94 protein-coding genes, 11 tRNA genes, 3 rRNA genes, 1 pseudogene and 2 other annotated features (2 of these 111 only partly in view) are annotated in these 115,343 nt (G+C 47.2%); of the genes and pseudogenes, 101 read left to right on the top strand and 8 right to left on the bottom strand.

From position 1 onward, the window contains the following. The 3 genes in view from PTQ21_RS30585 to PTQ21_RS30575 are tightly spaced (at most 33 nt apart) and all read left to right on the top strand, a layout consistent with a single transcriptional unit that may run on beyond the window. Positions 1–277: the 3' portion of a hypothetical protein gene (locus tag PTQ21_RS30585; protein ID WP_063566695.1), read on the top strand. Its footprint begins 119 nt before the window's first position; 277 of the gene's 396 nt are visible here — the last part of the coding sequence; its start codon lies beyond the left edge, outside the window; its stop codon occupies positions 275–277. Continuing rightward, entirely contained in the window at positions 274–1,317 is a 1,044-nt protein-coding gene (locus PTQ21_RS30580) for an FAD:protein FMN transferase (RefSeq protein WP_274568323.1), read from the top strand. The genes PTQ21_RS30585 and PTQ21_RS30580 overlap by 4 nt, the downstream gene beginning before the upstream one ends. A 33-nt stretch (positions 1,318–1,350) precedes the next feature. After that, positions 1,351–2,004 carry a ferric reductase-like transmembrane domain-containing protein gene (locus PTQ21_RS30575; protein ID WP_274568322.1) on the top strand — a complete coding sequence of 218 codons (654 nt, stop codon included), beginning with the start codon at positions 1,351–1,353 and terminating at the stop codon, positions 2,002–2,004. Positions 2,005–2,135: 131 nt separating this feature from the next. Here PTQ21_RS30575 and PTQ21_RS30570 read toward each other — a convergent pair whose 3' ends face one another. After that, positions 2,136–2,702, bottom strand: a complete 567-nt coding sequence (locus tag PTQ21_RS30570; protein ID WP_063566698.1) for a phosphatidylglycerophosphatase A family protein — start codon at positions 2,700–2,702, stop codon at positions 2,136–2,138. Positions 2,703–2,916: 214 nt separating this feature from the next. On the opposite strand from PTQ21_RS30570, the gene PTQ21_RS30565 reads away from it, so the two are divergent. From PTQ21_RS30565 to PTQ21_RS30530, 8 genes are all read left to right on the top strand, one after another. Beyond that, the gene (locus PTQ21_RS30565; protein WP_063566699.1) at positions 2,917–3,972 is read left to right on the top strand and encodes a GerMN domain-containing protein; all 1,056 of its coding nucleotides are present in this window, start codon (positions 2,917–2,919) and stop codon (positions 3,970–3,972) included. A 145-nt stretch (positions 3,973–4,117) separates the two neighbouring features. After that, the gene (gene rph, locus PTQ21_RS30560) at positions 4,118–4,876 is read left to right on the top strand and encodes a ribonuclease PH (RefSeq protein WP_053783129.1); all 759 of its coding nucleotides are present in this window, start codon (positions 4,118–4,120) and stop codon (positions 4,874–4,876) included. 1 nt (position 4,877) lies between these two features. After that, on the top strand, positions 4,878–5,501 hold the full coding sequence (locus PTQ21_RS30555) for an XTP/dITP diphosphatase (RefSeq protein WP_274568320.1): 624 nt from the start codon (positions 4,878–4,880) through the stop codon (positions 5,499–5,501). 367 nt (positions 5,502–5,868) lie between these two features. Then, positions 5,869–6,711 carry an STM4015 family protein gene (locus PTQ21_RS30550; protein WP_274568319.1) on the top strand — a complete coding sequence of 281 codons (843 nt, stop codon included), beginning with the start codon at positions 5,869–5,871 and terminating at the stop codon, positions 6,709–6,711. Between the two features lie 12 nt (positions 6,712–6,723). After that, the gene (locus PTQ21_RS30545) at positions 6,724–8,076 is read left to right on the top strand and encodes an STM4014 family protein (RefSeq protein WP_274568318.1); all 1,353 of its coding nucleotides are present in this window, start codon (positions 6,724–6,726) and stop codon (positions 8,074–8,076) included. Continuing rightward, positions 8,069–8,854: an STM4013/SEN3800 family hydrolase gene (locus tag PTQ21_RS30540; RefSeq protein WP_274568317.1), complete on the top strand. Its 786-nt coding sequence runs from the start codon at positions 8,069–8,071 to the stop codon at positions 8,852–8,854. Before PTQ21_RS30545 ends, PTQ21_RS30540 begins: the two co-directional genes overlap by 8 nt. Positions 8,855–8,907: 53 nt before the next feature. Next, positions 8,908–10,305: an STM4012 family radical SAM protein gene (locus tag PTQ21_RS30535; RefSeq protein WP_274568316.1), complete on the top strand. Its 1,398-nt coding sequence runs from the start codon at positions 8,908–8,910 to the stop codon at positions 10,303–10,305. Further along, positions 10,302–11,165 carry an STM4011 family radical SAM protein gene (locus PTQ21_RS30530; RefSeq protein ID WP_090810442.1) on the top strand — a complete coding sequence of 288 codons (864 nt, stop codon included), beginning with the start codon at positions 10,302–10,304 and terminating at the stop codon, positions 11,163–11,165. Before PTQ21_RS30535 ends, PTQ21_RS30530 begins: the two co-directional genes overlap by 4 nt. 79 nt (positions 11,166–11,244) lie before the next feature. Here the strand turns inward: PTQ21_RS30530 and asnB are convergent, their stop codons facing one another. After that, the gene (asnB, locus tag PTQ21_RS30525; RefSeq protein ID WP_063566706.1) at positions 11,245–13,089 is read right to left on the bottom strand and encodes an asparagine synthase (glutamine-hydrolyzing); all 1,845 of its coding nucleotides are present in this window, start codon (positions 13,087–13,089) and stop codon (positions 11,245–11,247) included. A gap of 194 nt (positions 13,090–13,283) precedes the next feature. Here asnB and PTQ21_RS30520 point away from each other — a divergent pair, with 194 nt between their 5' ends. From PTQ21_RS30520 to PTQ21_RS30510, 3 genes are all read left to right on the top strand, one after another. After that, positions 13,284–13,583, top strand: coding sequence for a hypothetical protein (locus PTQ21_RS30520; protein ID WP_274568315.1), 300 nt, complete (start codon positions 13,284–13,286; stop codon positions 13,581–13,583). 25 nt (positions 13,584–13,608) lie between these two features. Beyond that, positions 13,609–13,965, top strand: a complete 357-nt coding sequence (locus PTQ21_RS30515) for a hypothetical protein (RefSeq protein ID WP_064635807.1) — start codon at positions 13,609–13,611, stop codon at positions 13,963–13,965. A gap of 91 nt (positions 13,966–14,056) precedes the next feature. Further along, positions 14,057–14,185 carry a hypothetical protein gene (locus tag PTQ21_RS30510; RefSeq protein WP_256336669.1) on the top strand — a complete coding sequence of 43 codons (129 nt, stop codon included), beginning with the start codon at positions 14,057–14,059 and terminating at the stop codon, positions 14,183–14,185. Between the two features lie 79 nt (positions 14,186–14,264). Here the strand turns inward: PTQ21_RS30510 and PTQ21_RS30505 are convergent, their stop codons facing one another. Further along, positions 14,265–14,558, bottom strand: coding sequence for a magnetosome magnetite crystal formation protein family (locus PTQ21_RS30505; RefSeq protein WP_053783120.1), 294 nt, complete (start codon positions 14,556–14,558; stop codon positions 14,265–14,267). A gap of 282 nt (positions 14,559–14,840) precedes the next feature. Between PTQ21_RS30505 and PTQ21_RS30500 the strand changes: the two genes are divergently transcribed. The 3 genes from PTQ21_RS30500 to PTQ21_RS30490 all read left to right on the top strand — a co-directional run bounded on the left by PTQ21_RS30500 (position 14,841) and on the right by PTQ21_RS30490 (position 20,908). After that, positions 14,841–14,914 (top strand) — tRNA-Arg (locus tag PTQ21_RS30500). 430 nt (positions 14,915–15,344) lie between these two features. Beyond that, positions 15,345–15,998, top strand: a complete 654-nt coding sequence (locus tag PTQ21_RS30495; RefSeq protein ID WP_338020302.1) for a methyltransferase domain-containing protein — start codon at positions 15,345–15,347, stop codon at positions 15,996–15,998. A gap of 383 nt (positions 15,999–16,381) precedes the next feature. Further along, a complete protein-coding gene (locus tag PTQ21_RS30490) occupies positions 16,382–20,908 on the top strand; it encodes a S8 family serine peptidase (protein ID WP_274568310.1) in 4,527 nt (1,508 codons plus the stop codon). Positions 20,909–20,998: 90 nt separating this feature from the next. Here the strand turns inward: PTQ21_RS30490 and PTQ21_RS30485 are convergent, their stop codons facing one another. Together PTQ21_RS30485 and PTQ21_RS30480 are read right to left on the bottom strand one after the other, a co-directional pair. Further along, entirely contained in the window at positions 20,999–22,234 is a 1,236-nt protein-coding gene (locus tag PTQ21_RS30485; protein WP_274568308.1) for a CynX/NimT family MFS transporter, read from the bottom strand. Between the two features lie 295 nt (positions 22,235–22,529). Further along, positions 22,530–22,603: transfer RNA gene (locus PTQ21_RS30480), tRNA-Arg, on the bottom strand. Between the two features lie 325 nt (positions 22,604–22,928). Here PTQ21_RS30480 and PTQ21_RS30475 point away from each other — a divergent pair. The 65 genes from PTQ21_RS30475 (at position 22,929) to yajC (ending at position 88,383) form a co-directional block, all read left to right on the top strand. Then, the gene (locus PTQ21_RS30475) at positions 22,929–23,771 is read left to right on the top strand and encodes a hypothetical protein (protein WP_063566739.1); all 843 of its coding nucleotides are present in this window, start codon (positions 22,929–22,931) and stop codon (positions 23,769–23,771) included. Between the two features lie 135 nt (positions 23,772–23,906). Continuing rightward, on the top strand, positions 23,907–25,247 hold the full coding sequence (tig, locus tag PTQ21_RS30470) for a trigger factor (protein WP_090810436.1): 1,341 nt from the start codon (positions 23,907–23,909) through the stop codon (positions 25,245–25,247). Between the two features lie 377 nt (positions 25,248–25,624). Continuing rightward, on the top strand, positions 25,625–26,215 hold the full coding sequence (gene clpP, locus PTQ21_RS30465; protein WP_024633993.1) for an ATP-dependent Clp endopeptidase proteolytic subunit ClpP: 591 nt from the start codon (positions 25,625–25,627) through the stop codon (positions 26,213–26,215). Positions 26,216–26,227: 12 nt separating this feature from the next. After that, complete coding sequence (gene clpX, locus PTQ21_RS30460) at positions 26,228–27,481, top strand: ATP-dependent protease ATP-binding subunit ClpX (RefSeq protein WP_063566713.1); 1,254 nt, start codon at positions 26,228–26,230, stop codon at positions 27,479–27,481. Positions 27,482–27,604: 123 nt separating this feature from the next. Continuing rightward, positions 27,605–28,702 carry a flavodoxin-dependent (E)-4-hydroxy-3-methylbut-2-enyl-diphosphate synthase gene (ispG, locus tag PTQ21_RS30455; protein ID WP_063566714.1) on the top strand — a complete coding sequence of 366 codons (1,098 nt, stop codon included), beginning with the start codon at positions 27,605–27,607 and terminating at the stop codon, positions 28,700–28,702. A gap of 169 nt (positions 28,703–28,871) precedes the next feature. After that, a complete protein-coding gene (lonB, locus tag PTQ21_RS30450; RefSeq protein ID WP_274568306.1) occupies positions 28,872–30,626 on the top strand; it encodes an ATP-dependent protease LonB in 1,755 nt (584 codons plus the stop codon). A gap of 86 nt (positions 30,627–30,712) precedes the next feature. Continuing rightward, a complete protein-coding gene (gene lon / locus PTQ21_RS30445; protein ID WP_072735421.1) occupies positions 30,713–33,052 on the top strand; it encodes an endopeptidase La in 2,340 nt (779 codons plus the stop codon). Positions 33,053–33,207: 155 nt separating this feature from the next. After that, complete coding sequence (yihA, locus tag PTQ21_RS30440) at positions 33,208–33,861, top strand: ribosome biogenesis GTP-binding protein YihA/YsxC (protein WP_063566717.1); 654 nt, start codon at positions 33,208–33,210, stop codon at positions 33,859–33,861. 266 nt (positions 33,862–34,127) lie between these two features. Beyond that, entirely contained in the window at positions 34,128–34,718 is a 591-nt protein-coding gene (locus tag PTQ21_RS30435; RefSeq protein WP_063566718.1) for a hypothetical protein, read from the top strand. Between the two features lie 570 nt (positions 34,719–35,288). Continuing rightward, on the top strand, positions 35,289–36,677 hold the full coding sequence (gene hemA / locus PTQ21_RS30430; RefSeq protein WP_063566719.1) for a glutamyl-tRNA reductase: 1,389 nt from the start codon (positions 35,289–35,291) through the stop codon (positions 36,675–36,677). 14 nt (positions 36,678–36,691) lie between these two features. Further along, positions 36,692–37,519 (top strand): cytochrome c biogenesis protein CcsA, encoded by an 828-nt coding sequence (ccsA, locus tag PTQ21_RS30425; RefSeq protein WP_371121670.1) that lies wholly within the window; start codon positions 36,692–36,694, stop codon positions 37,517–37,519. Beyond that, positions 37,482–38,174, top strand: a complete 693-nt coding sequence (locus PTQ21_RS30420) for a precorrin-2 dehydrogenase/sirohydrochlorin ferrochelatase family protein (RefSeq protein ID WP_256336667.1) — start codon at positions 37,482–37,484, stop codon at positions 38,172–38,174. Before ccsA ends, PTQ21_RS30420 begins: the two co-directional genes overlap by 38 nt. A gap of 2 nt (positions 38,175–38,176) precedes the next feature. Continuing rightward, the gene (gene hemC / locus PTQ21_RS30415; RefSeq protein ID WP_063566721.1) at positions 38,177–39,133 is read left to right on the top strand and encodes a hydroxymethylbilane synthase; all 957 of its coding nucleotides are present in this window, start codon (positions 38,177–38,179) and stop codon (positions 39,131–39,133) included. A 4-nt stretch (positions 39,134–39,137) separates the two neighbouring features. Beyond that, on the top strand, positions 39,138–40,700 hold the full coding sequence (gene cobA, locus PTQ21_RS30410) for a uroporphyrinogen-III C-methyltransferase (RefSeq protein WP_274570589.1): 1,563 nt from the start codon (positions 39,138–39,140) through the stop codon (positions 40,698–40,700). Between the two features lie 107 nt (positions 40,701–40,807). Next, the gene (gene hemB, locus PTQ21_RS30405) at positions 40,808–41,809 is read left to right on the top strand and encodes a porphobilinogen synthase (protein WP_274568303.1); all 1,002 of its coding nucleotides are present in this window, start codon (positions 40,808–40,810) and stop codon (positions 41,807–41,809) included. A 22-nt stretch (positions 41,810–41,831) separates the two neighbouring features. After that, positions 41,832–43,136 carry a glutamate-1-semialdehyde 2,1-aminomutase gene (hemL, locus tag PTQ21_RS30400; protein ID WP_079696600.1) on the top strand — a complete coding sequence of 435 codons (1,305 nt, stop codon included), beginning with the start codon at positions 41,832–41,834 and terminating at the stop codon, positions 43,134–43,136. Then, on the top strand, positions 43,133–44,041 hold the full coding sequence (locus PTQ21_RS30395; protein ID WP_274568302.1) for an RluA family pseudouridine synthase: 909 nt from the start codon (positions 43,133–43,135) through the stop codon (positions 44,039–44,041). Before hemL ends, PTQ21_RS30395 begins: the two co-directional genes overlap by 4 nt. A 136-nt stretch (positions 44,042–44,177) precedes the next feature. Next, the gene (locus PTQ21_RS30390; protein ID WP_072735414.1) at positions 44,178–45,650 is read left to right on the top strand and encodes a LysM peptidoglycan-binding domain-containing protein; all 1,473 of its coding nucleotides are present in this window, start codon (positions 44,178–44,180) and stop codon (positions 45,648–45,650) included. 158 nt (positions 45,651–45,808) lie between these two features. Then, positions 45,809–46,088 (top strand) — a binding site (T-box leader). 58 nt (positions 46,089–46,146) lie between these two features. Beyond that, positions 46,147–48,813, top strand: coding sequence for a valine--tRNA ligase (locus PTQ21_RS30385; protein ID WP_063568110.1), 2,667 nt, complete (start codon positions 46,147–46,149; stop codon positions 48,811–48,813). 77 nt (positions 48,814–48,890) lie between these two features. Beyond that, on the top strand, positions 48,891–50,267 hold the full coding sequence (locus PTQ21_RS30380; RefSeq protein ID WP_274568299.1) for a bifunctional folylpolyglutamate synthase/dihydrofolate synthase: 1,377 nt from the start codon (positions 48,891–48,893) through the stop codon (positions 50,265–50,267). Positions 50,268–50,323: 56 nt separating this feature from the next. Then, entirely contained in the window at positions 50,324–51,643 is a 1,320-nt protein-coding gene (gene murC / locus PTQ21_RS30375; RefSeq protein WP_063568112.1) for a UDP-N-acetylmuramate--L-alanine ligase, read from the top strand. A 135-nt stretch (positions 51,644–51,778) separates the two neighbouring features. Beyond that, entirely contained in the window at positions 51,779–52,963 is a 1,185-nt protein-coding gene (locus PTQ21_RS30370) for an SPOR domain-containing protein (RefSeq protein WP_274568297.1), read from the top strand. A 145-nt stretch (positions 52,964–53,108) separates the two neighbouring features. After that, positions 53,109–53,351 carry a DUF4321 domain-containing protein gene (locus PTQ21_RS30365; protein WP_024633972.1) on the top strand — a complete coding sequence of 81 codons (243 nt, stop codon included), beginning with the start codon at positions 53,109–53,111 and terminating at the stop codon, positions 53,349–53,351. Between the two features lie 93 nt (positions 53,352–53,444). After that, positions 53,445–54,056, top strand: a complete 612-nt coding sequence (locus tag PTQ21_RS30360; RefSeq protein ID WP_274568295.1) for a Maf family protein — start codon at positions 53,445–53,447, stop codon at positions 54,054–54,056. A gap of 35 nt (positions 54,057–54,091) precedes the next feature. Then, a complete protein-coding gene (radC, locus tag PTQ21_RS30355; protein ID WP_063568115.1) occupies positions 54,092–54,781 on the top strand; it encodes a RadC family protein in 690 nt (229 codons plus the stop codon). A gap of 194 nt (positions 54,782–54,975) precedes the next feature. Continuing rightward, positions 54,976–56,010, top strand: coding sequence for a rod shape-determining protein (locus PTQ21_RS30350; RefSeq protein ID WP_063568116.1), 1,035 nt, complete (start codon positions 54,976–54,978; stop codon positions 56,008–56,010). 188 nt (positions 56,011–56,198) lie between these two features. Then, positions 56,199–57,071, top strand: a complete 873-nt coding sequence (gene mreC / locus PTQ21_RS30345) for a rod shape-determining protein MreC (RefSeq protein ID WP_274568293.1) — start codon at positions 56,199–56,201, stop codon at positions 57,069–57,071. Beyond that, entirely contained in the window at positions 57,071–57,604 is a 534-nt protein-coding gene (locus PTQ21_RS30340; protein ID WP_063568118.1) for a rod shape-determining protein MreD, read from the top strand. Before mreC ends, PTQ21_RS30340 begins: the two co-directional genes overlap by 1 nt. Before the next feature lie 74 nt (positions 57,605–57,678). Beyond that, positions 57,679–58,341, top strand: a complete 663-nt coding sequence (gene minC, locus PTQ21_RS30335) for a septum site-determining protein MinC (RefSeq protein WP_063568119.1) — start codon at positions 57,679–57,681, stop codon at positions 58,339–58,341. A gap of 3 nt (positions 58,342–58,344) precedes the next feature. Next, a complete protein-coding gene (minD, locus tag PTQ21_RS30330) occupies positions 58,345–59,139 on the top strand; it encodes a septum site-determining protein MinD (protein WP_063568120.1) in 795 nt (264 codons plus the stop codon). A 226-nt stretch (positions 59,140–59,365) separates the two neighbouring features. Further along, positions 59,366–60,250: a M23 family metallopeptidase gene (locus PTQ21_RS30325; protein ID WP_063568121.1), complete on the top strand. Its 885-nt coding sequence runs from the start codon at positions 59,366–59,368 to the stop codon at positions 60,248–60,250. Beyond that, a complete protein-coding gene (locus PTQ21_RS30320) occupies positions 60,243–61,103 on the top strand; it encodes a site-2 protease family protein (protein ID WP_269055416.1) in 861 nt (286 codons plus the stop codon). The genes PTQ21_RS30325 and PTQ21_RS30320 overlap by 8 nt, the downstream gene beginning before the upstream one ends. 104 nt (positions 61,104–61,207) lie before the next feature. Next, positions 61,208–62,458: an Rne/Rng family ribonuclease gene (locus tag PTQ21_RS30315; RefSeq protein ID WP_064635829.1), complete on the top strand. Its 1,251-nt coding sequence runs from the start codon at positions 61,208–61,210 to the stop codon at positions 62,456–62,458. A gap of 56 nt (positions 62,459–62,514) precedes the next feature. Next, positions 62,515–62,599: a sequence feature (ribosomal protein L21 leader region), on the top strand. Between the two features lie 14 nt (positions 62,600–62,613). Further along, on the top strand, positions 62,614–62,925 hold the full coding sequence (rplU, locus tag PTQ21_RS30310) for a 50S ribosomal protein L21 (protein WP_062328098.1): 312 nt from the start codon (positions 62,614–62,616) through the stop codon (positions 62,923–62,925). 13 nt (positions 62,926–62,938) lie between these two features. Beyond that, on the top strand, positions 62,939–63,268 hold the full coding sequence (locus tag PTQ21_RS30305) for a ribosomal-processing cysteine protease Prp (protein ID WP_063568124.1): 330 nt from the start codon (positions 62,939–62,941) through the stop codon (positions 63,266–63,268). A gap of 23 nt (positions 63,269–63,291) precedes the next feature. After that, the gene (gene rpmA / locus PTQ21_RS30300) at positions 63,292–63,603 is read left to right on the top strand and encodes a 50S ribosomal protein L27 (RefSeq protein ID WP_024633959.1); all 312 of its coding nucleotides are present in this window, start codon (positions 63,292–63,294) and stop codon (positions 63,601–63,603) included. Between the two features lie 151 nt (positions 63,604–63,754). Next, entirely contained in the window at positions 63,755–64,492 is a 738-nt protein-coding gene (locus tag PTQ21_RS30295; protein ID WP_063568125.1) for a Spo0B domain-containing protein, read from the top strand. A 17-nt stretch (positions 64,493–64,509) separates the two neighbouring features. Beyond that, on the top strand, positions 64,510–65,820 hold the full coding sequence (obgE, locus tag PTQ21_RS30290; protein ID WP_064635830.1) for a GTPase ObgE: 1,311 nt from the start codon (positions 64,510–64,512) through the stop codon (positions 65,818–65,820). A gap of 232 nt (positions 65,821–66,052) precedes the next feature. Continuing rightward, positions 66,053–66,490: an ACT domain-containing protein gene (locus tag PTQ21_RS30285; protein ID WP_024633956.1), complete on the top strand. Its 438-nt coding sequence runs from the start codon at positions 66,053–66,055 to the stop codon at positions 66,488–66,490. 93 nt (positions 66,491–66,583) lie between these two features. Then, positions 66,584–67,870 carry a homoserine dehydrogenase gene (locus tag PTQ21_RS30280; RefSeq protein ID WP_064635831.1) on the top strand — a complete coding sequence of 429 codons (1,287 nt, stop codon included), beginning with the start codon at positions 66,584–66,586 and terminating at the stop codon, positions 67,868–67,870. 119 nt (positions 67,871–67,989) lie between these two features. Continuing rightward, a complete protein-coding gene (gene thrC, locus PTQ21_RS30275) occupies positions 67,990–69,060 on the top strand; it encodes a threonine synthase (protein ID WP_064635832.1) in 1,071 nt (356 codons plus the stop codon). Then, positions 69,057–70,025, top strand: coding sequence for a homoserine kinase (gene thrB, locus PTQ21_RS30270; RefSeq protein WP_274568280.1), 969 nt, complete (start codon positions 69,057–69,059; stop codon positions 70,023–70,025). Before thrC ends, thrB begins: the two co-directional genes overlap by 4 nt. Beyond that, entirely contained in the window at positions 70,022–70,903 is an 882-nt protein-coding gene (gene pheA / locus PTQ21_RS30265) for a prephenate dehydratase (protein WP_063568130.1), read from the top strand. The genes thrB and pheA overlap by 4 nt, the downstream gene beginning before the upstream one ends. A gap of 138 nt (positions 70,904–71,041) precedes the next feature. After that, positions 71,042–71,926 (top strand): branched-chain-amino-acid transaminase, encoded by an 885-nt coding sequence (gene ilvE / locus PTQ21_RS30260; protein ID WP_274568272.1) that lies wholly within the window; start codon positions 71,042–71,044, stop codon positions 71,924–71,926. 194 nt (positions 71,927–72,120) lie between these two features. After that, positions 72,121–73,746, top strand: a complete 1,626-nt coding sequence (locus PTQ21_RS30255) for a LysM peptidoglycan-binding domain-containing protein (protein WP_274568270.1) — start codon at positions 72,121–72,123, stop codon at positions 73,744–73,746. A gap of 547 nt (positions 73,747–74,293) precedes the next feature. After that, a 16S ribosomal RNA gene (locus PTQ21_RS30250) occupies positions 74,294–75,846 on the top strand. Positions 75,847–76,157: 311 nt separating this feature from the next. Further along, positions 76,158–79,083 (top strand): 23S ribosomal RNA (locus tag PTQ21_RS30245). Positions 79,084–79,226: 143 nt separating this feature from the next. Continuing rightward, positions 79,227–79,343, top strand: a 5S ribosomal RNA gene (rrf, locus tag PTQ21_RS30240). Together the 16S, 23S and 5S rRNA genes with 9 tRNA genes alongside form the textbook arrangement of a ribosomal RNA operon. A gap of 84 nt (positions 79,344–79,427) precedes the next feature. Then, positions 79,428–79,503 (top strand) — tRNA-Asn (locus PTQ21_RS30235). Positions 79,504–79,507: 4 nt separating this feature from the next. Next, positions 79,508–79,579, top strand: a tRNA-Glu gene (locus PTQ21_RS30230). A gap of 9 nt (positions 79,580–79,588) precedes the next feature. Next, positions 79,589–79,664, top strand: a tRNA-Val gene (locus PTQ21_RS30225). Between the two features lie 20 nt (positions 79,665–79,684). After that, a tRNA-Met gene (locus PTQ21_RS30220) sits at positions 79,685–79,758 on the top strand. A gap of 27 nt (positions 79,759–79,785) precedes the next feature. Continuing rightward, positions 79,786–79,863, top strand: a tRNA-Asp gene (locus PTQ21_RS30215). A 24-nt stretch (positions 79,864–79,887) separates the two neighbouring features. Then, positions 79,888–79,962, top strand: a tRNA-Gly gene (locus PTQ21_RS30210). Between the two features lie 6 nt (positions 79,963–79,968). Continuing rightward, a tRNA-Arg gene (locus tag PTQ21_RS30205) sits at positions 79,969–80,045 on the top strand. Between the two features lie 14 nt (positions 80,046–80,059). Then, positions 80,060–80,138: transfer RNA gene (locus PTQ21_RS30200), tRNA-Leu, on the top strand. A 7-nt stretch (positions 80,139–80,145) separates the two neighbouring features. Further along, positions 80,146–80,219 (top strand) — tRNA-Pro (locus tag PTQ21_RS30195). A gap of 311 nt (positions 80,220–80,530) precedes the next feature. Then, positions 80,531–81,157 (top strand): BofC C-terminal domain-containing protein, encoded by a 627-nt coding sequence (locus tag PTQ21_RS30190; protein WP_269054461.1) that lies wholly within the window; start codon positions 80,531–80,533, stop codon positions 81,155–81,157. Between the two features lie 294 nt (positions 81,158–81,451). Next, positions 81,452–81,955, top strand: a complete 504-nt coding sequence (gene ruvC, locus PTQ21_RS30185) for a crossover junction endodeoxyribonuclease RuvC (protein ID WP_053779097.1) — start codon at positions 81,452–81,454, stop codon at positions 81,953–81,955. Beyond that, positions 81,952–82,566, top strand: a complete 615-nt coding sequence (gene ruvA / locus PTQ21_RS30180) for a Holliday junction branch migration protein RuvA (protein WP_090953844.1) — start codon at positions 81,952–81,954, stop codon at positions 82,564–82,566. Before ruvC ends, ruvA begins: the two co-directional genes overlap by 4 nt. Positions 82,567–82,621: 55 nt before the next feature. Then, entirely contained in the window at positions 82,622–83,632 is a 1,011-nt protein-coding gene (ruvB, locus tag PTQ21_RS30175) for a Holliday junction branch migration DNA helicase RuvB (protein ID WP_053779099.1), read from the top strand. A 51-nt stretch (positions 83,633–83,683) separates the two neighbouring features. Continuing rightward, on the top strand, positions 83,684–85,786 hold the full coding sequence (locus PTQ21_RS30170; protein WP_420800350.1) for a SpoIID/LytB domain-containing protein: 2,103 nt from the start codon (positions 83,684–83,686) through the stop codon (positions 85,784–85,786). A 7-nt stretch (positions 85,787–85,793) separates the two neighbouring features. Continuing rightward, positions 85,794–86,822: a tRNA preQ1(34) S-adenosylmethionine ribosyltransferase-isomerase QueA gene (gene queA / locus PTQ21_RS30165; protein ID WP_064635838.1), complete on the top strand. Its 1,029-nt coding sequence runs from the start codon at positions 85,794–85,796 to the stop codon at positions 86,820–86,822. Positions 86,823–86,867: 45 nt separating this feature from the next. Next, positions 86,868–88,004, top strand: coding sequence for a tRNA guanosine(34) transglycosylase Tgt (gene tgt, locus PTQ21_RS30160; protein ID WP_274568269.1), 1,137 nt, complete (start codon positions 86,868–86,870; stop codon positions 88,002–88,004). 67 nt (positions 88,005–88,071) lie between these two features. After that, entirely contained in the window at positions 88,072–88,383 is a 312-nt protein-coding gene (gene yajC, locus PTQ21_RS30155; protein WP_072734772.1) for a preprotein translocase subunit YajC, read from the top strand. A 133-nt stretch (positions 88,384–88,516) separates the two neighbouring features. Here the strand turns inward: yajC and PTQ21_RS30150 are convergent, their stop codons facing one another. Further along, complete coding sequence (locus PTQ21_RS30150; RefSeq protein WP_053779103.1) at positions 88,517–88,909, bottom strand: TIGR04086 family membrane protein; 393 nt, start codon at positions 88,907–88,909, stop codon at positions 88,517–88,519. 222 nt (positions 88,910–89,131) lie between these two features. On the opposite strand from PTQ21_RS30150, the gene PTQ21_RS30145 reads away from it, so the two are divergent. Then, the gene (locus PTQ21_RS30145) at positions 89,132–89,854 is read left to right on the top strand and encodes a YetF domain-containing protein (RefSeq protein ID WP_072734816.1); all 723 of its coding nucleotides are present in this window, start codon (positions 89,132–89,134) and stop codon (positions 89,852–89,854) included. 3 nt (positions 89,855–89,857) lie between these two features. Here PTQ21_RS30145 and spoVB read toward each other — a convergent pair whose 3' ends face one another. Beyond that, the gene (gene spoVB / locus PTQ21_RS30140; RefSeq protein WP_063567707.1) at positions 89,858–91,459 is read right to left on the bottom strand and encodes a stage V sporulation protein B; all 1,602 of its coding nucleotides are present in this window, start codon (positions 91,457–91,459) and stop codon (positions 89,858–89,860) included. A 196-nt stretch (positions 91,460–91,655) separates the two neighbouring features. On the opposite strand from spoVB, the gene PTQ21_RS30135 reads away from it, so the two are divergent. From PTQ21_RS30135 to PTQ21_RS30110, 6 genes and pseudogenes are all read left to right on the top strand, one after another. Beyond that, on the top strand, positions 91,656–91,922 hold the full coding sequence (locus PTQ21_RS30135; RefSeq protein ID WP_029881319.1) for a post-transcriptional regulator: 267 nt from the start codon (positions 91,656–91,658) through the stop codon (positions 91,920–91,922). Positions 91,923–92,012: 90 nt separating this feature from the next. After that, positions 92,013–93,262: pseudogene (gene secD / locus PTQ21_RS30130) on the top strand (protein translocase subunit SecD). Next, a complete protein-coding gene (gene secF / locus PTQ21_RS30125) occupies positions 93,252–94,160 on the top strand; it encodes a protein translocase subunit SecF (RefSeq protein ID WP_064635842.1) in 909 nt (302 codons plus the stop codon). The pseudogene secD and the gene secF overlap by 11 nt, the downstream one beginning before the upstream one ends. A 74-nt stretch (positions 94,161–94,234) precedes the next feature. Then, positions 94,235–95,200, top strand: coding sequence for a cation diffusion facilitator family transporter (locus PTQ21_RS30120; protein WP_063567708.1), 966 nt, complete (start codon positions 94,235–94,237; stop codon positions 95,198–95,200). Between the two features lie 39 nt (positions 95,201–95,239). Then, positions 95,240–97,648 (top strand): single-stranded-DNA-specific exonuclease RecJ, encoded by a 2,409-nt coding sequence (gene recJ, locus PTQ21_RS30115; RefSeq protein ID WP_063567709.1) that lies wholly within the window; start codon positions 95,240–95,242, stop codon positions 97,646–97,648. A 37-nt stretch (positions 97,649–97,685) separates the two neighbouring features. After that, positions 97,686–98,198 carry an adenine phosphoribosyltransferase gene (locus PTQ21_RS30110; RefSeq protein WP_024633046.1) on the top strand — a complete coding sequence of 171 codons (513 nt, stop codon included), beginning with the start codon at positions 97,686–97,688 and terminating at the stop codon, positions 98,196–98,198. A 195-nt stretch (positions 98,199–98,393) separates the two neighbouring features. Here the strand turns inward: PTQ21_RS30110 and uraA are convergent, their stop codons facing one another. Next, positions 98,394–99,710 carry a uracil permease gene (gene uraA, locus PTQ21_RS30105; RefSeq protein ID WP_063567710.1) on the bottom strand — a complete coding sequence of 439 codons (1,317 nt, stop codon included), beginning with the start codon at positions 99,708–99,710 and terminating at the stop codon, positions 98,394–98,396. Positions 99,711–100,086: 376 nt separating this feature from the next. Here uraA and PTQ21_RS30100 point away from each other — a divergent pair, with 376 nt between their 5' ends. The 12 genes from PTQ21_RS30100 to PTQ21_RS30045 all read left to right on the top strand — a co-directional run. Beyond that, a complete protein-coding gene (locus PTQ21_RS30100) occupies positions 100,087–102,270 on the top strand; it encodes a RelA/SpoT family protein (protein WP_063567711.1) in 2,184 nt (727 codons plus the stop codon). Between the two features lie 12 nt (positions 102,271–102,282). Continuing rightward, positions 102,283–102,744 (top strand): D-aminoacyl-tRNA deacylase, encoded by a 462-nt coding sequence (gene dtd, locus PTQ21_RS30095; RefSeq protein WP_274568268.1) that lies wholly within the window; start codon positions 102,283–102,285, stop codon positions 102,742–102,744. Between the two features lie 77 nt (positions 102,745–102,821). After that, positions 102,822–102,989, top strand: coding sequence for a hypothetical protein (locus tag PTQ21_RS30090; protein WP_157258400.1), 168 nt, complete (start codon positions 102,822–102,824; stop codon positions 102,987–102,989). Positions 102,990–103,274: 285 nt separating this feature from the next. Beyond that, the gene (locus PTQ21_RS30085) at positions 103,275–103,781 is read left to right on the top strand and encodes a type 1 glutamine amidotransferase domain-containing protein (protein WP_072734768.1); all 507 of its coding nucleotides are present in this window, start codon (positions 103,275–103,277) and stop codon (positions 103,779–103,781) included. Positions 103,782–103,896: 115 nt separating this feature from the next. Next, positions 103,897–104,343: a hypothetical protein gene (locus tag PTQ21_RS30080; protein ID WP_090953838.1), complete on the top strand. Its 447-nt coding sequence runs from the start codon at positions 103,897–103,899 to the stop codon at positions 104,341–104,343. A gap of 614 nt (positions 104,344–104,957) precedes the next feature. Next, on the top strand, positions 104,958–106,226 hold the full coding sequence (locus tag PTQ21_RS30075) for an SEC-C metal-binding domain-containing protein (protein ID WP_090953836.1): 1,269 nt from the start codon (positions 104,958–104,960) through the stop codon (positions 106,224–106,226). Between the two features lie 606 nt (positions 106,227–106,832). Beyond that, positions 106,833–108,086 carry a histidine--tRNA ligase gene (hisS, locus tag PTQ21_RS30070; protein WP_072734765.1) on the top strand — a complete coding sequence of 418 codons (1,254 nt, stop codon included), beginning with the start codon at positions 106,833–106,835 and terminating at the stop codon, positions 108,084–108,086. Positions 108,087–108,289: 203 nt separating this feature from the next. Continuing rightward, on the top strand, positions 108,290–110,068 hold the full coding sequence (gene aspS / locus PTQ21_RS30065; protein ID WP_063567716.1) for an aspartate--tRNA ligase: 1,779 nt from the start codon (positions 108,290–108,292) through the stop codon (positions 110,066–110,068). 18 nt (positions 110,069–110,086) lie between these two features. Next, positions 110,087–110,845 (top strand): tRNA threonylcarbamoyladenosine dehydratase, encoded by a 759-nt coding sequence (locus PTQ21_RS30060; protein WP_024633055.1) that lies wholly within the window; start codon positions 110,087–110,089, stop codon positions 110,843–110,845. Positions 110,846–111,039: 194 nt separating this feature from the next. Beyond that, complete coding sequence (locus tag PTQ21_RS30055) at positions 111,040–112,338, top strand: NCS2 family permease (RefSeq protein WP_063567718.1); 1,299 nt, start codon at positions 111,040–111,042, stop codon at positions 112,336–112,338. A 69-nt stretch (positions 112,339–112,407) separates the two neighbouring features. Continuing rightward, on the top strand, positions 112,408–114,201 hold the full coding sequence (locus PTQ21_RS30050) for an ABC transporter ATP-binding protein (protein WP_090953892.1): 1,794 nt from the start codon (positions 112,408–112,410) through the stop codon (positions 114,199–114,201). Between the two features lie 177 nt (positions 114,202–114,378). Further along, a protein-coding gene (locus PTQ21_RS30045) for a HelD family protein (RefSeq protein ID WP_274568267.1) crosses the window boundary here: on the top strand, positions 114,379–115,343 show its 5' end (the start). 1,222 nt of this gene lie beyond the right edge of the window; only the first 965 of its 2,187 coding nucleotides appear in the window; its start codon is at positions 114,379–114,381; the stop codon falls past the right edge of the window.

The raw sequence follows: 115,343 nt of genomic DNA, 5'->3' as shown, positions 1-115,343 counted from the left end.
GGCGGCTAATGGTACCGATATAAGCAGTACAGCTTCTACTCAGATAGATGCTCAGGATGATGTCATGGACGAATGGACGAACAACGCAGATGGCAATTCCGATGCATCGTCCAATGAGGGCTATAGCCTGGATGAGGGAACGGCCGATGGAAGCAATGCCATCGGTTCGAATCAAGGCAGGTCTTCGGGCGGTTGGATAACAGATCAGAACAGCAATCAGGATACAGACTCCGGATACAGCCGTGGCAATTATCAGTCACGCACGGGTGCATCATGAGCCGCACGGAGCAAGTCTCCCGTCTTCTTAAGTTCCGCTTCCGGGCGATGAACACGGACGTGGAAGTTCAGTTAGCCGCAGGACGGGAAGAAGCTGAGCATGCGGCAGCCTTGGTGAAGAATTGGTTCGGAGCGCAGGAACAGCGTTTCAGCCGATTTATGGAAGACAGTGAATTGAATCGTCTGAATCGTTGCACAGGATGGATGCCCATCTCCGCAGCAATGGATGAAGTGTTAAGTTTGGCATACGGATATATTGGACAGACGGAAGGGATTTTTCAGCCAGGTATTTCTCAGGCTCTACGGGCTTCTGGTTACGATGTCAGCTTCGAGCAGCTGCAACAAAGAGAGCTTCAGCAATCTGGAACTGAACGCAGATTGGACATTCGACAATTGGATATAACAGATATGCTGAGAGACGAATATGACTATAGCCGCCCACGTTGGATTCAAAGGGAAGGCAGCCGAATGGTTCATAAGGACCCCGGGACTGAGCTGGACCTTGGGGGCATTGTTAAGGGGTGGGCCGTTGAGCGTATCGCCGATTGGCTGCAACGTACACTTCATATTTCGGCCGGATTAATCAATGCAGGTGGAGATATTCAGGCATGGGGGACAACACTTCATCCGATGTGGTCCGTGCAAGTCACCGATCCTTATCAGGAGGAGCGTAATCTGATAGGGAATATTCAATTGAGGAAAGGTGCAATTGCTACTTCAGGAGTGGTACGAAGACAGTGGCAGAATACGGACGGAAGCCTTTCACATCACTTAATTGATCCCCGGACGATGGAGCCAGCAGATACGGATGTGCTACAGTGTACCGTTCTGGGCCAGCATGCTTCGCAATGTGAGATTATTGCCAAGACCGTCTGTATTTTGGGAAGTGCCGATGCAGTAGGTTGGTTAAACCGTCATTACGACCGGCATGATGTCCTGTGGATGACCCGGGATGGGAGCACTTATTTTAGAGGAAATACCGACACGCTCGCTGAACGCTGGCCTGGTTTCGATCCGGATCACCGCTTCAGTCTTATATAAACGACAAGTCTATCAGATATGGGGGAGCCGGTTATGGCGCAATGGATTGTAGATTACCTGCCGACGTGGAATATCATTCGAATTAGTGGGATCGCCGCTTATTTGCTGCTCTTTGCGGGGGTATTTCTGGGAATTGCTCAAGGCATGCCCATGGCTAAAGGCAAACCTAAAGCGGCCATGTTTAAATGGCATACCCGAACGACCTGGCTCGCCTTTGGACTTGGGCTCGTGCATGCGTTAACCCTATATATTGATCACTATAGTCCATTCACCTGGAGTGAACTGCTCATTCCGTTTACGGCTTCAGTACATCCGATCGGCAGCGGACTGGGCACGTTATCCTTCTATGGTTTGGTGATCGTTCTGCTATCCAGTGATCTGCGTAACAAGCTCGGCCGCAAATGGTGGTTTATGTTCCATATGTTGTCTTATCCCGTATTCATCGGTTTATTGTTCCATGGCATGGTTACCGGCTCTGATTCAGGCAATGTGATTTTGCGTCTGATGTATGTGTTTACTGGCTTGAGCATTCTTGGTATTACGGTACTTCGTGGCATGCTGAGAGAACGCAAAGGCCCGGAAATTACAATTGGACCCAGTCGTGTACAGCCTAAGCCATCAGCGGAACAGAAATGGGCTGAGGTGTATCGTTTGGCGGGAGCGGGAAGACAGGAGCATCTGAAATAGCGTATTACAAAAATAAGTGAATCAACACAAAAGAAGCGGCCTTCGTGGCCGCCTTTTTGTCATGATCAGAAGAAGTCTGATTGTTGAATTTACTTGGTTCGTTCATTTCCAACTCCTATTACACATGCAAATTATACGATATCATCGCTGACAGGTTTTTCTCCCAAAGCTTCTTCAAGCTCCGATTGTTTGCGATGCGCAATCCGGCTGCTGGCCGCTGAGGCAATGGCCCCCACGATATCATCCAGAAATGTATGCACAGGCCCGAGACTCTTGTCGTTTAAACGTTCAAGCACACCGGGTTTTAGCTTGTCTACATAACCGTAGTTCGTAAATCCGATACTTCCGTATACGTTGACGATGGAGAATGCGAGAATCTCATCCACGCCATATAACCCTTCATCATTCTCAATCATCTCCTGCAAAGGAGAAATGAGTAAGCCTTGCTCTGCCAGCAAGTCCAGTTGAATACCTGTCAGGACTGCGTTCTGCACCTCACGTTTGCGTAATACTTTCTCCACATTGTCGATACATTCTTCCATCGTAAGACCTGGGTAATACTTATTCTGCAGCATCATGACCAGTTCTGCGATCTCAGGGATCGTAACGCCCCGCTTGTGCAGCCATTCCCTCGTTGCCTCTGCCACTTTACGGCTATTCAGGCTGTAAGGGATTTTTTCTTGCTCCGGATGTTCCATGGGCGATTCCTCCTCTGAAGTTAGCAATGTCCCTACACTTGTATCCTAATACGTTATTAACCGTTTTGGGTTTCTTTGCTATCCCTCGATGGGGATGGAAAGCCTGTTTTCAGTTTTATGCATGATGAGCTTGTTTAAAAAGTAGTTATTTTTTGGGCAAAGGCTCGTATACATGGTAGTACAAACTGTAAAAATGATGAGGGGGAACGTGATCATGAGTAAGATCCGTTATTTGCGTACAGCTTCTGCAGCTGCGCTGTTGAGTATTCCTGTGGTGTTATCCGGATGTGGTATGTTTGGGGCACAGTCCTCCGAGGCTATTGATCCGCCGCCGCCGATTCAGGAAGCGGCCATGATTCAGGCGGCCGAAGGCAACGGATCACTTGCCAAGCTGCCACTTACAACCGTGTATCTGCAGGACCAGCAAGGTTTATTGGCTCCAGTATCCATGACGCTTCCGTCGGGCACGGACGTCAGCAGTCCCAAGACCGCTCTGGATACACTTGTGACGGGTGGTCCATATGCTGGGATGCTGCCTGAAGGATTTCAGGGCGTTCTCCCGCAGGGTACCGTTGTTCAGAACGTAACGATTCATTCGGATGATAAACTGGCAGTCGTGGAGTTCTCCGGCAATTTTGCCAAGTATGATGCCAAGAACGAGCGCAAAATGCTGGAGGCTGTCACCTGGACTCTCACGGGCACACCAGATGTGCAGAACGTACAGATTTGGGTAGACGGCAAAAAGTTAACGCAAATGCCAGTAAACAGCACACCGCTGCCGGAACCGCTGAATCGGGCGGTAGGCATTAATCTTGATTTGGGTGATACATTCACGACCAACAGCAGTCCGGTAACGGTTTATTTCTCAGCCGCTTCGCCAGCAGGCATTCAATATTACGTCCCGGTTACACGTCTAGTGACACCAGGTGGAGACCGGGTGCAGGCGGCGTTGAATGAACTGATCAAGGGGCCAGCCAAAGGCGGCGAGCTGGAAGAGGTTATGACGGGCGGAACGCAGCTGCAATCGGTCAAAACGTCTGAGGATGGAACCGTAACGGTTGCACTCAAAGATGATATGTTTACTGAGGGAGATGTCGTGCCAAGTGAACTGCTGCAATCCGTTGTATTGACTACGGCCGAGAATACAGCTGGCAAGGAAGCTAAAGTCCAGATCGAATGGAATGGGCAAAAGACAGTCATGAGTGATGATAATCGGGATTACAGTGCCCCAGTATCGAAGCCTGAATATATCAATGAAATTCCAATTTAATCCACAAAGGCGTTTTAGCCTACTGTTGGTAGAACTCTTTGGGGGACAGGATGCTTTTAAGTGAACTCTTTGGTAATATAGAAGGGATTAGTAAAAGTGTGAACAAGCTCGACATTACAGGATGCTTAAGTCGTAGGAGGCAGAAATGATGAGATCTAACGGACGAACCAGCGACCAGCTGCGCCCGATGAATTTAACAATTAACACGAATAAATACGCCGAAGGTTCTGTACTGATTGAAGTGGGAGATACCAAGGTTATTTGTACAGCTACGGTGGAGGAACGTGTTCCTCCCTTTATGAAAGGGCAGGGTAAAGGCTGGGTAACGGCTGAATACTCCATGCTGCCACGTGCAACACATACTCGTAATCAACGTGAAGCGAACCGCGGCAAATTGACTGGACGCACCATGGAAATTCAGCGTCTAATTGGCCGGGCACTGCGCTCGGTCGTTAACTTGCAGGCGCTTGGTGAACGTACGATTACACTGGACTGTGATGTAATCCAAGCTGACGGCGGTACACGCACAACGTCCATTACCGGTTCGTTTGTAGCTCTGGCGCTCGCGGTGAACAAAATTGCCCAACAGCATAAACTGCAAGTATTCCCGATTACGGATTTCATTGCAGCGGTAAGTGTGGGTGTAGTTGGAGAACAGCCGGTGCTGGATCTGAACTATGATGAAGATTCCAAAGCCAAGGTAGATATGAACCTCGTGATGACAGGCGGCGGGAAATATGTGGAGCTTCAGGGAACAGGTGAAGAAGCACCATTTGACCGTCGTGAGCTGAACGCGATGCTGGAGCTGGGTGAGCAGGGCATTCTGGAGATGATTGAGCGTCAAAAAGAAGTTCTCGGACCCATTGCACTCAAGATCGGTGCTCGTGGATTAGGAGAAGCCTAACATGAGTCTGGATAGCCCAATTATCATTGTCGCAACCCGTAATGCAGGGAAAGTACGTGAATTCGCTCATGCATTCGCTCCACTGGGCAAAGAGGTCAAAAGCATGTTCGACTATCCGGAGCTGCCGGATGTTGTTGAGGATGGCGTAACCTTTGCAGAGAATGCCTGGAAGAAAGTCAAAGCAGTGGGCGATGCTCTTGGTTTGCCTGTCCTGGCTGACGATTCGGGATTGTGCGTGGATCTGTTGGACGGTGACCCGGGAGTATATTCTGCGAGATATGCAGGCGAGGGTGCAACCGATGAGAAGAACAATGCCAAACTGCTTGAAGCGCTGGAATCGCTCAAATCCGGTGAGGATACGGAGCAACCGCTTTTGAGTCCAGCAAGATTCGTCTGTGCATTGGTGCTGTATGATCCGGCAACCGGAGACAAGTATGAATCAGAAGGCATGGTGGAAGGCTGGATCACAGCTGAGGCAGCCGGTGGTGGCGGTTTTGGATATGACCCACTCTTCTATGTGCCTGAATACGAGATGACGATGGCCGAGCTTACGCTGGAGCAAAAGCAGGCGATCAGTCACCGGGGCCATGCCCTGAGAGCGCTCGTATCCAGCCTGAAAGGCTGAGATTCAAACGAATCAGCTCATATGAATATGAATGTATAAGGTGAATTATGGCCTTGCTTAAATATCAAAGCGTTAGTGGAAGGTAAGAGTCATTCCTGTGGAATGCTTCACCGACCATTAACGTTTTTTTATTTTTATGAGTGGAGCAGATTCGTTTAAAGCCAATACGTGGGACCCAAAATAAATCCCGCTTTTTTTAGTGAAAATATCGGAACGTACGTTCTTGTACCTATATAAAAAATACGGATATTTCACGTTTGAGCAGCGCATTAGGACCGGGGTTGGAAGAAGTTGCAAGTCTTGTACAGTATGGGTTAACATTCAAGTTAACGAATCATCAATGAACTCAAACGGAGGGGATTTGCTTATGCAAGAAGTGAAGCTTACGGTGTCTTATGATGATTATGAGAACGGTATTCGTATGGAAACGTTGATTAGGGAACTGGCTGCCAAACCGGAGGCTGGTTCGCTGGAGAGTCTGATTATTGGAGACTGGGGGCAGGCTTATGAAAATTCGCCGGATGAATTTATGGGCACGCTCATCGAGCTGGCTCCCAGCTTTCCTTCTTTGAAGAAACTGTTCATCGGAGATATGGGCTTTGAAGAATGCGAAGTATCATGGATTATTCAGACGGATCTCACACCACTATTGGCTGCTTTTCCTGAATTGAAGTCATTCTCAGTGAAGGGCAGCAGCGGACTAAGTCTGGAACCCATCGAACATGCCAAACTTGAAGAATTAATCATTATTTGCGGTGGTCTTCCCAAAAGTGTGTTGGCTTCAATTGCCCGGGCTAAGTTGCCTGAATTGCGTAAGCTTGAGCTGTATCTGGGCGTGGATGATTATGGATTCGACGGTTCACTTCAAGATGTACTACCACTTTTGGAACAGGGCTTATTTCCAAAGCTCGTATACCTAGGTCTGAAAGACAGTGAAATTCAGGATGAGATTGCGAAAGCTGCAGCTGAGGCGCCAATTCTGGATCAACTTGAAATCCTGGATCTGTCAGAGGGCACGTTGTCTGATGAAGGGGCAGAGGCGCTGCTCGCTAGTGATAAGATCAAAAAACTGAAACATCTCAATCTTAGTTACCACTACATGACAGACGACATGCTCATTCGCTGGAAACGTTCAGGTATACCTGTAGATGTTAGCGAGCAACAACAGAGTGATGAAGATGACTGGCGTTACCCGTCGTTAACGGAATAAATGATGTCAGGCATGACAGAAATGGAAGAAAATTTGCAAAGCCCAGTTAAGGATTCGGATATGACGCTGGAGCAGCCGTTATTGTTAATTGGAAACCCGAATAATCGCCGAACCCTTGGATTACAGGAGGCAAGACAGCGTATTGGCTTACAACCTGCACTTGTGCTGCCTTATGACCGGTTGCTAAAGACTTGGAGACGGGGCGGAACCATGGCGGATGCCGTACAGCAATGTCTGGAAGGGCGAGGGACTACACACGTTAAGGGAGAGCCGTGGATATCTTCACCAGCATCGATATTATATGCGAATCATGATTTAGTTCATGGAGTGAATAGTGTACCTCTTATTCGACTGGATGCCCCTGGTGAGGAATGGGAAGTAGAGCGTGAGCTGCTCTTTCTTGGAGCTGTGAATGATGTATCTCCGTTAATCGATGGCCTTTCTGCGGGAATGATTCCGGCAGAACAGACACTCACTCTTGAACAGGAGTGGGGACGGATCTACGCGCCCAACCAATGGTTTCGTGGCTGGAAGGCCTGTTTGGAACGAATTCGCCATGAAGCTCTGGAATATTGGCCTAATGCCCGGTTCATGAATGATCCTCATGACATTGCGATCATGTTTGATAAAAGGAAATGCCAGCAGCATCTATCTGCTCATAGCGTTCACGTTCCCCCAACACTCCAATCTTCGGAGCCGATCCGCAATTATGCGGACCTGCGTACAGCGATGAAAACAGCGGGTATGAATCGCGTTTTCGTGAAGCTTGCGTGTGGCTCCGGTGCTTCAGGCGTTGTTGCCTATCAAATTAATCCGCGAACGGGTGCCGAAATCGCTATAACCACTGTGGGAATGGAACGGGTTCAGGGAAAGGTCATTTTTTATAATGAAGGCCGGTTGCGCAAGTACACACATACTTCAGAGATTTCTGCGCTGATGGATTGGCTGTGTGCTGAGGGTGCCCAGATTGAACGTTGGATGGCAAAAGCCTCCCTGGGTTCAAGCGTATTTGATATTCGCCAGCTTGTGGCAGGCGGACAAGCAGGTCATGCCATCGTACGGCTTAGTCAGACACCAATCACCAATTTGCATTTGCGTAATGAGCGGTTGCTGCCTGCAGAAGCAGGGCTGGATGAACAGCAGATGGATAGAGTACAGACAACAGCGAAAGCAGCAATGGCTGCCTTCCCCAACTCATGGTCAGCCGGGATTGATGTGATGCTCAGTGGAGGTACTGAGCCGCGTGCTTATATTCTGGATGTGAATCCGTTCGGAGATTTGTTGTACAGAGTGCAGCATAACGGACTTGGAACCTATGAATGGCAAATGGAACTTCTGCGAAAGGAGCCTTACAACCATGACTGATATGAACAACATCGTAGGCTCCCATGATCTATTAATGATTACGCTGGACACGTTAAGGTATGACGTGGCCAAGCTGGAGGAACAGAATTGCCCCAACCTGTGCGGTACGGGTCCTTGGGAGAAGCGCCATACTCCGGGAAGTTTTACCTATGCGGCACATCATGCTTTTTTTGGTGGCTTCATGCCTACACCTGCCAATACGGACAAAGCCTCCCACGTACGACTTTTTCATTCCCGGAATACCGGATTAAAGACTCATCCGCATACCTGGCTGTTCGACACACCAGATATCGTATCGGGTTTTGCAGCTGAAGGGTATCGTACAATTTGTATTGGCGGGGTCATTTTCTTCACCAAGAAAAATCCGCTCGCCAAAGTGCTGCCAGGTTATTTTCAACAGAGTTACTGGCGGATGAATTTTGGGGTAACCAACCCTAAATCAACTGAGCATCAGGTTCAGCATGCCTTGAAGCTACTGGAGCAAAGCGCACCAGATGAGAGGTTGTTTCTGTTCCTGAATGTGTCTGCCATCCATGGTCCCAATCGCTATTTTGTGGAGGGTGCAAGAGAGGACTCGGTAGAAACACAGCGTGCAGCGCTTCGGTATGTGGACGAGGCCCTTGGGCCATTGTTTGATGCAATGAGGCAGCGTTCACGGCCTACGTTTTGTTTAGCTTTTTCCGATCATGGCACGGCGTATGGTGAGGATGGCTATCAGGGGCACAGGCTTGCGCATGATGTTGTCTGGAATGTGCCTTACCGTGAATTTATTTTATAGAACTAATGATTCATATCATCAACAACTACAAACCGGATACAGGGAGGAAACCGATGGACGATCAATTTCAACATACGACAGCAGGTCATTCCGCACAGTCCGGATCCAATACAGCTACAGGTCTCAGAGAAGTGCTTGCTTCCCCCTATCGCTCTTATTTATATTCGTATCCCCACAAGACCGCATATCGGGAGTTGACCCCACCTTTACCGCTCGGTCCATTGTGGGAACGTGAGAATACCGATACGTATTTTTTATATATGCACATTCCGTTTTGTGCCGCTCGTTGCGGATTCTGCAACCTGTTCACGTTGCCTGATCGTCGTAATGACACCCATGTGCGTTATGTGGATGCGCTGGAACGGCAAGCCAAACAGTGGGCACCACTCACATCACGGAGACCGTATTCGAGGTTTGCCATCGGTGGTGGGACGCCCACATTATTAAATGAAATTCAATTGAACCGCTTGTTCGATATTGCGGAACAGGTGATGGGGCTCGATCCGACTCAAGCTTCGATCTCGGTAGAAACGTCACCGGATACCGTGACAGAAGCCAAATTGGCGATCATGAAGGAGCGAGGTGTGGACCGGGTAAGTATGGGCATCCAAAGTTTTATCGAAGCCGAAGCCTCGGCCATTTACCGTCCGCAGAAACCACAGGAAGTGGAACGCGCGCTTGAGAAGCTTACACGGTATGAATTCCCTCTGTTGAATCTGGATCTGATCTATGGTCTGCCGGGACAAACGGTGGAATCATGGCTGTATTCGCTGGAACGTGTCCTTTCATATGAACCGGGTGAGATTTTCATTTACCCACTCTACACCCGCGAGAATACCATTGTGAAACCAGATGATATTCAGCGTCAGGGACCGGATATTCGGATGGAGCTGTATATGGCTGCGCGTGAGATTTTAAAAAGCAGGGGCTATGTCCAGTATTCCATGCGCAGATTTGCCAAAGAACAATCATCTTCTGGAAGCAAAGAGCTTCTACCCTACAGCTGTCAGGAGGAAGGCATGGTTGGTCTGGGTTGCGGTGCACGCTCTTATACCAGTGAAGTACACTATGCTTCCAAGTATGGTGTTAGTTATAAGGCCACACAGAGCATCATCGCCGATTATGTGGCAACCGAGCGTTATGATGTGGCCGATTACGGCATTGTACTCAGCCGGGAGGAGCAGAAGCGCCGCTTTATTCTGAAAGCCCTGCTGCATCGGGAAGGTTTGGCGCTGTCGGATTATGATCAGCGATTCGGGACGGAAGTCCTGTCAGACTACGGATGGTTGAGTGAACTGTTGTCTGAGGGCATGGCTGAGCTTGAGCAGGACGATAAGGGTAACCAGGTGCTGCGTCTGACAGAAGAGGGACTAGGCTACTCGGATGCCATTGGAGATTGGCTCATATCCGCTGAGGTTCGTGAACAAATGGAAGGGTTTGTGTTCTCATGAGAGCAACCTTGTATTATCGGGGGAAGCTGTCGTCCTGTAATTACGACTGTCCATATTGTCCGTTTAGCAAAACGGTAGATTCCAAGGAGACGTTGGAAGTGGATGAACAACAACTGCGTCAATTTGTGAATTGGGTGAGGGATCAGGAGAGTGCTGGTCATCAATTCTCGATTTTCTTTAACCCGTATGGAGAAGCTCTGGTAAGACGTTGGTATCGGGAAGCGATGATTGAGCTATCGCATATGCCACATGTGGACAAAATTGCAGTCCAAACCAACCTATCTGTCAAACTGGACTGGGTCCGTGAATTGAACCGAGATAAAGCGGCTTTCTGGGCGACCTATCACCCACGTGAGACGAAAGAGGCTTCCTTCGTCAAACAATGTTTGACTTTACGTGAGATGAGACTTGCTTTTAGTGTGGGGACAGTTGGATTGCGCAGTGCATTCCCTGCTATTGAATCGATGAGGCAGGCTTTACCCGATGAGGTGTATATGTGGATCAATGCATTTAAAGATCGACCCAAATATTACAGCGTGGAAGAGGTCGACTTTTTACGATCCATTGATCCACTGTTTGAAGGGAACCTGCGGGATTATGAGAGTCTGGGCAAGCGTTGTTCCGCTGGTTCGGAGGTATTTTATGTGCAAGGGTCAGGGCATGTAAAAAGGTGTTACAAGGACCGTCGAATTATTGGGCATCTCTACCGCGATGGTTTGCAGGCTTTGGCCGCAGATCGGCCGTGTGGCATGAAGAAGTGTGGCTGTTACATCGGTTATATTCATATGGAGGATTCTCCGTTCAGAGATATCTTTGGAAGTGGATTGCTTGAACGTAATCCGGTACTGATCAATCCATAGATATCGGTAAAGGGGTGCTTGATGAACAGCTATTATGCTGCTCATCGGCACCCCTTTTAAGAATGAAAAAATCGCCTTATTATCGAATGGCCACTTTGTACGTACGCAACCACGAGTTGATCTGTGTCAGATATGCAAATAGCTGTGGACCCGACATTAACTGTCCAAACCAGGGCAGGTTCGATGAAGCATCCGGTGAAGAGGCCAATTTACGAATTTGAGCTTTGTCGATTAAAGGCAAGATCGGTGAGCTTGCGTCATCCAGAATATCAAGCACCTGTTGTTTAACGGCAGCAAGATACTGCGGATTATGTGTTTTCGGATAAGGACTCTTTTTCCGGTACAACACATCGTCAGGCAGTACACCTTCCAGCGCTTTACGCAGGATGCCTTTTTCCCGTCCGCCTGTCATTTTCATGTCCCAAGGCACGTTAAATACATATTGAATCAAACGGTGATCACAGTAAGGTACCCGAACCTCAAGCCCGGCTCCCATACTCATCCGATCTTTCCGATCCAGTAGTGTAGGCATGAAGCGGGTGATGTTCAGATAGGACATTACTCGCATTTGGGCTGCTTTACCGGTCTCCCCATCGAGTAAAGGTACTTCAGCCACAGCATCCGAGTAGCGGTCCGCGAGATAGTCGAGTGGCCTGATCCATTCCCGAATGTCCGGGGATAACAATCCTGCTCGCATATCAGGCGCTACAGACCATGGGAATGTACCGGAGTTCAGCATCTCTTCCCGGTGGAACCAAGGATAACCGCCAAATACTTCATCCGCTGCTTCGCCCGAAATGGCAACGGTGGCTCCTTTTTTGATTTCTTTACAGAACAGATAGAGAGAGGAATCTACATCCGCCATACCCGGCAAATCACGCACAAGCATTGCCTGGGTCAGTGCGTGAACCAACTCGCCATTTTCAATCTCAATCCAGTGATGATCTGTCTTCAGTTCATCCACCATACGCTTAATCCAGGGTCCATCTGCACCAGGCTGGAAGGAATGGGCCTGAAAATGCTTTGCATTATCCACATAGTCAACAGAATACGTGCTGACTTGGCCTTGACCTGTACGGTTATAATAATCTACCGCTAACGCAGATAGAGCGCTTGAATCCAGTCCCCCCGACAAAAGAGAGCAGACCGGAACGTCAGAAGCTAATTGGCGTTCTAATGTATCCTGCAACAGTCTGCGTACTTCGGCAGCTGTCTCTTCCAAATTATGTTCGTGATTCTGACTTTCCAGCTTCCAGTAAGCATAGGTTTTAATACCGTTTCGGTTGTAGATAAGCGCATGCGCAGGTTTGAGCTCGTTAAGGGAGGAGTATACGCCGTGTCCAGGTGTCCGGGCAGGACCGACAATAAATACTTCTGCCAAACCTTCAGGGCCTACTGCAGCTTCTACATCCGGGTGGATGAGCAGTGATTTCGGTTCTGAGCCAAATACGAGTGCATCCTTTGCATGACTGTAGAACAGGGGTTTGACACCCAACCGATCACGGGCGATAAAAACCTGTTCACGTCCGCCATCCCATATGGCAAAAGCAAAAATTCCGTTAAACCGGTCAACGCAGGCCGGACCCCACTCAATATAAGAGGCGAGCAGCACTTCCGTATCACATTGTGTGCGGAAATGGTGTCCGCGCTGGAGCAATTCCTTTTTCAACTCGGGTGCATTGTATAGTTCTCCGTTATACACGACGGTATAGGAGGTGTCTCCCTGTAACGCATGCATGGGCTGTGCCCCGTTCTCCGGGTCCATAACGCTGAGACGCCGATGTCCGAACGCACAAGGATTGGAGATCCATGTACCTGAAGCGTCGGGCCCCCGGTTCGACAAGCTGTCCGTCATCCGGACCAGCAGCTCTGATTCCTGGGTCAAATCCCGATTCCACTGTATGAAGCCGGTTATACCGCACATGGTTTGTTCATCCTTTCTTAGTCGAGTCATTCATCCGTATGGCTGCTTAGTTGCTAACAGCCAGCAAATGTTGTCTTTTTCGTCAGAAGTCGTAACAAATATATGCCGAAAGCAGGCATAAAATGTCTGTCCTCTTCGGAAACTATATCTAGGGACAACGGCCTCAACATGCCTGTGAAGGAGAGAACTTGCAAATGGACAGTATGACCTATTATGTATCTGTCATGGGGCGCTCTGTTATTCCGAACCCGCACGTAACATCGTATGAATGGGTGATCCAGGCGACGCCGCAGGAGGCGGAACAATTACTGGGACTGCTTAATCTGATGCAGGAAAAAGAGGAAGAGGCCTTTCCAGGAATGGTATTCCCTTGGCCGGATACGCCGGAGGAGTCTGTAAACCGCGCATATGAAGCTGTGTTACAGCAGGTGTATCGGGAGATTTACCGTTTGGGAACACCAGAGACCCGATACCAGATCGAACAAAGTACATGAAATGGACAAAGGAGCGCGATAACAAATGTATGCCATTCAGGATGCCAAAATACGCAGATTGACCGAAGTGGATGGATTGTCTTGTGCAGAAGTTGAGGTACAGCCTGGAAATACGGGTGATCCGTCTTTGCTTGTATACGTTGCGGCTACCCAGCCAGGGAATTCGCTTGAAGTCGTTCGAATTGTACGCAATCATTCGGATGCAGTCCTGGATTGGTACAATAACAATATGCACACCGCGTTTGAAGATGCTACGGAAACGGCGTTTGAGAACAGTGAAGGCATTACAGCAGGAGAAGATAAAGCCCGGTTTCAGAGTGAGTTACTTGCTTTTGGATTACTGGGACCGACGCTTCAGCGTTATTTGGTGGGGCAAGGTTAAGGTGGGCGTTCCAAGAAATGCCGATAGCAACAAAGGATAAGCGAAATTACCCGGGGCCATACTATATGCAAGTTCCGGGGAGGTGATAGCAGTGGCTTCCAAGTTCAAGAAAAACAAAGGGAACCTTTATGCGCATCATACCGAGTTTGCCGAGGAAGTGCTCGCCATTAACAGCAAGCGTCCTGCCCAGAGAAATCCGTGGCGTCAGGGAAACAAGTAACCGGAATGCAGAAACCCGCCCTTCTTTCGAAAGGCGGGTTTTTGAATGTTTAATTGAACGTGGATTGTGAAGCTTGTGCTCAGGCATATTCACGTAGTACTTGAATACCTTTGACGATATTGTACACAAAACTTAATGCATAAATGACAAAGAACAGAATTACAAATCCGACAGCGGAACCCAGACTGTGGGCGGTAACGAAGAAATAAAGCAGCGGGATTGCCGCAAGAAACGGGAATATATGCGAGAATAAGGCTCGTTTCGCATGTCCCTCAATATAGTTGTCTTTGGCTACAATCCAAATGATGATGGGAAACAAGAACGGTGCGAAGAAAATACTAAAATAGGATAATGCTGATAAAAGTTGTCTCATAGCGGTTTCTCTCCTTTATTTGGTCCAGTAGAATGTATGTATGCAAATGATTACCCAGCAAGTCTCATCCTGAATATGTCTGCCCATTTTAAATGCAACTGAGCTTAATATCCTCAATATTGCCTGCTTAAAGCATTCATATTCTGTATCTGTGTTGAGTATGAAAATAATACGTTCAAGTCATGTGGAAGGATGCAATTATTAATTTTTTTATAAAACTATTGAAAAATATAGAAATGAGAGTATAATAGGAATCGCGCGGTATTTTTATTATACATATTTGTCTCAGTAGCTCAGCAGGATAGAGCAACGGCCTTCTAAGCCGTCGGTCGGGGGTTCGAATCCCTCCTGGGACGTTAGAAAAAAGCTTCCTTCGGGAAGCTTTTTTGCGTACAGGGGATGAGAACCCCAAAGGTTCGTCGGAGCATGGGCTTCGGTAGGAATTACTTCGCAGTCTCGACTGGAAGGAGAGTATCCCTCCTGGGACGTTAGAAAAAAGCTTCCTTCGGGAAGCTTTTTTGCGTACAAGGGATGAGAACCCCGAAGTTAGGAGGTTGGTAATTATTTATAGGTGTAAACTATCAAGTGTATAGAATTTATATATTTAATTAATAAACCATCTTGTGACACAATGAAGATATCAATCATGAAAGCGATGGTGGTATCCATGCAATCGATTAATCAATGGCAAGCGGATGAGTATGACAACAAACTGGCTTTTGTATCGGGTTATGGTAAAGTTTAATCTCATGGCTTCAACCTCAAAAAGGGGAGTATATCCTTGATTTGGGATGCGGGACAGGGGATTTGACGTACGAAATTACTGCAGCGCAGGCTGAGGTAGTCGGCATGGATGCATCACCCGACATGATTCGTCGTGCAAGAGAGAAGTTTCCCAATATCGAGTTCATGGAGGGGGACGGACATCAGTTTGAGACGAACAAGCTCTATGATGCCGTCTTTTCCAATGCAGCTCTACATTGGATGCGAAGTCCGCGACTTGTAGTGTATAGTATATGGAAGTCTTTGAAGCCTGGGGGACGTTTTGTAGCGGAGTTCGGTGGCAAAGGCAATGTACAGATCATTGTAGATGCATTAGAGGAAGTGTTTGAACGACACACTGGCATTCCTGGATCAGAGCGCAACCCTTGGTATTTCCCGACGATCGGGCAATATAGCAACATTTTGGAACAATGCGGGTTTTTGGTGCGACAGGCCTACCACTATGACCGTCCTACTAGACTGGCGGATGGTGAACAGGGTATAGAGGGCTGGTTGGCTTATTTTGGAGGGGACTATTTTGATGGTTTGAGTCAGGAACAAATTCAGGAAATCTGTAGTGAAACGAACCAAATCGTTGTGCCGAAGCTCTGGAAAGAAGATGCAATCTATGCCGATTATAAGCGTCTTCGAATTGAAGCAGTGAAGCCGGGAAGTTAAATAAACAAAATATGTATCTTTGTTAAATGAATTAATAGAATGTTTTTCATGAAATCCATCGATCACAATTAGGCTAGGAATCTCTTTCAGAATGAAGAGGCTCTTGGCCTTTTTTTCTATGCTGTATTTAAAATTTGAAATATTCAATCGACAAATAAATACAATTTCACGCTTTTCTCTTACTCAAGAACCATATAAGTAATTTTGATATCATATTTGTAATTATTTAGAAGGAAAATGTGTTATTTTAGTAGAATAATTTACCAAGGGTCAATCTTCTTGCAGATAGGGCGGTGAGTTGTTCACAGGTATTGCAGTACTTGTCATAGCAGGACCCAAGCGATTGGTGAGGTACTTTCATATTGAGAAGGAGGGGCATAGCCTTGAATAAACGATTGATATCCATATTGTTAAGTATCCTAATGACTTTTTCTATCATCATGCCAGCGGCCGGAGCCGCTCCTGTAGGTGTTCAGCTTGAGAACTCGCTAAGCAAGGGCGAAGCCACACAATGGAGAGAGATTCTTGCCCAGCGGGAAGGAAAGCTTGCAGCAGATCCATTTTTGGACAAGAGCCTAGAAGGTCTTGGGGGAGAGAAAACAAGAGTAATTGTTGAGCTCTCCAATAAACCAGTTGCTGTTGCGCAAGGCGAATCTACCCTCTCAGGAAAATCTTTTACCTCCTCTATGGAAACAAAGGCTGTGACTCAAGTCGAGCAACAACAACAGTCATTTGTACATAGCCTCACTCAGAATAAAATCAAACACGAAGTATTGGAAAACTACGCATATGCCCTGAATGGTGTAGCCATTGAACTTAAGGGTAACCAATTGGGACAGTTGCTTCGCATACCGGGCGTTGTCAGTGTATACCCTGACCTTGAAATTACCGTATCCCCGGAAACAGATGAAGTGAATCCTTATATGAAAGATACCGCACCATTTATTGGCGCCCCTGAAGTATGGAATCTGGGATACAAAGGAAAAGGTGTCAAAGTTGGTGTTATTGATACAGGAATCGATTATGAGCATCCTAATTTGCAAGACGCCTACAAAGGTGGATGGGATTTCGTAGGAAGTGACAATGATCCTTACGAAACAACACATGAAGAATGGAAAGTGTCTGGGGCACCTGAGTTTAATGCCAATGGAAGCGCCTATTACACATCCCACGGTACTCACGTAGCCGGTACCATTGCTGCTCGAGAAGCAGGGGACTACGGCATTGTCGGCGTTGCACCCGAAGCTGATATCTATGCCTATCGTGTTCTTGGACCCTATGGTAGTGGACAAACCTCATGGGTATTAGGGGGAATCGATCGTTCCGTTGCCGATGGTATGGATGTAATCAATCTCTCGTTGGGTAACGCTGCCAATGATCCAAGTTACATTACTTCGGTTGCTCTTAACAATGCTATGCTATCTGGCGTGACTGCAGTTGTGGCAAGTGGTAATGATGGCCCGAATCGTTATACATTAGGTTCTCCAGGAGCATCGGCTATGGCAATCACTGTAGGTAACTCCACAGGGCCTAGCCAAAGCATTACAGCCAACACTCATTTCTGGATTGGTGAGGAAGGTAAAGGTACGCTTCCAGAAGAACAGCCTGTCCCTGAAGTTGAGCCATCTCCTGAACTGGGAACAGCACCGGGAACGGAAACTCCTGAAGTTCCGGCTCAAGGTGAACCATCAACAACACCGGAAGGTGCGACAGGCGAAGAAGCTTCATCAACAAACGAAGCGGCATTATCTGGAACAGCGTCTGCTGATGTTACAGCTCTAGATGTGGAAACCAGCCAATCCGAAGAGGGTGTTCAGCCAGCCTCGCCTTCGGCACCAGTCGAAACCTCTCCAGAGGTTGCACCTGTGAAAGAAGAGCCTGCGATTGCTCCAACTGAAACGGAGCAAAATCCATTGGCTGTTACTGAGTCGGTGTACCGACTTGATGTAATGGGCTGGAGCCTCTCAGCAGATCCGGAATCTGTTTTGACGAATCAATATGATCTTTTATTCGCAGGGTTGGGTAAACCGACCGACTTTGAAGGCAAGGATTTTACAGGCAAAGTGGCTTTTGTACAGCGCGGTGAGCTGGCATTTGTAGAGAAAGTAGCCAATGCCAAAGCTGCTGGTGCAGTTGCTATTATCGTATATAACAATATTCCAGGCCCGATCGGTGTGAGTTTGGGAGATAATTTTGAACTTATTCCAACTTTGAGCATGTCGAAGGAAGATGGAGAAAGTATCAAAGCTGAGCTGGATGCCGGTCAAAGCGTTGAAGTGAGCTTTAGTGACTTCGTTAAAGGTCAAACGGCTGGCGATGAAATGAATCCATCCAGCTCCCGCGGACCAGCCAAGGTGACTCTGGATATCAAACCGGATATAGTTGCACCGGGTACCAGCATTCTTTCTACTGTCCCTGCCTATGGCAAGGACGAACCTGGAGCTGATTATTCACAGGCTTACGATCGTAAATCAGGTACAAGTATGGCCACACCTCATGTTGCCGGACTGGTTGCCCTGTTGATTGAGAAGCACAGTGACTGGACACCATTTGATATTAAAGTTGCACTCATGAACAATGGTAAAGTGCTCGACACGACCAAATACGATGTGTTTGATCAAGGTGCAGGTCGTATTCAAGCGGTGAAAACGATTGATCCTGCTGCATTTGTTAAAGTATTGGATGTAACGAAATACACAGAGAATGGCGTGGCTGTCGAGAAACCAAATGTTACAGGTAGTGTGAATTTTGGTAACTTCCTCAGCACGGACGAAAAAACCGTCAGCAAAACGATCAAAGTGGAGTCGCTGAATGGCGGCGTTGGAAACTACACTGTAAGCGTGAATCCAACTCGTACAATTCCTGGTGTATCCGTTGCGGTGGATAAGAGCTCTTTTACACTGAATGGTGAGGAAGAGTTACAGGTTACTATTACAGTTCCAAAAGGTGTTACTGCGGTAACAGAAGCGCAAGGCTACCTTCAGTTGTCTAATGGAACGGACACATTTAGTGTTCCATATGTCGCACATTTCAACCTTACATTGGCAGGCGTTAAATACATTGAGACTGTGAAAGGTACAGAGAAGAACCCGTTCCATTATCCATTGAAGCCTGATGGTACGCTGGATACACTCAATGTAGCTATGGAATTCTACAATCCCATGAATTTTGCCCTTATTGAGATCTTCGATGGCCTTTACCCGGATGGGGGCTATTATGGAGATGGATATATTGGATCTATTTTTGGAAACTACTATAGTTTCGCTGCCAACACAAGATATACTCTGGCTTGGGATGGACAGTATGCAGACTACACTACCGACGAGGTAACGACGATTCCAGATGGTCTTTACACGGTTGATATCACTGCAATCGGTGTTGATGGAAAAACGTATATCGAAGATACTTCTCCATTTTTGGTGAAAAAAGCAGCTCCGGTTGTAACAGCACCAGAAAATCTGGAAGTGGTGCAGGCGGACAAAGAAGCTTTGACAGGTAATGTTGATGATCTTTATATCGTAGCCGCTCCAGCGCTTAAAAGTGGATGGGATACTGAACTTGATGTAACAGCTTCATTGAAGGCTGGTTACACTGTGAAAGATACAACGAATAAGAAGATTACGGAAGGTGCCTTTGAAGTTGAAACAGACGGCTCATTCACTCTTAGACTCGGCAAGTTGTTAGCTGGGGAGTACATTGTGGAAATGTCTGTTGAAGACTTGCAAGGTTTGATTGGAACAGCGACTACATCACTTCTGGTGAAAAAAAATCCTGATCCGGAAGTTCCTAATCCTGGTACACCATCACCGGGCTCTGGTTCAGGGTCTTCAGGCGGATCTAGTTCTTCCAATTCTTCCCCATCAACTGCACCTACGCCTACAATTAAAGGTGACGCATCTGTATCCGAAAAGAAAAACGCTGACGGAACTACACAGGCTACAGCAGCGATTTCCGAAGCGGTAATTAATACACAGTTGCAGGATGATAAGAAGGAAATCAAGCTGGATTTATCAAGCGTTGAGTTTGACAAATATAGTCTAGTAGATCTGACAATCAGTAAGGCTATTGCTGATAAAATTCAAGCCTCAGGTAAAAATCTGATTATTGAGGGCAAAACGTTCAATGTGACTATACCTGCTGCTTCTTTGACGGATTACGTCACAGATAGAGGATTCAGCTTGAAGTTGCATGTTGCAGAAGGCAAGGATAACAAACAAAACGAGAACATTGTTTCTCAAATTGTATCTATTGATCTTGATGCAGACAAATTCAAGCACAATATTGGGCTTACATTGAAATATGATGTGAACTCTGTAAAAGACGTACGTAAAGTTATTGCTTATCATCAAACAACAAAAGATGCTTGGCAGCCTGCGTCTTTGTCCAATGTGTCTCAAAAAGGGCAATTGGAATTCAATGTAACACAACCAGGTTCTTATGTTGTTGTAGAGAGTGCTGTAACTTTTGGAGACATCAACAGCCACTGGGCTAAAGATGAAATCGAAGTTATAGCCTCTCAACAAATTGCTAAGGGTATTAGTGCTAGCACATTCTCACCGAATAGTACCATTACTCATGCAGAATTTGCGACGTTGCTTGATCGTATTTTCGGAACGGGAATCGATTGGGAAACACGTAGTAAAGAAGCGAGTGCACAGGACCAATTGACACGCGAAAATATGGTTTTGATGATTGCCGATGCTTTGGAAATAAAACAAGGAGTAACATCCATTGGGTTCAAGGATGAAGATCAAATTTCAGATGGAGCGAAATCAGCTGTTCATTTTGCTGTAGAGAATGGTTTGGTAAAAGGTATGTCTGGCAACAAGTTTGCTCCAAAAGCTACATCAACTCGTGCTCAAGTATCTGTCGTTCTGTACCGTCTACTTGAATATCTGAATAAGCTTTAATAACTATTCTAATCACAGTGTGAGTTTAGCAAAAAAAGACCTTTCCATTGGGAAAGGTCTCTTTGCTTATATAATTGAAGCTCCGATTCATCATGAACCAATCAAACGATTGGCACTTGCTTTCAATCCCATGAAAAGTAACAGAACAGCAAGTGTAACTTGCAAAAGCAATGGAAGAGTCCATCCTTGTGTCCAATCATGAAGCACACCGAACAGCAACGGTCCGACGGCTGCCAGCATATACCCAAAGGATTGAGCCATACCCGAAAGTCCTGCAGCCTGTCTTGCATCGGATGTACGCAGTACAAAAAACATGGTTACAAGTCCGAACGAAGCCCCGGCTCCAACGCCAGCCAAAGCAACACCGACGGTTACGAGAGAGGAAATACCACTTAAAAGGAATGCGTATCCCAGAATCAGACATGAACCTGTAATTGCTGTCAGCCAACGTTGATCTTTCATTCGTCCAGCCAGAATGGGGACGATGAACGTTACCGGAACACTAACCATTTGCATCAAAGACAACATCCAGCCGGCTGAAGAGGAACTGAAACCCTGATCAGATAGAACCTCTGGCAGCCAGGTAATTGTAGTGTAAAAAATTAAAGATTGCAGTCCCATGAACAATGTGACATACCAGGCTAAGGGAGATGTAATAAGACGAACGGGCTTCGCTTCCGTTCTCGAAGCCACGTAAACTTCGCCGCGACGTCCAGAACGGACGTGAGGCAGCCAGAGAATCAGGGCTAGAATGGACAGTATAGCCCACATGCCCAGTGAAGCATGCCAACCCATGGAGGTTAAGCCTGCCGTGGGAACGCTGATTCCTGAGGCGATAGCGCCCCATATATTCATGGACACGGAATAGAGGCCGGTAACGAGACCCACTCGCAATGGGAAATCCCTTTTGATCAGACTGGGCAGCAATACGTTGCTCAGGGCAATACCACATCCAAGGATTGCTGTTCCTGTAAAAAGAACGGGAACAGAGGGCATAAACCGGAGGGATACGCCTATGGTCACAAGAATTATGGCAGTTAACAGAGCGGTTTCTAGTCCGAATCTTCGCGCCAATTGTGGAGCGAACGGAGAGATTGCTGCGAAGGCAAGCAAAGGAAGAGAGGTAAGCAAGCCTGCCAATGTATGACTTATTCCTGTATCTGTACGGATCAGTTCCACAATTGGACCTGTTGCCGTAATAGGTGAACGCATTGTTGCTGCGATAACGATAATGCCTGCCAGCAAGAGTCCAAGTTTCATGGATGCTGACGATGAATTATCGACTGCAGAATGGTCAGGTGAGTTTTGATGTAAAGAGGATGGCATGGTAAATCTCCTATAGTTTATTTGTCTAATATGTATACTTTGATACATACATATACATAAACAAGCATAACATCCCGTGTCAACATCAGCCGATTAACGTATTCAATCATCCCCAGAACGCAAAAAAAAAGCTTCCCGAAGGAAACTTTTCTTTAATTACGTCCCAGGAGGGATACTCTCCTTGCAGTCGAGACTGCGAAGTAATCCTACCGAAGCTTATGCTCCGACGAACCATTGGGGTTCTCATCCCCAGAACGCAAAAAAAAAGCTTCCCGAAGGAAACTTTTTTTAATTACGTCCCAGGAGGGATTCGAACCCCCGACCGACGCCTTAGAAGGGCGTTGCTCTATCCAGCTGAGCTACTGAGACATGAAATTTTTCAAGCAAAATTGATTTTATCATAAATAATGATGAATATCAAACATTTTATTATAATATATTTTTCGTATATGATATTTGGCGGCAGTAACGTTTTTTTCATTATAATTAAGGTTATGTTAGAATATCAGAAGAACTCAAAAAATAGATCGACTTTCGTTTAATATACATCTATTTATGGTTGATTGCGACTGGAGATTCAGGATACAGAGGAGGTGCTCCTATTAAGGAATCCACGACCCCGGAAACCGAGCACAGTAACAATATTGTGCTGTTTCCTAAGACGCTGGACTATTACCAGATTCAATTGACGGTTATGCTAGAAAATGAACGATATGGTGAAGCGATGGACCTGCTTCGCTTTTTGCTGCAATGCCAAGGGCAGGAAGAACGGCATTACGACGAATGGCGAGCCTTGCTCGAATGGCTTGAAGCTGCGTTTCCTCATTACGGGGAAGATTTACCCGAGGTTCGTGAAGAGCGTGAGGAAGAGGAAATTAGTGAAGAGGACATGGCACGCCAACATGCCCGATCCAAGCTTGAGCAGGATGATGGCTATGCGGATAAACTTCTTCGTACCGTAATGGAGGAGCCTTTATCTGAACAAACAATGCTGGCGCTGGAGCAGCTTGCTTATCTCGATCGGCCAGAAATTGATGATTCGCTTATCGGTTGGCTCAAAGACAAGACGCTGCATCCTTTACTTCAGTTCCGCGTGCTTCAGACATTACGTCGCCGAGGTGTTCAAGGCATTATTGCGTTTACTCGTGGGGAAGAACCAGTTGAAGTGGAGATTGATACCGTTCCGCTTAGACCTGAGGATTTCCCGATTCAGATCGTTCAGATTCTTGAAAGAGTGGCAGATCAGACGGAGGTTCATGAACCTACGCTCTTTTATTTTGCACAAGAACTGTGGATTCAATATGTCATGGCTGTGTACGGAACCCGTGATTACATGTCCATGCTGGAAGAAAATGATTCCATGACAGATATATGGGGAGCTGCTCTACATATGACCGTTGCAGACAGTCTGGGCGGTTCGCATGACGAGGAAGATACTCGCTCAATGTATGCTGTGACAGGGGCGATGCGCTTTCGTCTGGAGCAAGCATATCGATCAATGAAGCAGTTTGTTTCTGCCGGTTTGGATGGTCAATAGGACCCGGAAACGTTTTCCTCAAACCGTATCAAGGGATTCCCCTTGAAAAAGAATCTAATCTTGTTTATACTAAAATGGTTATTTTGTACGTGATTGCCTACGTGAACATGCGAATTTTGGAGGGGAAAGTATACAATGAAAGCAACTTGGGAAAAGATAGAGAAGAACCTTGGGGTTCTTGAGGTTGAAGTGGGTGCAGATCGTGTAACTGCAGCACTCGACAAAGCTTTTAATAAAGTAGTTAAACAAGCAAATGTACCTGGATTCCGTAAAGGTAAAGTTCCACGTTCGATCTTTGAAGCTCGTTTCGGTGTAGAAAGCCTGTATCAAGAAGCAATTGACATTTTGCTTCCTGAAGCTTACACAGAAGCAATCGACCAAACGGATATCTTCCCGGTTGATCGTCCTGACGTAGATGTCGAGCAATTCGCTAAAGGACAAGTATTCAAGTTCAAAGCGAAAGTAACAGTTAAACCTGAAGTTACACTGGGTGACTACAAAGGCGTTGAAGTTGCTGTAGCCAAACATGAAGTAACGGATGTAGAAGTGACTGAAGAGCTCGAGCGTCTTCAACAACGTCACGCAGAACTCGTTGTTATCGACGAAGGTTCCGCACAAAACGGCGACGTTGCTGTAATCGACTTTGACGGTTCCGTTGATGGTGTACCTTTCGAAGGTGGACAAGCTGAGGGTTATTCCCTGGAACTTGGTTCCAACACATTCATCCCAGGATTTGAAGAGCAGGTTGTGGGTCTGTCCACAGGCGACTTCAAAGACGTTGAAGTAACTTTCCCTGAGAGCTACCATGCAGCTGAACTGGCTGGCAAAAAAGCGGTATTTAAAGTGAAAGTACATGAAATCAAACGTAAACAACTTCCTGAACTGGATGACGAGTTTGCAAAAGATGTTAGCGAATTCGATACGCTTGAAGAGTACAAAGCTGATCTGAAAACGCAATTGGAATCCCGCAAAGCAGATGAAGCCAAAGCAGCTCAAGAAAATGCTGTTGTAGAAAAAGTGGCTGAAAATGCTGAAGTGGATATTCCTTCTGCAATGGTTGAGAGCGAAGTACAAAACATGATGCGTGATTTCGACAACCGTCTGCGCAACCAAGGTATGAACCTGGAAATGTTCCTGAGCTTCTCTGGTCAAACACAAGCTGACCTGAGAGGACAAATGCAGGAAGATGCTTCCAAACGTGTTCGCAACAACTTGGTTCTTGAAGCCGTTGGTAAAGCGGAAAACATCGAAGTGTCTGACGAAGAAGTTAACCAAGAACTCGAAAAAATGGCTGAGTCTTACAAGCGTCCTGCTGAAGAGATTCGTGGCATTCTCGAGGGTAATGGTTCCCTGGACAGCCTTCGTGATGAAGTGAAACTGCGTAAAACGATCGATGTTCTCGTTGAGAACAGCAAAGTCGTTGAAGCTGTTGAAGCTCCAGCTGAAGAAGTTGCTGCAGAAGCTGACGAAAAATAAGACAAGCTGTTACGTAATGAACAGCTGAATAAACGATAAGGCACGTGAATCATTGCGTGCCTTATTTTTAAATTATGGCATCCATTTTATAGAGGATTCAGTAATAATATGGATGGATTTCGTTGTGGCATTGGTTATGCATATTCAAGGTCCTATGGTTCTCCTGCAAATAAAAAAAAGGTGAAACGGCATAGGATTGCTCCGATTTGCACATACATAGAAAACATGGTTAAATATGATCAGGCAAAAAAGTAAACTTACTCCGTCTTTACACCACTTGTGAAAAATGACATTGTCACAGGAACGTGTTAGAATGAATTTGGGTTTGCTTTACAGGTAGCCTATGTCTAATTACATGTAGAAAAGAGGTTGGTCTCATGAGTCTGGTGCCAATGGTTGTTGAACAAACCAATCGAGGCGAGCGGTCTTACGATATATATTCGCGTTTGCTGAAGGATCGCATTATCTTTTTAACCAGTGCGATTGATGACGATGTAGCCAATCTTGTCATAGCGCAGCTTTTGTTTTTGGCAGCCGACGATCCTGAGAAGGATATAAGTTTGTACATTAATTCACCTGGTGGTTCTGTCACCGCAGGGATGGGTATATACGATACGATGCAATATATCAAGCCGGATGTATCGACCATTTGCGTAGGTATGGCAGCAAGCATGGGCTCGTTATTGCTGACAGCCGGAGCTCCTGGTAAACGATATGCGCTGACTAACAGCGAAGTGATGATTCATCAGCCGCTTGGCGGCGTTCAAGGACAGGCTGCGGATATCAAAATTCACGCAGAATGGATTATTAAAACACGTCAGAAACTGAATCAAATATACGTCGATCGTACAGGTCAACCCCTTGAGAAAATCGAGCGGGACACAGACCGTGACTTTTTCATGAGTGCTGAAGAAGCCAAAACGTACGGCATTATTGACCAGGTGCTCAGCAGACCGATCAATTCCTAAAGGGGTGGTTTCATGTTTAAATTTAACGATGAGAAAGGGCAGTTGAAATGCTCTTTTTGCGGTAAATCTCAGGAACAGGTGCGCAAGCTGGTCGCTGGACCGGGCGTTTACATTTGTGATGAATGTATCGAACTGTGCACTGAAATCGTAGAGGAAGAGCTCGGTCATGACGAAGAACTGGACCTCAAAGATATTCCAAAACCGAAAGAAATCCGCGACATTCTTGACCAGTACGTCATTGGTCAGGATCAGGCGAAGAAATCTTTGTCTGTAGCGGTTTACAATCACTATAAACGGATCAACACACAAAGTAAGATTGAGGATGTTGAATTGCAAAAAAGTAATATTTTGCTGTTAGGACCTACGGGTTCTGGTAAAACGTTGCTTGCGCAAACGATGGCCAAAATCCTTAATGTTCCTTTTGCTATTGCTGATGCAACTTCATTGACGGAAGCGGGTTATGTCGGCGAAGATGTAGAGAACATTCTGCTCAAGCTGATTCAAGCTGCTGATTATGATGTGGAAAAAGCAGAGCGCGGCATTATTTATATCGATGAAATTGATAAAGTAGCGCGTAAATCCGAGAACCCATCCATTACTCGTGATGTATCGGGTGAAGGTGTTCAACAAGCGCTCTTGAAAATCCTGGAAGGAACTGTAGCTTCTGTACCACCACAAGGTGGTCGTAAGCATCCACATCAGGAATTCATCCAGATTGATACCACCAACATCTTGTTCATTTGTGGCGGTGCCTTTGATGGTCTCGAGCAAATGATTAAACGCCGGATCGGTAAAAAAGTCATCGGCTTTAATACCGTTGCGGAACAAAAAGATCTTAAACCAGGTGAATATCTGGGTATGGTATTGCCGGAAGACTTGCTGAAATTCGGTCTGATTCCGGAATTTGTAGGCCGTTTGCCAGTTATCTCCACTTTGGAGCCACTGGACGAAGACACATTGGTACGGATTCTTTCCGAGCCAAAAAATGCGCTTACGAAACAGTACCAAAAACTGCTTGAGCTGGATAATGTGAATCTGGTGTTCGAACCAGGAGCATTGCTGGCGATTGCGAAGGAAGCCATTAAACGTAACACGGGTGCACGTGGACTACGTGCAATCATCGAGGGCATTATGCTTGAGATTATGTACGAAGTGCCTTCCCGTGATGATGTTACGAACTGTGTCATTACCGAAGAGGTCGTTGAGAAGAGAGTCGTGCCTGAACTGAGCCAATCCAAGGACGACAAGCAGGAAGAAAGTGCCTAACTAAAGGCGAATATTCCGTTTCAACACTGAAATATAGACTTGTCAGTTCTCCACTCCTGGCAGAAGGCGAATTCATGTCTCTGTCAGGGTGGAGCTTTGACGTTGTGGGGAGAGAAATCACTCATGTTTTTAAGACAAGATACACGACCCGTAAAAGTGGGTAACTTAACGATTGGTGGCAGCAACGAAGTCATCATCCAGAGCATGTGTACAACGAAAACGGCAGACGTTGAGGCAACCGTGGCAGAGATTTTGCGTTTGGAAGAAGCAGGCTGCCAAGTGGTGCGTGTAACGGTGAACAATGAGGAAGCTGCAGCAGCCATCAAGGAAATCAAAAAACGGATTAATATTCCGCTCGTAGCGGATATCCATTTTAATTATAAACTGGCGCTCCTTGCGATTGAGAATGGCATCGATAAAGTACGGATTAATCCCGGCAATATCGGTAAACGTTCCAAAGTAGAGGAAGTCGTCAAAGCTTGTAAAGAGAAGGGTATTCCGATTCGGATCGGGGTAAACGCAGGTTCTCTGGAGAACCATTTGCTCGAAAAATATGGTTATCCAACAGCTGATGCTATGGTAGAAAGTGCACTTTATCACATTGGCATTCTAGAAGAATTGGATTTTCACGATATTATCGTGTCTCTCAAAGCATCGGATGTGCCGATGGCGATTGAGGCTTATTCCAAAGCGGCTGAGATCATCAAGTATCCGTTGCATTTGGGCATTACCGAGGCGGGTACATTGTTCTCTGGTACAATCAAAAGTTCTGCCGGTATGGGTGCCTTGTTATCCATGGGCATTGGTTCGACGATGCGGATATCGCTTAGTGCGGACCCGGTTGAAGAGATTAAGGTTGCTCGTGACCTGCTCAAAACCTTTGGTCTGATTTCAAATGCAGCTACGCTGATTTCCTGTCCTACCTGTGGCCGTTTGGATATCGATCTGTTCTCCATTGCGAATGAAGTGGAAGAGTATATCTCCAAACTTAAGGTGCCGATCAAAGTATCGGTGCTGGGTTGTGCTGTTAACGGTCCGGGTGAAGCCAAGGAAGCGGATATCGGTATTGCCGGTGCACGCGGAGAAGGCTTGTTATTCCGTCATGGTAAAATGATCCGTAAAGTGCCAGAAGAGATCATGGTTGAGGAATTGAAAAAAGAGATTGACAAAATCGTGGAGTCTTATGAAGCGACAGGCGTTATTCCTGGCCGCTCGCACTGATTGATTTATATATCGTTTTGTAACAGTCCGTCAGCATTGACGGGCTGTTTTTTGTTCTCAAACATACAATTTCCTGATCACCCGTTTACGTCTCGGTGAAAAGGCTATACTACCAAGTATTAGCATGATCTCGTATGAGAATAGGGTTAGAACAGGAGGATGTTGAGACATGGAATTTGGTATGGTCATAATGATGATTCAGTTATTTTTTGGTGTGGTGATCGGTTTGTATTTCTGGAATTTACTTCGAGGGCAGAAAACGAATCGCGGTGCGGTGGAGCGTGAATCCCGCAAGGAACTGGAGAAGCTGCGGAAGTTGCGCTCCATTTCACTCACCAAGCCCCTGTCAGAGAAGACACGTCCGGCAACCATTAATGACATTGTAGGGCAAAAAGACGGACTTCGCGCCCTTAAAGCCGCGCTATGCAGTGCTAATCCACAGCATGTCATTATATATGGACCTCCAGGGGTAGGTAAAACAGCTGCTGCAAGGGTGGTTTTGGAAGAAGCCAAAAAGAATCCGTCATCTCCCTTCAAGGCCGATGCCAAATTCACGGAACTTGACGCCACGACGGCGCGTTTTGATGAACGGGGTATTGCTGACCCTTTGATTGGTTCAGTGCATGATCCGATCTATCAGGGAGCAGGAGCGATGGGCGTAGCAGGCATTCCACAGCCGAAACCCGGTGCCGTTACCAAAGCGCATGGAGGGATGCTTTTTATTGATGAGATCGGTGAACTGCATTCCATTCAGATGAATAAACTGCTGAAAGTATTGGAGGACCGCAAGGTGTTTTTGGAAAGTGCGTACTATAACTCGGAAGACACGCATACTCCTGCTTATATCCACGATATTTTTCAAAATGGTCTGCCAGCCGATTTTCGTCTTGTCGGAGCGACGACTCGATCGTCCCATGAACTGCCTCCAGCCTTGCGCTCGCGGTGCATGGAGGTCTATTTCCGTCCATTGCTGCCGGAAGAAATCGGGCAAATTGCGGAAGACGCTGTACAGAAAATCGGATTCAGTCCATGTCCAGAGGCAGTTGATGTGGTTAAGCGCTATGCAACCAATGGCCGTGAAGCGGTCAATATCATTCAACTCGCTGCTGGGCTGGCTTTGACTGAAAAACGTGAAACGCTGCAGGCGTCGGATGTGGAATGGGTCGCTAGCAGCAGCCAGATTCAGCCCCGGCCAGATCGCAAGGTGCCTATGCGGCCACAGATCGGTTTTGTGAATGGCTTGGCCGTATATGGACCGAATATGGGCACCATTCTGGAGATTGAAGTATCCGCTGTTCCGACTCTTCGAGATCAGGGACGAATTAACATCACGGGAGTTGTGGATGAAGAAGAGATTGGAGGCGGTTCGCGCACACTCCGGCGAAAAAGCATGGCTAGAGGCTCGGTTGAAAATGTGATAACCGTATTAAAGGCCATGGGCATTCGTCCTAACGACTATGATTTACACGTCAACTTCCCAGGTGGAACGCCAATTGATGGCCCATCTGCGGGGATTGCCATGGCGACAGCCATTACATCAGCCATCCAGGGGCGTCCGATTGACCATGAGACAGCGATGACTGGCGAGATCAGTATTCATGGCCGGGTAAAACCGATCGGCGGTGTACTCGCCAAAGTGGAGGCTGCATTCCAGGCGGGCGCCAAAACGGTCATTATTCCGGCAGAGAACTGGCAGTCCATCTTTGAAAATCTGGATGGCTTACGAGTTATCCCGGTCGATACCGTTGAAGACGTATTCCGAGAAGTATTTGACTGGGTGCCTAATGAGGAGCAAGCCAAACAAATCAACCTTGCGGAGGAGACAGCAACACCTGCACCGGAGATTTTCCCGCCGGCATCCGCATCCTATTTACGTGCTGACTTGCCCCGTCCAGGACAGGTTACAGATTCGGGAAGCTGCTAAGCGCTTCCCTTCATTGGTTTTTTATGTGAACATTTGATAGAATAATGAATGACTACAACCTGAGAGCCATTGGAGGTGCGAAAGCGATGGGACCGAGCAAAGCGAAAGGTCGTCGTTTTCCTTTACTGCCTTTAAGAGGACTTCTCGTCTACCCGAGTATGGTACTGCATCTCGATGTGGGCCGGGAGAAATCGGTCAAGGCTTTAGAAAAAGCGATGGTAGAAGAACATTTGATTCTCCTATGTTCCCAAGCCGAGGTAAATATTGAAGAACCAACACAAGAGGATATTTTCAGAATCGGAACGGTTGCCAAGGTCAGACAGATGCTGAAGCTTCCAAACGGGACGATTCGTGTACTTGTGGAAGGCTTGGAACGGGCTGAAATCATTGAATATACGGACAACGAGGAATACTATGAGGTTCTGGCACAAGAGCTTCCTGAAGAGGAGAACAGTCATCCGGAAACAGATGCGCTGATGCGTACAGTTCTGAACCAGTTCGAAAATTATATTAATCTGTCCAAAAAGGTTACACCTGAGACACTTGCGGCTGTGTCTGATATTGAAGAACCAGGTCGCTTGGCCGATGTCATCACCAGTCACCTGTCTTTGAAGATCAAGGACAAACAGGAGATTTTGGAGACCATCGACGTTCGTGAACGGCTGGAGAAGTTGCTGGACATCCTGAACAATGAGCGGGAAGTACTGGAGCTTGAACGCAAAATCAGCCAGCGCGTGAAGAAACAGATGGAGAAAACCCAGAAAGAGTACTATCTGCGTGAGCAGATGAAGGCGATTCAAAAAGAGCTGGGTGAGAAAGAAGGCCGTGCCGGGGAGGTTGAGGAACTCCGAAATCAAATGGAGGCTCTTGGCTTGCCGGACAAGGTGAAGGAAAAGGTTGAGAAAGAAATTGATCGGCTGGAGAAAATGCCATCAAGTTCTGCCGAAGGTGGCGTTATCCGCAACTATGTGGATTGGCTGCTGGGACTGCCTTGGACGCAGCTGACAGCTGACGATCTGGATATTCAAAAGGCTGAAGATGTGTTAAATGCAGATCACTACGGTTTGGAAAAACCGAAAGAACGTGTGCTTGAATATCTGGCTGTTCAGAAGCTGGTGAAAAAGCTTAAAGGACCGATCCTCTGTCTGGTTGGACCTCCAGGGGTCGGGAAAACGTCGCTTGCCCGCTCTATCGCCAGATCCCTTGGACGTGAATTCGTCAGAATATCGTTGGGTGGCGTGCGAGATGAAGCGGAAATTCGCGGTCATCGACGTACCTATGTGGGTGCAATGCCAGGTCGTATCATTCAGGGCATGAAGACAGCGGGTTCACTCAATCCGGTATTCCTGCTGGACGAGATCGATAAAATGGCTTCAGACTTCCGCGGAGACCCTTCCGCAGCGTTGCTCGAAGTACTTGATCCTGAACAGAACAACACATTCAGTGATCACTTTGTAGAGTTGCCGTTTGACTTATCTAACGTTATGTTTATTACAACTGCCAACACAGTGCATAACATTCCACGTCCGCTTTTGGACCGGATGGAGATGCTCAATATTCCGGGGTATACCGAGCTGGAGAAGCTGCAAATTGCCAAAAACTATTTGCTGCCGAAACAGAAACAGGATCATGGTCTGGAAGAAGATCAGCTGAATATCGGGGATGACAGCATGTTGCGTGTCATTCGTGAATATACACGAGAGTCCGGCGTGCGAAATCTGGAACAGCAGATGGCTTCGTTGTGTCGGAAAGCGGCCAAAAACATCGTGTCTGGTGTGGAAGGTCAGATTAACATTACAGCAGATGAAGTGAAGGATTACCTTGGTCCGGGTAAATTCCGCTATGGTATGGCCGAACTGGAAGATCAGATTGGTACTGTGACGGGATTGGCGTGGACTGAAGTGGGTGGAGATACCCTCGTGATCGAGGTTACCGTTGTACCTGGTACAGGCAAGCTGACGCTGACAGGTAAACTGGGCGATGTCATGAAGGAATCGGCTCAGGCGGCATTCAGCTACACCCGATCCAAAGCTGCACAGCTTGGTATTCCGTCTGACTTCCATGAGAAGAACGATATCCATATCCACGTTCCAGAAGGTGCCATTCCGAAGGATGGACCATCTGCTGGGATTACGATGGCGACTGCGTTGATCTCTGCTCTGACGAACAAACATGTCTCCAAGGACATTGCTATGACGGGCGAAATAACGCTTCGTGGCCGTGTGTTGCCGATCGGCGGACTTAAGGAAAAATCACTGGCGGCCCACCGTGCCGGTTACAAAAAAATATTATTGCCCAAGGATAACGAACGGGACCTGCGGGATATTCCGGACAGCATCAAAGAAGATGTGGAATTTGTTCCTGTAGCCCATATGGATCAGGTGCTGCAACATGCGCTTGTGGAACAGGCAGGAATACACCTGTAGTCCGTTAAACGAGGGATCGTATGAAGAGTAAACCGTTCTGCGGAAGCTTTGGCGTCCGCTGGAACGGTTTTTTTGGTATGATAGAACAATCCATGGCATAATACCAACAGCAGCTCTAATTAAGAGCACAGGATTCAAGAGAGGACAGATACATTATGAAAGTAAATCAATCCGAATTTATTATCAGTGCCGTTCGGCCTGAACAATACCCCGAGGACGGCCTGCCCGAGATTGCCTTGGCGGGACGATCAAATGTAGGGAAATCATCTTTGATCAACCGTTTGATTAATCGTAAAAACTTGGCACGGACGAGTTCTACCCCTGGTAAGACACAGCAACTGAACTATTATAAGATCAATCAGGATCTCTACTTCGTCGATTTCCCGGGATATGGCTACGCTAAAGTTTCCAAAGAGCAACGCTTTGCCTGGGGCAAAATGATGGAGAAGTACTTGTTGGGACGCGAAGAATTGAAACTGGTCATGCAGATGGTGGATATGAGACATGAACCGTCCAAGGATGACATGATGATGAATGAGTGGCTCCGCCATCATGGCTTGCCTCTGGTAGTTGTTGCGACGAAGATGGACAAGATTCCAAAAACGCGTAGAGCCAAACATATTAAAGTCATCAAGGAAGCTTTGGATCTTCGCCCGGGTGATCTGTTTGTACCGTTTTCATCGGAAGAAGGTTTAGGAAAAGAAGAATTATGGGAGATCATTACCCGCTTTGCCGGAATCGGTCAAGCTTCAGCGGAAGAAGAGTCACAGGCTGAGGAAAATCACGCAGACCACGAAATTAACGGATAACCGGGGATTACGCCATTTTGATGCAGGAAAGCGAGCAACTGGGGTGGATCTTTGATGCAATCAAGGATTAATCCATATTTTATGGATTTTCGTGAACATTCATTGTTTTATTTTGGGGCGAAATAGCTATACGGTAGTGTATAATGAGTATAGGTGCATTTGCGCCAACAGTACCAAAGTAGCGGCCTTGCCGACCTGAAGAATTTTGAGATCACTGCCACATGTGCAGGAAGACAAAACAATCGGGAAAGAATTGAGGAGATTTTATGGCTCAGCGATTAGCCACAGAGTATGTTAAAGCCACTTTGAAATTGTCAGAACCCCAGATGCATCAGTTTTTACGCATGACAGAAGATGGCCGGATTCATCAACGAGTGAAGGTGATGGAGAATGGCTGCCAGGAAATTGTGCTCGTAGATGTGAGTGGAGAAGAAGTTCATTTCCCTTTTGATCGTAGGGAAGGGTTTTACATCTGTGAGTTATCTTGCCGCCTGGTAAACCATTATCTGACGAACGTAGTCCGGAAGCTCTTTATGACTTTTAAGGGTGATGGCGTTGTTCATCGCATTTATGAGGAGTTTACCATGACGTATGTTTATACGCAGGGCGTTGTCCGTAAAATTGTGGAGCAGATCGGCGAGAATACCCGTGTCATCTACGAATACAAAAATACGTTGCTTGAATTGCAGCGTGTGTTTCAGGCTCGAGATATTGAACGCGAGATAAACCGGTTATACGCCGAGGTTGATTCGTTACTTGATACAAGAATGGATGCTTCTACTTCTGATCAACTCCAGCAGATTGATAAAAAGCTTGCGCGCCACCAGAAACGGCTGTTTGAGCTTGAAGCCTACTGACCCAAAAGAGTGAATTATACAAGTATTTAACTAACCATCCCCTAATGCTCTGATCTGGTACATTCCAGGTAGAAGCGAAAGGGGATTTCTTGATTTCGGGAGTTTGATGGATACGAATCTTTTATTTTCTGATCTTCCTAAAGGGGTTGCATTCCCTTTGGATAGATGTTATTTTTAATCTCATTGAAATGAAAAGAATAAAGGAACCAAGTACGCAAAGAAACGCGATTGAATAACGACAGCATGAATAATGTTCACATATCGGGATGGAACGAAGATCATCCCAAACCTGAATAGTCATGGAGCCATCCATGGCTATTTGTTTTATATGGGATTTTCATGAATCTTTATCATTAAAACAAGTATTTAACGCATAACGGTGAAGATTGGTGAGACACTACAATAAATGACAATGCATAAGATGATTTACATGGGGATTTCATAAACATTTCATAAAAATGGCCCGGTCATACTATGGATGTGTGATATAATTAACCATGTCAATCATAAATGGATGAACATATGTAGAAAACACTTTGATTGGAAATTTATTAGGCAGGTGAACTTGCAATGCACATCGTTGTCGTTGGTTTGAATTATCGCACGGCGCCTGTAGAGGTTAGGGAACGATTCACATTTGCAGAAAAGGACTTGTCTGAAGCGCTGCAGCAGCTCAAGCTGACCAAGAGTGTATTGGAAGGTGTAATCGTAGCCACATGTAACCGTACCGAGTTGTATGTTGTGGTAGACCGTCTTCACATGTGTGGTTATTTTATTCGGACGTTCATGGAACAATGGTTTAATGTTCCGCGGGAAGAATTTACGCAACACTTATATATATATGAAGATGATCAAGCCATGCGCCATTTGTTCCGTGTCATTTGTGGGCTGGATTCCATGGTTATTGGTGAGACTCAGATTCTTGGACAGGTGAAACAGGCTTTCTTCAAAGCACAGGAAGAGAAAGCTACTGGGACCTGGTTTAACATGCTGTTCAAACAGGCTGTTACATTGGGCAAACGGGCACATTCGGAGACTTCGATCGGAGAGAGTGCGGTATCTGTTAGTTATGCTGCTGTAGAACTAGGCAAGCGTATCTTTGGTATGTTCACGGATAAGAAGGTGCTGATTCTGGGTGCCGGCAAAATGAGTGAACTTACAGTAAAACATCTGTATACCAATGGAGCCTCCGAAGTCATTGTGGCGAATCGGACACTTGCGCGAGCTGAGGAATTGGCAGCGAAGTTTCGGGGGACCCCTTGTACGATGGAACAGGCACTAGAGCGACTGAACGAGGTTGATATTGTCATTAGTTCGACGGGGGCCGAAAGATATGTACTGGATGCCACTGTGGTTCGAGAGAGCATGAAGCGTCGTCAATCGCGTCCACTGTTCCTGATTGATATTGCTGTTCCGCGGGATATCGATCCGGCGATCGGCGAGTTATCCAATGTATTCCTTTATGATATTGATGATTTGGAAGGAATCGTGGAGAGCAATCTGGAGATGCGTAAGGTGGAAGCTGCCAAGATCGAGAAAATGATTGAACTTGAGATGGAAGATTATTATCAATGGCTCAAAACCTTGGGCGTTCGTCCTGTCATTCGGGCATTGCAGGAAAAAGGTGCTTCCATTCATGAAGAAACGATGGATAGTCTGTTTAATAAATTGCCTGAACTGGATGAACATCAGCGTAAAGTTATCCGCCGTCTGACGAAAAGCATCGTGAATCAAATGACGACAGATCCGATTAACCGGATTAAGGAAATGGCTGGTACCAAGCATGGTGATGAAGCGCTGCGCATGTTTACTCAGATCTTTGCTCTGGAGGATGCCGTAGAGGGGGCCGCTGAGAAAGTAAATCAGAGCGATGCCACGGCTCTGCGCAAACCGGATGCCGTTCATCTTAACGATTCCCGGCAAGACCCCGTGCCGGCTTATGCTCCGGCAGGCGTATAAGGCGGGTGGGCAGCTTGACCCTAGCTGAACAAATCTATGAAGCTTTAATCTATATGTATGCCCTGAGCCTACTGTTCTATTTCTCGGACTGCATTCGACGCAATGCGGGGGCGAAGCGGACAGGCACAGGGTTTCTTGTTGTTGTATGGGCACTTCAGGTGTTCCATGTCATTTTACGTATGTTAACCGAAGGGCATTTTCCAATCTACACAACGTTTGATTTTTTGTTTATATTTTCATTTAGCATCGTACTAATGTCTCTAGTGATGACTCGTATTCAACGTTCCGAATTTGTCATTTTGTTGCTGAACGTGGTTGGTTTCTCGGTTACAGTGTTGAACCGGTTGTGGTTTACAGCAGGTGAGATATCTCTGCATAACTGGCAGACAGTGCATGGATTGCTTATTATGCATATCACCTTGGCCAATCTTGGTTTTGCGGCTTTGACGGTGGGTGCTGTATTTGCCATGTTATATCTGTTTTTGCACCGCAAGCTGAAGAATAAGAAATGGAATGATACCGTACGTCGTCTGCCGAGTCTCGAAGTGATCGGCAAATATATGGATGGGGCTACACTGATTGGCACACCTCTCCTTGGTGTTTCTATCATGCTCGCGGTATTGTCCATTGTAGCCGAAACGCGCTGGAGCCTGCTCTTGGATCTCAAGGTTATTGCAACGGGGCTTGCCATAGCGATCTATGTGGGGTACTTCGTCTTTAAGAGAAGAAAACAGTTCTCCACAGTTATTATGGCGAGATGGACGCTGATCGGATACGGCTTTGTCATTATCAGTTTTTTATCCAATGCGTATTCAGCGTTTCATCGTTGGACGGGAGAGTGAAGGGATGGAACGGTACACGCCAATATTTGTAGATATATCAGGGAAATCCTGCTGCGTGGTTGGAGGCGGACGTGTTGCTGAACGTAAAATAAAAGGTTTGCTTCATGCGGAAGCGCAAATTAAGGTGATTAGTCCGGAAGTTACGCCAACGTTACAACAATTGCATCATGATTCCCGAATTCAATGGCTGGCCCGGTCCTACCGCAATGGAGATTTGCGGGGGGCCTTTCTCGTATATGCAGCAACGGACCATAGTGAAGTGAACACAGCTGTTGTCCAAGAAGCTGAAGATGCGGGTATACTGGTTAATGACGCTATATCTTCTGAGCGAAGTACCTTTATTACACCAAGTGTGGTCAGGCGTGGCAGACTGAGCATTGCGATATCGACCGCTGGAGCAGGGCCTATAGCCGCAGCGGAAATTCGTGACACATTGGAACAGCAATTCGGAGATGAGTACGAGACATATATTGAATTTTTGTATCAGATGAGGATGGAAGTAAAGGCACGTGTATCTTCACCAGGTGTCAGAGCTAAATTACTCCGTCGTTTAACCGAAATGAATGTACTGGAAAAGATCCGTGCAGGTCAGTTTAAGTGGTGGACCGAAGAACAAATTGGGGACTGGATATCCCATAATCAGGAGGACATGTAGACATGCGGACAATTAAAGTGGGAAGCAGACAAAGCGCACTTGCTTTGACCCAGACAGGCCATGTAATTCAAGATTTACGTGATATTTGTGAACGGGAAGGATTAGCTTTTGATTTTGAAGTACATAAAATTGTTACAAAAGGAGATTTAATTCTCGATGTAACCCTGTCCAAAGTCGGAGGCAAAGGACTGTTTGTCAAAGAGATTGAACAGGCGATGATGGATCGTACGATTGATATGGCTGTTCATAGCATGAAGGATATGCCTTCCGAGTTGCCCGAAGGGTTGACAAACGGGGCTGTTCCGCGCCGTGCGGATCCACGTGATGCACTAATTTCGAATGGTGGACTCACATTGGATCAATTGCCAGAAGGTGCAAGAGTGGGAACGAGCAGTCTGCGTCGATCCAGTCAACTGAAAGCATACCGTCCGGATTTACAACTCGAATCGCTTCGTGGCAATATTGATTCCCGTCTGCGCAAGCTGGAGACAGAAGGTTTGGACGCTATTATTTTGGCTGCCGCTGGACTGTATCGAATGGGCTGGCAGGATCGGATTACGGAATATCTGTCAGAGGAAGCTTGTCTTCCCGCAGTAGGTCAGGGTGCGCTTGGCATTGAATGCCGTGAAGACGATGCGGAACTGCTCCATCTGTTGCAGTTGTACAACGATCCGGAAACCGCATTTCCTGTGTTGGCTGAACGTCGCTTCCTTAGTGTATTAAATGGGGGCTGTCAGGTTCCGATTGGAGCTCATGCCGTATGGGTGAAACAGCAAGATGCAGATTCCCCGAATGGACAAAACACGTTACAATTAACAGGTATGGTCGGTACGCCGGACGGTGGACTGATTCTTAAAGAAGCAATGACGGGCAAAGATCCGGTTCGTCTTGGGGAAGAAGTGGCTTGGAGATTGATTGAACGGGGAGCAGAGCAGATACTGGCAGAAGTTAGGGGATGAAGACATGGTGGGGAAGGTCTTTTTGGTTGGTGCAGGTCCAGGGGACGCCAAGCTGATTACGGTAAAAGGCTGGGAATCGATCGGTCGAGCGGATGCTGTTGTTTACGATCGGTTGGCTAGTCCAAGATTACTCAAACAAATGAAGCCCGGCGCGGTTAAGATATATGTGGGTAAACGGCCGGATCGACATACGATGAAGCAGGAAGAAATCAACCAGCTGTTGGTTGATCTCGCACTGGAAGGCAAGGTTGTGGTCCGGCTTAAAGGGGGAGACCCGACGATATTCGGACGCGTAGGTGAAGAGGCTGATCTGCTGCGCAAAAACGACGTTCCTTTTGAAATCGTACCTGGTGTAACCTCAGCAATAAGTGTACCTGCTTACGCTGGAATACCTGTGACCCACCGCGACTATGCTTCCTCTATTTCCATCATTACGGGGCATGAGAGTCCGGACAAGCTTGATCGCAGTATTCATTGGGATAAAGTGACGAATGCAACAGGCACACTGGTATTTATGATGGGAGTCTCCAAAATTGGATATATCAGCGAACAGTTGATTCGCCACGGACGCCCTGCGCAAACACCAGTGGCATTGATTCGATGGGGAACAAGAGCAGAGCAGGATACGATCACAGGTACGCTTGAAGATATTGAAGCAAAAGTCATCGCTGCGAATTTTCAACCACCCGCTGTCATTGTTGTTGGTGAGGTGGTGAACCAGCGCGAACAATTGAAATGGGCGGAAGCACTGCCGCTGTTTGGCAAACGCATTTTGGTGACGCGAGCACGCAGTCAGGCTAGTGAATTGGTCAACCGGATCGAGGAACTTGGCGGTGAACCTTATGAATTTCCGGTAATTGAGACCGTGATGCCATCAGGGGAGTCGGCACAGGAAAGTGTCAAACGGGCGTTTGGTGCGTTAAATACGTTTGACTGGGTATTTTTCACGAGTGTAAACGGGGTGGAATTCTTTTTCCGTCATTTGCAGCAACAGCGAAAAGATATTCGCTCCATTCATCAAGCGAGAATTGCGGCGGTAGGGCCTTCCACTGGGGAAGCTTTGCGTAGGTATGGCATCGTGGCGGAAGTCATCCAAGGACCATTTCAGGCCGAAGGTATGCTTGAAGCTTTTGAAAGTGAACTGAAGGAAGGGCAGAGGGTTCTTTTACCGCATGGAGATCTCGCACGCTCCTGGTTGCCTGAACAGTTGAGGGAGCGGGGACTTCTGGTCACCGAGGCGATTATCTATGACACCATTCTGGCTGGCGAGGATGACGATGAACTGCTGAAGCTGCTTGAAGAGGGCGGCATTCATGCGATGACCTTCACGAGTTCTTCCACAGTCACCAATTTCATGAGTATTCTGAAACGAATGGGATTGCAGGACCCCTTATCTTTATTGGAAAATGTAGAGGTTGCATGTATCGGGCCTGTTACAGCGAAGACGGCAGAAGCAGCAGGCTTGAAGGTCACAATGATGGCTGAAGAAGCAACCATTGAGAGTCTGATTTCTGTGTTGTCTGAGTGGAAACGAAAGCCTGCTACAGAAGCTGTATTTCCCCGTTAAACCTATAAATTGAACCGCAATCGATAGATGAAGCGTGCTGAATTCGTTACGATACCGGCGCGCTTCGCTTTTTGCTCCACATTACTATTCAGGGAGGTTTCACACGTATGAGTTTTCCAATTGTGCGGCATCGCCGTTTACGTCAATCCACAGGTATTCGCAATATGGTGAGAGAGACCCATTTGACTGTGGATGACTTTATCCAACCCATATATGTTACTTATGGTGAAAATGTAAAATCCGAAATCAAATCCATGCCGGGCGTATTCCGCTTCTCGCTGGATCGTCTGCAGGAAGAAGTGAAGGAGATTGCCGATCTGGGTATTCCGGCTGTGCTCTTATTCGGTATTCCTGAAACCAAAGACAGTGTTGGTTCGTCTGGATTTGCTGAAGATGGCATTGTACAGGAAGCAACGAAGCTGATTAAGTCCTGGTATCCTGAGCTGCTGGTTGTTGCTGATACCTGTCTGTGCGAATTCACCGATCACGGTCATTGTGGCATGGTGCACACCGTGGAAGTGGACGGTCACATTTGCGGAGATGTTCTCAATGACGAATCATTGGAGCTGCTCGTGAAAACAGCGGTATCCCAGGCTAAAGCTGGAGCGGACATCATTGCACCATCCAACATGATGGATGGATTTGTCCAAGCGATTCGTGCCGGACTGGATGAGAATGGCTTCAGTCACATTCCAATCATGTCCTACTCCGTAAAATATGCTTCAGCATTCTATGGTCCATTCCGCGAAGCTGCGGATTCCACGCCACAATTCGGAAATCGCAAGTCGTATCAGATGGACCCGGCAAACGCGCGTGAAGCATTGCGTGAAGCCGAAACCGATGTGCTCGAAGGCGCGGACATGTTGATGGTGAAACCTTCATTGTCCTATCTGGATGTCATGCGTACAATCAAGGACAATTTTGATCTGCCACTGGTTGCTTACAACGTAAGTGGAGAGTATGCCATGGTGAAGGCAGCGGCGATTCAAGGGTGGATTGATGAGAAGAAAGTGGCCATGGAAATTCTGCTGAGTATGAAACGTGCGGGGGCAGATATGATTATTACGTACTACGGAAAAGACGCTTCACGCTGGTTGGCCGAGAAATAAATTTATGTTAAGGAGGATGTTCATGACTGCACAACAAGGAACTCGTCGCAATGATGAGCGCTCACGCAGCGCATTTGAAGAAGCCAAGCAGTACATACCTGGGGGTGTGAACAGTCCCGTTCGGGCGTTCAAATCGGTGGGGCTTACCCCGATCTATGCAGAGCGCGGAGAAGGCTCCAAAATCTATGATATTGATGGCAATGTTTTTATTGATTATGTGGGATCCTGGGGTCCGCTTATTATGGGACATGCGCATCCTGACGTTGTGGAAGCTTTGCGTGAGACAGCCCTTAAAGGAACAAGCTTTGGTGCGCCAACACTGCTGGAGACCGAGATGGCTAAACTCGTCTGTGACCGTGTGCCTTCGATCGATATCGTACGAATGGTGAATTCCGGTACGGAAGCAACCATGAGTGCAATTCGGCTGGCACGTGGTGTAACCGGACGCAGTAAAATTTTGAAGTTTGAAGGATCATATCACGGGCATGCCGATAGCTTGCTGATCAAAGCAGGATCTGGTGTAGCAACACTGGGTCTGCCTGACAGCCCTGGTGTTCCTGAAGGTGTGGCTATGAATACGATTACGGTTCCATACAATGACCTGGAGTCAGTGAAGCTTGCTTTTGAACGTTATGGCGAAGAACTGGCCGCCGTCATTGTGGAACCTGTTGCAGGTAATATGGGAGTTGTACCACCCGTTTCGGGTTTCCTTGAAGGCCTGCGCAATTTGACGTCTCAATACGGCAGTCTGCTCATTTTTGACGAAGTCATGACCGGTTTCCGTGTAGGGTTGAACTGTGCACAGGGACGATATGGCGTTACACCTGACCTGACTTGTCTGGGTAAAGTAATCGGTGGCGGGCTTCCGGTGGGCGCTTATGGCGGCAGACGTGATCTGATGGAACAGATTGCTCCGACCGGACCGATCTATCAGGCAGGTACACTGAGCGGTAATCCACTGGCTATGGCAGCAGGTTATACGACACTCAAATTGTTGACACCGGAGGTCTATGATCGTCTGGAGACACTGTCTGCACGCTTGCAGGCTGGGTTTGAGAAGAATGCAGCAGAGACGGGTGTAGCCATAACGATTAACCGTGTTGGTTCGATGGTATGTCCATTTTTCAGTGCTGTTCCGGTTACGAATTATGATATTGCTAAAGAAAGCAATCTCGATCAATTCCGTCGTTACTTTGCGGCCATGATTGATCAGGGTGTAAGTGTTGCACCTTCCCAATACGAAGGCATGTTTGTTTCTGGCGTGCATACGGAGCAGGATATTGACGATACGATCGAGGCAAACCGTAAGGCTCTTCAATCATTATGACCATTAAAAGTTGGAAACGTCGTGGGGAATGGCTTGAGCTAATGCCAGGCAAAGCGGTGACAGGCAGTTCAGACAGGCAAACGGCTGCAGAGCAATGGCTCTTGTCTGAGCTTCAGTTACCAGAGAAAATGTTGCGTCAGCTAAAGACGAACCAAGGCATACAACTCGCAGGGGACCGGCTTCGGCTGGCCCTTTTTGCGTCTCAGCCGATCGATGTTGAACCGCGTTGGGCGGATATCGATGTTCTGTATGAGGATGACTTCTGTCTGGTCGTGCATAAACCGGCCGGAATGAAGCTTCATCCCGATGGGAGCCGGGCGGATCAAGCGATTACACTGGATCATGCGGTTGCGTCTTATTACGAAATGAATGGAATTCAGACGAATGTACGCCATGTTCACCGTCTGGACGAGGACACAACTGGACCTGTTTTATATGCCAAAAATGCTTTTGCCCTCGCGAAACTGGATGAAGCGATGCGCCGTAAAGACATTGGACGCCATTACGTCGCCATTGCAGGCGGTCAGATATCCATGGAGCTGAATACAATTGATGCTCCGATTGGGAAGGACAGGCATCACAAGCAACGCAGACGTATCTCTGAAGGTGGGCAGGACGCTGTAACTCACGTGGAGATCGTGGAGGTATGGGATAGGGCGACCCTTGTCCGGCTGACACTGGATACAGGACGCACACACCAGATTCGGGTGCATTTAAGTTATGCAGGACATCCCCTCGTTGGAGATGAGTTATATGAAGGCAGAAGGGATTCTATTGGTCGACAAGCGCTTCATGGTGAGACACTGAGTTTTGCTCATCCACTAACAGGTGCACGAATTGAAGTGGCAGACCCTTGGCCGCAGGATTTTGAACAACTGGCACAACGGGAAGGCAAGGACCAATAAACTGGGAAGGTTTACACAAAAGGTGGCATGCTCATCTCATTCAAGGCATATAGATGGGGTAACGAAGGATTTGGACCATGGATCAGTCCCATGAGAAGGATCATGGTGAACATATGCCGAAAGGAGGACGCCACCTTTGTTGAATCAACCTTATGGTTTACGGTTCGATATTTATGAGCGCGTTCATTTGTCAGAGGGAGTTCCTGCAATTGAGGAACTGGAGGAAATTGAGTTATATCCCCGCATTCAGGTGATAGGTCAGGATGATCATGCAACATTGCGAGGCCATCTTTTGCTAACAGGTGCGTATCGGGGAGAGAACGAGATCTCGGAGGAACTCAAACATTTTATTCCGGTGGAGATCACGGTACCCCTGAACCGGGTAAGATCGCTTGAGGATATTTCCATTGAGATCGAAAATTTTGATGTCGATTTGTTATCCAACCGAAGTCTGAACATTACTGGCGTATTGTCGCTTCGCGGTATCGAGGGCTTTCCGGTGGAGGAACCGCAGGTCTGGTCAGCAGATGAGTTTACCGTTGTACATTCGCCCGACCCTAAGCAGGGCGACCGTTCTGCTGAAACAGAGCAGATAGGCAGCTATCCCAATGTGTTTGCTCAGGAGTATCTGCTTCAACGGAGCGAAGAGGAGTTACAGCAGGAACATCTATTTCAAGCTGCTTCCGAACCGTTTCAATCCTGGCAGCAAGGGGATGGGAATGCGGAGCAAAGCAAAATAGCTGAAAACGAAGAGTCCTCGTCCTTGAGGGACAAGGAGGATGAAGCGCAAGCGGATGTGTTGTCCGATACGCCTTCTCCCGTTTCGTCTTTTTTAGCGGAGACAGCCGACAGGTTGGCTTCTTACCCTGAATCTGAGCCTTTGCTTCCTCTGGCTGAAGAGTCGTCTGTCTGGTCCGAGCCTTCCGTCGAGACCTTACATACGAACCTAAGGAATTCGGAGCAGACCGATTCCAAACTGGATCTGCAGCCTTCGGATGAACAGGCAGCGCCGGACGTATGGCATTTTGAATCTGCCCGATCTGAACCAAAGCAGGAGGATCAGACGGTTGCAAATGTTCCGGCAGGTTCGCAGTCAGAGAACTGGCAGGATGTCTTCGCAGCATCTGAACCGGAAATTTCGGAGGAAAACACACCTCCTCTTGAAGCGGTGGAGACGAATGAGCCTGCTGAAAAAGAATCTTTTATCCCTGAACCTGTGGCTGAGACGGAAGACAAGCCGGAGCTTAAGGTTGCTTTTGGCAGCAAGAGAGAATCCGCACCCAAACAGGAAGAGGGCGTAGGCATCTCCTCCTTGTTATCCTCTGGCAGGGTGACACGGGAGGCGGAGGCTGAACGGGAGCAAGAGGCACTTGCTGGAGTCCAGCAGCAAGAAGCATACCCGCCTGATGATGTAGAGTGGAAGAACCTGTTTCTCGGCACCATTGTCGATCAGACCCCGTTCCGTAAGGTGAAGTTATGCATTGTACAGCGTGAAGAGACGCTCGATACCATTGCAGACCGATATCAGTTAAGTACCCGAGAGCTCCAGTTGTATAATCGTTTGTCCGAACAGGTTGTGGAAGAAGGACAGATTCTATATATCCCTTAACCTGTAGGCTGGTTTAATGACCATTTCGACCCGTGATCCCTTGAGGATGGCGGGTTTTTGCTTTGTCAGCCCTCAACCTGCATTGCAGCGCGCTTTTTCCGCTGTTGTCAGGTTGACTATCGGGCACGGGCAGGGTATGATGTGTTTAGGTTTTTTGAAGAACAACGTGGATCGGGAGTAGTAGACAGTATGACCTTTCAGAGAGCGGGATTGTAGCGCTGGGAAATTCCGTAGGAACCAACTGATCGAAGTCGCCCGGGAGTTGCCTGTTTGAATACAAGGGATGAGTAACTTTAGTATCATTCATTCCTAAGGTAGGATGGGCCGGTCGCAGCCGTTATCTGCTTGAAGTGTCACGTAAGTTCAGAAGGGGTAGTCTACCTTTCTATCTGCGTGAAACAAAGGTGGTACCGCGAAAGCTAACCTTTCGTCCTTTGATGGATGAAAGGTTTTTTTGTTTTTTGGCGATGATGAATAAGTAACGGAGGAATGACACATGTCTGAACAAAAAAATTCAGCTGCAACAGAAATGCCAACCACATATGATCCGAAAGCTGCGGAACAAAAATGGTATTCCACTTGGATGGAAAATGGATATTTCAAAGCAGGCCAGCGTAAAGATGCTGAACCTTATACGATTGTAATCCCACCCCCGAACGTAACCGGAATGCTCCATATCGGGCATGCGCTCGATTTCACACTGCAGGACATTCTGATTCGTACCAAGCGGATGCAGGGCTATGATGCACTGTGGCTGCCGGGTTCTGACCATGCAGGTATTGCTACCCAAACCAAAGTAGAGCAGAAATTGCGTGAAGAAGGTCAGACTCGTTATGATCTGGGACGCGAAAAGTTCTTGGAGAAGGTATGGGACTGGAAAGAGCAATACGCAACGACCATTCGTCAGCAATGGGGCAAGATGGGCTTGTCGCTCGATTACTCGCGTGAACGTTTTACACTGGATGAAGGTCTATCCCAGGCTGTGCGTAAAGTGTTTGTTCAACTGTATGAAAAAGGCCTCATTTATCGAGGCAAACGAATTATTAACTGGGACCCGGTGAATCGGACTGCACTGTCCGACATCGAGGTTGAATATAAAGAAGTTCAGGGTCACTTGTACCATCTGCGTTATCCGCTCAAAGACGGAAGTGGGTATGTCACAGTAGCGACTACTCGCCCGGAAACGATGTTGGGAGATACGGCAGTTGCAGTTCATCCTAAGGATGAGCGTTACGCAGACATGATTGGCAAGGTGCTTGTTCTGCCTATTATCGGACGGGAAATTCCGGTTATTGCAGATGAGTACGTAGATAAAGATTTCGGAAGCGGCGCCGTGAAAATAACGCCTGCTCATGATCCGAATGACTTCGAAGTGGGCCTTCGTCATGATCTGCCACAGATTACGGTGATGGATGAGACGGGTACGATGAATGCCGAAGCAGGCAAATATCAGGGACTGGATCGCAGTGACTGCCGTAAGCAGATTGTTGCAGACCTGCAAGAACAGGGCGTATTGATCAACATCGAGGATCATACGCATCAGGTTGGACACAGCGAACGTACAGGAGCTGTTGTTGAGCCGTATTTGTCCACACAGTGGTTTGTTGAGATGAAGCCGCTCGCGGAGAAAGCGATTGAGAAGCAACAAAGCGGTGAAGGGGTTCATTTTGTTCCGGATCGTTTTGAGAAAACGTATCTGAACTGGATCGAGAATGTTCGTGACTGGTGTATCTCTCGTCAATTGTGGTGGGGTCATCGTATTCCTGCCTGGTACGACGAGGAGACTGGAGAAGTTATTGTATCTGCTGAAGATCCGACAACATTGCCAGAATACGCTGGACGCAAGCTGAGACAGGATGAAGATGTTCTGGATACATGGTTCAGCTCCGCATTATGGCCGTTCTCTACTTTAGGCTGGCCGGAAGACACGGAAGATCTGAAACGTTATTACCCGACAAGTGTACTCGTAACAGGGTATGACATTATTTATTTCTGGGTGGCGCGTATGATCTTTACCGCTCTGGAGTTCACGGAAGAGGTTCCGTTCAAGGATGTGCTGATGCACGGTCTTGTTCGTGATGCAGACGGACGCAAGATGTCCAAATCGCTAGGCAATGGTGTTGATCCGTTGGATGTGATTGAGAAATATGGTGCGGATGCAATGCGTTACATGATCTCTACAAGTAGTACTCCGGGTCAGGATCTCCGTTTCCGCTGGGAGCGGGTTGAACAGGCTCGTAACTTTGCCAATAAAATCTGGAATGCATCGCGCTTCGCTTTGATGAATCTGGAAGGGTTCACCTATGAAGATCGTGATATTAGTGGAGACCTTGGAACAGCGGATTACTGGATTTTGCACCGCCTGAACGAAACTTCTCGTGATATTACGCGTCTAATCGAAGCATATGAATTTGGAGAAACAGGCCGTTTGCTGTATAACTTTATTTGGGATGACCTGTGTGACTGGTATATTGAATTTGCGAAGTTGTCCTTCTATGGGGAAGATCCGGTTGCCAAGAAGAAAACACAATCGGTTCTTGCTTATGTGCTGGATCAGACTATGCGCCTGATTCATCCGTTCATGCCGTACATTTCGGAAGAGATCTGGCAGCATCTGCCGCATGAAGGCGAAACGATTACGTTGGCTTCCTGGCCTGTGTATGACCCTGCACTGGAGAACCCAGAAGCGGTTGCCGAGATGAACCTGCTTATGGATACCATTCGTGCAGTACGAAACATCCGTGCAGAAGTAAACGTACCAATGAGCAAGAAAATTGAATTGATGGTGAAAGCGAACAACGCAGAGACATCCAGCATCATTGAACGCAACAGCCATTACATCAAACGTTTCTGTAATACGTCCGAGTTCGACAGCGGCTTGGATCTGAGTTCACCGGATAAAGCAATGACTGCAGTCATTACTGGGGCTGAGCTGTACTTGCCGCTGGCGGGTCTTATTGATATTGATCAGGAAGTGGCTCGTCTGGAGAAAGAGTTGCAGAACCTTGAGGGCGAAGTACTCCGTGTGGAGAAAAAGCTGGCGAACGAAGGCTTTGTTGCCAAGGCTCCTGCCAAGGTTATTGAGGAAGAGCGCGCCAAGCAAGCTGATTATTCCGATAAACGGGATAAGGTGATTGCACGAATCAAGGAACTGAAAGGTTAATATATTCGGGTCGGATGGAGTGCTTCTGCGCCATCCGGCCGCTTTTTTCAACCAAACTCAAACCAAAGGTGAATCATATGACGGAACTTAACGGGACAGAAATAGCATCTCCTTTACTTACCTATGACGAGGCCGTGAACTGGATCAATGGCCTTATTCCTTTTGGCATCCGACCTGGATTGGAACGAATCGAGGGATTGATGTCATTGCTGGGTAATCCTCACCAGCGTCTCAAATTTATTCATGTCGCGGGAACGAACGGCAAAGGTTCGACTTGCGCTTTTTTGACGTCAGTGCTTCTTCAGGCGGGATATGATGTTGGAACGTTTACGTCCCCTTATATCACCAAATTCACAAACCGTTTTCAGTACAACGGTGAGGATATCCCGGAAGAAACTTTGCTCAAAATCTCAAACCGCCTGTATCCATTGGTTCAAGAGATGGCTTCAACTCCCCTTGGATCACCTACGATGTTTGAGGTATCTACAGCAATCGCCCTTCTGTATTATGCGGAAGAGTGCTACCCTGACATTGTAGTATGGGAGACAGGGCTCGGGGGAAGGATGGACGTAACGAATATTGTTACACCCGTGGTATCGGTCATTACCAATATCGGTATGGACCATACGGATGTACTGGGAGATACGATTGAGGCGATTGCTGGAGAGAAGGCGGGTATTATTAAGGCGGGGGTACCCGTTGTTACCTGTGCCACGCAGCCAGAGGCTGTGAAGGTGATCCAGGAGACGGCAGAGCGGCTGCGTTCAACTGTGTATCTGGCGGGAGATCGTTTCTCCTATCATAGACTGGACAGTGATGAGAACGGACAATCTTTTCATTTTACAGGACCGTTCCGTGATCTGGACGCTCGTATTCGCATGCAGGGCGTACATCAATGCGACAATGCAGCGGGCGCACTTATGGTACTAGAGTTGCTTCGCCAATACATGGCATTTATGCTGGATGATGAAGATATTGCGCTTGGACTGGAACATGCCTTCTGGGCAGGACGGTTCGAGAAAGTGGTTGATCAGCCCCGCATTGTTCTGGATGGAGCGCATAATCCGGAGGGGGCCGAATCGCTGGCCAAGAGCATTATCGACGTATATCCTCACAACAAGTTAATTTTGATGATGGGCATGCTGGCGAATAAGCATCACGAAGCGTATTTGCAGCATATACTGCCACTAGTGGATACGCTGATCCTGACCGAGCCAGATTTCCGACGCAAAATGGATGCAGCCGAATTGCTGCAGATCGTCGAACGGGTACGTCCCGCCATTGCGAAACCGGAGCTGGAAATCATCGTCGAGCCCGAATGGGCAAAGGCACTTGATCTATTGAAGTCACGGACGGAAGCGGAAGATCTGGGGGTGGTGTCCGGCACATTGTACCTGATTGCAGATGTGCGGGCAGCCCTTTTGCATCAAACCGATTCTGAAAAAGGTTGGTGAAAGTTTTGTTAAATACATCGGAACACGTTCATTTTATAGGGATTGGCGGATATGGCATGAGTGCCATCGCGAGAGTTATGCTTGAGATGGGATACACCGTTACCGGATCGGATGTCGCTTCACAGGAGTTGACCGAGAAGCTGGCAGCCAAGGGAGCGAAAATATATATCGGACATACGGCAGAGCATGTAAACGGGGCAGACCTGGTTGTCTACTCCACGGCAGCTCCAGCTGATAATGTGGAACGGGTAGCAGCTGAAAAGCTGAACATCCCGATTCTGCATCGCGCCCAGATGCTCGCGCGTTTGCTGAACGAGCGCAAAGGTGTGGCTGTAGCCGGGGCTCATGGCAAAACAACTACGTCATCCATGATTGCACTCGTTATGGATAAATGTGATACAGACCCGACATACATCATTGGCGGGGAAATCATGAACGTGGGGACCAACGCCAAGGCAGGCCAAGGCGACTGGGTTGTTGCAGAGGCGGACGAGAGCGACGGTTCATTTTTGCAGTATCATCCTTGGCTCGGTATTGTGACTAATATTGAAGCGGATCACCTTGAGAACTACAACAGTGATTTTGAAGAACTCAAAAAGGCTTATGTGCAGTTCCTGAGTCAGATTCGTCCAGAAGGCACGGCCATTGTATGTGCTGACGACGAGAATGTTCAAGCCATTTTACCGGAGCTGAAATCACGGGTGACCACATACGGCATTGATTATGCTGCTGATTATACAGCAACAGATATCGTGCTTGGCGACCGCCGAATTTCCTTTACGATGAGCCATCAGGGCAATGTGTTGGGTAAGGTGGAGTTGTCAGTTCCAGGTAAACATAACGTTTATAATGCGATGGCTACGGTTATTACCTGTCTGGAAGCAGGTATTCCATTTGAGAAAATTACAGCCGCCATTATCCAGTTCCATGGAGCGAAACGCAGATTCCAGGTGCTGGGTGAGGCGCGTGATATGCTGATTATTGATGATTATGCTCATCACCCGACCGAGATTGAGGCTACAATCAGTGCGGCCAAAGCAACAGGGAAACGTATCATTGCGGTATTCCAGCCACAGCGTTACACACGTACGTTCTTCCTGCTTGATGCGTTCAGTCGTGCCTTTGCAGAAGCAGATGAGGTTCTCATTACCGATATCTATTCCCCTGCGGGCGAAAAACAGATTGAAGGTGTTCACTCGGCTAGGCTGGTTGAACTCATTGTTCAAAACAGTAATGCTTCTGCGCGTTATCTTCCGACAAAGGAAGAAGTTGTTGCAGATCTGCAGAACCGTCTTCAGCCAGGCGATCTTGTGCTCACGATGGGTGCAGGTGATATCTGGAAAGTTGGCGATACACTTGCCAAAGGGTTGAAATAATTACAATCATAAAACCGTCTGACTTCATTTCGAAGCAGGCGGTTTTTTTGCATGAAATGGAATGTTTCTAATTCTCTCCGCATATAGCTGTTATAAATGGGACAAAGGAGAGGGTACGGGGTGAGCAATGCTAGAATGACGTTTCGCTTTGGGGATAACGAGTCGGACAAGCCTGAAAACAAGGGGATACCCACATCCAGCACATTTGCAGCTTTGAGTGAAGAAATTCCGCACAGTCCAACGCCAACACCAATGCGGTTGAATTCAACGCCTTCATGGACACCAGAGGATATTCCCGGTGACTGGGGAGAGACGATACTGACAGGCTCCACTGTACCTGAACCTTACCAAAGAACGGACAAGGATTCGAAAATCGATGAGCCTGGATATAATTATAATCATCTTACTGCGTATCCGGGAGATGAGGACGAGAACAGATCGGACGAGAATTATGGAGGTCATGATTGGCTTGCAGATAGTGAAAACTACTCTTATAAGCGAAATCGTCCCCCAAGGGGCTGGAAAATGATTGGTTCAGTAACGGGTGCACTTGTAACCGGTGCCCTCTTCGGCATGGTAATTCTTTCTTTTTTTAATCGTGAAGGTGCCGTAGATCCTGGGAGCAAGATCCCTGCCAATCAGGCGGTATCGGCCGTAACAGGTCAGCAGGGAGTGGCAGGTTCGGAACAGCAGCTCCAGGCAACGACTACAGGTGGCAGCTATTATGCCCTGCAATATGGTGTGTTCAGTTCTCCTGAACGCGCTGAACAGGCGAAGGTGGAACTGTCCCAGGCAGGCATTGCCGCAGGCTCCGACCCGGAGGATGGTAATCGGGTGTATGCTGGCATTTCGGCTGACCGTGAGGAGGCCAAGCTGCTCAGCTCAAGGCTTAAGGCCGAAGGTGTGGAGCTGTACGTCAAGGAAATCGTCAACCCAGAAGTGAACCCGGCAGTATTTGGCGGAAAAGCAGAGGATGTGCAGCAATTCTTCGCAAGTGGATCTGCTTTGGTTGAACAACTGTCTACCCTCTCGATCCAGCAACTTGGTCAGTCTGTTCCAGAAGCCGTCTCAACCGAAACGATGACCTCATTACAGAACCAGCATCAGCTCTGGCTGACCGGTTTGAATAGTATTGCACCAGGCCTGAGTGCAGACGTGCAACCCTATGTATCGGCGATGGAAAAATCGATGGCCAGTGCGGTAACAGCAATTGCCGAATACAACAAAAATCCGGCTAATGTGCATATGTGGTCTGTACAGTCCGATCTGATGGAATATGTATTACAACAAAAAAAATGGCTTGAAGCGATAAAACAGTAATCACCGCTTTCCCATAACACAGCCTTGAAATACCTATCCGGCAAGGAACTGGAAATAGTTCCCCTTGCCGGATTTGTGTTTGTATTGACGTACAAAACCCCGTATAATAATGTGGGTGTCAAAAAATGGCGAGGGAAGATCACCGATGAAAAAAAACTTCGGCATGTTATTGCTGTTTCTGCTGCTCGGCTGGCTAGCCGGTGCGTGGATCGCCAAGGCACTGCAGCCTGTAAAGGCCGTTGCCTTTCTAACGAAAGCCACGACCATTCGTTGGTCGCCGCAGGCTGATCTGGATATTATCAGTTATGATATTTCACTTCAATTTCAAATGAGCCTCCTGAGTCTGATCGGTATTATTGCTGCTGTATGGCTGTATCGCAGGTTATAGGAGAATGACGAATTTTGACGAAGAAACTAAAAAAAATGATATCTACTAGCGTGATCCGACAGGATGTCGCCGTAGCTTAAGGGGCCGGTTATTTTGGATAAAACACAACAGCGTCGTATTATTCTGGCTTCCACTTCGCCGCGGCGTAAAGAACTGATCGCATCACTCCATCTAGCTTTTGAAGTAATACCAAGTCACGCCGATGAAGATACACCGCCGGAATGGACTCCTGAACAGACGGTACAGGAGCTTGCGATGCGTAAGGGGCTAGCCGTTTATCGCGGGCTGGAAGGTCGCGAACAGGATGCTGTTATTGTTGGTAGTGACACTGTTGTCGTTCTGGATGGTGATATTCTTGGTAAACCCGTAGACGAAGCGGACGCTGAACGAATGTTATCTCGTCTACAGGGGCGTGTACACCGTGTTTTCACGGGAGTAGCTTGTATCGATGCAAGTAATGGACAATCCATGGTTCAATATCGACAGACTAATGTAACGATGAAGGAACTGTCTGAAGCTACGATTCGTGCGTATGTTCAGACTGGAGAGCCTTCGGACAAGGCGGGATCATATGCCATTCAGGGCATTGGTGCTTCATTGATAGAACGTGTTGAAGGATGTTATTTCAATGTGGTGGGCCTACCGTTGTCCTTGCTAAGCGACATGCTGGATGGATTCGGCGTACATGTATTGCCACGTACATGAAATTCCGCAATTGACGATCTGAAAAGAGGGAACATATGGAGTCGCCTCAATATATGATGCGCGACATCCCCCAGGAAGAACGCCCGAGAGAACGCATGATGGAATATGGGGCGGGCGCCTTAAGCCATGCTGAATTGCTGGCGATCTTACTTCGAACAGGTACAAGACAGGAATCCGCAGTGCATATGGCACAGCGGATTCTGACTGAAGCGGGTGGAATTCGCTCGTTGATGGATTTGAGCCTGGAAGAACTGACTGCGATGAAGGGTATCGGCATGGCCAAGGCTGTACAGCTGAAAGCTAGCATTGAGCTTGGTCATCGAATTGCGAAGAGCAGACTTACACAGTCAACTTCAATTCGTACCCCACGTGATGCGGCCGATATCCTTACCGAACAATTGCGTTACTTGCAGAAAGAACACTTTGTGTGTCTTTTCCTGAATAGCAAAAACCACATTATTGCCCAGGAAACACTCTCCATGGGTAGCCTTAACGCTTCGATTGTTCATCCGCGTGAAGTGTTCCGGGCTGCCATCAAATGCAGCAGCGCCTCTATTGTGTGCGCACACAACCATCCCAGTGGTGATCCTACGCCTAGTCCAGAGGACATCCAAATAACCAAAAGACTGATCGAAGCCGGCGAAATTGTAGGCATAGACGTGCTGGATCACATTATTATCGGAGATGGAACGTACGTAAGTTTGAAGGAGAAGGGCTTAGTATAATATAATGGTTGGCGTTGATGTTTTCCTATGAATGTTGACGGCGTTGTCCGTAGAAGATAGGTTCACTTTACAAATGCAAAACAATGCAACACAAAACAAATGCGAATATTAGCTCCACCATTATGGTGGTAATGAAAATGAAATGCTCTTGATTCACTGGGGCGGCTATATGAGGCAGAAAAGGAGATTACGTCATGTTTGGTGGTTTTACGAAAGATTTGGGTATTGATTTGGGGACAGCGAATACGCTGGTTTATGTACGTGGAAAAGGAATTGTGGTGCGCGAACCTTCGGTTGTCGCTATACGGACAGATACAAAAACTATCGAGGCAGTAGGTGAAGCCGCCAAAAAAATGATTGGACGTACACCAGGTAACATTCGTGCCATTCGTCCAATGAAAGATGGCGTTATTGCCGATTTCGATACAACGGCAACGATGATCAAATATTTCATCCGTGAGGCGCAGAAACAACGCTCCATGTTCCAACGTCATCCGAACGTGATGGTATGTGTACCATCCGGGATTACTGCAGTAGAACAACGCGCGGTTGAAGATGCAACCAAACAGGCTGGAGCACGTGAAGCCTATACAATTGAAGAGCCTTTTGCAGCTGCCATTGGTGCAGATCTGCCTGTATGGGAACCAACGGGTAGTATGGTTGTCGATATTGGTGGCGGTACAACGGAAGTGGCTGTCATCTCTCTTGGCGGTATTGTAACAAGTCGTTCGGTTCGTGTAGCGGGTGACGAGATGGACGAATCCGTGATTCAATACATTAAACGCCAGTATAATCTGATGATCGGTGAACGTACATCGGAGCAGTTGAAAATGGATATCGGATCAGCTATGCCGCTTGAGCAAGTGGAAACAATGGAAATTCGTGGACGCGACCTCGTTACAGGCCTGCCGAAGACGATTACGATTACTTCGGATGAAATCAGCGAAGCTCTGGCGGATACGGTGAATGCCATTGTTGAAGCTGTAAAAGTAACATTGGAGAAATGTCCTCCTGAGTTGGCAGCAGATATTATGGACCGTGGTATTGTTCTCACAGGTGGCGGCGCATTGCTTCGCAATCTGGACAAGCTGCTTGCTGGTGAGACAGGAATGCCTGTTATCGTAGCGGAGAACCCGCTCGATTGCGTTGCAATCGGAACAGGTAAAGCGCTTGAGAATATTCATTTGTTCAAGAGCAGAAGCAGTTCGGCAGTTCGTTCCAAACGTTAATTGATATATGCTATGCTTGGCTCGTTTATCGACCAAAGGCCATGATATCAACGAAGAGGACCCGGTTAACCCCGGGAGAGCTATTACCCGCATACCCGGGGAGAATCGACTGATATTCTCGATGGGACTATAAGTCTGACAGTCTCCCCGCCGGGCATGGCTCGGAAGAGAATAATGGATGTTAGAGGGTGGTCGAACTGTTTAAACTGCTGGGTAACAAAAGACTTTTTGTTTTGCTGGTGGGCCTTGTTACATTTATCGCGTTAATGGGCTTTACGCTCGGTCCGCGAACCGCTCTATCCTGGCCGGAGAAATTCCTGAAGGATTCAGTCGGATTTGTACAATACGTATTTTACAAGCCCGCTTCTTCTGTAGCGGGCTTTTTCAAAGATTTGGCGAACATGCGTACGGTATATCAAGAAAATGAAGAGCTTCGCATTGCAATGGGTCACTATACCCGAGATCGGCTGAAATACAATGATATGGAGCAGGTGAATGAACAGCTCCAGAAAGCTCTCAATTTTACAGAGGAACAAAAAAATCGGTATAACTACGGTTCACGAATTGCTCAAGTCATCAGTGCTAACTCTGACCCGAACAGCAGAACGATTAATATCGATATTGGTGAAAATGCGGGAATCAAGGCTGGAATGGCTGTTACTTCGCAAGAGGGGCTGGTTGGGGTTGTCAGTCATGTCAGTTCATATACGTCAACGGTTAATCTGTTAACATCCATGGACGCCAATGATCCAACATCCAACGCCATTGCAGCTACAGCGGTTGGTAAAGAAAAAGTGTTTGGTATGATCGAGAGTTATGATCCAAAATCCGGCATGCTAAAAATGACCAAGATTTCAGAGGATTCAGATATCAAAGAAGGGGATGAAATCATCTCCTCCGGGATTATCAACAATTTTCCGAAGTACATGCGTATCGGAGAAGTGGAGAAGGTTGAAAAAAGCGAATATGGTTTAACACAAACTGCTAGAATTAAGCCCTATGCAAGCTTTTTGGACTGGAAAGAGCTGATTGTGATTATTCCACCTGAGGTAAAAGAATAATGGTAACGCGCAAGCAAGTCTTATTCCTGTTACTGTTCGTTTTGTTCATTGTTGAGGGAACGATCCTTCCGCTGCTCATTCCTTCGGCCTGGCAAATGCGTATTTCTGCCAACCTGGTCTACATCGTGATTTTGTTTATTGCTGTATATCATCATCGGCACACGGCGTTGGTGCTTGGCATATTATTTGGACTCTTGCACGATGTCGTATTCTACGGCGAAATGATTGGACCATACGGATTCTCGATGGGATTATCGGCATATATGATGGGACTTATTTTTCAAGCGCCGCGTGCACCACTGCCGGTTATGGTTTCCGTCGTCCTTTTGGGAAGTCTGCTGAATGACACCATGTTATTCTTTCTGTACAAGCTCTTCCAACTCAATCATGTGACATTTGACTGGGCATTGCTTGAATACATGATTCCCAATTTGTTCATTCATTTTGTGTTCGCGCTGATCATTTATGTTCCTCTTCGGAAACAACTGGAGCGGATTGGTAAGAGAAAGAGCAAAGCACAAGAAGCTTCTTGATACATTTTATGGAGTGAGAAGCAGGAACTTGGGGACCCGGGCACGAAATGTAATGAGATGGGAGGGACAGGCTTATGACGGTAAAATCGAATCACGTAACGATTAAAGGCATCCGAGACGGCCTGGTTTTCCTGTTGGACGATCAATGTGAATTCGAGGAATTGCTCTACGAGCTCCGCTATAAGCTGGAACACAGCCATCAAAATATTTTAACCGGACCGATTGTTCATGTGGATATCAAACTGGGCAGCCGCGAAGTGACGGAGGACCAGAAAGAAGCAGTTCTTGATATATTGAAACAAAAAGGGAATTTGCTCATTCGTTCCATTGACTCACCGGCCCTTAAACCAGAGGTTAAAGGGCCGCCGCCGATTGTAACCATGTGTGGTATGGTACGTTCGGGTCAGGTGCTTCATCATGAAGGGAATCTACTGTTTCTTGGTGATATCAATCCGGGGGGCACAGTAACGTGTACCGGAGATATATATGTTTTGGGTTCACTCAGAGGCATGGCTCACGCTGGAATTGGTGGGGACGAAGACTCGATCATTGCTGCTTCGGTGTTTGCACCAACGCAGCTGCGGATCGCTGACATCATCAGCCGTCCTCCCGATGAGTGGGAGAGCCGAGAGACCGGAATGGAATTTGCTTATTTACAGGACAATCAGATGCAGATCGACAAGATGAGCAATATCGTTCGGTTGCGCCGAGATTTTAATGTGTTTAAAGGAGTGTAGCTCATGGGAGAGGCGATCGTGATCACTTCGGGTAAAGGCGGCGTGGGTAAAACAACCACCTCGGCAAACATCGGGACAGCGCTGGCGCTGCTCGGCAAAAAGGTTTGTCTGGTAGATACCGATATCGGCCTTCGCAATCTGGATGTCGTGATGGGACTCGAAAACCGGATCATTTATGATCTGTGCGACGTTGCAGACGGCCGCTGCCGACTGAATCAGGCTTTGGTCAAAGATAAACGTTTTGAAGAATTATATATGCTGCCTGCAGCACAAACGAGAGATAAGAACTCTGTGTCACCAGAACAAGTGAAGGATATTATTCTCGAACTAAAAAAAGATTTTGAATACGTCATTATTGATTGTCCAGCCGGAATTGAGCAGGGGTTCAAAAATGCGGTTGCAGGAGCTGACCAGGCCATTGTGGTCACTACACCAGAAAATGCGGCTGTGCGTGATGCGGACCGTGTCATTGGTTTGCTGGAGAGTTCGCACATTAAATCGCCAAAATTGGTTGTGAACCGTATCCGTAACAATATGGTTAAATCAGGCGACATGCTCGACATTGACGGCATTTTACAAGTACTTAATATTGATCTGATCGGGATCGTTCCTGATGATGAACTTGTCATCAAGGCAGCCAACTCGGGAGAGCCCACAGTAATGAATCCGGATTCACTTGCGGCCATTGCCTATCGAAATATTGCCCGTCGTATTCTGGGAGATACCGTTCCTCTGATGCAATTGGAGCAAAAAAAGGGTGCTTTCACACGTTTTAAGAAGTTTTTTGGAATGGGTTAACTGGCTCTTCCTTATCACATTTATGTATGACAGCCGTGGCCCTCAAGCCCGGCTTTTTGATTATTATGGAGCCTTTGATTAAAGGCGACTTGTATAGAACAGGATATGTACTTCACAGGAGGACTCCACGGTGTGGGGTTATTTTTGCTTCCAGCCGAAGCTTGTTCATATTATGAACGAGCCCCTCATAAGATGTAGTAAACAAGCCTCGGCGGGAGGACATTCCATGAATACGAAACTCAGAATCAAGCAGAGAAGAGAAGAGCGCATTCGGCGGTTAATGGATGGTGCTACGGAAGAAATTATGCAGCAGCGAGAATCGGGCTCGGTATCCGATAAGCGTTCATCTGCGCAACGTAATCCTTTCTCGTCTATGGATATACAAGAAAATCTACGAACGGCAAGATCTTCGTTGGCGGAACAGGAAAGAGATCCGGAGTGGCTGTGGAAAAAAGAGAATGGGCATTATGGTCCTGGCGGACATCCACGCTTTAATCTGATGAAGTCATTCGTGGGACGAACGGTGGTTAGCATTTTATTATTCGGCGGTGTCTGGGGATTGTTTCAGTTGAACACCTCATGGACGACACCTGCCAAAACCGTAATCGCCGATGTGCTGCATCGGGATATGGATTTTGCTTATGCTGCTGCTTGGTACGAACGGCATTTTGGTGGAACGCCGTCATTCCTGCCTGTTCTTGGACATACCACCGATCCTGTGAACGGCTCGGGAATTCGACATCTGCTCGGCAAACCGATCTCGGGAACTGTCGTTCAGCCTTTTGCTCTGAGCATGAAAGGCATTGAGATTGTTCCTGAAGCTGGCGGTACGGGACTTATTCAAGTAGTTAGTTCAGATGCCGGACGAGTACTTCAAGTATTGGATGATCCGGAAAATGGGACAACGGTTGTAATCCAGCACTCTGGTCAAGTCACAGCGATATACGGACGCTTGAACGAGAGTGAAGTCCAGGTGAATGATTGGGTAGAAGCGGGTGACGCGGTCGGCAGCATAAAGGAGACTGGAAATGATCAACCTGCCACATTGTATTTCGCTGTAAAAGAGGGCGAGCAGTACGTAGACCCTGCGGAAGTGGTTGCCCTTGATTAGGTTGTGGGGTGTACGTATCTCGTTTCATCCTTTTTTTGTGATTATCATGATGGCTTCCCTGTTGACTGGCAACTTTATTGAACTCATCACGCTGTTTGCCATCGTTTTTATTCATGAATGTGGACATGCTGCAGCGGCAGCCCTTCTGGGCTGCCGTGTCCTTTCGATACAGATGCTTCCTTTTGGCGGCGTCGCCGTTATTGAGGATGCCGGAAATATTACAGCCCGGCGGGAGATCATTATCGCTTTGGCAGGTCCTTTTCAAAATATGCTCATGGTTGGAATCGTTTTGTTGCTGAAGTATGGGAACCTGGGAGACCCGCTTTTTTTGGATTATATTATACAGGGGAATCTGCTGATTGCCCTATTTAACCTGCTACCCGTGTTGCCGCTGGATGGCGGTAAAATTGTACAGGCACTCGTTAGTCTTGCTGCTCCCTACTATACGACATTGATGTGGACTTACAGAATCAGCATTCTGTGTAGCGCAGGGGTTATCTTGGTTGCCATCGGTCGCTGGTTTACCGGTGATTACGGGCTGCCGTTAAATATCCTGTTGATCGGAATTTTTCTGTTCTATTCCAATGTGACCGATTACCGTAATATTCCCTACCGGTTTATCCGATTTCTGATGAATCGTGAAAGTGCATTCACCCGTCATGCGTCTACAGGCAGTTTGGCGCAGCCGATAATCTCATTTCCGGCGAAACCTTTGGAGACTATTTTGCGTCTATTAAAGAGAGAAAGATACCATATGATATATGTGATGAATAGACAGGGAAGAATCATGGCCGTTTTGCCTGAGCAGCGAATCATCGGTTCTTATTTCAAACAAGACACGGATAAGTTGTAGCATCTTGGTGGATCTGTCCTGAATTGGGTTAATACATGTACAATGAGTATGCAAAGATACAGAATGGATGTGGATGAATTGAATTGTCTTCTAGAGGTGAAGCCATGAAACAAATGATTGTACATAATGAACATAACCTCATGCAAATGGCGCTTCTGGAAGAAGGCAAAGCTGTAGAATTCATGGCAGAGCGTACACGCGAGCGTGGACTGCTGGGTTCGTATTTCAAAGGACGGGTAGTGAACGTGTTACCAGGTATGCAAGCTGCTTTTGTGGATATCGGTCAGAAAAAGAATGCTTTTCTGTATGTGGACGATGTATTGCATCCCAATCTGGAGAAACAACCCAAAGTGAAGCCTTCAATTTCGGAGCTGCTTCGTCCAGGTCAGGATGTAATCGTCCAGGTCCTGAAGGAGCCAGTAGGAAGCAAGGGAGCCCGGGTGACGACTCATTATTCGCTGCCGGGCCGATGGCTTGTCTACATGCCTTTAGCGGACTATGTAGCCGTCTCTAAGAAAATTGCCCGTGAGGGCGATCGTTCCCGCCTCAAAACGCTGGGTGAACAACTGAGACGGGACGAAGAGGGGCTTATCATACGAACTGTATCCGCAGAGGAACAGAGGGAAGCCATTCAGGCCGACCTGGAAACATTACGTGAGCAGTGGCGTCTGATTCGTGAAAAAGCGGATAGTTTGCCTTCACCAAGCCTGCTGCATCGAGATCAAAGTATGGTTCAGCGGATCATTCGTGATGTGTATACGCCTGGCAGCGATGAAGTCATTACGGATAATGAAGCACAAGCCCGTGAATTGAGTGCTTTGCTGGAGGAGATCTGTCCAGGCCATCAACCTAAAGTACAGGTGTACAGGGGAGAAGAATCAATTTTTGCTGCTTATCGTGTGCAGGAGCAGTTGAACAGGGATTTCGCCCGCAAGATATGGCTGCCTGGAGGTGGATATATTGTCCTTGATCATACCGAGGCGCTCACTGTAGTCGATGTCAATACAGGCAAGTACACGGGAGCAGGCGGCGACAGTCTGGAAGAGACCGTAACGGAGACGAACATGCAGGCAGCGGTTGAGATCGCCCGTTTAATGCGTCTTCGGGATATCGGTGGCATGATTATTGTGGACTTCATTGATATGGAGGAAGCGATGAATCGGCATGAAGTTGCGGCAACGCTGGAAAATGAACTCAAGAAGGATCGAACCAAGGCTTTTGTAATGGGTTGGACCAAGCTGGGATTGCTTGAACTTACCCGTAAGAAGGTACGGGAAGAGAGCACGCTCCCTTACGTGGAGCCGTGTTCTTCCTGTCATGGGACAGGCAAAAGATATATTTCGCCGTTGCATTGATTTTTAGTATAGTTGGTGGTATAATCATCAGGTATGTGTTTAGCCTATTGGTCTTGCACATGCTGTAACCGCACTGGCCGGGTACAAGAACAGTTCCGCAAGGACACTGTCACCTGAGACCGGGCGAGTCTGAGACATGAGGAGGTGCAAGGCAAATGTACGCAATTATTGAAACAGGTGGCAAACAGTACAAAGTCCAAGAGGGCGATGTTCTGTTCATCGAGAAATTGACTGCGAACGATGGCGAAAGCGTAACGTTCGACCGTGTCCTGGCTGTATCTAACGATCAAGGTTTGACAGCAGGTACACCATTGGTTTCCGGAGCAACTGTAACGGCTAAAGTGGAGAAACATGGCAAAGGACAAAAGGTTGTTGTATACAAATACAAACCTAAAAAGAACTACCATGTGAAGCAAGGTCACCGTCAACCGTATACAAAAGTAACTATTGAAGCAATCAAAGCGTAAGAAGGTGCGATAAGTGATTATCGTTCAAATCTTTCGTAATGATGACGGGAGCATCGATCGTTTCTCCATCAAAGGGCATGCTAATTTTGCCAAGCGAGGAGAAGACATCGTATGTGCCGGGGTATCCGCTGTTACAGTGGGTACGGTGAACTCGATTGAAACACTGACTGGTGTCGAAATGGACGCCAAGATGAAGAATGGCTTTTTAAGCGCTTCTTTACCGGTGTTGGAGAAAGACGGAACCTGGTCCCAGGTACAATTGCTACTCGAATCCATGGTGCTTATGCTCACTGATATTGCAGAGTCATACGGAAAGTATATTCAGATAGAGCAAGTCAAATAATCAAAGAAGGAGGACAACCAATCATGTTGAAATTAAATCTTCAGTTATTTGCATCGAAAAAAGGTGTAGGTTCCACGAAGAATGGTCGTGACAGTAACGCACAACGCCTTGGCGTTAAACGTGCTGACGGACAAACAGTAACTGGTGGTAGCATTCTCGTTCGCCAACGCGGAACGAAAATTCACCCAGGTACTAACGTGGGTATCGGTAAAGATGACACTTTGTTTGCGAAAGTTGACGGCGTTGTGAAATTCGAACGTTGGGGACGCGATCGTAAAAAAGTAAGCATCTACCCTGTGAATGTTGCTCCAGTAGCAGCTGCAGTAGAAGCATAATATCGGCATTCCGCCTAAGGAGCCTTCGGCATTTTTGCCGGAGGCTTTTTGTATTTATAGGTTATTTGATAATGAACTGGCAGAAAAGACATGTTATACTTGGTTACGGTGGGGTTTAAACCAACCGAGTTTTGTAGAACGGGGAGAAGCCATGAAATCTTGGAAAAGAGTGCCCTGGATTGCGGCATGTTCACTTCTGATTCCTTTGGTTTTCGTTATGCTGTATCCAGTGATTATTTCAATAGCTGTATACGCATTGTGGTCCGTCGCGGTGCTTTTTGTTTCTGTGAATGTGATGAAGAGACAAGCAGAGGCGGAACGCAGAACCATCATACAATCTATGGAAAAGACAGCAATTGCATCATTAAATCATCATAGGCATGATTGGATGAACGATCTTCAGGTATTGTATGGATATCTTAGACTGGGCAAACTTGATAAATCAGTGCAATGTGTGGAAAGAATAGTAGAGCGGGTTAACGAAGAAAGCCGAATCTCCAGATTGGGTATTCCTTCACTCGTATTTTATCTTCAATCTTTCCGGACCAGTGGAGTCGCTCTGGAATTGCATGTGGTCGTAGAGGAAGAGTTGCAGCTTAGTGCTCTGGTCTCTCCCGAGGATGGCGAGTCGCTTACGGGGGCGATTGCCGATGCGATTCGAGCCTATCAATATGGCGGCGGCCGGTCGTCTTGGGGAGAGGTTCGCAAACTGACCTTGAACTTCGGACAGGATCACGGAGATGTGGTTGTCCGGCTGGATGGGGATCAAACACCCGATCCGGAAACATTGCGGCAGCTCAATGCCGTACTCAAAGGAAAAAAAGTCAGAACGGAGCAGCTTCCGTCTGAGGATACGTTTATACAATTCAGAATGCCTTGCGGAATATAGGAAGAAGGGGTTAACCAATGTTTGTAGATAAAGCGAAGATTTATGTGAAAGCCGGAGACGGAGGGGACGGAATTATTTCGTTTCGTCGTGAGAAGTATGTACCGAACGGCGGACCTGCCGGGGGTGATGGAGGCAGAGGAGCTGACATCATTTTCCGTGTGGATGAAGGTCTGCGTACGTTAATGGATTTCCGTTACCAGCGTCACTTCAAGGCCCCTCGTGGTGAGAAGGGACGTAATAAAAGTCAGCATGGCGCGAACGCTGAGAACATGATTGTACGTATTCCACCTGGAACCGTGATTTTGGATGAAGACAGTGGAGAAGTACTGGCTGATTTGACACGTCATGGTCAACAGGTTGTTGTTGCTCGTGGCGGACGAGGCGGACGGGGAAACATTCGTTTTGCCACGCCTAACAATCCAGCGCCAGAACTGGCCGAAAATGGCGAAGAAGGTCAAGAACGTTACATCGTACTTGAGCTTAAGGTCATGGCAGATGTCGGTTTGGTTGGTTTCCCAAGTGTCGGGAAATCCACGCTGTTGTCTGTTGTTTCGGCAGCCAAGCCAAAGATTGGAGCATATCATTTTACAACCATTACACCTAACCTGGGTGTTGTTGGTGTAGGTGAAGGCCGTAGCTTTGTTATGGCCGACTTGCCGGGCCTGATTGAAGGTGCTCACGAAGGTATTGGGCTTGGACATGAGTTCTTGCGTCACGTAGAACGTACACGCATTATCGTTCATGTCGTTGATATGTCTGGTTCAGAAGGACGTGATCCGTTCGAAGACTGGCAGAAAATCAACGAGGAACTCAAATTGTACAATCCTGTCCTCGCTGAGAGACCACAAGTTGTAGCAGCCAATAAAATGGACATGCCGGATTCCGAAGCTAATCTGGAAGAGTTTTTGCAGAAGGCTCGTGAAGTTCAACCGGATATTGAAGTTATGCCTATTTCGTCCCTGACACGGAAAGGGATTCAAGAGCTCCTGTATCGTGCGGCTGATCTGCTGGATCAAATTCCGGACGAGCCAGTGGTTGAAGAAGTTGCTGACTTATCCGAACGCAAAGTGTACAGCTTGGACAAAAAAGAGGACGATGGTTTCCGTATTGTACGGGAGAATGAAATCTTCGTAGTCGAAAGTGCCAAGATTGAACGTATGATGAAACGGATGCAGCTGAATTCGCATGAAGCAATTCTCAAGCTGGCGCGTACATTGCGCTATATGGGTGTGGATGCGGAATTGCGTAAACGCGGAGCTGAAGAAGGCACCATTGTGCGCATTGGCGAGTTTGAGTTCGAATTTGTGGAAGGCAGCAGCTATTATTAAGATAGAAGTGCAACCCTTACGAATATAAAGGATTAAAACATATACGCAGAGAAGTGGGAGTTTACCCGCTGCTCTGCGTTTTTTTATTTTTCCTTACCTGCACGTGGGATAAACTTGTATACTGTTAGGAATAGTTTTTCAAAAATAGACATGTGAGGTATTGCCCTTTTGAGACAGATCCTATATAATGTCCACTATATGAATACATGAGTCTTTGAGGAGAGGACGTTCTGTGAATGAACGCTATTACTTAGTACGGGAAGACATTTTGCCAGAGGCTGTGGTGAAGACCATGCAGGTAAAAGAACTGCTAGCTTCCGGGGATGTCAAAACAGTTCATGAGGCGGTTGAACAGGTTGGATTAAGCCGAAGTGCTTTTTATAAATACAAGGATGGCATCCATTTGATCAATCAGCTTGAACGGGAGCGAATTGTAACGATCTCCATTGATTTGGAGCATCAGTCAGGAATATTGTCTCGTGTGCTCGGACATGTAGCTGGTTATGGAGCCAACGTGCTAACCATTAATCAAAGTATTCCGCTCCAGGGGAGAGCCAATGTTGTCATTTCAGTGGAGACATCACACCTCCATGGGGAAATCGGAGAAATGCTCGATCGGATGCAGGATATGCCCGGGGTTCGACGCACGCGCATTGTAGGCCAAGGTTAATTAGACGTTATCGTAAAACGTTTAGGAATAAGTTGTATGTATGGTTAAATCGTACAGGGGTGAAGGAGAAAAGACATTGGGGGTAGATCGTTAGTGAAACCGGTAAAAGTGGGATTGTTGGGTCTGGGTACGGTGGGGACTGGGGTCGTTCGCATCGTGGAAGGAAATCAGGAGGATCTGAGCAGTCAGGTTGGATCACCGATTGTTATAGAGAAGATTGCAGTGAAGAATACGGAAAAAGATCGTGTCATTGCTGTAGACCGTGCGAAGCTCACTGAAGATCCTTGGGAAGTCATTCGTCACCCGGATATTGATGTTATCGTGGAAGTTATGGGCGGCATTGATCAGACCAAAGAGTACATTCTTGAAGCACTGGAGCGGGGTAAGCATATTGTAACCGCGAACAAGGATTTAATGGCACTGCACGGTTCCGAGATTTTGGCCAAGGCACAGGAAAAGCAATGTGATGTATTCTACGAAGCGAGTGTGGCTGGGGGCATTCCGATCATCAGAACGCTGATTGAAGGTTTCTCATCCGACCGGATTACCCGCATTATGGGGATTGTGAACGGAACAACGAACTTTATTTTGACCAAAATGAGCCAGGAAGGCGCCTCATATGAAGAGGTTCTGGCCGAGGCTCAAGCACTCGGATACGCAGAAACCGATCCAACTTCGGATGTCGAAGGACTCGATGCAGCTCGCAAAATGGCGATTCTGGGCACTTTGGGCTTCCGTACCAATGTGGAACTGAAAGACGTAACCGTTAAGGGGATTACATCCGTGACCCGTGAAGATATTACGTATGCCAAAAGACTTGGCTATGAGATGAAGCTACTAGGTATCGCGGATCGTCGGGATGATGAGATCACCATTAGTGTTCAGCCAACGATGGTAAGACAGAATCATCCGATTGCATCCGTCAATGGGGTGTTCAACGCTGTGTATGTACATGGCGAAGCTGTAGGTGAGACGATGTTCTACGGTGCGGGTGCAGGTGAGCTTCCGACGGCAACTTCTGTAGTAGCGGATATCGTGGCTGTGATCAAAAACCTGAAGCTGGGTGTGAATGGTCTTAAAGCCATTGTGCCTTATAAACAGAAGCGCCTGCAAAGTGACGAGCACATTATGTCGAAAAACTTTATTTTGCTGCATGTAGATGACAAGGCAGGGGTACTGGCGCAGATTACACAAATCTTCGCTGAATACGAAGTCAGCCTAGCTTCAGTCGTGCAACAGCCGAACGAGCATAACCCGGATGCTGAGATCATCATTGTTACGCATAACGCTAGCAAGGCAAGCATGGATAAAGTGTTGAAACACTTTGAATCCCTTGCCGTCATTCGTCGAATTAAGAGTGTGTACCGGGTAGAAGGATAATTTGTCCCCAAATTCCGGTTTGAATTTTCAGATCTAAATCCAAGTTTAAGGTACACGTTTAACCATATAGATGTATGCAATCATATTCCTATTATTAACGACAAAGGAGTTTACCCACAATGAGATATCAAGGATTACTGCAAACGTATAGAGAGCACCTTCCGGTTAATGAAAACACGCCACTGCTTACGCTTCATGAAGGAAACACACCCCTGGTTCATGCGGAGAATCTGTCCGAGGAACTCGGATTGAATTTATATTTCAAATATGAAGGTCTGAATCCGACTGGTTCATTTAAAGACCGCGGAATGGTTATGGCTGTTGCTAAAGCGATGGAAGAAGGCAGTCGCACGATCATGTGTGCATCGACAGGTAACACTTCGGCGGCAGCAGCAGCCTATGCGGCTCGTGCTGGTCTGAATTGTATTGTATTGATCCCGAATAACAACATTGCGCTGGGTAAACTGGCTCAAGCTATGATCTATGGAGCCAAGGTAATTGCGATTAATGGCAACTTTGACCGTGCATTGGAAATTGTGCGTGAGATTACAGCCAAACATCCAATTACGCTCGTGAACTCCGTGAATCCGTTCCGAATTGAAGGACAGAAAACGGCTGCATTTGAAGTGATTGAACAGCTTGGTCAAGCACCTGATGTACTTGCAATCCCGGTGGGTAACGCAGGGAACATCTCGGCTTACTGGAAAGGATTCAAGGAGTATAAAGAAGCAGGCAAATCGAATTCCCTGCCACGTATGGTCGGTTTTGAAGCGGAAGGCGCGATGGCGATTGTCAAAGGTGAACCGATTCTTGAGCCTGAAACCGTAGCAACAGCTATTCGAATTGGTAATCCAGCAAGTTGGAAAACCGCTGTAGCTGCAGCTGAAGAGTCTGGCGGACAGATTAATTATGTAACTGACGAAGAAATTCTGACAGCATATCGTACGATCGCCGCGCGTGAAGGGATTTTTGCTGAACCTGCATCCGCTGCTTCCGTTGCTGGTGTATACAAACTGAAGAGTGAAGGGTACTTTAAAGGCGGAGAAACTGTGGTTTGTGTACTGACAGGACATGGTCTAAAAGATCCTAATATTGCAATCAAAACGGTAGCGACTGAGCCGCTTGTTGTGGAAGATTCCGAAGAAGCGGTTATGGCGGCAATTGCACAATTGGAGCAACAATCCGTATGAGTTTGCAGCAAAGGGTAATCGTTAAGGTACCTGCAAGTACAGCCAATCTGGGTCCAGGGTTTGATACCCTGGGCATGGCATTGTCTCTGTATGCATGGCTTGAGATGAAACCGGCTGAGCAGACAACATTTCATTTACATGGAGATCATCTGACGGGTCTGCCAACAGATAAATCCAATTTGATATATGAAGTTGCACAGATGGTGTTCAACGAAGCTGGAATCTCCGTGCCGGAGTTGGAGATTTCCATGTATTCCGATATTCCGCTTACTCGGGGACTGGGAAGCAGTGCATCCGCCATCGTGGGTGCGTTGGCTGCTGCTAATGCTTTAATTGGTACTCCGTTATCTGATGCCAAGCTTCTGGACATGGCTACGTCGCTGGAGAAACATCCGGATAATGTAGGAGCTTCACTATATGGAGGTATCATTACAGCAGCATGGGATGGCAGTCGGGTAGACCATATTCGCATTGAGCCGCATCAGGATTTGCAGACGTTGGTCATCGTACCGGACTTCGAGTTGTCCACTTCGAAAGCAAGAAATGTAATTCCACAGCAGTTTGACAAGTCTGATGTTATTCACAACATAAGCAGATCATCCTTACTCGTTGCAGCTTTGGCAAGTGGGAGATTGGACATGATTCAAAAGGCGATGTCTGACCGGATTCATCAACCCTACAGGGCATCTTTGGTACCCGGTATGGCTGAAATCCTTGAACATGCGGTCAATCATGGAGCCCTGGGGGCTGCTTTGAGTGGAGCCGGACCTACCGTTTTGACGTTGGTAGATCGTCATGACACTCGTAAGCTCGAACTGGAGCAATATTTGATAGACACAATGAGCCGTGAAGGTATCACTGCTTCTGCATTGTGGTTGGATCCGGATCTGGACGGTGTTACCGTGCTGCCTGATCAAGATGAAAGTCCTTTTATGGACAGAGTTAAAGGGGAAGTTAACGCATGAAACGAATTGCAGTATTACCTGAAGGTTCAGTTTCTCATGAAGCAGTAGATTTTCTGTTTAATGGGGAGCCTTTGGAATTGCTTCATTCCAAACTGATTTCTGATGTTTTCCGGGCTACGGATAGTGGAAAGTCCCAGTATAGTGTCATACCTATTGAGAATACGATTGAAGGCTCCGTTAGTTTGCATATGGACTGGCTGGTTAACGAAGTGGATATTCCGATGCAAGCAGAATGGGTTTATCCATCCATCCAAAATGTCATTGGGCATGGATCTGAGTTCAGGACAGAGAGTGGTGAATATGATTTCGGGAAAATTACGAAGATCATGTCCCATCCTGTAGCGATTCCACAGTGCCAGAATTTTATTCGCCTGCATTCACCTGGAGCAGATCTTGAGGGTGTTAACAGTACAGCGGAAGCTGTGGAGATTGTTAAAAAAAATCCTGGCAAAGGCTGGGTCGCGATTGGTACAAGGCTGGCTGCACAGAAGCATGGTTTGGACATTATGGCTGAACGGGTTACCGATCATGACAACAACTATACTCGTTTTGTGTTGATAGGCCATGAGCCTGTTCAGATACCACGAGAGCCTGATCATGTGAAAACCAGTTTGCTGGTTACATTGCCTGAAGATGCACCGGGTGCATTGCATCAGGTGCTTTCGGCTTTTGCCTGGCGGAAGCTGAACTTGACCCGATTGGAATCTCGTCCAACGAAGAAGAGGTTGGGGAGTTATTATTTTTACATTGATGTTGAAGAAAGTGCAGATTCGGTATTGCTTACCGCAGCCATGGCTGAGATTGAGGCTTTGAATTGTCAGGTACGTGTTCTTGGCAGCTATCCGTGTTATACATATCCTTCGTTAAAAACGACCTGAATCAGGACGTACATTGGTGAAGGTTGTCATAAGACTGGGTAATGTGTGCAAGAACAGCTTGTCATTTGTTGTCCAATGAGCGAGATAAATGTAGTTTCGGAATCAGGGGATGGAAATTTTATGGAGGTGCAGTCATCGGTGTCAGAACAATGGATTTACTTGGATGGTCGATATGTGACCAAGGAGAATGCAACCGTTTCGGTATATGATCACGGATTTTTGTATGGAGACGGTATTTTCGAAGGTATTCGTATTTATAACGGTAACATTTTCAGATGCAAAGCGCATTTGGATCGTTTGTACGATTCAGCTAAATCCATCAGTCTGAACATTCCGTTGTCTTATGATGAGATGCTGGAAGTGATGGCTGAAACGGTACGTCGCAATGATATGCGTAACGGTTATATTCGTCTGATCGTTTCACGTGGACCTGGTAACTTGGGTCTTGACCCGCTGCGCTGCCCTAAAGCGTCCGTTATTATCATTGTTGAGCAACTCGCGATCTATCCGGAGGAAGCGTATCTTACTGGGCTGAAAGCTGTGTCTGTATCGCAGCGCCGCAACATTCCTGATGCACTTAATCCAAAAATTAAATCATTGAACTATCTGAACAACATTCTTGTTAAAATTCAGTCTAACTATTCAGGTGCCGGTGAAGCGATTATGCTGAATTCCCAAGGTTACGTTACTGAGGGTTCAAGTGATAACATCTTCATCATCAAAAGTGGTGTAGTCTATACGCCACCTTGTTATCTTGGTGCACTAGAGGGGATTACACGCCAGGCCATTATCGATCTGTGCGGTGAGCTGGATCTTGAATTAAAAGAAGTGCCATTTACGCTACATGATGTGTACATTGCCGACGAAGTCTTCTTCACTGGAACAGCCGCAGAAGTTATTGCTGCATATGAGGTGGACGGCAGAACGATTGGAACGGGTGTTGCAGGTCCTGTAACCTTGAGATTGCTGGAAGCGTTCCGTCAAATTGTCGACAAAGACGGTTACAAAGTTTGGGAAGATTAAAAGGAACGAACTGAATAGGGAAGCAGGAAATCCTTCTTGTCTCAGAAAATCAGCATACCTGAAGTATGCGATTTTTGGGGCGGGAAGGATTTTTTTTGCTTAGTTGATGTCATTGGCCCAATTTCTGCATAGGATGTAGTAACGGTATGGGCGAATGCACTGCCCAAGTATCACGTCTAGGAGGTTAGTTCCAAGTGAAAATACACATGGTGAAAAAAGGCGACACATTATATCTGCTGTCCCAAAAATATAATGTAGCGTTGGACAAAATTATCGCAGCTAATCCCCAAATTGCAAATCCTGACAAGTTGGAGATCGGCATGAAGGTCAAAATCCCTGCGGAGCCTGTAACACCAAAGCCAGAAGGCGTGTTGCACAGTCATAAAGTCCAGCAAGGAGATTCGTTGTGGAAGTTGTCACAGGCTTGGGGAGTTCCGTTGAAAGATATGATCAATGCGAACCCGCAATTGAAAAATCCTAATGCTCTTCTTGTAGGGGAGACTGTGTACATTCCATCAGCGAATGCACCGGGGAATGCGGCTTCAGAGAATGGTGCCTCATCCAATGTTGCTCATGAGAAGCTGTCTCCTGAAGGGAAGGAATACACGGGAGTTAAAGAAGAAACGGCTCCAGTCGTACCAGTAGTCCCAGTACCTGAACCAGCTCCTGTACCGGAAGTCTCCAATGTGGTTCCGGCTCCTGTACCTGCAAATCCGGTCGTACCTAATATCAAGCCAGAAGTGGAAGTGTTACCTCAGTTACCTGAAATTCCTGAAGAGAAACCGCAGAAGGAAGCTCAGAAGAAAGAAAATACCAAATCTGAAGTGCAATTAAAACCGATAACTGAAGCGCCGACGTATACGATGCCTAATATCTCACCTGAAGTCCTGCCTTTACCTGTAATACCTAACAACACGAAATGGCCTACAGAAGTAGCTCCTGCGACCAAAGCTCCATGTGGTTGCGGCAGTAAAATGCTGCATGCTCCTGCCGAGCATCCCTATGCCCAAGTTCCTGTACCTGCACAAGAGGTATACACTGCTCCACAAAACATGTATACGGCTGGGGCGAACGACAATGCTACATTCCCAGGTATACCTGAAGTGAGTCCTTACTCCATAGGTAATACATCCAACACGCCTTGGAGCGGCGCGGAGTATAATCATAACAACATTATGCCAAACGTATCTGCTGAGATGCAGAACAACTCGTATCCGATCGCTCCATCAGGTCAAGTGAACAGCCCATACCCTCCATTTGCGGCCAATGAGCATATGAACCACCAACCGCCTCATATTTCTCCTTACTCTATGCTTCCGTACCCGCCATGCGGATGTGGCAACCATCATATGCCTAACCATCAATACGCACATCCCTCACATAACTACCAGAACCCAGCGTGGGGCACATACAATCCTTATGGGATGCAACCCGAAATGACCACATCCATGATGCCTAATCAGCCATTGGAGTATGCCTATCAAAATCCATACCCTACTCAGAACATGGTGCCGCCGTCTCCATTGGGTGCATTTGGTGAACTGTATCCTCCACAAGGTAAGGGGGGAGGCAAAAAGGGTGGACGTGACGAGGCTAACTTAAGCCAGTCCTCTACAGAGAGTGAGGCTGAGTTTAATCTTGAAGCAAAGCCTAAACAATCAGCCAAAACAGGAACTGCGAAACGCAGAACAGCCAAACCTGCTGCTAAATCTAAATCTAAAGTATCTGTATCCGGGAAACAAGCAAGAGAGCGCACAGGGATAACCACTAAACGTAGTTCTAACAATAAAAAGCGTAGAAATCCCTGGATACAGCAATAACACTGTAAAGTAAACGGAAAACCGTTAATCTTCAAAAGGCCGACTCTGAGAAGAGTCGGCCTTATGAGTTTGTATGGAGAGCATGGTAATCCTACTATAGTATGGAAGTGTCACGTTTGTAGAATTCTTTAGCAGTTATCAAGAAAATCCATGAATGTGGACGGGATTGTTAGGGGAATAGAGCCTTATATTCGCTATAGTTTTATTGGGGGCATTGGGGACTTAGAATCTATTAAATGTTTTTTTGAAAAAACTATTGCATTGGTTTCGTCAGTATGATATATTATTTAAGTCGCCGCTGAAACACAGCGCTGACAACGAAAAGAGTAACACAAACGAGTTTGATCTTTGAAAACTGAACAACGAGTGAGTAACGATCTTGCTTGCAAGATCGACGCTGAGAAATCGGTACACGTCTTCGGACTGTATGATTTCAAAGCAAAATAAATGAGATTTTTAATCTCGTCAGTTTCAAAATGAGCTTATCGCTCTTTTCAATACCACCGATGATTTTCATAGCTTCTAACGATGCTTCTGAAATTCATCTTTATTGGAGAGTTTGATCCTGGCTCAGGACGAACGCTGGCGGCATGCCTAATACATGCAAGTCGAGCGGACTTGAAGAGAAGCTTGCTTCTCTGATGGTTAGCGGCGGACGGGTGAGTAACACGTAGGCAACCTGCACTCAAGTTTGGGACAACTACCGGAAACGGTAGCTAATACCAAATAGTTGTTTTCTTCTCCTGAAGGAAACTGGAAAGACGGAGCAATCTGTCACTTGGGGATGGGCCTGCGGCGCATTAGCTAGTTGGTGGGGTAACGGCTCACCAAGGCGACGATGCGTAGCCGACCTGAGAGGGTGATCGGCCACACTGGGACTGAGACACGGCCCAGACTCCTACGGGAGGCAGCAGTAGGGAATCTTCCGCAATGGGCGAAAGCCTGACGGAGCAATGCCGCGTGAGTGATGAAGGTTTTCGGATCGTAAAGCTCTGTTGCCAGGGAAGAACGCTTGGGAGAGTAACTGCTCTCAAGGTGACGGTACCTGAGAAGAAAGCCCCGGCTAACTACGTGCCAGCAGCCGCGGTAATACGTAGGGGGCAAGCGTTGTCCGGAATTATTGGGCGTAAAGCGCGCGCAGGCGGTCATTTAAGTCTGGTGTTTAATCCCGGGGCTCAACCCCGGATCGCACTGGAAACTGGGTGACTTGAGTGCAGAAGAGGAGAGTGGAATTCCACGTGTAGCGGTGAAATGCGTAGATATGTGGAGGAACACCAGTGGCGAAGGCGACTCTCTGGGCTGTAACTGACGCTGAGGCGCGAAAGCGTGGGGAGCAAACAGGATTAGATACCCTGGTAGTCCACGCCGTAAACGATGAGTGCTAGGTGTTAGGGGTTTCGATACCCTTGGTGCCGAAGTTAACACATTAAGCACTCCGCCTGGGGAGTACGGTCGCAAGACTGAAACTCAAAGGAATTGACGGGGACCCGCACAAGCAGTGGAGTATGTGGTTTAATTCGAAGCAACGCGAAGAACCTTACCAGGTCTTGACATCTGAATGACCGGTACAGAGATGTACCTTTTCTTCGGAACATTCAAGACAGGTGGTGCATGGTTGTCGTCAGCTCGTGTCGTGAGATGTTGGGTTAAGTCCCGCAACGAGCGCAACCCTTATATTTAGTTGCCAGCACTTCGGGTGGGCACTCTAGATAGACTGCCGGTGACAAACCGGAGGAAGGTGGGGATGACGTCAAATCATCATGCCCCTTATGACCTGGGCTACACACGTACTACAATGGCCGGTACAACGGGCTGCGAAATCGCGAGATGGAGCCAATCCCAACAAAGCCGGTCTCAGTTCGGATTGCAGGCTGCAACTCGCCTGCATGAAGTCGGAATTGCTAGTAATCGCGGATCAGCATGCCGCGGTGAATACGTTCCCGGGTCTTGTACACACCGCCCGTCACACCACGAGAGTTTATAACACCCGAAGTCGGTGGGGTAACCGCAAGGAGCCAGCCGCCGAAGGTGGGATAGATGATTGGGGTGAAGTCGTAACAAGGTAGCCGTATCGGAAGGTGCGGCTGGATCACCTCCTTTCTATGGAGAATCGTTTCCCGAGTGGAAACATTCAAAACCGCAGACTAGATCTGCAAAACTTACTCACTCGTTGCTCAGTTTTGAGAGCTCAAACTCTCAAACAGCTTGCTTTTTCATGGAGCTTGTTCTTTGAAAACTAGATATCGAAACGAAATTTTGCGATTTAGAACATTCCTTTTTAAGCTGAACTTGTGTTAAAACAAGTTTTAATAAATAGTGAAAACTGCATTGCGAGGGTATCGAATGAGAGCGACTTTTGGCTTTGCGCAAGCAAAACAAGGGAAGCGAGCAGTCGAAACCGGAGCAACTATGGTTAAGCTACTAAGAGCACACGGAGGATGCCTAGGCGCTAGGAGCCGATGAAGGACGTGGCGAACAACGAAACTGCCTCGGGGAGCTGTAAGCAAGCTTTGATCCGGGGGTGTCCGAATGGGGAAACCCAGCTGGGGTAATTTCCAGTTACTCATAACTGAATACATAGGTTATGCAGAGGCATACCAAGGGAACTGAAACATCTAAGTACCTTGAGGAAGAGAAAACAATAGTGATTCCGTCAGTAGCGGCGAGCGAACGCGGAGAAGCCCAAACCAGAGAGCTTGCTCTTTGGGGTTGTGGGACATCTCACATGGAGTTACAAAGGAACCGGTTAAGCGAAGAGGTCTGGAAAGGCCCGCCAAAGAAGGTAAAAGCCCTGTAATTGAAAGTCTGTTCCCTCCGAGATGTATCCCGAGTAGTGCGGGGCACGTGAAACCCCGTATGAATCCGGCAGGACCATCTGCCAAGGCTAAATACTTCCTAGCGACCGATAGTGAAGCAGTACCGTGAGGGAAAGGTGAAAAGCACCCCGGAAGGGGAGTGAAATAGAACCTGAAACCGTGTGCTTACAAAAAGTCAGAGCCCGTTTTAGGGGTGATGGCGTGCCTTTTGTAGAATGAACCGGCGAGTTACGTTCCCGTGCAAGGTTAAGGTGAAGAGCCGGAGCCGCAGCGAAAGCGAGTCTGAATAGGGCGACATAGTACGTGGACGTAGACCCGAAACCGGGTGATCTACCCCTGTCCAGGGTGAAGGTGCGGTAACACGCACTGGAGGCCCGAACCCACGCATGTTGAAAAATGCGGGGATGAGGTGGGGGTAGCGGAGAAATTCCAATCGAACTCGGAGATAGCTGGTTCTCCCCGAAATAGCTTTAGGGCTAGCCTCGGAAAATAGAGTCGTGGAGGTAGAGCACTGATTGGGTGCGGGGCCCGCAAGGGTTACCAAGCTCAGTCAAACTCCGAATGCCATAGACTTACTTCCGGGAGTCAGACAGTGAGTGCTAAGATCCATTGTCAAAAGGGAAACAGCCCAGACCATCAGCTAAGGTCCCCAAGTGTGTGTTAAGTGGGAAAGGATGTGGAGTTGCACAGACAACCAGGATGTTGGCTTAGAAGCAGCCACCATTGAAAGAGTGCGTAATAGCTCACTGGTCGAGTGACTCTGCGCCGAAAATGTAACGGGGCTAAACACACCACCGAAGCTATGGCTTGATGCTTTGCATCAGGGGTAGGGGAGCGTTGTATAAGGGTTGAAGGTGTACCGTAAGGAGCGCTGGACATTATACAAGTGAGAATGCCGGTATGAGTAACGAAAAGATCAGTGAGAATCTGATCCGCCGAAAGCCTAAGGGTTCCTGAGGAAGGCTCGTCCGCTCAGGGTAAGTCGGGACCTAAGGCGAGGCCGAAAGGCGTAGTCGAAGGACAACAGGTCGAAATTCCTGTACCACCGTAAGCCGTTATGAGCAATGGGGGGACGCAGCAGGGTAGTGACGCGGACTGATGGATGTCCGTCTAAGCAGTGAGGCTGATGTGTAGGCAAATCCGCACATCGTAAGGCTGGGCTGTGATGGGGAGCGAAAATTATAGTAGCGAAGGTCATGATCTCACACTGCCAAGAAAAGCCTCTAGCCAGGTGATGGTGCCCGTACCGCAAACCGACACAGGTAGGCGAGAAGAGAATTCTAAGGCGCGCGGAAGAACTCTCGTTAAGGAACTCGGCAAAATGACCCCGTAACTTCGGGAGAAGGGGTGCCCCGGTAGTGTGAATAGCACGAGGGGGCCGCAGTGAAAAGGCCCAAGCGACTGTTTAGCAAAAACACAGGTCTGTGCGAAGCCGTAAGGCGAAGTATACGGGCTGACGCCTGCCCGGTGCTGGAAGGTTAAGGGGAGCGGTTAGGAGCAATCCGAAGCTGTGAACCGAAGCCCCAGTAAACGGCGGCCGTAACTATAACGGTCCTAAGGTAGCGAAATTCCTTGTCAGGTAAATTCTGACCCGCACGAATGGCGTAACGACTTGGGCGCTGTCTCAACGAGAGATCCGGTGAAATTTTAATACCTGTGAAGATGCAGGTTACCCGCGACAAGACGGAAAGACCCCATGGAGCTTTACTGCAGCTTGATATTGAATTTGGGTACGATCTGTACAGGATAGGTGGGAGCCTTTGAAGCATGAGCGCCAGCTTGTGTGGAGGCACCGTTGGGATACCACCCTGATCGTATCTAGGTTCTAACCTGGTACCGTAATCCGGTGCGGGGACAGTGTCAGGTGGGCAGTTTGACTGGGGCGGTCGCCTCCTAAAGAGTAACGGAGGCGCCCAAAGGTTCCCTCAGAATGGTTGGAAATCATTCGAAGAGTGCAAAGGCATAAGGGAGCTTGACTGCGAGACCTACAAGTCGAGCAGGGACGAAAGTCGGGCTTAGTGATCCGGTGGTACCGCATGGAAGGGCCATCGCTCAACGGATAAAAGCTACCCTGGGGATAACAGGCTTATCTCCCCCAAGAGTCCACATCGACGGGGAGGTTTGGCACCTCGATGTCGGCTCATCGCATCCTGGGGCTGAAGTAGGTCCCAAGGGTTGGGCTGTTCGCCCATTAAAGCGGTACGCGAGCTGGGTTCAGAACGTCGTGAGACAGTTCGGTCCCTATCTGTCGTGGGCGTAGGAAATTTGAGAGGAGCTGTCCTTAGTACGAGAGGACCGGGATGGACGTACCGCTGGTGTACCAGTTGTTCCGCCAGGAGCACCGCTGGGTAGCTATGTACGGAAGGGATAAGCGCTGAAAGCATCTAAGCGTGAAGCCCCCCTCAAGATGAGATTTCCCAGTATGTAAGACCCCTTGAAGACGACGAGGTAGATAGGCTGGGGGTGGAAGTGCAGCAATGCATGGAGCTGACCAGTACTAATCGGTCGAGGGCTTATCCAATATGCAAGTTATAAATCGCACATTTCGTTTCGGATCTAGTTTTCAGAGAATAATCTCTGAAATGAAAATAGGTACATCACAGAATGTGTGTATGATTTTCAGTTCTACAATGATTTCAAGAAGCTATGCTTTGACAAATCGCGTTTGGTGGCGATGGCGGAGGGGTTCCACACGTACCCATCCCGAACACGACCGTTAAGCCCTCTAGCGCCGATGGTACTTGGACCGCAGGGTCCTGGGAGAGTAGGACGCCGCCAAGCGAACTCTTTCATCTTACATAGAAAACAGATTTTGTATGTTGACGTCGTACGATGAATTGCATTTGCACTGCAGATGCTTAGTATTCCCTGATAGCTCAGTTGGTAGAGCACTCGACTGTTAATCGAGTTGTCACAGGTTCGAGCCCTGTTCGGGGAGCCATTAAGGCCCGTTGGTCAAGGGGTTAAGACACCTCCCTTTCACGGAGGTAACAGGGGTTCGAATCCCCTACGGGTCATATTTACATGGAGGCTTAGCTCAGCTGGGAGAGCATCTGCCTTACAAGCAGAGGGTCGGGGGTTCGATCCCCTCAGCCTCCACCATATAGATTTCTGAATAACGACGCGGGGTGGAGCAGCCCGGTAGCTCGTCGGGCTCATAACCCGAAGGCCGCAGGTTCAAATCCTGCCCCCGCAATTATACTTTCTTTCAAGAAAGTGATCTGGAACCGTGGTGTAGTTGGCCTAACATGCCTGCCTGTCACGCAGGAGATCGCGGGTTCGAATCCCGTCGGTTCCGCCATTTTTATATTTATTAATACCGTATGCGGAAGTGGCTCAGCGGTAGAGCATCGCCTTGCCAAGGCGAGGGTCGCGGGTTCGATTCCCGTCTTCCGCTCCAATATTTGCGCCCTTAGCTCAGCTGGATAGAGCGTTTGACTACGAATCAAAAGGCCGGGAGTTCGAATCTCTCAGGGCGCGCCATTATAATTTTATACGCCGGCGTGGCGGAATGGCAGACGCGCTCGACTCAAAATCGAGTGGGAAACCGTGGAGGTTCGAGTCCTCTCGCCGGTATATATAACGGGATGTAGCTCAGCTTGGTAGAGCACCTGGTTTGGGACCAGGGGGTCGCATGTTCAAATCGTGTCATCCCGATCTCAAAAAAGACGGACTATCTATTTATAGATAGTCCGTCTTTTTATTTATGTTTAAAAGGTGGTTGTGTTCAAAGCAATCATAACCTCTTAATTTATGACAACCTTTAATAAGGAAAGGAATAATTATATTTTTCATCCTTTTAGTGCTCAGGTGCATCACATTGCTGGTGCCTTAGGTTAATTTTGCATAAACCCCAGTTCTTTCGGTCACAATAGGTTTAAAAAGTGATAGAAGGGGTTCATGTGAACACGTTTAACTTCAAAAAACAATTTAAGAGACGCTGGCGTCGATGGAAAAGAACAGTGTGGATGACTGCAGCTTTGGTTGCCGTAGCTATACTGGCTTACAGTGGTTTGCCGATTTCTTCTGCGATTGAGCGTTTATTAACGACCAATTTCAGTGAGGCTGTATCTGTAATGGGACCTGCTGCGAGTGAACAAAGGTCAGAGCAAGAAATTCAGACTTTGATGGAACAACTCGGGTCTGATCCGGACCTTTTAACGAGTGTTGTATTGGAGACGCAATATATCTGTGGGGTAGAAACGGAACAATTAGGTAAAATGTCGATTCCTCAATTGAAGATGCTGCTCGTTCAACATCCGGATTGGGATGCTCAGGTTGAATCGGCAGAAGTGTTACGCATTAAGCAACATGTGGATGATCTTTCTCCATTATGTAAGGAGCAGGCGTATATTAGCATAGATGCTGTGGGTAATCTCAATCTTTATGAAGGACGGCCCACAGAAGAGAAAGTCATCCGTACTTTTTTTCAAATGGACGTAGGCACGTTAGAGACATCATTGCCTGAAGGTGTGTTGGAGCAATTGCAGCAAGGTATTCGTATTCAGGACAAGGATGAGTACGACAGTGTAATCTCTACGTTCAGCGATTATGCGGTGGATGAGGCCAATAAAGAAATCCGTAATGGCGGATAAAAGAACAGGCTGATCTGCATTGAGTGGATCTGTTTACATCCAGTAGAGGAGAAGTTTCTGGTGGAAGGATATTCGTAGGTCATACAACATACGAGGGGAAACGAAGGACATCGAAAGATGTCCTTTTTGTCGTTCCATGACCGATACACCTGAATATAGGAGATAAAGATTGTAGGTTATTCACGAATTGAGGCGAGTATATGGAAGGACAAAGTTTTTCCTGCCGTAGGGCCTATCTTTTGTTATAATGAAATGAACGATACATATGTTCGCTTTTGTAAGGGAGAGATGGATTTGCGTTTTTTGGGAATTGACCCGGGGATTGCGATTGTCGGTTTTGGTTTTGTGGATAAAATCGGCAGTAAGGTAACACCTGTACAATATGGCTGTATTCAGACAGAAGCTCATACCCCTGAAGAGGAACGGCTGCTTCATGTATATGAGGGCATGGTACAGCTGATTGATAAATATAAACCGGACGCGGTAGCACTGGAGAAACTTTTTTTCAATCGTAACGTCACAACAGCGATGTCTGTAAGTCAGGCTAGAGGTGTTATGGTACTGGCTGCTGCCCAGAAGGGACTGCCTATTGCCGAATATACGCCGATGCAGATTAAGCAGGCGATTGTTGGATACGGAAAAGCAGAGAAGCGGCAAGTGCAGGAGATGGTCAAAATGTTTTTACGTTTACAGGTGATTCCGAAGCCTGATGACGTAGCAGATGCTTTGGCTGTAGCAGTGTGTCACGCACACTCATATACATTAAATTCCAAGTTGAATGAGGTATTGCGAAAATGATTGATTTCCTAAGAGGACAGTTCGTACATCTGGAGAATGAATATATTGTGCTTGATGTACATGGCGTTGGTTATCGTGTATTCTGTCCGAATCCTTTTGCATTTGCGAAGCAAGAAGGCGAAATTATGGTGTATACCCATCACCACGTACGTGAAGATGCGATGTTTCTGTTTGGTTTTGCGACTCGTGAGGAACAGAAGTTATTTCGCAAGCTGATCGAGGTATCGGGTATTGGACCCAAAGTTGCTCTGGGTATACTCGCTGGCGGTACGCCGGACCATGTCGTGACTGCAATTTATCAAGAGAATCTGACGTTCCTGACCAAACTGCCGGGGATTGGTAAGAAAACAGCGCAGCGTATGATACTGGACCTTAAGGACAAATTGGATGGTTTCGGTGCTGCCACGTATGCAACAGGTTTGTTTGCTCCTCCTTCGGAAGAAGCAGGAAGCGGCTCTGCCTGGGATGAGGCACGTGAAGGTCTTAAGGCGCTGGGTTATACCGACAGTGAACTGGATAAAGTATGGCTCAAACTGAAGAAAGAGGTTACTTCGGCCGATTCTGTTGATGTGTTGATGAAACGGGCACTGCAAATGCTGTTTACGGGATAATTAATTTTGCCTCTATAATAGAGCAGTAAGCCGCATAAAAAAGGTAGGGATGAACATGGATGACCGGATTATTTCCGCGAACCTGATGATGGAGGATCAAGCTGTGGAGCTTAGCCTTCGTCCCCGGTATTTGAATGAATATATCGGGCAGAACCAGGTCAAGGAGAATTTGAAAATATACATTGAAGCCGCCAAGATGCGCAATGAGGCGCTCGATCATGTGTTGTTATATGGCCCGCCTGGACTGGGTAAAACAACACTTGCCAATATCATTGCCAATGAATTGGGTGTTAACTTACGTACAACATCGGGACCGGCGATTGAACGCCCAGGTGATCTAGCTGCATTACTTACAAACCTGCAAGAAGGGGATGTCCTGTTTATTGATGAGATTCATCGCCTTCATCGGACGGTAGAAGAAGTGATGTATCCCGCCATGGAAGACTTCGCGTTGGATATCATGATCGGAAAAGGGCCAAGTGCCCGCTCCGTACGTCTTGATCTGCCATCCTTTACGCTGATTGGTGCTACAACCCGTGCAGGCTTGCTTTCTGCGCCTCTCAGAGACCGGTTTGGTGTTATCAGTCGACTGGAGTTCTACACGGTGGATGAGCTGGCCTACATCGTCTCACGGGCCTCAGAGATTCTAGGGGTTGAGATTGTTGGTAATGCCGCCGAAGAGATCGCATTGCGCTCCCGTGGGACACCGAGGATTGCCAATCGACTGCTAAAAAGAGTGCGTGACTTTGCCCAGGTACGGGGTGATGGTATCATCACACAGGCTCTGGCGGAAGAAGCGCTGCAACGTCTTCAGATTGATCCGCGTGGTCTGGACGAGATCGATCATAAAATGCTCAAATCAATGATTAACAGTTTCCGGGGAGGCCCTGTGGGTCTGGATACGATTGCCGCTACGATTGGTGAGGAGAGTCAGACCATTGAGGATGTCTACGAGCCTTATCTATTGCAGATTGGCATGCTTCAACGCACACCGAGGGGCAGAATTGTAACGGACCTGGCCTATCATCATCTGGGTTTGCCAGTTCCACCGAGAGACGCCAAATAATTGTGACTATATATCAATGAGATTCATCTTAATATACAACTTGGGACAAACATGGAGAGGAGACTGATCGTGAAAGCAATACAAACAAGGAAGTGGAGTCGGCGTTTGAAGGTGTTGGCTGCAGCTCTGTTGACGGTAGGATGCCTGCAAGTGCCGGTTTATGCCGCTGAAGGTGATGGGCAGGTGATCCGGGTAGCCATGTTTGCGAACCTGGGAAGTACGTATAAATCGACAACACCACTGATTACGCTTGAGTCGAGTGGAAAATGGAATATTGGTTCGGAAAGCGGAGCAAGTATAACTCTTCCAGCAGGACAAATCCGTTTCAGTGCGGATGGATTCCGCGTCAAAGTGTTGGAAACAGGGGATTTCAAAACGGCAGCAACAGCCGCAAAATTGTTGCAGGCCACTAGTGATAAACCGTTGTTGTTTACAACGTCTCTGAATGGTAAAGCGACCTATCAACTCTACACCGGAAACTATGCAACAGAGGCGTTGGCTGGACAAGCGGTAGCACGTGTACAAAAAGTGGCTGCAGCCCAACTAGGTGGACAAAAACCAGCGGTGACGGGCAGCAAGCGTCTGTCTGCAGGAGTCTACAGCTCACTTCCAGAGGCAGAAGCGGCACAAGCATCCCTTTCATCGGCAGGAGTTAGTTCTTATACGGTGCTTCAACTGGATGGAGGGAGTCAAGGGTATGCTGTATGGGTGGGAGAAGCCTCATCAGATGCTGATCTGTCTGCATTCAAAAAAAGTGTGGAAGCCAGTGTTCCAGGAGTAAACCTGTCTCCGGTAAACAGTAATAGTGCTGCGCTTATCATCCGCCAGGATGCCGGGTTAAGCACGGATACACTTAAAATAGCTCCGCATTACACTATTGCCGGCAGTGAGGCCAAGGCGTTTGTGCAAGGAGACGGTAGTGGAATCAAAGTGGTGGAACGTTCCGGACGGACATATCGCGGTGACATGGAAATTAGCATTGTAAGCGGCGATTTGGCTTTGGTTAATGTAGTTCCACTGGAGCAATATTTATACTCTGTTGTTGGTGCAGAAGTGTATTCATCCTGGCCAGCCGAAGCGCTGAAAGTACAGGCTGTCGCTGCACGCTCTTATGCGCTTCAACAGGGAGATCGTTTTAAAATTGCCAACGTTGTGGATACCACGCTCAGTCAGGCGTACAACGGAATGGGTTCAGAGAATGATAAAGTCTCCAGCGCGGTTGATGCTACTTCTGGAGAAGTCATCAAGAGCGGTGGTAAAATCGTAGAAGCTGTGTTCTCTTCCAATGCAGGGGGACAGACTGCTCACCCATCCGAGGTATGGAATGGGGGCGCGGATGTGTTCATTAATGTAGATAGTCCTGGAGATACATCGGCTCAAGCTGGATTACAGACATGGTATCATGTGCTGTTAAGTACAGGAGTCAGCGGATATATCCGCGAGGATAATGTAAAAGATTTAACGACCAAAACGGATGCGGGTTTAGCCAAAGTGACGGTTACTGCTCAAAATACCAATGTGCGTCCCGTTCCGTTAATTCAATCCAATGTTGATCCGGTAGCGAAAATGAATCCAGGCAACGAGGCTGTTGTTCTGGCCAAAGTGCCGCAGTCCAACGATTATGCTTGGGTAAGAGGGCCATTCACGTCAGCCCAGTTGGTTAAAACCCTGCAGGGTAAAACGACTTCTACTGTTCCATCTTCGATCTCAACGCTCGAAGTGACCAAGCGTGGGCCATCAGGAAGGGCACTTGAAGTTACAGCCAACGGCCAGCCCATGACGGTAAAATATGCAGATACATACCGCTCTGCTTTAGGTGGATTACCGAGTACTTTATTTGATATTGCAGGGACCGGAAGTTATACTGTATTAGGCGCTGACGGCAAAACAGCAAGCAAAACCGGCTCACAGGGTGCTGCTGTACTATCTGCCTCGGGCACAGGAACTTCATCCGGTAATGCTCTTGTGGTTATGAGTGGTGATGGTCAAGCTCGAGCTGTAACTCAGGGCCAAAGCTTCATGATCATCGGTCAGGGTAATGGGCACGGATTAGGTTTGTCCCAATGGGGTGCCAAAGGCATGGCTGATGAAGGGTATGATTACCAGGCAATATTGAAACACTATTATCAAAATGCGACTATTGTTAAGGAATGAATTGAATATGAATGTGAACTTATATGATTTTGAATTGCCGGAGCAATTAATTGCACAGACGCCACTGCTTGACCGCACGGCGTCCCGGTTGCTTACCTTAAATAAGGAAAGCGGTGAGGTTAACCATCACACGTTTCCTGATATTATCGACTTCCTTCAGCCTGGAGATACACTGGTGTTGAATGATACACGTGTTCTTCCAGCGCGTTTGTTCGGAACCAAAGAGGACACGGGGGCAAAGGCTGAAGTACTTCTGCTCAAAAACGTGGAGGGCGATCGTTGGGAAGCTTTGGTTAAACCAGGCAAGAAGCTGAAAGCCGGTTCGGTCATCGTTTTTAGTGACGAGCTCAGGGCAGTCATTGATGAGGAAGGCGAAATGGGTGCGCGTTTGCTTACGTTCTCCTATGATGGAATCTTTCAAGAGATTCTGGATCGCTTGGGTGAAATGCCGCTGCCTCCTTATATCAGAGAGACGCTGGACGACCGCGAAAGGTATCAAACGGTATATGCGAAACATGAAGGATCAGCCGCTGCGCCGACAGCAGGATTACATTTTACAGATGAATTGCTGAATCGGATTCGGGATAAAGGCGTTAATGTAACTTTCATCACGCTTCACGTTGGACTCGGAACATTTCGGCCTATGTCAGTTGACAAAGTTGAAGAGCATGTCATGCATGAGGAATACTACTCTTTGTCTCAAGAGACAGCGGATCTAATTAATGAAACGAAAAAACGTGGCAACCGTATATTTGCTGTAGGAACGACAAGTTGTCGTACACTTGAAACGGTAGGAAGCAATTTTGAAGACGGGCAGTTGCAAGAGAGCAGCGGCTGGACCAAAATCTTTATCTATCCGGGATATACGTTCAAAGTAATCGACGGGATGCTTACGAATTTTCATCTCCCCAAATCCACATTGGTCATGTTGGTCAGTGCGCTTGCGGGTAGAGAACAAATCATGCATGCATATGAGGAAGCAATTAAAGAACAATATCGTTTCTTCAGCTTTGGCGATGCCATGTTGATTTATTAAGATATGAAGGTATTACGATTAATTTTTAGAGGATGATTAAAACCAATGGCAGCAATTACGTACGAACATATCAAAACCTGTAAACAATCCGGAGCTCGTTTGGGACGTGTACATACACCTCACGGTATTATTGAGACACCAACCTTCATGCCTGTAGGAACACAGGCCACGGTGAAGACGATGAGTCCCGAAGAACTGAAAGAGATGGATGCACAGATTATTCTGAGCAATACTTACCATCTGTTCCTGAGACCTGGCCATGAAATTATTCGTCAGGCAGGCGGATTGCACAAATTTATGAACTGGGATCGCCCGATTTTGACTGACAGTGGCGGGTTCCAAGTGTTTTCTCTGAGTGAGATGCGCAAAATTACGGAGGAAGGCGTTAACTTCCGCTCCCATCTAAACGGAGATAAAAAATTCCTCTCGCCTGAAGTGGCAATGGAAATCCAGAATGCACTGGGCTCCGACATTATGATGGCATTTGATGAGTGCCCGCCTTATCCTGCTGAGTATGAATATGTGAAAAAATCACTTGAAAGAACAAGCCGCTGGGCAGAACGTTGTCTGGAAAGTCATGCTCGTCCGAATGATCAAGGGCTGTTTGCTATCGTACAGGGGGGCATGCATGAAGATCTTCGTCGCCAGAGCGCGGCAGATTTGACTTCCATGGATTTCCCGGGTTATGCTATTGGTGGACTGAGTGTTGGAGAACCGAAACATTTGATGTATGGTGTATTGGATTACACAATTCCTTTGTTGCCGTCCAATAAACCACGCTATCTAATGGGTGTTGGTTCACCCGATGCATTGATTGAGGGATCGATTCGCGGAGTGGACATGTTCGATTGTGTTCTGCCTACCCGAATTGCCCGTAACGGAACAACGATGACCAGCCAAGGACGTCTGGTAGTTCGTAATGCCAAGTTTGCAACTGATTTTGGGCCACTAGACCCTGAATGTGATTGCTATACTTGTCTTAACTATTCAAGAGCCTATTTGCGTCATTTAATCAAAGCGGATGAAACGTTTGGCTTACGTTTGACGACCATCCACAATCTTCATTTCTTGCAGAATTTGATGCGCAATGTGCGTAAAGCCATAATGGAAGATCGTTTGCTTGATTTCCGGGATGAATTTTTCGATCAATATGGTCTTCATGACAATGACAAAGGTTTCTGACCAGGTTTTTGCGGAACCGAAGTAACAAGCATTATCTGTACGTATAGTCGATAAGGGGGAATTTTACATGTTTCAGGCAATGACTGCATCAGCAACTCCAGCTGGCGGTGGAATTGTATCTTTGATTGTACCTTTGGTACTCATGGTTGCAATTTTTTACTTCTTGATGATTCGTCCACAGAACAAAAAACAGAAGCAACGTAATTCAATGTTAGGACAATTGAAAAAAGGCGATAAAATTGTTACAATCGGCGGTCTTCACGGAACGATTGCTGAAATCACGGATGATGTGGTTGTATTGCGTGTAAACGATGTTACTAAACTGACATTCGATCGTAATGCAATTAGCAGTGCAGTTGCACGTGAAACGGCTGAATAAATCATAGATGTTCAAAAAGCCTGTAAGGCTATGAGTACGTTTGCAGCGTATTTTTCACTATCAGAGAACTGGATCTCCATGGAGACCCGGTTCTCTTTTTCTTTTTCTCAAATAACCGTTAAACCCCGATCTTCTATGATCTTCGTGTGTTGACTCCAAATATACCGCCTAGTGCAGAAATCAGAAATGCACTTGCAAGCTGCAGACTGTCTTTCCAATTGAACGAGGCGTCGAGTGCCAGAAACCCAATCAGCAATACAATAAGTCCGTAGACGATTCCGGTAATACCTCCGTGGTACCATCCTCGCTCACCTGACCTCTTGCCAGATACAAAGCCACCAACCAGCAAGGACAAGCCATGAACAACGTACGTATACAGGGAAAGATCCTGTTCCCGCATTCCGGTCATCCAGAGAAAGAAGGATAGAATCAGTGCGCCTAACATCATCCACACAAAAGCATGACAGAGGCCCGAAAGAATCGGGTTAGACATTCGAAATGAAACCATTCGGCGAATCAACTGCATGAAGCGACCCCCTTGTACAAGTTTGAAATTAATACAGTGTATGGTCAAGCCCTCTGACTTATGAACTGAATTTTCCATTAAATGAACGGATTATATTTGCATGAGCATGTGAGCTTCAGGCCAAAATAGGGATTACGCTTCAGGTACCTGTATAAAATTCAGATCCGAAGGAGGAACCCTGTTGTGAATTTCTCAGATGTCGGAGCACATATCTTTCGAACCATGCTCATGTACTTTATTGTCTATGGCTCAATTCGGATAATGGGTAAACGTGAGATCGGGAAGCTGTCCATGTTTGATCTGGTCGTATCCATCATGCTTGCAGAAATTGCGGCATTTGTCATTGAAGATATCAATAAACCGTTATTCCATGGTATTGTACCGATGCTGACGGTACTAGTAGTGCAGATTGCTATGGCATTTCTCAGTCTCAAAAGCCGCAAGCTTCGGTTAATGATTGATGGCAAGCCGACCGTGTTAATCTCCAAAGGGAAATTACATCGAGATGAAATGCGAAAGCAGCGTTACAATCTGGATGATCTGCTTCTACAGCTTCGCGAACAAAATGTAGACAGCATTGGAGATGTGGAATTTGCCATATTGGAGACCACAGGCAAGCTAACTGTTTTTCCGAAAGGTCAGAGTTCTTCGAGCGGCAACAGCGGCTCATCAGGATCTGGTTCGACAGGATCTAATTCCAAACAAAAAGCGGGAAAAAACAAAATAGAAGGGTTTGAAAATATCAAATATGAAGGGCTGCCATTGCCATTGATCATGGATGGCAAAGTTCAGGATCAAAACCTTGAGCTGATCCAAAAAACCAGATTTTGGCTTAAAAATCAGATTCAGCACAAAGGTATTATGGACTTTAAAGACGTGTTTATCTGTTCCATCGATCATAACGGAAAAATTTATGTAAGTTCCAAAGATGATAAAGATAACTGACGTTTAAGAACGGCGTTTAAACCAGGAACCAATAAAGGGCGCACGGGAAAGATCATGAAAATCAATCATTTTGGTCCAGCCCATAACAATGAAATAGACGATCAGACCAACAAGGGGCGCGAGAAGCATTCTGAGCCAAAATGGAAGCAAGGATGCAGTCTGTTCATAAATGACCAGAGTAGCGGCGCCCATGATGACCATACCAGTGCCTGTTTTGACCCAATCCATCATCTTGAAACGGAACTGTAACAGGCTGCGCACACTTCTTGCATGTAAAAGAGTAACGATCGTTGAATTCACACAAATGGCAATTACCGCTCCAAAAATACCGTATTCCGGCCGGGAGGCGAGTACCAAAATCAACGTAATTTTAATGACAGCACCAATAAATGTATTGAGTAGTGCCTTTCCTGGACGATCAAGTGCCTGAAGAGCCGCTTGAAGAGGAGCTTGAATGTAGATAAACAAAGCAAAAGGAGCCATGAGCTTAAGCATGCTTCCAATCGATGCATCATTATACAGAACAAGACACATCGGTTCGGCAAGCACATACATAAAAACAGAAAATGGAGCACCTGTTACGAGTGCTAGACGCAGAGCCTGATGCATCCGTTTATGTATGAGAGCACGGTCACCTTGCGCCGAGGCCTCAGACAATGAGGGGACAAGTGACGTGGCTAACGAGGAAGTTAAGGCTCCCGGCAGTAGAAGTAGAGGTATAATCATACCTTGTAATGCACCATACTGGGCCGTGGCGAGCCCTTTGGAGATACCTGCAATAGCTAGACTCTGTGCGGTTACAATCGTCTCAGCGAGATAGGAGAGGGAACCAACTAACCGCCCGGCAGTTACAGGTACGGAAATCGCGAGTAAACGACGAAGAAGTCCAGGTTCTGAGCCGGTTGAGTTTTTTGAAATAGCAGGTTTGGGTTCGATTGGAGATTCGAGTACGGGCAGATGTTGATCCATATATTTCTTCTGTCTGGCATAGTTCCACAATAATACGAGCATACCGATGAATTCACCAACAAGTGCTCCCAGCATGGCTCCTGCTGCAGCTTGGGCAATTCCTCGGGGCAAGAGGAGCCAGGAAAACCAGATCACACAGATAATACGAATGACCGTTTCTACGATTGATGAAACAGCCGTAGGCATCATGTTTTGCTTTCCCTGGAAATACCCTCTGTAGACTGCAGATACGGCGATGATGGCAATCATAGGGCTCATGCTGACAAACGTGTGATAGACTCTCTCATCGGTTAGAACATAACGGGTAACCCATGGAGCGAATATGATGCACAAAAACATAAACACAACGCCAAGGGTCAGTGTGAAGCTCAGGCTAATTTGCAGAATCCGTTGGGGTGAATAACGGTTGGCACCTGTATCCGCTTCGGCTACGAGTTTGGCTACGGCCAATGGAATACCGCCAGTGATCAATGTGACGAGTACGATGAAAAAGGGATAGCTCAGTTGGTAGATGCCAACACCTTCTGCACCGATAACTCGTGGCAGCACAATGCGCGGGATGAACCCGAGAATCCGATTAATAATGCCTGCGGCGAGCAGGATCATGGCTCCCTGGATAAAAGTTTGTTTCTTCAAGACTACCCCTCTTTCCCGGTTGGAGTACAGGTATTCATAAACGGGACAAAGCCGTCGTTCTTCATCCTATGCCAGTCCAATATCTTCTCATGACAACTTGGACACGATTAACAAAAAGATCCATCACCAGCAAGAAGGAATATGATCGGGTAAAGTCGAATGATGTAATATTGATGCCGCATAAAGGCTTGGATGTATGAAGGGAGGCTCCCCGTTGGAAGAAATGAATGATGTGGAGTTGGAACAGTCTATAGAGATGCTCTGCCGCAGCAAGGCAGAGGAATTAAGGCTTGTCGGTTACGAATATGTCACCAGCAAAGATGTCTGGAATTGCATCAGTCATAAATATGAAAAGCAGGGCATTCCACCGCTTCACCAACTGGTGAACGACATATTGTCACTGAAAGCAACAAGCTTTATGAACTTTATGACCGTGTCTGCATACCGGGGGTCCTCTTTCTAACGAAAGGGATCTTTTTTGTTGGAAATTGACTGCTTTTTACGGCATCGCTATAATAGGAATATTGAGAACGAAAGGGGATCTAGGAACGGCATGAAAAGAATCGTCAGTTTCATTTTGGTCGTGCTTGTGACCGCAGGAGTAATGTTGGGCACAAGTCCAGGGCTGCTCAAAAATATACGCTTGGGCCTTGATTTAAAAGGAGGCTACGAGATCTTATATGAAGCAGAGCCGCTGGAACAAGGACAACAAGTCACCAAAGCATCTTTGGTGCAAACAGCAAAAAGTCTGGAGAGCCGTGCCAATGCGCTCGGAACAAGCGAGCCGGAAGTAACAACTGAAGGAACGAACCGGATCCGCTTGAAGCTGGCCGGGGTTACCGACGAGGCTGAAGTCAGAGCGAAAATGAAAGAGCCTGCTGTCATGACCTTCCGCAGTAAAGCTGAGAATGACAAAGAAGGCGAATACACTAAAATCGAGCTTCGGGGAAATGAGTTCGTGGAGAATGGTGCCAAAGTGGTATTCAGCCAGTTGAACGCACCGATGATCGATATCCAGGTTAAAGACAAAGCCAAGTTTGCTGAAATCACCAAACGTTTGATTGGACAACCTTTGGCTATCTATCTGGATGATCAACTGCTATCCGCTCCAACCGTGCAGCAGCAGCTGAGTGATGGCTCTGCACAAATCACGGGTAACTACTCACGTGAGGAAGCCAATCAGCTTCGCGATACCATTAATTTGGGCGCTTTGCCGTTGAAACTGACAGAGAAGTACTCTCAAAGCGTTGGTGCAACGCTTGGTAAACTATCTCTGGACCAGACGATTAAAGCGGGATTAATTGGTTCCGTAATTATCCTGGTGTTCATGATTGGTCTGTACCGTATTCCGGGGATTATTGCGAGTTTTGCCCTAATTACACATACGTGGTTGGTACTTGCAATCTTCTATATGGGAGAATTCGTGCTTACCCTTCCGGGATCGCGGCATTTATCCTGGGTATAGGGATGGCCGTGGATGCCAACATCATTACGTACGAGCGGATTAAGGAAGAAATGCGCAGTGGTAAGTCGATATTGTCTTCGGTTAAAGCAGGAGGTAAACATTCCTTCCGTACGATTATTGACTCTAACATTACAACCATCATTGCTGCAGCAGTTATGTTCTTCATGGGTACAGGTGCGGTTAAAGGTTTCGCACTGGTATTGATTTTTGACATCGTGACCAGCATTATCACGAATATTTTCTTCTCCCGCTTCCTGTTGACCCTGCTTGTGCGGGCTAACGTGTTGAAGAAGCCTAAGTACTTCGGAGTGAAGGAGAGTGAAATTCGTGCGCTTTAATTGGAATTTTGATTATATTAAAGGCAGTAAGATAGCCTATACCTTTTCCATCATTTTGACGATTGCAGGTATCATCAGCATTTTGGCTCTGGGATTGAATTATGCGGTAGATTTCCGTTCAGGTTCAAATGTTGATATTACGGTATCTAAAGCGATCACAACTGAACAAATTAAGCCCATCGTTAGTGATCTTGGTGTTGACACAAAAGATGTTCATATTACACCTGGTGCTGATCGGGTTAACGTTCGTTTCTCGAACGTACTGGATGAAAATCAGGAAAGCAAGTTTAAGCAAGAGTTCACCAAGCTGGATTCAACCGCTTCTTATGAAGTCAACACGGTTGATCCGGAGATGGCTAAAGAGCTTGAACGTAATGCCATATACGCGGTTCTTATCGCAAGTATCGGGATTATGATCTATGTAGCTATCCGATTTGAATGGCGGTTTGGTTTGGCTGCTGTCATTGCGCTCTTCCATGATGCATTTGTAGTTATTAGTGTGTTCTCGATCTTCCGACTGGAAGTGAATCTGACCTTCATTACGGCTGTACTGACCATTGTCGGATTCTCGATCAATGATACCATCGTTATCTTCGACCGGATTCGTGAGAATATGCGTTTTGCTAAAAAGACTTCGAAAGCCGATTTGCGTGAAGTAGTCAACCGCAGTTTGGCGCAAACGATGACACGTTCCCTGAATACAACATTCACCGTGTTTGTCGCTTCGCTCTGCTTGTTTATTTTTGGTGGAGAATCCATTCGCATGTTCTCACTTGCTATGGTCATCGGAACGTTGTTCGGTGCATATTCTTCGATCTACATTGCCGCTCCTTTGTGGCTGGCGCTCAAAGGTAAACAAACAGAGAAACCTAAAGCAGCTGTCAAAGCATCCAACTAAACATTGTATTGTCAAGCCGCGTCTGCTAGGCGCGGTTTTGCAACTTTAGGTAGAGTATTAAGGGGGGCATCGCCATGACCAGAGAACGTTTCCCTTCTGTTCACGCTGCCACGTGGAGCGGGATCGCCGGGAATTTGACACTTGCAGTAATCAAGGCTGGGTTCGGTTATATGGCAAACAGCAAATCGTTGCTTGCAGACGGCCTTCACTCTGCTTCAGAAGCTGCTTCTTCATTGTCCGGCCTCTTTCCCTCGAAGTCTGTACAAACAAAAAGAAAGGCTCGTAGGGAGCGGTCAAAGGAACATTCACGTATCGCGAGACCTGGAATTTCGGTATTATTATCTGTGCTCATCCTTATGGGAGGTTTGCAGATCGCCATCTCCGCTTTGAGTAGTCTGTCTGGAGATGAACCAGAATCGCTAGAGAAGTACACCCATGCACTTGTGGTAGCTTTTGCAGCATTGGCTGTGAAAGAAGCAATCTTTCAATATCAATACCGATATTTCCGTAAACGAAATCAATCGCAGGCTCTCGCTTATGCACAGCAACATCGTCGGGCACTCTACTGTTCACTTATCGTCTTGGTCGGTATTGTAGGTTCCATGACAGGAGAAACGATGGGGTGGAGTATTCTTCGATATATGGATCCCGCAGCTGCATTGATCGCTTCCTGTTTTGTGCTTCACAAAGGCTACAGAATGATTGTGGATACCGTATATGGTTCACTTGTTCAGGAACTGGAACAGGAAGAAGCACTTGACTTCAAAGAGACGGTGCAGCGTGTATATGGCATTATTACGATTGAACATCTGGTAGCACGTGAACAGGAACATGATGTTACGATTGAACTGGTCATTAGTGTGAACCCTAGAATTTCCGTGCTCGAGGCACAAGAGATTGCGAACCGGGCGAAGACACTTCTCTTAACTCGTTTCAGTCATGTGAAAGAAGTACAGATCCAGGCTGTACCTTATGATCCTGGATATCCTTATAAATCCAATCATGAACTGCCAGATCCTGAAGCGACATTAATTCAGTAATGAAGCTTGGTTCAGTAGATCAGGAAAGGAGCGTTATCATTGCTTTATTCGCAATACCGGTGGAACACACCGAATATCGATTTGGAGGCGGCTGCGGGACTCTCGCAGGCGCTTTCCGTTTCATCACTTGTTGGACGTTTGCTGGTCAGTCGGGGGGTTCATAATGAATCAGAGGCAGAACAATTTCTGCATCCTGATCTGAATCAGATGCATGATCCTTATCTGCTTCTAGGCATGAAAGAAGCTGTGCCCCGAATCCAGCAGGCTATTGAGCGTGAAGAACATATTTTAATATATGGGGACTACGATGCGGACGGAGTATCCAGTACATCTCTGATGATCCATCTGATGCGTTATCTCGGTGCTTCTTATGATATCTATATTCCTCATCGTTCCAATGAAGGCTACGGGTTACACAATCACGCCTTGGATTGGGCTCATCAACAAGGAGTCACGCTGGTGATTACGGTAGATACCGGAATCAGTGCGGTAGAGCAGATTGCTTATGCTGCAACACTGGGAATGGAAGTCATTGTGACGGATCATCATGAACCACCTGAAGTTTTGCCTGAGGCTTATACACTCATTAATCCCAAGCTTCCGGACTGTCCTTACCCTTTTAAAGGGTTAGCTGGTGCGGGTGTAGCGCTGAAGCTGGCTCAGGCATTGATCGGAGAAGTGCCTGGAGAATGGATGGAAATTGCCGCTATTGGTACGGTTGCCGATTTGATGCCTTTGGAAGGCGAGAACCGGGTTATCGTCAGTTATGGTGTTGAGTCCATGCGAGGTACACGTCTGCCTGGTGTAAGTGCTCTGCTTGAAATTAGTGGTGTGGATCAAACTCAGGTCACCTCAATCAATATTGCCTTTGCAATGGCTCCGCGTATTAATGCAAGTGGACGTCTGGATCATGCTGGCAGAGCAGTATCGCTGCTTACAACCGAGGATCTGGATGAGGCACACACTCTGGCAGGCCAACTGGACTTGCTGAATCGTGAAAGGCAACAGGTTGTTGAGGGTATACTTCTGGAAGCGACAACCCAGTTGGAGCAGAAAATCCAGCTTAATTCCGGAGCAGTGCCGGACGTCATCGTTTTGGCGGGAGAAGGCTGGAATGTTGGAGTTGTAGGTATCGTAGCTTCCAAGTTACTTGAACGGTATTATCGGCCAACGCTTATCCTGGGCATTGACCCGGAGAGCGGCGCTTGTAAAGGCTCAGCACGCTCCATAGAGGGGCTGGACATCTATGAGGCATTAACTGCTTGCAAACACACGATGGACCATTATGGTGGTCATCCAGCTGCAGCAGGCATGAGCCTTCATCGTGATCAACTTAAAGAGCTGGAAGCAGGATTGAATGAGTTTGCGGCATCCGTGCTGACAGAGGAGGACTTTGTGCCCCATCGTCTTGCAGATGACGAATGCAGAATCAGTGATGTACCATTGCAGGTCATTCAAGAGATCGACAGACTCCAGCCGTTTGGCATGAGTAATCCTTCTCCACGTTTTGTATTGCGCAATGTGACTGTCAAAGAAACACGGACGATGGGACGGGAAAAACGTCATCTGAAATTGGTTTTGGAGCAGGATGGTCAGCAATTGGAGACGGTAGCCTTTGGCAAGGGAGCTTTAGCTGAGTTTCTGCCTCCAGGCTCCATCATTGATGTTATGGGCGAGTTGTCCGTTAATGAGTGGAACGGGATGAGGAAACCACAATTAATGCTGCAGGACATCCAGGTTCCACATGCGCAAGTGTTTGATTTGCGAGGTAGTACGGAGCCTCTGAACGCGATGAAGCAGTTCTTGAGTTCGCTTGAAATACATCTACGATACAAGTCAGGCTCAATTGGTGCCATCGTTCGGAAAGAAACGAATGTTTCCGAGGGAAATTCATTGTATGAACCGTGCCTTTGGGTATATGATAGAAAGGTCGGTTTGTTTCCGTGCAATGCTGCCGCGCAGCATTATGGGCAGGAACAGGTCCGGACGTTATTTGTGTTTGATACGCCGGAAACCCCGGAACAACTTGATGCAATGCTGGCTTTATTCAGCGGAGCCGAGAATATCATCCTTCTGCACGGATCAGGCAACCGCCGAGATCGCCTTCAGATGCCCTCCAGAGAACTCTTCAAGCGTATTTATATGCTGGTGTCCAAATGGAGAGCTGAACCCGTGGAGGAACAAGAGATCACTCCTGTGCTCAGTCGTCAGTGTGGCTGCTCGCCGCGCATGATTACCATGATGTTGGATGTTTTTGAGGAGTTATCGTTCATTACCCGAGAAGCTGGAAAGATTGTGTTTGTGGATAACCCACCCAAGCGTGAGCTAACCGCTTCGCGTCATTATCAGGCGCTGGAGAGCATGGCCGAGACAGAGCAGGTGATGCTGGATGCATCGACCCCTCAGCTGACACAATGGATGATATCCCGGATGAAGGGCGTATCTTAGATAGAAGTTGTGCTATTTATTTTAGGAGGAGATTATTTTGGATTTTAAAGATTATATTCGTGTCATTCCTGACTTTCCACAACCGGGAATCAGCTTCAAAGACATTACGACATTGTTGAAGGATGGAGAAATGTACCGCAAGGCGATCAATGAGCTGAAAGTAATGGTTTCGGATCTCAAAATTGACGTTATTGCCGGACCTGAAGCACGTGGATTCGTTGTGGGCGCTCCTCTGGCGTACGCTCTGGGTGTCGGTTTTGCTCCGATCCGTAAAAGCGGAAAATTGCCTGGAGAGACGATCGAAGTCGGTTATGATCTTGAATATGGCAAAGATACGCTTGCTATGCATACAGATGCGATCGAAAAAGGACAAAATGTCCTGATTGCGGATGATCTGCTGGCGACAGGCGGAACTATTGCTACCTCCATTAACCTGATTGAACAATTGGGTGGCAAGATTGTAGGTGCAGCATTCCTCATTGAGCTGTCTGATTTGAATGGACGTGCAAAATTGCCAGGAATTGATGTATTTACATTGATGAACTACTAGAATTCCGGCATTCATTGCTGTTAAATCACGTGAACTGGATCTCCCGTTTCCCGGGAAATAATATACAGCATTAACTATTTGCAAAAAAAGCCTGTCTCTCAACCCGTAAAGGTTAGAGAGCAGGCTTTTTGCGTTGTACGATGTATAAAATGAAGAATGAATAAACATTGTTCGTTCAGACCGATCGGCAAGAAATCAATCCGGAGTTTTCTCGGTTAAAGGCTGTTTCTCCGTTTGATCATTCGACCAACCCAGTACTTCAAATAATTTAAACAACAAGCTCAGCAGAATTCCGACGATGGTTGCCAGAGCCATTCCCTTGAGATGAATACCATAAAACGTGATCTCAGTACCACTAAGTCCGATGACGAGTACAAGGGTAGTTAGCAACAGGTTGGTCGGTTTGGCAAAATCCACTTTCTGTTCGACCAGAATACGCAAACCGGATGCCGCAATAACTCCGAACAGAAGTAAAGATACACCACCCATAACAGGAACGGGAATGTTAGCTATAAGTGCCGAGAACGTACCTGAGAACGAAAGCACGATTGCAATAACGGCTGCGCCGCCGATAACATACGTCGAGTAAACCCGGGTCAGAGCCATAACCCCAATATTCTCACCATAAGTAGTATTCGGAGTGGACCCTACAAAACCAGAAAGAATGGTTGAAACGCCGTTTCCGAGCAGGGAGCGATGCAGACCCGGGTCCTTAGACAGATCTTTGCCCACAATGCTGCTCGTTACAAGCAGATGTCCGATGTGTTCAACAATGACAACGAGTGCCACAGGCAAAATGGTGAATATGACAGACCAGTCAAATGTAGGTGTCGTTACTGTAGGCAGCGAGATAAAGTCAGCGTTCGCTATATTCTCGGTTTTTACCTCACCCATAAAGTATCCAAGCACGTAACCGGATACAATCCCGATTAGAATGTGAATGATCTTGGGGAACCCACGGAAGGTTACTGCACCAATAACAGTGATACCAAGAGTAACCATGGCTAAAATAATTGGTTTGGCTTGAGGTACCCAGTCTGGGTTCTCAGCAGGGTTTGAATTGATCAGCCCAGCCATTCCGGCTGCTACAGGGACAAGCTCGAGACCGATTAGCGCAACAATGGCACCCATAACCGCAGGCGGGAAAACCACGTTAATCCAGCCTGTTCCCGCATACTTGATGATAAGAGCTACAATGCAGAAAATAACTCCCGTTACGATGAACGCTCCAAGTGCCATGGAGTATCCGTTATCAGGGTGTGCTATTAATACGGAAGAAACAGGTGCGATAAAAGCAAAGCTTGATCCAAGATAGGCCGGAATCTTTCCTTTACACATGAGTATGTACAACAATGTTCCAATACCGTTCATAAGCAAGATCATACTTGGATCGACACCGAACAGGTTCGGCACGAGTACCGTACTGCCAAACATGGCGAACAAATGCTGCAGACTCAGCAGCGATCCTGAGCCAAGCGGCATTTTTTGATTAACCTGAATTTCACGTTGCAATGAATGTTCATCTCCTTTTTTCCGAAACACAAATCTTCAATATAGTACAGAGTTTCTCTTCATTTAGCAATAACATTTTTCCACTAAGCATGGCGGAACCATTTTTATTTTGAGAATTGATCCTTCTATTTCGGCAAATAACGGTAATAATACATAGTAAATGAGGAAGATTTCCGACCTCTGTTGAATATCTGGCAACATCTTTGAGGAATGACACATATCGTATAAAAAAATTGGATATGTGCTCTTATTCGTCAGTAGTTGACGGGAAACGGGCGAAGCGTCATAATTATAGGAAATTACTTTTACGGGGAACCTGTGTTGATATTATTTCACGGGTTCCATTTTGTATAGAAAGGACACGGAACAGATCAGAATGGGCATAGAGCAATTACTCGAGAAGGCCGGGGCATATATCAAAGAACCCGATCTGGTGCGCATACGTGAAGCTTACGAATTTGCTGATCAGGCCCACCATGGACAGACGCGAAAATCGGGAGAACCGTATATTCTGCATCCGCTTGCGGTTGCCGATATTGTTGTAAACATGCAGATGGACACCATCTCCATAATTGCAGCGCTTCTTCATGATGTAGTAGAGGATACTACGGTTTCACTTGAAGAAATCCGCAATCATTTCGGCAATACGTGTGCCATGCTTGTTGACGGCTTGACGAAGCTGGAACGTATTCAGTTTCGCTCCAAGGAAGAACAGCAGAACGAGAACTACCGCAAAATGTTCATCGCCATGGCGCAGGACATCCGTGTCATCGTGATCAAATTGGCTGACCGTCTGCATAATATGCGGACACTCAAGTTTCAGTCGGAAGAAAGCCAGCGCCGGATTTCATATGAAACGTTGGAGATTTTCTGTCCGATTGCGAACCGTCTGGGTATCTCTGCGATCAAATGGGAAATGGAGGACATCGCCCTCCGTTATTTGAATCCGCAGCAATATTATCGAATTGCAAACCTGATGCACAAAAAGCGTGCGGAACGTGAGCAATATATTGATACGGTTATGGACGGTATTACGAGCAAGCTGGATGAGATGGGAATTCAGGCAGATCTGTCGGGTCGTCCTAAGCACATCTACAGCGTGTTCAAAAAAATGACAACGAAAAACAAACAGTTTAACGAGATTTATGATCTGCTTGCGATTCGTATTATTGTGGATAACATCAAGGACTGTTATGCTACCCTCGGAATTATACACACGTTATGGAAACCGATGCCTGGACGTTTCAAGGACTATATCGCGATGCCGAAGGCGAATATGTATCAATCGCTGCATACCACGGTGGTAGGTCCGAATGGGGAACCGACTGAAGTTCAAATTCGGACATGGGATATGCACCGCACCGCTGAATTCGGTATTGCTGCCCACTGGGCCTACAAGGAAGGCGCTGCGAACGGAAACGGAAATAATTTTGAAGATAAAATTACGTTTTTCCGCGAGATTCTTGAACTTCAAAATGAAGCGCAGGATGCGTCTGAATTTGTAGAATCGCTTAAAATGGATTTCTTCTCGGATCTGGTGTTTGTATTCACGCCAAAAGGTGAAGTTATCGAACTGCCTACTGGATCTGTTCCATTGGATTTTGCATATAGAATCCATACAGAGGTGGGTAACCGGACGATTGGTGCCAAAGTAAATGGTCGTATCGTTCCACTCGATTATCATCTCAAAACAGGTGATATCATTGAAATTTTGACGTCCAAACATTCTTACGGACCGAGCCAGGACTGGCTTAAAATTGCAAAATCCTCTCACGCACGAGCGAAGATCAAGCAATGGTTCAAGAAGGAACGACGGGAAGAAAACGTTGAAAAAGGACGCGACAGTTGTGAACGTGAACTTAAGCGCATGGGACTTGATCCATCTGCTTGGATGACGGACGATAAGTTGCAGGAAGCAGCCAAAAAGTATGCCTTTAATGATATTGAGGATATGCTCGCAGCTGTTGGATTCGGTGGCATTACGGCTGCACAGATCGTGACCAAAGCAACGGAGAAACTTCGCAAGGAGCAGGAAGAATCCAGCTTGCTTGAGCTGAACTCCGAGATGCGTGAGCTGAAGCCTGCACCTGAGCGCAAAAACCGTCCGACGAATGGCATCCGTGTCAAAGGTATAGACAATTTGCTTGTACGTTTTGCGCGCTGCTGTAACCCTGTACCAGGGGATGCTATTATCGGGTATGTTACACGTGGACGTGGGGTTTCGGTGCATCGAACGGACTGTCCAAATATCCCGTCCAGTACGGATGGGGAAGAAGCAGCTCGCGTCATTGAAGTCGAGTGGGAAGAGAATATTGAAGCCAACTACAGTGTGGATATTGAGATTACGGGCCATGATCGCAACGGCTTGCTCAATGAAGTGCTTCAGGCTGTTTCGGAAAGTAAAACCAATATATCTGCCGTCACCGGACGTACAGATAAAAATAAATTAGCATTGGTGCATGTCACAATTCTGATTCGTAATACGGAGCATCTGCATTCGGTTGTGGAACGGATCAAACGAGTGAAAGATGTCTATTCTGTGCATCGAATTATGCAGTAAGGAGCCTGTAAGATGAGGGTGCTTGTACAACGCTGTAAAGAGGCTCAGGTGACCGTTGGAGAAGAACTGACGGGAAGAATTGAATCCGGATTGATGTTGCTCGTGGGAATTACACATGAGGACACGGAGAAGGATGTCATATATTTGGCAGACAAAATCGCTGGACTTCGTATCTTTGAAGATGAGCAGGAAAAGATGAATCTCAGTCTGATTGATGTGGGCGGGGCTGTATTATCTGTATCACAATTTACATTGTACGGAGATTGTCGCAAAGGAAAACGCCCAAGCTTTGCAGCTGCAGCCAGACCTGAAGCGGCAGAATTGTTGTATGAAACGTTTAATCAGCTGTTACGTGATAAAGGAATTCAGGTGGAAACCGGGCGTTTCGGAGCGATGATGGATGTGACTTTCACGAATTGGGGACCGGTGACTTTAATGCTCGAAAGCCCTATTCGTCAAGAAACGCATGCATAATTGGTTGGGGAACAGGCCATAATGAGGGATAATTCGGTTCATTAACATAAGATGATCAAAGGAGTATCCCACCCATTATGCGCCAATCCGTCAAGGAAACACGTTCCCGAATAGAACCTTTGCTTCTGCCTGGAAACCTGTATGAGTCCCTGAAGCTTGCCCGCGCTGCTGCCGAGTGTACAACAACGGTTTGGGCCCTTCAGGATTCGGACAAAGGGGAGCAGAGCCGTCTTCCGCGTGACTGAGTGCTGACCATTTGGAATGAATGAAAAGTCTTGATTCGATCATCGAATCAGGGCTTTTTTTGTTATGGAACTTAACTGTAGCTGAATCAGATGGTCTGATCAAAGTCAAAATAATACAGGCTCGTCATGTTATAAACGGCTCTGGTTAGGGTAATAACAGAACGAGGCACGATGGCGTGCCAGGTTCAGTATTTATTACGGGCAATGAACAAGAAATGTACACCAACAATTTCTGCGAATACCCGATTTCAAGAAATTTCGAACACGGAAAGGAGAACATACGTTATGAGTAAAGTTGCTTTTTTATTGGCGAATGATTTTGAAGATTCGGAAATGCAGGTTCCATATGATGAGGTGAAAAAAGCCGGACACGACGTGGAAATTATCGGCTTGAAAGCAGGAGAGACGCTGAAAGGTAAAGGTGGTAAAGCCTCCTATACTTCGGACAAAGCGATCGCTGAGGTCTCGGCTTCGGATTACGACGCAGTTGTCATTCCTGGTGGATCTTCTCCTGAAAATTTGCGTACAGACGCACATATCCTGAAATTCGTAACGGAGATCAACAGTGCGAAGAAACCTATCGCGGCGATCTGCCACGGTCCGCAAATTCTGGCAAGTGCGAATCTGTTGAAAGGCCGTACGATTACAGCCTATCCTCCGCTCAAGGATGATATGGTGAACGCTGGGGCAGAATTCAAGGATCATGAAGCTGTTGTAGATGGAAATTATATTACATCCCGTACGCCTGCCGATGAACCGGCATTTGTCCGCGAGTTGTTAAAAGTCATTTAATGACTTGGGGCGGACCGTACGATAATGTGATTACTGATTAAAATGAAGATTGAAGCTCAAAGCTTCTAAGTTTTCGTTACACCAATGCATTTATTCCGATAAAGGAGGGTTTGACATGACAAAACATATTCAGGCGTATTTTCGGACCGAGGACGAGGCAGAGGGGGCAAGAACCTCACTTCAGACGTTCCGTACAGAGCATTTGGAGGTAGGGCAATTGGATAGCGCGGTTGGCAGAGACAAACGGATTATGGTACCTCTGGTGCCTTATAACACAGCGGGTGGCGTAGGAACCAATGGAGCCATGGGAGTGGGTGCAGCACCTGGGGTTCCCGCCAGCGAAAATGTAATCCCGGTCGTCAGCAATGTGGATCGTGATACGGAGCGAGGTTCACGAGATAATGTCAATGAGGATGGCGATCTGTTGAATGCTGCGGATGTGTCCTCGGCTGACTATGACGATCTGCATTATGTTTTGTCTGCCAAAGTAAGGGATGAGGATTATGAGGAAATCGTTCATAAACTTCGTTCCAACCAAGCTTATGTGGAAGAATTGAATTAATATGTAGTATGAAGCCCTTGCAGGGTCTGACTTCCATGTCAGGGCCATCTGCAGGGGCTTTAATAATGGAGAAAACAACAAAATATAAAGCGCTATCATTTTTGTAATATTACTGTAATATTAGTTACATAAGCCTTTAACATAGCCCGTTTATAATAACACACATGACCCCCTTTTTTTATATATCCTTTGAGCCTGCACACCGTGTGCAGGTTTTTTTTTTGAAATGAGAATTTATATGTTTTGGGCGAAGCTTACCCCTTATTTAAATTTTTTGCTAGAATAGAGAAATGGGTTAATGTATTTTAAAGCGCATTGTTTTCATAGTTGGCTATATTGGACGGTAAATCATGCTTCCAGCGATTGGGCTCAGGCAAATCCAATCCTATGATCGAGAGTATGAGGAATTCATCGCCAGAGTGATCGTTATATTCTAGATGAACATATACTCGCTGAAACGGCCCCGCCCTTATATAAGGGCGGCAACCGTTTCTGCATGATGCTAGAAATTGTAAGTTATATAGAATGCCTCGTTTGAGAAATGACACCTATAATGCTAAAGCAACAGTGTTCTCATGCGAATGGCTAGTGACAGATTTAAGGGGGAATTAGTTTTGAGTAAGGTTGGAAGAAATGATTTATGCCCGTGCGGAAGCGGGAAAAAATATAAGAAATGCTGTCTGGGCAAGGAGCCTTCTGCGGTAGAATCCATACTGGGGCTGATATCAACGGAGCAGCATGTCCAGGAAGTCTCGATTCAGCCTGAGAGCAAACTAACCTTGACCAAACTGAAAAAGATGGTGGAGCGCGAACTGAAATGGGAGCATCAGGCTCACGAACAGCTGGCCCTGCAGCTTATTGAGAACATGAGGAACCATTACGAGCGGGAGCTGATATTGGAAGCTCTGGTGCTATGGAATGGCTATTCCCGTCAGACCCGCCCTACTGTGAAGAAGACAGGCTCGTTCTTTGCTGCAATCGAGTACTTGCTGTCTGAGGAATACGGCTTCAATGTTTCGAAGGCTGAGCTGTCAGATAAATATGAGGTAACGACATCAACGATCTCCCGAAAGGTTAAGGAGATGTTCGAATACATCGAAGAATACGGCATGGGTGGCGAAACGGACGAGCTGATGATTCTGAACAGCCTAGGTACATCGAAGGACAAAGCACAGGCTCTGCTACATAAGGCGATGGAAGCTAGTTCTTCCAAACGCAGAATACAGCTGGCGAAAACGGCCCTGGAGATGTATTCAGACAGCTCTGATGCATATCGTATTCTGGCTGAGGAATCGGACAATGAGTCTGATGCACGAGCTTACCTCAAGGCCGGAATCGCTGCTGGCGAACGCGAATTGGGCGAACTGTTTTTTGAGAAGAACAAGGGGGACTTCTGGGCGCTTCATGAGACTCGTCCATATATCCGGATATGCAAAAGCTACGCCGAATCCTGCTGGTTTGGTGGAGATACCAACGAAGCGGCACAAATCCTGGAGCATATTTTGGAGCTTAATACGGAAGACAATACCGGAGCGCGTTACCTGCTCGCTGCTGTGTATTTGTACAGCAACCAATTGGAGCAGGCAGAGCAACTGATGGAGAAGTATGGGAAAGGTGACGCTGCAGCCGCCTTTGCCTATGACCAGATCATTCTGGAGTATAAGAAGAACGGAATCACCTCCCAGCTCAAAATGCTGTACCGTGTGGCCCGGGGTGTGAACAACCATGTGCCTGATTATCTGCTGGGTTTGAAGCAGCTGCCGTATAACCTCCCTGATTTTGTCGGGATGGGCAATTCCGACGAAGCGATTGAATATGTCATTATGCACTCCCGTCTATGGGCGAATGTGCCGGATCTGCTGAAGTGGATGCTGAAACAATAGAGATATAAGAAGGCAATAGAAGTTGGAATTCATTTGATGAGTCCAGCTTCTATTAGTCTTGATTTCTGTGGACTATGCATTCCGTATGACGTGTGAATATTTTTATCTAGTGCTATCTTTTTGTGTTAGCCCTTGACTTTAGCACTGCGGTTCATTACAATCAGAAAATAAATTAACTTTAAACGTTATATAATAACTTTAAACGATATAACTTGATGATTTGATGACGGGACCAAGTACTCCGTGCCCACATGAACAGAGAAGAATCCCTTGGCTGTAAGGATTCTCTTGATGAGCGGACGAATGACTTCCCCGAGAACAGACAGCGAACACATTAGATTTACATCTGATGGTTATTAGCTGGCCTGCGCAGGGCGTGCGTTATACGTAGAGCGGAATGATCTGTATGATCGGATTGCCTGGAGCAACCTTAGATCATTACATGATCACCTGAACGGCGAAAGTGTCAGGGATTCCGGAATGTGGGTGGTACCACGGGTGAATGTGTAAACACAATCCCTCGTCCCTTTGTTTGCTGTGTATACAGTGACAGGGCGAGGGATTTTTTTGATATACAGAGAAAAATAGATGCTGGAGGGATGAAAGATGGCTTTTCAAAAACCGACTGGAACGCAAGACTTGCTGCCTGGTGTTGTGGAAAAGTGGCAGTTCGTAGAGGAAAAAGCGCGTGATCTGTGTCGCCGTTATAATTACCGCGAGATTCGCACACCGATCTTCGAACAGACTTCTTTATTTGTACGTGGAGTTGGGGAAACAACCGATATTGTTGAAAAAGAAATGTACACCTTCAATGATAAAGGCGACCGCAGCATGACCCTTCGTCCGGAGGGTACAGCGGGTGTTGTACGCGCTTATGTGGAAAATAAAATTTATGGCGAACCGGATGTGAGCAAGCTCTATTACATCGGTCCGATGTTCCGTTATGAACGTCCGCAAGCAGGTCGCCAGCGTCAGTTCCACCAGTTCGGTGTAGAAGCTATCGGAGCCCTTGATCCAGCGATTGATGCTGAAGTCATTGCGCTTGGGTATCAACTGTGTGTAGAACTGGGATTGAAAGATGTCAAAGTCGAGATCAACTCGGTGGGTAACCCAACTAGCCGTGCAGAATATCGCGAAAAATTGCTTGGATTCCTCAGACCGATGAAGGACAGCCTGTGCAAGGACTGCCAATCCCGGATGGAACGTAATCCATTGCGTGTGCTCGACTGCAAAGTTGATCAGGACAAATTCGTAGGGGCACCGTCCATACTGGATAGTCTGGATGAAGAATCATTGAACCACTTTGCTAAGCTGAAAGAGTATCTGGATGATTTTGGCGTAGATTACGCGGTGAACAATCGTCTGGTGCGCGGCTTGGATTACTACACATTGACTGCTTTTGAACTGAAAGCCCAAGGTATTGGGGCGATTGATACAGTCGGCGGTGGCGGCAGATACAATGGCCTCGTTGGAGATATCGGTGGACCGGATCAGCCTGGTATTGGTTTCGGTATTGGTCTGGAGCGTATTCAACTGATTCTGGAACACCAGAATATTGATGTTAGTTCCCTTGCTCCACTGGATGTATATTTTGTTGCTCTCGGTGAAGCTGCCGATCGTGAAGTCAACCGTCAGCTGTTTAAGCTTCGTCAATCGGGTCTGTCCGGCGAACGCGACTATCTCGGTCGCAAGATGAAAGCTCAGATGAAATCTGCTGACCGATTCAAAGCCCGTTACACTGCCATTCTGGGTGATGATGAGCTGGAGCGCGGGGAAATTGCCCTGAAGTCCATGGATACAGGTGAACAACAAACGGTGAAGCTGGATGATCTGGTATCTGCTATACGCGGAAGTAAATAAGCACGAGTTTGAAACTGTAAAATAGCAACAATTGATCCGGCAAAATTACGGAGGTTCACCAATGTTTCCGATTAATCGGAAGTTGGAGAGCCAGAGGTAATAACATGCCATTTGAATAAAATCGTCTTCACGCAACCGCACTGTTGAATAGCGGGCTCTGCCCGCCCATACAGAACGGAAATTCACATAAGAGGAGTTTGGTTATGAAAAGAAGTCATCATTGCGGCGCATTAACACCCGCACACATCGGTGAGACCGTAACATTGAACGGCTGGGTACAGACCCGCCGTGACCTGGGGGGCGTACTGTTTATCGATCTGCGTGACCGCAGCGGAATTGTACAAGTTGTTTTCAACCCGGCTTACTCTGGCGAAGCATTGCAAATCGCTGACAGAGTGCGGAGCGAGTACGTTATCGCAGTAACGGGTAAAGTGGTTAAACGTGACGAAGAGACAGTAAACAAAAACCTGCCTACAGGTGAAATCGAAGTGCAAATTACCGAGATTGAAGTACTGAACGCGGCAAAAACACCTCCATTCTTCATCGAAGATGGTGTGGAAGTCGACGAGTCGCTTCGTTTGAAATATCGTTACCTGGACTTGCGTCGTCCGGAAATGTTTGAAACATTGAAATTGCGTTCCAAAGCATCCAAAGTGTTCCGTGATTATCTGGATGGAGAAGAATTCGTTGAAGTAGAAACACCAATCCTCACCAAGAGCTCCCCGGAAGGTGCGCGTGATTACCTCGTACCAAGCCGTGTGCATGAAGGTGAATTCTTCGCCCTGCCACAATCACCGCAAATTTACAAACAATTGCTGATGGTCGGCGGACTTGAGCGTTACTATCAGATCGCTCGTTGTTTCCGTGATGAAGATTTGCGTGCGGACCGTCAACCGGAATTCACCCAAGTCGACATCGAGACTTCCTTCCTGCAACAGGATGACCTGCTGCCAATGATGGAAGAGCTGATGGCCAAATTGCTGCGTGAAACGAAAGGTATTGAGCTGGAACTGCCTTTCCAACGGATTACGTATGCAGATGCAATGGGTAAATACGGTTCAGACAAACCGGATCTGCGTTTCGGCATGGAACTGGTTGAAATGAACGATATCGTAGCAAACAGTGGTGTGAAAGTATTTGCTTCTGTCATCGAAAAAGGTGGAGAAGTGAAAGTTCTGAACGCCAAAGGCTGTGGTACATGGAGCCGTAAAGAAATCGATGACCTCGGACCATTCGCAGCGCGTTACGGTGCAAAAGGATTGGCATGGATTCAAGTCAAAGATGGCGAGTTCAAAGGGCCAATCGTGAAGTTCTTTACGCCAGAAGAGATCGAAGCAGTCAAAGAACGTACTGGCGCTGAAGAAGGCGACTTGTTGCTTTTCTCTGCTGACACCAAAAAAGTGGTTGCAGATGTACTGGGCGCACTTCGTCTGAAAATCGGTCGTCAACTGGGCCTGATTGATGACAGCAAATTCAAATTTGCATGGGTTGTGGACTTCCCATTGCTCGGGTACGATGAAGATGCGAAACGTTATGTAGCAGAACACCATCCTTTCACACGTCCTAAAGACGAAGATGTGCATCTTTTTGACACAGATCCAGGTGCAATTCGCGCTCAAGCCTATGACCTTGTTCTGAATGGTTATGAAGTGGGCGGCGGTTCGATGCGTATCTACAAACGTGATGTTCAGGAAAAAATGTTCGCTGCTCTGGGACTTTCTCCGGAAGTGGCCAACGAGAAATTCGGATATCTGCTCGAAGCATTTGAATATGGAACGCCACCACACGGCGGAATCGCTTTTGGTCTCGACCGTCTGGTGATGCTGCTGGCAGGTCGCACGAATCTGCGTGAAACGATTGCCTTCCCGAAAACGGCAAGTGCAACGGATCTGCTCATGAATGCACCTTCTGAAGTGGATAACTCCCAATTGGAACAACTTCACATCCGCGTAGCCCGTAAACCGGTGGCGGAAAAGAAATAAAGGAGGCATCGACTCTCAATGCTCCATCAATTTTCAAGAACAGAACTGGCAATCGGACCTGAAGGTCTGAACGCCCTGAAAAATAGTACAGTAGCTGTGCTCGGCATCGGCGGCGTGGGCGGTATTGCAGTGGAAGCTCTCGCCCGCAGTGGTGTTGGCCGTATCATTCTGATTGATAAAGACGTAGTGGATATCACCAACATCAATCGTCAGATTCATGCTTTGACCACGACCGTTGGTCAGAAAAAAGCAGATCTGATGGTGGAACGAGTGAAGCTCATCAATCCAGAGTGCGACGCGATTGCACTGAATATGTTTTACACGGAAGAAACGTATGAGGAATTGTTCAAGTATGAGCTGGATTATGTGTTGGATGCGTCGGACACGATCATTTACAAAATCCACCTGATCAAAGAATGCCTCAAACGGAAGATTCCGGTCATTTCCAGCATGGGTGCGGCAAACAAAATGGACCCGACGAAATTCCAGGTTGCGGACATTTCGAAAACGACCATGGACCCGATTGCTCGTGTTGTCCGTACGACACTTCGCAAAGACGGTATTAAAAAAGGTGTGAAAGTGGTCTTTTCAACCGAAAAGCCGCTCAAACCACGCGAAGATGTAACACAGAAAATCGTTCCTGAGAATGCGCCGGAAATTCGCAAGGCCAAACAGCCACCAGCGAGTAACGCCTTTGTTCCTCCGGTAGCCGGACTGATCATGGTCAGCGTGGCCGTCAAGGAACTGATCGAAATTGCAGAGAATAAGCAGCAGTAATCTGTTGTGAATGAAAAGCGTAGGTGCCGACAAGGTACCTGCGCTTTTTTTTGCATGCGCAAACCTTAACAAATGTCAGGGTTACGTGATGTACTTCAATCCCAAAAGCGTGTATGATATGTGGTGCTGTGCGAAATGATGGTAACTGATAACTACATTTGTTCGGCTTACATAGAGAGAGGGGAACGGAACGAATGAAACAAGGATGGATGACCAGACGACTTGGCCTGGAGCCGGGAGACCAGTGGAAGAAGGAAATTGTGGCGGGGGCCATTTCCTATTTTGCCGTGGTGTACATCGTAATGGTCAATGCAACAATTCTGGCCGATGCCGGAATGCCGCTACAGGCGGCAATGGTGGGTACACTGCTGACGTCCATCGCAGGTTGTTTGCTGATGGCATTTGGCGGTAAGTCGCCGATTATCGTTGTACCTGGCATGGGCATCAATGCATTTTTCACTTACACACTCGTACATTCGATGAAATTGAGCTGGCAGGAAGCCTTGGCGGTTGTATCCGTCACTGGTGTGCTGTTTGCGGTCGTAGCTTTTACATCGTTATATAAAATAATTAGTGAGGCCATTCCGAAAAACCTGCAGCATGGCATTACGGTGGGGATTGGCTTGTTCCTGACGTTTATTGGTTTGCAAAAAAGCGGAATCGTCATCGCACATCAGACCACGTTTGTGGCGATCGGACATTTTAATGATCCTGGAGTGATCACCGCCTGTGTCACTCTTGTGATCGCCTTGATTTTATTTATACGCAATGTACAAGGCGGGCTTCTGATAAGTATTTTGGCGGGAACAGGACTAGCTTATGTGCTTGGTGCTGTAAAACCAGGTGATCCTGTGTCTGCCACAGAAGCACTGCATCAATACGGCGGTTTGTTTGCCCAGCTGTCCTTCGCAAATCTGTTGGATCTATCGTTCTGGATTGCTGTATTTCTGTTGTTGCTGATTGTTGTATTTGAGAACATCGGCCTGATCACAGCCCAAACCCATCTTATTGGTCGCCCCCAAAGGTTTAAGGGCAGTTTGCGGGCGCTGTCGATCTCGAATATTTTTGCTGGAATTTTTGGCAGCAGCCCTACTGTAGCTGCGGCGGAGACAACAGCGGGCATAGCAGCAGGTGGGCGGACAGGCTTGACTCCACTGGTTACCGCAGTGCTGTTTGGTGCAACGTTCTTCTTTATTCCGCTGTTGGGTTATATTCCGGACAGTGCTATTGCACCGATTTTGATCATTATTGGCGGCTTGATGGTACAAAGTGTGAAGGATATGGATTTCAGTGATTTCACGGAAGCTTTTCCGGCTTTTTTGATCATGGTCATGATTCCATTTACGTATAGCATCGTGGACGGTATGGCATTTGGATTCATTGCGTATCCGGTGGCGAAGCTGGCGGCGGGTCAGGGCAAACAGGTGCCTAAAGTCATGTATGGCATTGCCATCCTGTTTTTGGCCAATTTCGTGCTGCATGGGATATTGTAAAAGACAGGAAACGTAATGTAGTTCGTACGTATGATCTCTGGTGAACAAGGAGAGAACGGGGGAACGGAAATGGAAGAGCAACAACAGGCAGGTCAAGCTGAATCGAAAATAGGAAAAAAGGGATTCAAGGATTTTGTGAAGCTGATTGCTGCCACAAATCCACCGAAGCTTATTCTGATCATAGCGTTGATCCTGACACTTATTCAGACGACAGCCGGACTGATTGTTCCGCTGATGACCAAAGGCCTGATTGATGGGCTCACGATGTCTGCGCTGAACAAGTCCGTTATTTTCCTGCTGCTGGGGGCATTTGTTATTCAGGCTATCGCTTCAGGCATCAGCATCTATATGTTGAACTATGCAGGTCAACGGGTGGTTGCGACATTGCGAACGAAGCTGTGGAACAAGGTGTTATCCTTGCCGATGCCATATTTCGACCGGAATCGTACGGGTGATACGATGAGTCGAATCACGAATGATACAAGTCAGATTATGACGCTAATTGCGGATTATCTCGTTTCTTTTGTATCCAATATCGTTGCGGTTGTGGGCGGGGTAGCGTTGCTTTTCTATCTGGACTGGGTCATGTCACTCATTATTCTGAGTCTGGTGCCGCTAACGCTACTCATCCTGCTGCCTGTTGGTCGTAAAATGTACAAAATCTCCAAAAAGCAGCAGGACGAAATGGCAGGTCTTACTTCGGTGCTCAGCCAAGTCATTGGCGAGATTCGTTTGGTGAAAGCTTATGGTACGGAGAAACAGGAGGCGGAAGCAGGCGATTCCCGTATTGGGAAGATGTTTGCTTTTGGACTCCAGGAAGCGCGGATTTTGGCGTTGATTGGTCCACTCTTTACGTTTGTCATGACGGCTGTACTGGTTGTTATTCTGGGTGTTGGCGGCATGCGGGTAGCTTCTGGCTTGCTATCTCCGGGTGAACTGGTCGCCTTCATTCTGTTGTTGTTCCAAGTGATTATGCCGATGGGGCAATTTACGACACTGTATTCACGTCTGCAAAAGGTTGTCGGTGCGACAGAACGCATTCAGGCCATTCTGGCACATGAAGAAGAACCTCGTCATAGCACAGCAATAGCTCCTAAGGGCAATGAGACAATTACATTTAACAACCTGCACTTCTCTTATGTAACAGGGGAAGAGGTACTGCATGGAATTAATCTGACCGTTCCGGCCCGTAAAGTGACGGCCATTGTTGGGCCAAGCGGCAGCGGGAAATCAACGCTATTCTCCCTGTTGGAACAGTTCTATCTTCCGGGGTCGGGCAGTATATCGTATGGTGGACAAGCTATAACGGATTATTCATTAGCCTCCTGGCGAAGCAAGATTGGATATGTATCACAGGAGAGCCCTCTGATGGCAGGCACAATTAAGGAAAACATGACATACGGGCTGGGCCGTGAGGCGAATATGGACGAAATTAGACAGGCGGCAGAAATGGCTTATTCCTCCGCTTTTATTGATAAATTGCCTCAGGGCTACGATACAGAAGTGGGAGAACGCGGAATCAAGCTCTCCGGTGGTCAACGTCAACGGATCGCTATTGCTCGTGCACTGCTGCGTAGCCCGGATATTCTGATGCTGGATGAAGCGACGTCCAGTCTGGACAGCACCTCGGAACATGAGGTACAGCAAGCCTTGTCCAATCTGATGGAAGGACGAACGACAGTTGTTATTGCACATCGATTGTCCACCGTTGTCGATTCTGATCAGATTGTTGTTCTGGAACAGGGACATGTGACGGGAACCGGAACACATGCGGAGCTAATTAGCAACCATCCGGTATACCGTGAACTGGCACAGAAACAGTTTGTGGCACAGGATGGGAAGCCGGATTCTGAGCCGGTATGATGTTAAAGGATGACCGTTGTTCATCTGTTCTTTGCGAACAGGAACAGCGGTTTCTTTCATTTTGCTATCCAGGCTACTGTAGCTTTTTATACATCAATATGATATAGTGGGTATCCTTTTGTGTCGTCAGTGATTGACTATGCAGAGCAAAACATATTCTTAGGAGGTAACTGAAACATGTCAGACAGCTTTCAAAGTGCCTATCAAGAAGAAGAGTACAGGTTAGAGCGAACGATGAAGGAAGTGGACAGTCAGCTGGAACGGCTGCAGAATATCCCGGTATACACCGGCCACGACTTCACAGAGCAAGTGCTGGAGGCCGGACGTGAAGAGCGCCGCACCGCCTTGTCCAAGAGCGCGCAGCAACCCTATTTCGGACGCTTGGATTTCGAAGAACAGGGCAGTGGTGCACGGAAACCGCTGTATATTGGCAAAATCGGCGTAGACCGCGAAGAGGTGGGAGAGCATCCGCTCGTCATCGATTGGCGTGCTCCTGTCGCAAGCCTGTTTTACTCATTTACCGGAGGGGAAGCCTCCGCAACGTATGAAGCCCCAGAGGGACTTATTGAGGGCCTGGTTTATCTGAAACGAAACGTTGTTATTCGGCAGCGTATATTGGAACGTGTAGCGGATACGTACAATCGGGACAGTGACCAGCCAGCTGTATCGGATGAATTCCTTGTGTATCGATTGGGAGAGAACAAGGACAACAAGCTCCGTGATATCGTATCCACCATTCAGGCGGAGCAGGATCAGATCATTCGTGCGGCGAGAAACACCGCATTGATCATTCAGGGTGTGGCCGGTTCGGGTAAAACAACCGTCGCACTGCATCGGCTTGCCTTTTTGCTATATCAATACAAGGAACAGGTATCAGCGGAGAAAATGGTTATTTTCGCACCCAACCACATGTTCCTGGATTACATATCCGATGTACTCCCAGAGCTCGGTGTAGGAGATATTCAGCAGCGTACATTCCCGGATTGGGCGATGAACCTGCTGGGGCTGGACCTGCCTTTGGCGGACACGTCGGAGACATTGAACACTTGGTTTGAAACGCCGGATGCACGTCCTGAACTCAATGATGATGTGCCTGGGCGTTATAAAGGCTCGATCCGCTTCATGGAACTGATTGGGGAGTG

This window comes from Paenibacillus marchantiae (assembly GCF_028771845.1).
In the GTDB taxonomy this organism is placed as follows: domain Bacteria; phylum Bacillota; class Bacilli; order Paenibacillales; family Paenibacillaceae; genus Paenibacillus; species Paenibacillus marchantiae.
This window is presented reverse-complemented; position numbering and strand designations above follow the sequence as displayed.

What these genes read in the sequence shown, in the direction of transcription:
- PTQ21_RS30580 (WP_274568323.1), top strand. Translation starts at nt 274, where the DNA reads ATGAGCCGCACGGAGCAAGTCTCCCGTCTTCTTAAGTTCCGCTTCCGG.
- PTQ21_RS30575 (WP_274568322.1), top strand. Translation starts at nt 1,351, where the DNA reads ATGGCGCAATGGATTGTAGATTACCTGCCGACGTGGAATATCATTCGA.
- PTQ21_RS30570 (WP_063566698.1), bottom strand. Translation starts at nt 2,702, where the DNA reads ATGGAACATCCGGAGCAAGAAAAAATCCCTTACAGCCTGAATAGCCGT.
- PTQ21_RS30565 (WP_063566699.1), top strand. Translation starts at nt 2,917, where the DNA reads ATGAGTAAGATCCGTTATTTGCGTACAGCTTCTGCAGCTGCGCTGTTG.
- rph (WP_053783129.1), top strand. Translation starts at nt 4,118, where the DNA reads ATGATGAGATCTAACGGACGAACCAGCGACCAGCTGCGCCCGATGAAT.
- PTQ21_RS30555 (WP_274568320.1), top strand. Translation starts at nt 4,878, where the DNA reads ATGAGTCTGGATAGCCCAATTATCATTGTCGCAACCCGTAATGCAGGG.
- PTQ21_RS30550 (WP_274568319.1), top strand. Translation starts at nt 5,869, where the DNA reads ATGCAAGAAGTGAAGCTTACGGTGTCTTATGATGATTATGAGAACGGT.
- PTQ21_RS30545 (WP_274568318.1), top strand. Translation starts at nt 6,724, where the DNA reads ATGACAGAAATGGAAGAAAATTTGCAAAGCCCAGTTAAGGATTCGGAT.
- PTQ21_RS30540 (WP_274568317.1), top strand. Translation starts at nt 8,069, where the DNA reads ATGACTGATATGAACAACATCGTAGGCTCCCATGATCTATTAATGATT.
- PTQ21_RS30535 (WP_274568316.1), top strand. Translation starts at nt 8,908, where the DNA reads ATGGACGATCAATTTCAACATACGACAGCAGGTCATTCCGCACAGTCC.
- PTQ21_RS30530 (WP_090810442.1), top strand. Translation starts at nt 10,302, where the DNA reads ATGAGAGCAACCTTGTATTATCGGGGGAAGCTGTCGTCCTGTAATTAC.
- asnB (WP_063566706.1), bottom strand. Translation starts at nt 13,089, where the DNA reads ATGTGCGGTATAACCGGCTTCATACAGTGGAATCGGGATTTGACCCAG.
- PTQ21_RS30520 (WP_274568315.1), top strand. Translation starts at nt 13,284, where the DNA reads ATGGACAGTATGACCTATTATGTATCTGTCATGGGGCGCTCTGTTATT.
- PTQ21_RS30515 (WP_064635807.1), top strand. Translation starts at nt 13,609, where the DNA reads ATGTATGCCATTCAGGATGCCAAAATACGCAGATTGACCGAAGTGGAT.
- PTQ21_RS30505 (WP_053783120.1), bottom strand. Translation starts at nt 14,558, where the DNA reads ATGAGACAACTTTTATCAGCATTATCCTATTTTAGTATTTTCTTCGCA.
- PTQ21_RS30485 (WP_274568308.1), bottom strand. Translation starts at nt 22,234, where the DNA reads ATGCCATCCTCTTTACATCAAAACTCACCTGACCATTCTGCAGTCGAT.
- PTQ21_RS30475 (WP_063566739.1), top strand. Translation starts at nt 22,929, where the DNA reads ATGCTAGAAAATGAACGATATGGTGAAGCGATGGACCTGCTTCGCTTT.
- tig (WP_090810436.1), top strand. Translation starts at nt 23,907, where the DNA reads ATGAAAGCAACTTGGGAAAAGATAGAGAAGAACCTTGGGGTTCTTGAG.
- clpP (WP_024633993.1), top strand. Translation starts at nt 25,625, where the DNA reads ATGAGTCTGGTGCCAATGGTTGTTGAACAAACCAATCGAGGCGAGCGG.
- clpX (WP_063566713.1), top strand. Translation starts at nt 26,228, where the DNA reads ATGTTTAAATTTAACGATGAGAAAGGGCAGTTGAAATGCTCTTTTTGC.
- ispG (WP_063566714.1), top strand. Translation starts at nt 27,605, where the DNA reads ATGTTTTTAAGACAAGATACACGACCCGTAAAAGTGGGTAACTTAACG.
- lonB (WP_274568306.1), top strand. Translation starts at nt 28,872, where the DNA reads ATGGAATTTGGTATGGTCATAATGATGATTCAGTTATTTTTTGGTGTG.
- lon (WP_072735421.1), top strand. Translation starts at nt 30,713, where the DNA reads ATGGGACCGAGCAAAGCGAAAGGTCGTCGTTTTCCTTTACTGCCTTTA.
- yihA (WP_063566717.1), top strand. Translation starts at nt 33,208, where the DNA reads ATGAAAGTAAATCAATCCGAATTTATTATCAGTGCCGTTCGGCCTGAA.
- PTQ21_RS30435 (WP_063566718.1), top strand. Translation starts at nt 34,128, where the DNA reads ATGGCTCAGCGATTAGCCACAGAGTATGTTAAAGCCACTTTGAAATTG.
- hemA (WP_063566719.1), top strand. Translation starts at nt 35,289, where the DNA reads ATGCACATCGTTGTCGTTGGTTTGAATTATCGCACGGCGCCTGTAGAG.
- PTQ21_RS30420 (WP_256336667.1), top strand. Translation starts at nt 37,482, where the DNA reads ATGCGTATTCAGCGTTTCATCGTTGGACGGGAGAGTGAAGGGATGGAA.
- hemC (WP_063566721.1), top strand. Translation starts at nt 38,177, where the DNA reads ATGCGGACAATTAAAGTGGGAAGCAGACAAAGCGCACTTGCTTTGACC.
- cobA (WP_274570589.1), top strand. Translation starts at nt 39,138, where the DNA reads ATGGTGGGGAAGGTCTTTTTGGTTGGTGCAGGTCCAGGGGACGCCAAG.
- hemB (WP_274568303.1), top strand. Translation starts at nt 40,808, where the DNA reads ATGAGTTTTCCAATTGTGCGGCATCGCCGTTTACGTCAATCCACAGGT.
- hemL (WP_079696600.1), top strand. Translation starts at nt 41,832, where the DNA reads ATGACTGCACAACAAGGAACTCGTCGCAATGATGAGCGCTCACGCAGC.
- PTQ21_RS30395 (WP_274568302.1), top strand. Translation starts at nt 43,133, where the DNA reads ATGACCATTAAAAGTTGGAAACGTCGTGGGGAATGGCTTGAGCTAATG.
- PTQ21_RS30385 (WP_063568110.1), top strand. Translation starts at nt 46,147, where the DNA reads ATGTCTGAACAAAAAAATTCAGCTGCAACAGAAATGCCAACCACATAT.
- PTQ21_RS30380 (WP_274568299.1), top strand. Translation starts at nt 48,891, where the DNA reads ATGACGGAACTTAACGGGACAGAAATAGCATCTCCTTTACTTACCTAT.
- murC (WP_063568112.1), top strand. Translation starts at nt 50,324, where the DNA reads ATGAGTGCCATCGCGAGAGTTATGCTTGAGATGGGATACACCGTTACC.
- PTQ21_RS30370 (WP_274568297.1), top strand. Translation starts at nt 51,779, where the DNA reads ATGACGTTTCGCTTTGGGGATAACGAGTCGGACAAGCCTGAAAACAAG.
- PTQ21_RS30365 (WP_024633972.1), top strand. Translation starts at nt 53,109, where the DNA reads ATGAAAAAAAACTTCGGCATGTTATTGCTGTTTCTGCTGCTCGGCTGG.
- radC (WP_063568115.1), top strand. Translation starts at nt 54,092, where the DNA reads ATGGAGTCGCCTCAATATATGATGCGCGACATCCCCCAGGAAGAACGC.
- PTQ21_RS30350 (WP_063568116.1), top strand. Translation starts at nt 54,976, where the DNA reads ATGTTTGGTGGTTTTACGAAAGATTTGGGTATTGATTTGGGGACAGCG.
- PTQ21_RS30340 (WP_063568118.1), top strand. Translation starts at nt 57,071, where the DNA reads ATGGTAACGCGCAAGCAAGTCTTATTCCTGTTACTGTTCGTTTTGTTC.
- minC (WP_063568119.1), top strand. Translation starts at nt 57,679, where the DNA reads ATGACGGTAAAATCGAATCACGTAACGATTAAAGGCATCCGAGACGGC.
- minD (WP_063568120.1), top strand. Translation starts at nt 58,345, where the DNA reads ATGGGAGAGGCGATCGTGATCACTTCGGGTAAAGGCGGCGTGGGTAAA.
- PTQ21_RS30325 (WP_063568121.1), top strand. Translation starts at nt 59,366, where the DNA reads ATGAATACGAAACTCAGAATCAAGCAGAGAAGAGAAGAGCGCATTCGG.
- PTQ21_RS30315 (WP_064635829.1), top strand. Translation starts at nt 61,208, where the DNA reads ATGAAACAAATGATTGTACATAATGAACATAACCTCATGCAAATGGCG.
- rplU (WP_062328098.1), top strand. Translation starts at nt 62,614, where the DNA reads ATGTACGCAATTATTGAAACAGGTGGCAAACAGTACAAAGTCCAAGAG.
- rpmA (WP_024633959.1), top strand. Translation starts at nt 63,292, where the DNA reads ATGTTGAAATTAAATCTTCAGTTATTTGCATCGAAAAAAGGTGTAGGT.
- PTQ21_RS30295 (WP_063568125.1), top strand. Translation starts at nt 63,755, where the DNA reads ATGAAATCTTGGAAAAGAGTGCCCTGGATTGCGGCATGTTCACTTCTG.
- obgE (WP_064635830.1), top strand. Translation starts at nt 64,510, where the DNA reads ATGTTTGTAGATAAAGCGAAGATTTATGTGAAAGCCGGAGACGGAGGG.
- thrC (WP_064635832.1), top strand. Translation starts at nt 67,990, where the DNA reads ATGAGATATCAAGGATTACTGCAAACGTATAGAGAGCACCTTCCGGTT.
- thrB (WP_274568280.1), top strand. Translation starts at nt 69,057, where the DNA reads ATGAGTTTGCAGCAAAGGGTAATCGTTAAGGTACCTGCAAGTACAGCC.
- pheA (WP_063568130.1), top strand. Translation starts at nt 70,022, where the DNA reads ATGAAACGAATTGCAGTATTACCTGAAGGTTCAGTTTCTCATGAAGCA.
- PTQ21_RS30190 (WP_269054461.1), top strand. Translation starts at nt 80,531, where the DNA reads ATGACTGCAGCTTTGGTTGCCGTAGCTATACTGGCTTACAGTGGTTTG.
- ruvA (WP_090953844.1), top strand. Translation starts at nt 81,952, where the DNA reads ATGATTGATTTCCTAAGAGGACAGTTCGTACATCTGGAGAATGAATAT.
- ruvB (WP_053779099.1), top strand. Translation starts at nt 82,622, where the DNA reads ATGGATGACCGGATTATTTCCGCGAACCTGATGATGGAGGATCAAGCT.
- PTQ21_RS30170 (WP_420800350.1), top strand. Translation starts at nt 83,684, where the DNA reads ATGGAGAGGAGACTGATCGTGAAAGCAATACAAACAAGGAAGTGGAGT.
- queA (WP_064635838.1), top strand. Translation starts at nt 85,794, where the DNA reads ATGAATGTGAACTTATATGATTTTGAATTGCCGGAGCAATTAATTGCA.
- tgt (WP_274568269.1), top strand. Translation starts at nt 86,868, where the DNA reads ATGGCAGCAATTACGTACGAACATATCAAAACCTGTAAACAATCCGGA.
- yajC (WP_072734772.1), top strand. Translation starts at nt 88,072, where the DNA reads ATGTTTCAGGCAATGACTGCATCAGCAACTCCAGCTGGCGGTGGAATT.
- PTQ21_RS30150 (WP_053779103.1), bottom strand. Translation starts at nt 88,909, where the DNA reads ATGCAGTTGATTCGCCGAATGGTTTCATTTCGAATGTCTAACCCGATT.
- PTQ21_RS30145 (WP_072734816.1), top strand. Translation starts at nt 89,132, where the DNA reads ATGCTCATGTACTTTATTGTCTATGGCTCAATTCGGATAATGGGTAAA.
- PTQ21_RS30135 (WP_029881319.1), top strand. Translation starts at nt 91,656, where the DNA reads ATGAAGGGAGGCTCCCCGTTGGAAGAAATGAATGATGTGGAGTTGGAA.
- PTQ21_RS30120 (WP_063567708.1), top strand. Translation starts at nt 94,235, where the DNA reads ATGACCAGAGAACGTTTCCCTTCTGTTCACGCTGCCACGTGGAGCGGG.
- PTQ21_RS30100 (WP_063567711.1), top strand. Translation starts at nt 100,087, where the DNA reads ATGGGCATAGAGCAATTACTCGAGAAGGCCGGGGCATATATCAAAGAA.
- dtd (WP_274568268.1), top strand. Translation starts at nt 102,283, where the DNA reads ATGAGGGTGCTTGTACAACGCTGTAAAGAGGCTCAGGTGACCGTTGGA.
- PTQ21_RS30090 (WP_157258400.1), top strand. Translation starts at nt 102,822, where the DNA reads ATGCGCCAATCCGTCAAGGAAACACGTTCCCGAATAGAACCTTTGCTT.
- PTQ21_RS30085 (WP_072734768.1), top strand. Translation starts at nt 103,275, where the DNA reads ATGAGTAAAGTTGCTTTTTTATTGGCGAATGATTTTGAAGATTCGGAA.
- PTQ21_RS30080 (WP_090953838.1), top strand. Translation starts at nt 103,897, where the DNA reads ATGACAAAACATATTCAGGCGTATTTTCGGACCGAGGACGAGGCAGAG.
- hisS (WP_072734765.1), top strand. Translation starts at nt 106,833, where the DNA reads ATGGCTTTTCAAAAACCGACTGGAACGCAAGACTTGCTGCCTGGTGTT.
- aspS (WP_063567716.1), top strand. Translation starts at nt 108,290, where the DNA reads ATGAAAAGAAGTCATCATTGCGGCGCATTAACACCCGCACACATCGGT.
- PTQ21_RS30060 (WP_024633055.1), top strand. Translation starts at nt 110,087, where the DNA reads ATGCTCCATCAATTTTCAAGAACAGAACTGGCAATCGGACCTGAAGGT.
- PTQ21_RS30055 (WP_063567718.1), top strand. Translation starts at nt 111,040, where the DNA reads ATGAAACAAGGATGGATGACCAGACGACTTGGCCTGGAGCCGGGAGAC.
- PTQ21_RS30050 (WP_090953892.1), top strand. Translation starts at nt 112,408, where the DNA reads ATGGAAGAGCAACAACAGGCAGGTCAAGCTGAATCGAAAATAGGAAAA.